Source organism: Bdellovibrio sp. HCB2-146 (genome assembly GCF_047345725.1).
Lineage (GTDB): Bacteria > Bdellovibrionota > Bdellovibrionia > Bdellovibrionales > Bdellovibrionaceae > Bdellovibrio.
The window spans coordinates 1-115343 of sequence record NZ_JBLEQP010000002.1 but is presented as its reverse complement, the minus strand read 5'-3'; the positions used below and the strand labels follow the sequence as shown (position 1 = coordinate 115343).

Annotated in this window: 110 protein-coding genes and 1 tRNA gene (1 of these 111 running past the window's edge); 56 read left to right on the top strand and 55 right to left on the bottom strand. The window is 45.1% G+C overall.

Going from position 1 to position 115343, the window contains the following annotated elements; genetic code table 11:
• Positions 1-115, bottom strand: the beginning of a protein-coding gene (locus tag ACLWOR_RS11485) for a 6-pyruvoyl trahydropterin synthase family protein (RefSeq protein WP_413940876.1). 374 nt of this gene lie to the left of the window's left edge; only the first 115 of its 489 coding nucleotides appear in the window; it begins with the start codon at positions 113-115; its stop codon lies beyond the left edge, outside the window.
• A gap of 28 nt (positions 116-143) precedes the next feature.
• Between ACLWOR_RS11485 and queD the strand changes: the two genes are divergently transcribed.
• The 3 genes from queD to ACLWOR_RS11470 all read left to right on the top strand — a co-directional run bounded on the left by queD (position 144) and on the right by ACLWOR_RS11470 (position 2792).
• Positions 144-503, top strand: a complete 360-nt coding sequence (gene queD, locus ACLWOR_RS11480; RefSeq protein WP_413940875.1) for a 6-carboxytetrahydropterin synthase QueD — start codon at positions 144-146, stop codon at positions 501-503.
• A gap of 101 nt (positions 504-604) precedes the next feature.
• Entirely contained in the window at positions 605-1585 is a 981-nt protein-coding gene (locus ACLWOR_RS11475) for a DUF4421 family protein (RefSeq protein WP_413940874.1), read from the top strand.
• Positions 1586-1838: 253 nt separating this feature from the next.
• Positions 1839-2792 carry a hypothetical protein gene (locus ACLWOR_RS11470; RefSeq protein ID WP_413940873.1) on the top strand — a complete coding sequence of 318 codons (954 nt, stop codon included), beginning with the start codon at positions 1839-1841 and terminating at the stop codon, positions 2790-2792.
• 1 nt (position 2793) lies between these two features.
• On the opposite strand, the gene asd is transcribed toward ACLWOR_RS11470, so the two are convergent.
• On the bottom strand, positions 2794-3624 hold the full coding sequence (gene asd, locus ACLWOR_RS11465; protein ID WP_413940872.1) for an archaetidylserine decarboxylase: 831 nt from the start codon (positions 3622-3624) through the stop codon (positions 2794-2796).
• Between the two features lie 97 nt (positions 3625-3721).
• Between asd and ACLWOR_RS11460 the strand changes: the two genes are divergently transcribed.
• Both ACLWOR_RS11460 and ACLWOR_RS11455 read left to right on the top strand, forming a co-directional pair.
• Complete coding sequence (locus ACLWOR_RS11460) at positions 3722-5269, top strand: NAD(P)/FAD-dependent oxidoreductase (protein WP_413940871.1); 1548 nt, start codon at positions 3722-3724, stop codon at positions 5267-5269.
• 81 nt (positions 5270-5350) lie between these two features.
• On the top strand, positions 5351-5653 hold the full coding sequence (locus ACLWOR_RS11455; RefSeq protein ID WP_413940870.1) for a hypothetical protein: 303 nt from the start codon (positions 5351-5353) through the stop codon (positions 5651-5653).
• Between the two features lie 4 nt (positions 5654-5657).
• Here ACLWOR_RS11455 and ACLWOR_RS11450 read toward each other — a convergent pair whose 3' ends face one another.
• Positions 5658-7088, bottom strand: a complete 1431-nt coding sequence (locus ACLWOR_RS11450) for a PLP-dependent aminotransferase family protein (RefSeq protein ID WP_413940869.1) — start codon at positions 7086-7088, stop codon at positions 5658-5660.
• Between the two features lie 84 nt (positions 7089-7172).
• On the opposite strand from ACLWOR_RS11450, the gene ACLWOR_RS11445 reads away from it, so the two are divergent.
• From ACLWOR_RS11445 to ACLWOR_RS11435, 3 genes are all read left to right on the top strand, one after another.
• Entirely contained in the window at positions 7173-7799 is a 627-nt protein-coding gene (locus ACLWOR_RS11445) for a GNAT family N-acetyltransferase (RefSeq protein WP_413940868.1), read from the top strand.
• Positions 7777-8391 carry an FMN-binding negative transcriptional regulator gene (locus ACLWOR_RS11440; protein ID WP_413940867.1) on the top strand — a complete coding sequence of 205 codons (615 nt, stop codon included), beginning with the start codon at positions 7777-7779 and terminating at the stop codon, positions 8389-8391. Before ACLWOR_RS11445 ends, ACLWOR_RS11440 begins: the two co-directional genes overlap by 23 nt.
• Before the next feature lie 88 nt (positions 8392-8479).
• Entirely contained in the window at positions 8480-8722 is a 243-nt protein-coding gene (locus ACLWOR_RS11435; protein ID WP_413940866.1) for a GlsB/YeaQ/YmgE family stress response membrane protein, read from the top strand.
• Positions 8723-8791: 69 nt separating this feature from the next.
• Here ACLWOR_RS11435 and icmF read toward each other — a convergent pair whose 3' ends face one another.
• Genes icmF through ACLWOR_RS11420 form a run of 3 tightly spaced genes read right to left on the bottom strand, consistent with a single transcriptional unit; the run spans position 8792 to position 13724 of the window.
• Complete coding sequence (gene icmF / locus ACLWOR_RS11430; protein WP_413940865.1) at positions 8792-12046, bottom strand: fused isobutyryl-CoA mutase/GTPase IcmF; 3255 nt, start codon at positions 12044-12046, stop codon at positions 8792-8794.
• A gap of 8 nt (positions 12047-12054) precedes the next feature.
• Positions 12055-12852 carry an enoyl-CoA hydratase/isomerase family protein gene (locus tag ACLWOR_RS11425; RefSeq protein WP_413940864.1) on the bottom strand — a complete coding sequence of 266 codons (798 nt, stop codon included), beginning with the start codon at positions 12850-12852 and terminating at the stop codon, positions 12055-12057.
• Positions 12853-12863: 11 nt separating this feature from the next.
• Positions 12864-13724, bottom strand: a complete 861-nt coding sequence (locus tag ACLWOR_RS11420) for a 3-hydroxybutyryl-CoA dehydrogenase (protein ID WP_413940863.1) — start codon at positions 13722-13724, stop codon at positions 12864-12866.
• A 118-nt stretch (positions 13725-13842) separates the two neighbouring features.
• Between ACLWOR_RS11420 and ACLWOR_RS11415 the strand changes: the two genes are divergently transcribed.
• Together ACLWOR_RS11415 and ACLWOR_RS11410 are read left to right on the top strand one after the other, a co-directional pair.
• Entirely contained in the window at positions 13843-15210 is a 1368-nt protein-coding gene (locus tag ACLWOR_RS11415; RefSeq protein WP_413940862.1) for a hypothetical protein, read from the top strand.
• 97 nt (positions 15211-15307) lie between these two features.
• A complete protein-coding gene (locus tag ACLWOR_RS11410) occupies positions 15308-15610 on the top strand; it encodes a hypothetical protein (RefSeq protein WP_413940861.1) in 303 nt (100 codons plus the stop codon).
• 3 nt (positions 15611-15613) lie between these two features.
• On the opposite strand, the gene ACLWOR_RS11405 is transcribed toward ACLWOR_RS11410, so the two are convergent.
• The 3 genes from ACLWOR_RS11405 to ACLWOR_RS11395 are packed head-to-tail and all read right to left on the bottom strand — an operon-like array spanning position 15614 to position 18153.
• Positions 15614-16351 carry a lysophospholipid acyltransferase family protein gene (locus tag ACLWOR_RS11405; protein WP_413940860.1) on the bottom strand — a complete coding sequence of 246 codons (738 nt, stop codon included), beginning with the start codon at positions 16349-16351 and terminating at the stop codon, positions 15614-15616.
• A complete protein-coding gene (locus ACLWOR_RS11400; protein WP_413940859.1) occupies positions 16348-17448 on the bottom strand; it encodes a TIGR04552 family protein in 1101 nt (366 codons plus the stop codon). Before ACLWOR_RS11400 ends, ACLWOR_RS11405 begins: the two co-directional genes overlap by 4 nt.
• Positions 17449-17493: 45 nt before the next feature.
• Positions 17494-18153, bottom strand: coding sequence for a hypothetical protein (locus ACLWOR_RS11395; protein WP_413940858.1), 660 nt, complete (start codon positions 18151-18153; stop codon positions 17494-17496).
• 228 nt (positions 18154-18381) lie between these two features.
• Between ACLWOR_RS11395 and ACLWOR_RS11390 the strand changes: the two genes are divergently transcribed.
• Complete coding sequence (locus ACLWOR_RS11390; RefSeq protein ID WP_413940857.1) at positions 18382-19227, top strand: S1 family peptidase; 846 nt, start codon at positions 18382-18384, stop codon at positions 19225-19227.
• 141 nt (positions 19228-19368) lie between these two features.
• On the opposite strand, the gene ACLWOR_RS11385 is transcribed toward ACLWOR_RS11390, so the two are convergent.
• Positions 19369-22065 (bottom strand): zinc-dependent metalloprotease, encoded by a 2697-nt coding sequence (locus ACLWOR_RS11385; protein ID WP_413940856.1) that lies wholly within the window; start codon positions 22063-22065, stop codon positions 19369-19371.
• A 119-nt stretch (positions 22066-22184) separates the two neighbouring features.
• Between ACLWOR_RS11385 and ACLWOR_RS11380 the strand changes: the two genes are divergently transcribed.
• Both ACLWOR_RS11380 and ACLWOR_RS11375 read left to right on the top strand, forming a co-directional pair.
• Positions 22185-23615, top strand: a complete 1431-nt coding sequence (locus ACLWOR_RS11380) for a peptide MFS transporter (RefSeq protein WP_413940855.1) — start codon at positions 22185-22187, stop codon at positions 23613-23615.
• 140 nt (positions 23616-23755) lie between these two features.
• Complete coding sequence (locus tag ACLWOR_RS11375) at positions 23756-24886, top strand: hypothetical protein (RefSeq protein ID WP_413940854.1); 1131 nt, start codon at positions 23756-23758, stop codon at positions 24884-24886.
• Between the two features lie 192 nt (positions 24887-25078).
• Here the strand turns inward: ACLWOR_RS11375 and ACLWOR_RS11370 are convergent, their stop codons facing one another.
• Positions 25079-25465: a hypothetical protein gene (locus ACLWOR_RS11370; RefSeq protein WP_413940853.1), complete on the bottom strand. Its 387-nt coding sequence runs from the start codon at positions 25463-25465 to the stop codon at positions 25079-25081.
• A 107-nt stretch (positions 25466-25572) separates the two neighbouring features.
• Positions 25573-26271: a DUF1566 domain-containing protein gene (locus ACLWOR_RS11365; RefSeq protein ID WP_413940852.1), complete on the bottom strand. Its 699-nt coding sequence runs from the start codon at positions 26269-26271 to the stop codon at positions 25573-25575.
• 124 nt (positions 26272-26395) lie between these two features.
• Here ACLWOR_RS11365 and ACLWOR_RS11360 point away from each other — a divergent pair, with 124 nt between their 5' ends.
• Both ACLWOR_RS11360 and ACLWOR_RS11355 read left to right on the top strand, forming a co-directional pair.
• Positions 26396-27169: a TIGR02147 family protein gene (locus tag ACLWOR_RS11360; RefSeq protein ID WP_413940851.1), complete on the top strand. Its 774-nt coding sequence runs from the start codon at positions 26396-26398 to the stop codon at positions 27167-27169.
• Position 27170: 1 nt separating this feature from the next.
• The gene (locus ACLWOR_RS11355; protein WP_413940850.1) at positions 27171-27848 is read left to right on the top strand and encodes a hypothetical protein; all 678 of its coding nucleotides are present in this window, start codon (positions 27171-27173) and stop codon (positions 27846-27848) included.
• A 62-nt stretch (positions 27849-27910) separates the two neighbouring features.
• Here ACLWOR_RS11355 and ACLWOR_RS11350 read toward each other — a convergent pair whose 3' ends face one another.
• Positions 27911-30061, bottom strand: coding sequence for a 3-hydroxyacyl-CoA dehydrogenase NAD-binding domain-containing protein (locus ACLWOR_RS11350; protein WP_413940849.1), 2151 nt, complete (start codon positions 30059-30061; stop codon positions 27911-27913).
• 28 nt (positions 30062-30089) lie between these two features.
• Positions 30090-31433 carry a thiolase family protein gene (locus ACLWOR_RS11345; RefSeq protein ID WP_413940848.1) on the bottom strand — a complete coding sequence of 448 codons (1344 nt, stop codon included), beginning with the start codon at positions 31431-31433 and terminating at the stop codon, positions 30090-30092.
• Positions 31434-31850: 417 nt separating this feature from the next.
• Between ACLWOR_RS11345 and ACLWOR_RS11340 the strand changes: the two genes are divergently transcribed.
• From ACLWOR_RS11340 to ACLWOR_RS11330, 3 genes are all read left to right on the top strand, one after another.
• Entirely contained in the window at positions 31851-34187 is a 2337-nt protein-coding gene (locus ACLWOR_RS11340) for an NADP-dependent malic enzyme (RefSeq protein WP_413940847.1), read from the top strand.
• 143 nt (positions 34188-34330) lie between these two features.
• Positions 34331-34468 carry a hypothetical protein gene (locus tag ACLWOR_RS11335; RefSeq protein WP_413940846.1) on the top strand — a complete coding sequence of 46 codons (138 nt, stop codon included), beginning with the start codon at positions 34331-34333 and terminating at the stop codon, positions 34466-34468.
• 72 nt (positions 34469-34540) lie between these two features.
• Positions 34541-35401, top strand: coding sequence for a hypothetical protein (locus ACLWOR_RS11330; RefSeq protein ID WP_413940845.1), 861 nt, complete (start codon positions 34541-34543; stop codon positions 35399-35401).
• Positions 35402-35411: 10 nt separating this feature from the next.
• Here the strand turns inward: ACLWOR_RS11330 and ACLWOR_RS11325 are convergent, their stop codons facing one another.
• From ACLWOR_RS11325 to lon, 3 genes are all read right to left on the bottom strand, one after another.
• On the bottom strand, positions 35412-36059 hold the full coding sequence (locus ACLWOR_RS11325; RefSeq protein WP_413940844.1) for a hypothetical protein: 648 nt from the start codon (positions 36057-36059) through the stop codon (positions 35412-35414).
• Positions 36041-36508 carry a hypothetical protein gene (locus ACLWOR_RS11320; RefSeq protein ID WP_413940843.1) on the bottom strand — a complete coding sequence of 156 codons (468 nt, stop codon included), beginning with the start codon at positions 36506-36508 and terminating at the stop codon, positions 36041-36043. The genes ACLWOR_RS11325 and ACLWOR_RS11320 overlap by 19 nt, the downstream gene beginning before the upstream one ends.
• Before the next feature lie 82 nt (positions 36509-36590).
• Positions 36591-38969, bottom strand: a complete 2379-nt coding sequence (lon, locus tag ACLWOR_RS11315) for an endopeptidase La (protein WP_413940842.1) — start codon at positions 38967-38969, stop codon at positions 36591-36593.
• Between the two features lie 200 nt (positions 38970-39169).
• Between lon and hflX the strand changes: the two genes are divergently transcribed.
• From hflX to ACLWOR_RS11300, 3 genes are all read left to right on the top strand, one after another.
• A complete protein-coding gene (gene hflX / locus ACLWOR_RS11310) occupies positions 39170-40435 on the top strand; it encodes a GTPase HflX (protein WP_413940841.1) in 1266 nt (421 codons plus the stop codon).
• A gap of 85 nt (positions 40436-40520) precedes the next feature.
• Entirely contained in the window at positions 40521-41657 is a 1137-nt protein-coding gene (locus tag ACLWOR_RS11305) for a hypothetical protein (RefSeq protein WP_413940840.1), read from the top strand.
• Positions 41642-42067: a hypothetical protein gene (locus tag ACLWOR_RS11300; protein ID WP_413940839.1), complete on the top strand. Its 426-nt coding sequence runs from the start codon at positions 41642-41644 to the stop codon at positions 42065-42067. Before ACLWOR_RS11305 ends, ACLWOR_RS11300 begins: the two co-directional genes overlap by 16 nt.
• A 1-nt stretch (position 42068) precedes the next feature.
• Here ACLWOR_RS11300 and ACLWOR_RS11295 read toward each other — a convergent pair whose 3' ends face one another.
• The gene (locus tag ACLWOR_RS11295) at positions 42069-42539 is read right to left on the bottom strand and encodes an acyl-CoA thioesterase (RefSeq protein WP_413940838.1); all 471 of its coding nucleotides are present in this window, start codon (positions 42537-42539) and stop codon (positions 42069-42071) included.
• 114 nt (positions 42540-42653) lie between these two features.
• Positions 42654-43040: a helix-turn-helix domain-containing protein gene (locus tag ACLWOR_RS11290; protein WP_413940837.1), complete on the bottom strand. Its 387-nt coding sequence runs from the start codon at positions 43038-43040 to the stop codon at positions 42654-42656.
• A 212-nt stretch (positions 43041-43252) separates the two neighbouring features.
• On the opposite strand from ACLWOR_RS11290, the gene ACLWOR_RS11285 reads away from it, so the two are divergent.
• From ACLWOR_RS11285 to ACLWOR_RS11270, 4 genes are all read left to right on the top strand, one after another.
• Positions 43253-43678 carry a response regulator gene (locus ACLWOR_RS11285; RefSeq protein WP_413940836.1) on the top strand — a complete coding sequence of 142 codons (426 nt, stop codon included), beginning with the start codon at positions 43253-43255 and terminating at the stop codon, positions 43676-43678.
• Positions 43679-43694: 16 nt separating this feature from the next.
• Positions 43695-44195, top strand: coding sequence for a chemotaxis protein CheX (locus ACLWOR_RS11280; protein ID WP_413940835.1), 501 nt, complete (start codon positions 43695-43697; stop codon positions 44193-44195).
• The gene (locus tag ACLWOR_RS11275; protein ID WP_413940834.1) at positions 44195-45577 is read left to right on the top strand and encodes an HD-GYP domain-containing protein; all 1383 of its coding nucleotides are present in this window, start codon (positions 44195-44197) and stop codon (positions 45575-45577) included. Before ACLWOR_RS11280 ends, ACLWOR_RS11275 begins: the two co-directional genes overlap by 1 nt.
• Positions 45578-45675: 98 nt before the next feature.
• Complete coding sequence (locus ACLWOR_RS11270) at positions 45676-47592, top strand: methyl-accepting chemotaxis protein (RefSeq protein WP_413940833.1); 1917 nt, start codon at positions 45676-45678, stop codon at positions 47590-47592.
• Here ACLWOR_RS11270 and ACLWOR_RS11265 read toward each other — a convergent pair.
• On the bottom strand, positions 47531-48136 hold the full coding sequence (locus ACLWOR_RS11265; protein WP_413940832.1) for an RDD family protein: 606 nt from the start codon (positions 48134-48136) through the stop codon (positions 47531-47533). The genes ACLWOR_RS11270 and ACLWOR_RS11265 overlap by 62 nt on opposite strands.
• Positions 48137-49333, bottom strand: coding sequence for a CCA tRNA nucleotidyltransferase (locus ACLWOR_RS11260; protein WP_413940831.1), 1197 nt, complete (start codon positions 49331-49333; stop codon positions 48137-48139).
• A gap of 58 nt (positions 49334-49391) precedes the next feature.
• On the opposite strand from ACLWOR_RS11260, the gene queG reads away from it, so the two are divergent.
• Positions 49392-50435: a tRNA epoxyqueuosine(34) reductase QueG gene (queG, locus tag ACLWOR_RS11255; RefSeq protein WP_413940830.1), complete on the top strand. Its 1044-nt coding sequence runs from the start codon at positions 49392-49394 to the stop codon at positions 50433-50435.
• On the opposite strand, the gene ACLWOR_RS11250 is transcribed toward queG, so the two are convergent.
• Positions 50432-50914, bottom strand: coding sequence for a hypothetical protein (locus ACLWOR_RS11250; protein WP_413940829.1), 483 nt, complete (start codon positions 50912-50914; stop codon positions 50432-50434). The genes queG and ACLWOR_RS11250 overlap by 4 nt on opposite strands.
• A gap of 57 nt (positions 50915-50971) precedes the next feature.
• Here ACLWOR_RS11250 and ACLWOR_RS11245 point away from each other — a divergent pair, with 57 nt between their 5' ends.
• On the top strand, positions 50972-51910 hold the full coding sequence (locus tag ACLWOR_RS11245) for an HD-GYP domain-containing protein (protein ID WP_413940828.1): 939 nt from the start codon (positions 50972-50974) through the stop codon (positions 51908-51910).
• A 4-nt stretch (positions 51911-51914) separates the two neighbouring features.
• On the opposite strand, the gene ACLWOR_RS11240 is transcribed toward ACLWOR_RS11245, so the two are convergent.
• A complete protein-coding gene (locus ACLWOR_RS11240; RefSeq protein ID WP_413940827.1) occupies positions 51915-52763 on the bottom strand; it encodes a hypothetical protein in 849 nt (282 codons plus the stop codon).
• Positions 52764-52804: 41 nt separating this feature from the next.
• Here ACLWOR_RS11240 and ACLWOR_RS11235 point away from each other — a divergent pair, with 41 nt between their 5' ends.
• Genes ACLWOR_RS11235 through ACLWOR_RS11215 form a run of 5 tightly spaced genes read left to right on the top strand, consistent with a single transcriptional unit; the run spans position 52805 to position 57220 of the window.
• Positions 52805-53524, top strand: coding sequence for a creatininase family protein (locus ACLWOR_RS11235; protein WP_413940826.1), 720 nt, complete (start codon positions 52805-52807; stop codon positions 53522-53524).
• A gap of 44 nt (positions 53525-53568) precedes the next feature.
• Complete coding sequence (locus tag ACLWOR_RS11230; protein ID WP_413940825.1) at positions 53569-54159, top strand: hypothetical protein; 591 nt, start codon at positions 53569-53571, stop codon at positions 54157-54159.
• The gene (locus ACLWOR_RS11225; RefSeq protein WP_413940824.1) at positions 54156-55115 is read left to right on the top strand and encodes a formimidoylglutamase; all 960 of its coding nucleotides are present in this window, start codon (positions 54156-54158) and stop codon (positions 55113-55115) included. Before ACLWOR_RS11230 ends, ACLWOR_RS11225 begins: the two co-directional genes overlap by 4 nt.
• 3 nt (positions 55116-55118) lie before the next feature.
• Positions 55119-56144, top strand: a complete 1026-nt coding sequence (locus ACLWOR_RS11220; protein WP_413940823.1) for a threonine aldolase family protein — start codon at positions 55119-55121, stop codon at positions 56142-56144.
• Positions 56141-57220 (top strand): tryptophan 2,3-dioxygenase family protein, encoded by a 1080-nt coding sequence (locus tag ACLWOR_RS11215; RefSeq protein WP_413940822.1) that lies wholly within the window; start codon positions 56141-56143, stop codon positions 57218-57220. Before ACLWOR_RS11220 ends, ACLWOR_RS11215 begins: the two co-directional genes overlap by 4 nt.
• Before the next feature lie 157 nt (positions 57221-57377).
• On the opposite strand, the gene thrS is transcribed toward ACLWOR_RS11215, so the two are convergent.
• Positions 57378-58637: a threonine--tRNA ligase gene (gene thrS / locus ACLWOR_RS11210; RefSeq protein ID WP_413940821.1), complete on the bottom strand. Its 1260-nt coding sequence runs from the start codon at positions 58635-58637 to the stop codon at positions 57378-57380.
• Positions 58638-59003: 366 nt separating this feature from the next.
• Here thrS and htpG point away from each other — a divergent pair, with 366 nt between their 5' ends.
• Positions 59004-60881 carry a molecular chaperone HtpG gene (gene htpG / locus ACLWOR_RS11205; RefSeq protein WP_413940820.1) on the top strand — a complete coding sequence of 626 codons (1878 nt, stop codon included), beginning with the start codon at positions 59004-59006 and terminating at the stop codon, positions 60879-60881.
• A gap of 63 nt (positions 60882-60944) precedes the next feature.
• Here the strand turns inward: htpG and ACLWOR_RS11200 are convergent, their stop codons facing one another.
• A complete protein-coding gene (locus ACLWOR_RS11200) occupies positions 60945-61415 on the bottom strand; it encodes a peroxiredoxin (protein WP_413940819.1) in 471 nt (156 codons plus the stop codon).
• On the bottom strand, positions 61405-62625 hold the full coding sequence (locus tag ACLWOR_RS11195; protein WP_413940818.1) for a hypothetical protein: 1221 nt from the start codon (positions 62623-62625) through the stop codon (positions 61405-61407). Before ACLWOR_RS11195 ends, ACLWOR_RS11200 begins: the two co-directional genes overlap by 11 nt.
• 113 nt (positions 62626-62738) lie before the next feature.
• Between ACLWOR_RS11195 and ACLWOR_RS11190 the strand changes: the two genes are divergently transcribed.
• Positions 62739-64406 (top strand): AMP-binding protein, encoded by a 1668-nt coding sequence (locus tag ACLWOR_RS11190; protein ID WP_413940817.1) that lies wholly within the window; start codon positions 62739-62741, stop codon positions 64404-64406.
• A 9-nt stretch (positions 64407-64415) separates the two neighbouring features.
• On the opposite strand, the gene ACLWOR_RS11185 is transcribed toward ACLWOR_RS11190, so the two are convergent.
• Entirely contained in the window at positions 64416-64787 is a 372-nt protein-coding gene (locus ACLWOR_RS11185) for a high-potential iron-sulfur protein (protein ID WP_413940816.1), read from the bottom strand.
• Positions 64788-64891: 104 nt separating this feature from the next.
• Positions 64892-65356, bottom strand: coding sequence for a MerC domain-containing protein (locus ACLWOR_RS11180; protein ID WP_413940815.1), 465 nt, complete (start codon positions 65354-65356; stop codon positions 64892-64894).
• 116 nt (positions 65357-65472) lie between these two features.
• Between ACLWOR_RS11180 and ACLWOR_RS11175 the strand changes: the two genes are divergently transcribed.
• The 3 genes from ACLWOR_RS11175 to ACLWOR_RS11165 all read left to right on the top strand — a co-directional run bounded on the left by ACLWOR_RS11175 (position 65473) and on the right by ACLWOR_RS11165 (position 68933).
• On the top strand, positions 65473-66882 hold the full coding sequence (locus ACLWOR_RS11175) for a protein adenylyltransferase SelO family protein (RefSeq protein WP_413940814.1): 1410 nt from the start codon (positions 65473-65475) through the stop codon (positions 66880-66882).
• Between the two features lie 129 nt (positions 66883-67011).
• Entirely contained in the window at positions 67012-67830 is an 819-nt protein-coding gene (locus ACLWOR_RS11170; RefSeq protein ID WP_413940813.1) for a DUF4423 domain-containing protein, read from the top strand.
• Complete coding sequence (locus tag ACLWOR_RS11165; RefSeq protein ID WP_413940812.1) at positions 67827-68933, top strand: hypothetical protein; 1107 nt, start codon at positions 67827-67829, stop codon at positions 68931-68933. Before ACLWOR_RS11170 ends, ACLWOR_RS11165 begins: the two co-directional genes overlap by 4 nt.
• A 35-nt stretch (positions 68934-68968) precedes the next feature.
• On the opposite strand, the gene ACLWOR_RS11160 is transcribed toward ACLWOR_RS11165, so the two are convergent.
• Genes ACLWOR_RS11160 through ACLWOR_RS11150 form a run of 3 tightly spaced genes read right to left on the bottom strand, consistent with a single transcriptional unit; the run spans position 68969 to position 73741 of the window.
• Complete coding sequence (locus ACLWOR_RS11160) at positions 68969-72073, bottom strand: efflux RND transporter permease subunit (protein WP_413940811.1); 3105 nt, start codon at positions 72071-72073, stop codon at positions 68969-68971.
• A gap of 6 nt (positions 72074-72079) precedes the next feature.
• On the bottom strand, positions 72080-73504 hold the full coding sequence (locus tag ACLWOR_RS11155) for a TolC family protein (RefSeq protein ID WP_413940810.1): 1425 nt from the start codon (positions 73502-73504) through the stop codon (positions 72080-72082).
• A gap of 54 nt (positions 73505-73558) precedes the next feature.
• On the bottom strand, positions 73559-73741 hold the full coding sequence (locus tag ACLWOR_RS11150) for a hypothetical protein (RefSeq protein ID WP_413940809.1): 183 nt from the start codon (positions 73739-73741) through the stop codon (positions 73559-73561).
• A gap of 276 nt (positions 73742-74017) precedes the next feature.
• Between ACLWOR_RS11150 and ACLWOR_RS11145 the strand changes: the two genes are divergently transcribed.
• From ACLWOR_RS11145 to ACLWOR_RS11135, 3 genes are all read left to right on the top strand, one after another.
• Entirely contained in the window at positions 74018-74932 is a 915-nt protein-coding gene (locus ACLWOR_RS11145; RefSeq protein WP_413940808.1) for an HNH endonuclease family protein, read from the top strand.
• Positions 74929-75615 carry an RluA family pseudouridine synthase gene (locus ACLWOR_RS11140; RefSeq protein ID WP_413940807.1) on the top strand — a complete coding sequence of 229 codons (687 nt, stop codon included), beginning with the start codon at positions 74929-74931 and terminating at the stop codon, positions 75613-75615. Before ACLWOR_RS11145 ends, ACLWOR_RS11140 begins: the two co-directional genes overlap by 4 nt.
• Before the next feature lie 19 nt (positions 75616-75634).
• Positions 75635-75726, top strand: a tRNA-Leu gene (locus tag ACLWOR_RS11135).
• Positions 75727-75735: 9 nt separating this feature from the next.
• On the opposite strand, the gene ACLWOR_RS11130 is transcribed toward ACLWOR_RS11135, so the two are convergent.
• The 3 genes from ACLWOR_RS11130 to ACLWOR_RS11120 form a co-directional block, all read right to left on the bottom strand.
• The gene (locus tag ACLWOR_RS11130) at positions 75736-77394 is read right to left on the bottom strand and encodes a DUF1552 domain-containing protein (protein ID WP_413940806.1); all 1659 of its coding nucleotides are present in this window, start codon (positions 77392-77394) and stop codon (positions 75736-75738) included.
• Positions 77395-77414: 20 nt separating this feature from the next.
• A complete protein-coding gene (locus ACLWOR_RS11125; RefSeq protein WP_413940805.1) occupies positions 77415-80537 on the bottom strand; it encodes a DUF1592 domain-containing protein in 3123 nt (1040 codons plus the stop codon).
• A gap of 281 nt (positions 80538-80818) precedes the next feature.
• Complete coding sequence (locus tag ACLWOR_RS11120) at positions 80819-81703, bottom strand: LysR family transcriptional regulator (RefSeq protein WP_413940804.1); 885 nt, start codon at positions 81701-81703, stop codon at positions 80819-80821.
• Between the two features lie 104 nt (positions 81704-81807).
• On the opposite strand from ACLWOR_RS11120, the gene ACLWOR_RS11115 reads away from it, so the two are divergent.
• The 4 genes from ACLWOR_RS11115 to ACLWOR_RS11100 all read left to right on the top strand — a co-directional run bounded on the left by ACLWOR_RS11115 (position 81808) and on the right by ACLWOR_RS11100 (position 84539).
• Positions 81808-82164 carry a hypothetical protein gene (locus ACLWOR_RS11115; RefSeq protein WP_413940803.1) on the top strand — a complete coding sequence of 119 codons (357 nt, stop codon included), beginning with the start codon at positions 81808-81810 and terminating at the stop codon, positions 82162-82164.
• A 121-nt stretch (positions 82165-82285) separates the two neighbouring features.
• Complete coding sequence (locus tag ACLWOR_RS11110; protein ID WP_413940802.1) at positions 82286-82876, top strand: hypothetical protein; 591 nt, start codon at positions 82286-82288, stop codon at positions 82874-82876.
• Positions 82877-82944: 68 nt separating this feature from the next.
• A complete protein-coding gene (locus tag ACLWOR_RS11105; RefSeq protein WP_413940801.1) occupies positions 82945-83583 on the top strand; it encodes a Fic family protein in 639 nt (212 codons plus the stop codon).
• A 77-nt stretch (positions 83584-83660) separates the two neighbouring features.
• Positions 83661-84539 (top strand): LysR family transcriptional regulator, encoded by an 879-nt coding sequence (locus tag ACLWOR_RS11100; protein WP_413940800.1) that lies wholly within the window; start codon positions 83661-83663, stop codon positions 84537-84539.
• A 19-nt stretch (positions 84540-84558) separates the two neighbouring features.
• Here the strand turns inward: ACLWOR_RS11100 and ACLWOR_RS11095 are convergent, their stop codons facing one another.
• Positions 84559-85089 carry a hypothetical protein gene (locus ACLWOR_RS11095; protein WP_413940799.1) on the bottom strand — a complete coding sequence of 177 codons (531 nt, stop codon included), beginning with the start codon at positions 85087-85089 and terminating at the stop codon, positions 84559-84561.
• Between the two features lie 70 nt (positions 85090-85159).
• Positions 85160-85909, bottom strand: a complete 750-nt coding sequence (locus ACLWOR_RS11090; protein ID WP_413940798.1) for a hypothetical protein — start codon at positions 85907-85909, stop codon at positions 85160-85162.
• 265 nt (positions 85910-86174) lie between these two features.
• Between ACLWOR_RS11090 and ACLWOR_RS11085 the strand changes: the two genes are divergently transcribed.
• Positions 86175-87146, top strand: a complete 972-nt coding sequence (locus ACLWOR_RS11085; protein WP_413940797.1) for a radical SAM protein — start codon at positions 86175-86177, stop codon at positions 87144-87146.
• Here ACLWOR_RS11085 and ppk2 read toward each other — a convergent pair.
• From ppk2 to ACLWOR_RS11065, 4 genes are all read right to left on the bottom strand, one after another.
• On the bottom strand, positions 87143-87955 hold the full coding sequence (gene ppk2, locus ACLWOR_RS11080; RefSeq protein WP_413940796.1) for a polyphosphate kinase 2: 813 nt from the start codon (positions 87953-87955) through the stop codon (positions 87143-87145). The two genes, ACLWOR_RS11085 and ppk2, sit on opposite strands and share 4 nt — an antisense overlap.
• On the bottom strand, positions 87927-88520 hold the full coding sequence (locus ACLWOR_RS11075) for a hypothetical protein (RefSeq protein ID WP_413940795.1): 594 nt from the start codon (positions 88518-88520) through the stop codon (positions 87927-87929). The genes ppk2 and ACLWOR_RS11075 overlap by 29 nt, the downstream gene beginning before the upstream one ends.
• A 122-nt stretch (positions 88521-88642) precedes the next feature.
• A complete protein-coding gene (locus ACLWOR_RS11070; RefSeq protein WP_413940794.1) occupies positions 88643-89383 on the bottom strand; it encodes a TfoX/Sxy family DNA transformation protein in 741 nt (246 codons plus the stop codon).
• Between the two features lie 46 nt (positions 89384-89429).
• Positions 89430-90665, bottom strand: coding sequence for a PQQ-dependent sugar dehydrogenase (locus ACLWOR_RS11065; RefSeq protein WP_413940793.1), 1236 nt, complete (start codon positions 90663-90665; stop codon positions 89430-89432).
• 128 nt (positions 90666-90793) lie between these two features.
• Here ACLWOR_RS11065 and ACLWOR_RS11060 point away from each other — a divergent pair, with 128 nt between their 5' ends.
• Positions 90794-91708 carry a MipA/OmpV family protein gene (locus tag ACLWOR_RS11060; RefSeq protein ID WP_413940792.1) on the top strand — a complete coding sequence of 305 codons (915 nt, stop codon included), beginning with the start codon at positions 90794-90796 and terminating at the stop codon, positions 91706-91708.
• Positions 91709-91716: 8 nt separating this feature from the next.
• Here the strand turns inward: ACLWOR_RS11060 and ACLWOR_RS11055 are convergent, their stop codons facing one another.
• Positions 91717-92520, bottom strand: a complete 804-nt coding sequence (locus tag ACLWOR_RS11055) for an alpha/beta fold hydrolase (RefSeq protein WP_413940791.1) — start codon at positions 92518-92520, stop codon at positions 91717-91719.
• A gap of 26 nt (positions 92521-92546) precedes the next feature.
• On the bottom strand, positions 92547-93830 hold the full coding sequence (locus ACLWOR_RS11050) for an acetyl-CoA C-acetyltransferase (RefSeq protein ID WP_413940790.1): 1284 nt from the start codon (positions 93828-93830) through the stop codon (positions 92547-92549).
• A gap of 109 nt (positions 93831-93939) precedes the next feature.
• Here ACLWOR_RS11050 and ACLWOR_RS11045 point away from each other — a divergent pair, with 109 nt between their 5' ends.
• Positions 93940-94497, top strand: a complete 558-nt coding sequence (locus tag ACLWOR_RS11045) for a TetR/AcrR family transcriptional regulator (RefSeq protein ID WP_413940789.1) — start codon at positions 93940-93942, stop codon at positions 94495-94497.
• Between the two features lie 8 nt (positions 94498-94505).
• On the opposite strand, the gene ACLWOR_RS11040 is transcribed toward ACLWOR_RS11045, so the two are convergent.
• The 3 genes from ACLWOR_RS11040 to ACLWOR_RS11030 form a co-directional block, all read right to left on the bottom strand.
• Positions 94506-97625 (bottom strand): efflux RND transporter permease subunit, encoded by a 3120-nt coding sequence (locus ACLWOR_RS11040; RefSeq protein ID WP_413940788.1) that lies wholly within the window; start codon positions 97623-97625, stop codon positions 94506-94508.
• A gap of 73 nt (positions 97626-97698) precedes the next feature.
• Positions 97699-98127, bottom strand: coding sequence for a hypothetical protein (locus tag ACLWOR_RS11035; protein WP_413940787.1), 429 nt, complete (start codon positions 98125-98127; stop codon positions 97699-97701).
• A gap of 66 nt (positions 98128-98193) precedes the next feature.
• Entirely contained in the window at positions 98194-99072 is an 879-nt protein-coding gene (locus ACLWOR_RS11030) for a LysR substrate-binding domain-containing protein (RefSeq protein ID WP_413940786.1), read from the bottom strand.
• Between the two features lie 119 nt (positions 99073-99191).
• On the opposite strand from ACLWOR_RS11030, the gene ACLWOR_RS11025 reads away from it, so the two are divergent.
• The 4 genes from ACLWOR_RS11025 (at position 99192) to murI (ending at position 102698) form a co-directional block, all read left to right on the top strand.
• Positions 99192-100067, top strand: a complete 876-nt coding sequence (locus ACLWOR_RS11025) for an SDR family oxidoreductase (protein ID WP_413940785.1) — start codon at positions 99192-99194, stop codon at positions 100065-100067.
• A gap of 216 nt (positions 100068-100283) precedes the next feature.
• Positions 100284-100859, top strand: a complete 576-nt coding sequence (locus tag ACLWOR_RS11020; protein WP_413940784.1) for a hypothetical protein — start codon at positions 100284-100286, stop codon at positions 100857-100859.
• Positions 100843-101889 carry a guanosine monophosphate reductase gene (locus ACLWOR_RS11015; protein WP_413940783.1) on the top strand — a complete coding sequence of 349 codons (1047 nt, stop codon included), beginning with the start codon at positions 100843-100845 and terminating at the stop codon, positions 101887-101889. The genes ACLWOR_RS11020 and ACLWOR_RS11015 overlap by 17 nt, the downstream gene beginning before the upstream one ends.
• Positions 101890-101894: 5 nt before the next feature.
• Positions 101895-102698 carry a glutamate racemase gene (gene murI / locus ACLWOR_RS11010; RefSeq protein WP_413940782.1) on the top strand — a complete coding sequence of 268 codons (804 nt, stop codon included), beginning with the start codon at positions 101895-101897 and terminating at the stop codon, positions 102696-102698.
• Here the strand turns inward: murI and lysA are convergent, their stop codons facing one another.
• On the bottom strand, positions 102699-103874 hold the full coding sequence (lysA, locus tag ACLWOR_RS11005) for a diaminopimelate decarboxylase (RefSeq protein ID WP_413940781.1): 1176 nt from the start codon (positions 103872-103874) through the stop codon (positions 102699-102701).
• A gap of 44 nt (positions 103875-103918) precedes the next feature.
• Between lysA and ACLWOR_RS11000 the strand changes: the two genes are divergently transcribed.
• Complete coding sequence (locus ACLWOR_RS11000; RefSeq protein WP_413940780.1) at positions 103919-104566, top strand: M14 family zinc carboxypeptidase; 648 nt, start codon at positions 103919-103921, stop codon at positions 104564-104566.
• Positions 104567-104577: 11 nt separating this feature from the next.
• Positions 104578-105399, top strand: a complete 822-nt coding sequence (locus ACLWOR_RS10995) for a 2,3,4,5-tetrahydropyridine-2,6-dicarboxylate N-succinyltransferase (RefSeq protein ID WP_413940779.1) — start codon at positions 104578-104580, stop codon at positions 105397-105399.
• A gap of 1 nt (position 105400) precedes the next feature.
• Here ACLWOR_RS10995 and ACLWOR_RS10990 read toward each other — a convergent pair whose 3' ends face one another.
• The 7 genes from ACLWOR_RS10990 to ACLWOR_RS10960 all read right to left on the bottom strand — a co-directional run bounded on the left by ACLWOR_RS10990 (position 105401) and on the right by ACLWOR_RS10960 (position 110698).
• Positions 105401-106651 (bottom strand): FtsX-like permease family protein, encoded by a 1251-nt coding sequence (locus ACLWOR_RS10990; RefSeq protein ID WP_413940778.1) that lies wholly within the window; start codon positions 106649-106651, stop codon positions 105401-105403.
• Between the two features lie 35 nt (positions 106652-106686).
• Positions 106687-107643, bottom strand: a complete 957-nt coding sequence (locus tag ACLWOR_RS10985) for an MlaD family protein (protein ID WP_413940777.1) — start codon at positions 107641-107643, stop codon at positions 106687-106689.
• Entirely contained in the window at positions 107640-108350 is a 711-nt protein-coding gene (locus ACLWOR_RS10980) for an ATP-binding cassette domain-containing protein (RefSeq protein ID WP_413940776.1), read from the bottom strand. The genes ACLWOR_RS10985 and ACLWOR_RS10980 overlap by 4 nt, the downstream gene beginning before the upstream one ends.
• Complete coding sequence (locus ACLWOR_RS10975) at positions 108350-109174, bottom strand: MlaE family ABC transporter permease (protein ID WP_413940775.1); 825 nt, start codon at positions 109172-109174, stop codon at positions 108350-108352. The genes ACLWOR_RS10980 and ACLWOR_RS10975 overlap by 1 nt, the downstream gene beginning before the upstream one ends.
• Before the next feature lie 87 nt (positions 109175-109261).
• A complete protein-coding gene (locus tag ACLWOR_RS10970) occupies positions 109262-109837 on the bottom strand; it encodes a YdcF family protein (protein ID WP_413940774.1) in 576 nt (191 codons plus the stop codon).
• Positions 109824-110204 (bottom strand): RidA family protein, encoded by a 381-nt coding sequence (locus tag ACLWOR_RS10965; RefSeq protein ID WP_413940773.1) that lies wholly within the window; start codon positions 110202-110204, stop codon positions 109824-109826. Before ACLWOR_RS10965 ends, ACLWOR_RS10970 begins: the two co-directional genes overlap by 14 nt.
• A gap of 11 nt (positions 110205-110215) precedes the next feature.
• Positions 110216-110698: an organic solvent tolerance protein gene (locus ACLWOR_RS10960; RefSeq protein WP_413940772.1), complete on the bottom strand. Its 483-nt coding sequence runs from the start codon at positions 110696-110698 to the stop codon at positions 110216-110218.
• Between the two features lie 141 nt (positions 110699-110839).
• Here ACLWOR_RS10960 and ACLWOR_RS10955 point away from each other — a divergent pair, with 141 nt between their 5' ends.
• Positions 110840-111469, top strand: coding sequence for a L,D-transpeptidase family protein (locus tag ACLWOR_RS10955; protein ID WP_413940771.1), 630 nt, complete (start codon positions 110840-110842; stop codon positions 111467-111469).
• Positions 111470-111473: 4 nt separating this feature from the next.
• Here the strand turns inward: ACLWOR_RS10955 and ACLWOR_RS10950 are convergent, their stop codons facing one another.
• The gene (locus tag ACLWOR_RS10950) at positions 111474-112112 is read right to left on the bottom strand and encodes a chalcone isomerase family protein (protein ID WP_413940770.1); all 639 of its coding nucleotides are present in this window, start codon (positions 112110-112112) and stop codon (positions 111474-111476) included.
• Between the two features lie 117 nt (positions 112113-112229).
• Here ACLWOR_RS10950 and ACLWOR_RS10945 point away from each other — a divergent pair, with 117 nt between their 5' ends.
• Both ACLWOR_RS10945 and ACLWOR_RS10940 read left to right on the top strand, forming a co-directional pair.
• Positions 112230-113618, top strand: a complete 1389-nt coding sequence (locus ACLWOR_RS10945) for an HD domain-containing phosphohydrolase (RefSeq protein ID WP_413940769.1) — start codon at positions 112230-112232, stop codon at positions 113616-113618.
• A gap of 103 nt (positions 113619-113721) precedes the next feature.
• Positions 113722-114339 carry an NADPH-dependent FMN reductase gene (locus ACLWOR_RS10940; protein WP_413940768.1) on the top strand — a complete coding sequence of 206 codons (618 nt, stop codon included), beginning with the start codon at positions 113722-113724 and terminating at the stop codon, positions 114337-114339.
• A gap of 66 nt (positions 114340-114405) precedes the next feature.
• Here the strand turns inward: ACLWOR_RS10940 and ACLWOR_RS10935 are convergent, their stop codons facing one another.
• Entirely contained in the window at positions 114406-114831 is a 426-nt protein-coding gene (locus ACLWOR_RS10935; RefSeq protein ID WP_413940767.1) for a DMT family transporter, read from the bottom strand.
• Between the last annotated feature and the right edge of the window lie 512 nt (positions 114832-115343).

Below are 115343 nucleotides of genomic sequence, written 5' to 3'. Positions count from 1 at the left end.
GGACTTGGTAATTATGACCATGCAGGCGCTCGGCATGCTTCTCATCAAAAATAAGGAAGTGTGCTGCTGAAAATTTGAAATTTTGTTTTGCTAAATGCAAGGTCGTCGTGGACATAGCTACCTCAAGTGTTTATATATGTAGCATGAAATTCGAACTCAAGCAGCATTTTCAAATCGAATCAGCCCGCTTTTTACCACATCTACCAGCAAGCCACCCTTGCTCTCGTATGCATGGCCACAGTTTTAAGATCGTCCTGACTCTTGTGGGTGAGTTAGATCCTAAAATTGGCTGGGTGATCGATTACAACGACATCCAGGATAAGATGAAACCCCTGCTTGAAAAGATCGACCACCGCGTTTTAAACGAAGTCGAAGGCCTTGAAAACCCAACCTCTGAACTTCTTGCAAAATGGGTTTATGATCACTCCCGCAAAAGCCTCCCACAATTGGTTCGCGTAAGTATCGCGGAAACTCCCCTTACGGAATGCTCTTACCCTGTTTAGTTTTTAGACAGGGCTTGGAAGTTTTTTAGTCACCTTTAGAAATCTCGAAAACCCACTCACTTTCCACTATTCTCACGCCTTCACTCACAGAGGGTTTTAGAATGCGCGCGTTTTCATGCACCGTTGCCATTTTACTTTTTCAAACTGTTGCAATGGCGACGTCAAATCCTACTACTCAATCTAAAACTTCGCTCGAAACCGTTTCAACGCCGAACTATCAACACACTTTGCAACTAGGTTTTATCAAAAAGAACCTTGGCATCAGTGCGCAGTATGAATCCAGCGAAAATGTTCGCTATGAACCGAACACCCCAACGTCATTCGGTCTCGGATATTCAAACCGAAAACTCGGAATTGCGTTTGCTGTCAGTCTTGGAAAAAGCCGATCTGACGAAGATGAGAAAAAGAAAATTCAATCTACCGATCAAGATTATCAGTTTCGCTATTTCAACAACAACATCGGCTTTGAGCTTCTTTATCAAGACTACCGCGGGTTTGAGGCCATCGCCGATAGAGCGAACGACTATTCTTTGATGAGTGACTCTGAAAAATATCAACCTGATTTAATTGTAAAAAACTACGCCATGCAGTTTGACTGGGCCTTTAAAGGACACAGCGCTTTGGAATTTTTCAGTGCCTCTTGGGATAAACCCCAAGTGGATGGCGCCGGTTTTTATGTGATCAGCTCTGTTTCTCAAACAGAGTTTTCCAGTCCTCGACCGTTTCTTCCACAAAACTTCTCGATGATCGTAGAAGATCGCGGACTCACCCAAGGAAAATATCTGACGGCAACTGGTGGTGTTGCTGCTTCTTACGTCTGGCAATGGAGCCACTGGTACATGGCCGGACTGATGAGCCTGCAAGCCGGTCCCCAATGGCAGCAGTACGAACGCACCACTGGAAACTCGAGTGAAGTAAAACTCACTTGGTTTCCACATCTCAAAGGTGTCGTTGGGTATGACTGGGGAAACTACTACACAAACCTGATTGCACATGCTCACACCGTCACTGCAGAAATGGCCGATACAAAATTGAGTATCGCCTCTCAAGAAGTAGGATGGTACTTCGGCGGTCGATTCTAGTTTCAAAACGGTCCTCGATCTTCTCATTCTGAAACAAACCCGACTCTAAAAATTACTTTCAGTTTATAAACAAGACACGTCCACCTAGTACGTCATACGTATGATATGATGCCTGTATTTTTTGAAACACTATCGTATTAAGTAGCTGAAATCTAAGCGTTCTTTCCCATGGGTCTCCACGGATTCTGCCGAGAAGTAATATGAGAATGTTTTTTCATATTTCGATCTTTAGTAACTTCTTGGGGAACGTTTGATGAGTTTACTGGCTAAGCTAAAACTGACCATCATCATTGTTAGCTTTTTGGTCTCAGAAAGCTTGTTCGCACTGAATGCGGCTCGCACAAGAGGCAGTCGCACACGTTATCGTGTCGTTACTCTCACCAACACGTCTGTCACATCTTGGCTTATTCCAATGAATTTTGATGAAACAGATTTCACCGTCGAAGTGATCGGTGGTGGCGGCGGCGCTCGCCCTGGTAACAGTTCCGATGGAACTGGTGGTGCTGGCGGTGGCGGTTACTCAAGAGGGAATAATTTCACAATGACTCCTGGAACAACAGTGAACTACCAAATCGGCACAGGTGGCACACCTGCGGTTGCCGGGGGAGATACTTGGTTTATCAACTCTGCTACTTTACTTGCGAGAGGCGGAGGTGTTGGTACGGGAAAAAATGGTGGCGCTGGTGGTGCCGTTGGTGTGGGAAATCTTGCGACTTTTGCCGGTGGTGCTGGTGGTACTGCCGCCAATGATGCTGGTGGTGGTGGCGGTGGTGCCGCAGGACCTGGCGGTAACGGCTGGAACGGCGGCGCTGGCGGAGACACCGGTGGCGGCGGTGGCGGTGGCGGCGGTGGAGCGAGTGGTGCCGCAGGAACTGCTGGAGGAGTTTCAACTGGCTCTGCTGGAGGAGCGGGTCCATTTGGTACGGGCGGAGGAAGTGCGGCAAATGCAGGGTCAAATGGCGGCGGTGGTGGCGGTGGTTCCGACAGAGCGTCGAACGGTGGAGCCGGAGGTGCCGGTCGCGATATAGGAATTACCGGATCTACAGCTGGCTATGGGGCTGGTGGTGGCGGTGGTGGTGGCGGCCGTGAGCGCCAAGGTGCAAACGGTGGACTTTATGGCGCCGGCGGCGGTGGTTCTGGGAAAGATCTCACGACTGGAAGTAACGGAGCACAAGGTTTAATCGTGATCCGCTACCGCATGAAATAGTTTAGTTTTTAATAAGAGCTGCGTTCACTCGAACGGCAGGTCCCAAGTTCAATTCTTTTTCAAATTTTTGTCGGAACATCGGTGGATACAACATCACCACGGTTGAGCCCATGCGGAACATTCCAAGCTCACTCCCCTTATGAACCGGAATTTCAGGTTCATAGCGTTTGTGAGTGAAAATATGGGGGCCTTTTTGATTTCCTTGAATAGATTGATCAAAGCTTAAGACAATGTGACCCACATTTGTGGCACCGACAAATACGACACCCACAGGTCCCAAATCTGTTTCAATTTCAACAAGCACACGCTCATTCACAGAGAAAAGATTCGGAACATTCGTTGTGCTCCATTCGTTCACAGGCCACAACTCTCCCGGCATATAGCGCACGTTTGTGATTTCACCATCAACTGGGGAGTGCACACGGTGATAATCCGTTGGACAAAGATAGTAAGTCATGAAAAATCCACCCGCCCATTTTTTTTGGCAGTCAGGATCTTGCGTGAAATCAGAAAGTTTATACGTGTGCCCTTTGGCTTGAATCAAAGTTCCGTTATCAATCGGAGCCGCCTGCGTGATTTTAGAATCTGCGGGGTGCACGGCCCAAGAAGCCGCGATTGGGCGAATACCAGCCTTGAGGCGACGAACGAAGAACTCCCCAATTGAGGGATACTCGGTATAGGGCTTTTCAGCCTCATCCATCGCGATGTTATAATAACTAGCAAAAGCCTTAATCGAAAAGCGTGCCCACAGGGAAGGACCCTGCCAGTGCATGAGTTTACCGACAAAGCGGCTTAAACGGCGTTTAGGAAGTAGACGAGTTATAGCAGACATGGAAAAAACTCTAGCCTAGGAAGACACCTTTGTCACGCGAGGCCTCCTTTGGTATAAGTTTTCTCAATTGGCGTCTAACACCCGCCCTAAGGAACATATGCCTAAAATATTCAATAATATCGAAATCCCCATTGATCAGGACCTTGAAGAAAAACTCCAGTGGCTGATGCCCGAACATGGTCCGTACCGCATCCTTCGTCAAAGTGTGGATGCGCGACGCGCTCACTCCCCGCATTTCGTCTATTCTGTCGAGGTCGCAGCAAAGGGTGAAAATCTTGAACTTCCGCAATTTGATTTAGAGAAAATAAAAACGCCTGGCGTGAAGCCGTTGATCGTGGGCACCGGTCCGGCGGGACTTTTTGCAGCTTTGCGTTTTGTGGAGCGCGGAGTTCCTTGCGTGCTTTTTGAGCGCGGCTCTGACAGTGGTGAACGCATCAAAGGGATCAATCAATACTGGCGTTACGGAAAACTCGATCCTCGTAATAACGTTTGTTATGGCGAAGGTGGTGCCGGTCTTTATTCAGACGGAAAATTGATCACGCGTATTAAATCTCCACATATCCCTTACGTGATGAATCGCTTGGTGCAATTTGGAGCACCCGAAGAGATTCAATGGCTTTCGAACCCCCATGTGGGATCAGATCGTATTCGTCGCGTGATTCCAAAAATGCGTGAATTCCTAAAAGCCAACGGTTGCGAAATTCATTTCAACACTCAAGTGACAGAAATTCTGACTGACGGAAAACAAGTGACAGGCGTTCGCACAGAACACGGAACAGAATTTAAATCTCCGCATGTTGTTCTAGCAACGGGCCACTCCGCTGAAGACATGATCAATCACTTGCATAAAATTGGCGTGCATTTGGATGGAAAATCTTTTGCGATGGGTTTGCGCGTTGAACACTCGCAAGCGGCCGTTAATAAAATTCAATATCGTCAATTTTCAGAGCATCCAAAATTGGGTGCTGCGAACTACAAACTTGTTCATCATGACGATAAAACTGGCATCGGTGTTTATTCTTTCTGTATGTGTCCAGGTGGTTACGTTCTTTCCTCTGGAACTGAAGCCGACAGCATTGTTTGTAACGGGATGAGTAACTACAAACGTAACTCTCCGTATGCGAATGCTGCAATTGTTGTCAGTATCGATCACGAAAAGAATTTTGGCGATGACGTATTCGGTGGCATGAAATTCCGTCGTGAGCTTGAAACGAAAATGTATCAAGCGGTTCTGGCGGCTGGTGGAACGAAGGAATTGCCTGCACAAAACTTAATGGATTTCTTGTATGGCGAGAAAAAGGATCAAGGCCCTCGTGCATTGCGACCGGGATCTTCACCTTCTGGTGCTATCAATATCCGTATTGATAAAATCTTGCCGTCGCATATGACGAAACGTATTCGCGAAGGTTTTGAAAACTTCCAACGCAGCATGAAGGGTTTCATCACCGAAGAAGCGCAAGTTTATGGAATTGAATCACGTACCAGCTGCCCGATTCGCGTGACTCGCGATAGCGAAACCCTGCAGAGTATTTCCCACAAAGGTCTTTACCCGGCGGGTGAAGGTGCTGGATATGCGGGAGGAATCACTTCAGCTGCTTGTGATGGCATCCGTATCGCAGAACAGATAATTTCTCAGATTCAATAAAATCGGGCTTGTCCTGACACCACTTTTGTTTGGCAAAGCATTTGCAATCCCTCTGGTTAGATCTGCTGGAGGGTGGATTTTATGCTTATACGACATCTTTGCGGAGCCATTTTGACTCTTTTCATAGCGTGCTCAGGTTACGCTGCTCCGCAGGCATTTGCATTCGCAACAAGAAATCCAGCCCGTTTGGCTGCTATGGCGGCTAGCACTGAAAAACCGGCGCAACCGTCCTTACCTGATCGCTCGCCCGAAAGCATCAATGAGATCGCTGCGGTTTCAGCGGATATGAAAGACCCGGTGAAGTACAGCGTTTGGGTTTTAATCGGACTTGGTCCTTTGATGTGGATTTGGTTGGCGTTTTTTCCAGGGACTCGTCGCAAATAAGTTTCTATTTCTTCTTTAAGATTTGATTGAGCACGCTTAAGCCTTCTTGAATTTCCGATTCATTCACACAGGCAAACCCAATTCGCAGATGTGTTCCTTCTTTTCCGTCGTAACTCATGGTTTTCTCATTCTGAAAGAACACGCCCTTTCTGCTTGCTTCTTCCGCAACCTTTTTGGAGTTTCGATTTACGTTGAGCCAGTAGCACATGCCACCATTGGGCTGTTGCCAAGAAATATTATGTTCCTCGGCGAGCTTATTGAATAAATCGGCCATTAGATGAAATCTTTTTTCGTAGGTGCGAGTCATGCGACGGAGATGTTTTTCAAATCCGCCCTCTTTCATCCATCGTGCGAGAGCTAGTTGATTGAGGGAATCCGTTTGTCTTGTCAGTAAAAACTTTTGGGTCGCTAAGACATCTATGAGGTCTTCATGGCACGCGATCACACCAAGTCTTGAACCTGGAAAAACGATTTTAGAGAAGCTTGCAATATAAATTGCATACGGAGTTTGCGTCGCCAGAGGTGCTGGTGGTGGGCTTAAGTAATGGAATTCATGATCGTAGTCGTCTTCTAAAATAGGGATCTGATATTTTTCCGCGATTTGAATCAACTCTTGGCGACGACGCGGACTCAGTGTCACTGTCGTGGGGTATTGATGTAGCGGAGTTGTGTAAATCATTTTGATTTTGGTTTTGCGAATGATGAACTCAAGTTCATCCGTGACCAATCCTTCTTGATCAACTGAGATTGGTACGACTTTAACACCCATGTTTTCTAAAATACGCCAAACAGGAGGATAACCCTTTCCTTCCACTGCCACAGCATCACCTGGTTTTAGGAATGCTTGAGCAATAAGATAGATTCCTTCTTGCGAACCGTTCGTCACAATGTAATCGCGATCTACTATTCCTCGCGTGCGGCGAAAATATTCTTCGATCTGAACTTTAAAGACATCCAGACCTTCCATCTTGCCATAGTTGAGAACATCCGGTTTTGCGAACTTAATGGAGTCAGAAAGAACTTTGCGAAACTCGTCCTTCGGAAAAAGGCGTAAATCGGGTTGTCCTCCCCAAAACTCAATTTTATGCCGTGTTCTCTCTTGGATTAGGAGTTCGTCTGCAGTTTTCACAAGTTGAAATTGCGCGGATTTTTTTCGTGTAGGTTTACCTTTGAGAGATGCTGTGATCGGTGTTTTCTCTGAGACGTAGTAATAGGACTTCTCTCGAGACTCGAGCCACCCTTCTGAAACCAGACTTTGCAGGGCATTCATCACTGTTAGGCGGTGGCATTTGTAAGTCTTTGCCAACTCTCGGGTTGAGGAGATTTTATCACCTGGCTTTAATACACCGTCTTTCAGAGCCAATAAAAAGGCCGCATAGATGCGTTCGTACTTGGGGGCTTTCTTGTCTTGAAGACTTAAGACGACGGATTTCATCGGAAATTCCTTTAGACATCTGGTCTATATGTTTATTCGAATCTGGTCCTTTTTACTATACCAGAAAAAGACCATACTTGCATCATGGAATTACAGACAGATCTTTGGACAAAAGAAGTGATATTAGAAGGCCAAAAGTTGCGCTTAGAACCCCTGGGGCTCGAGCACATGGAAAGCCTGACTCGCCATGCTCTTTTTGACAGGCAGTTCGTGACCGAGTTTGGTGGCTGCATGAACCGGGATGATGTGGAAAAAGAAGTCCGCAGCTCTATGAAACGCAGAGCCGACCGGTTAGAAAACGGCTTTGCGCTTGTAGATAAAGCCTCCGGCGAGGCCGTCGGCTACTCCAATTTCTTGTACATGGATCGCAATCGACTGAGTGTCGATATCGGACGTACGCGCATTGGTCGCTCTTGGCATAAAACCTATGTGAATACCGAAGCGAAGCTTTTAATGCTGACTTATGCTTTTGAAACTTTAGGCTGCATTCGCGTGGGATTTAAAGTCGATTTTTTGAATTTTAATTCGCAACGTGCGGTCAAACGGATTGGCGGTAGATTTGAAGGTGAAATTCGTCACTATCTAAAACTTCCTGATGGCCGGAAGCGCGACTATCATTCTTACTCGATAATAGATTCAGAATGGCCTAATATTAAAACAACACTTTTAGGATATTTGGAGAAATACAATGTATCGTCCCCAGCGCTTTAAAGTTGATGATATCGATCTTCTAAAAGAATTGATTATCAATTATCCTCTTGGCACGCTCGTCTCAAACCACGAGGGTGGGATTATGATGAACTACTTGCCCTTTCTGCTTGAAGAGGAAGACGGAAAATTAATCCTAACAGCTCACCTTGCGCGAATGAACCCGCATACGAAGCTTCTAGGCGACGCCCCAGTACTGGTTAGTTTTCAAGGACCAGATCGCTATATTTCACCGAGCTGGTATAAAACCACAAACCAAGTCCCCACTTGGAATTACACCGCCGTTCAAGTGCGAGGAAAAGCAAGCTTGATTCAAGACTCACAGGAGGTCGATTTGATTCTCGATCGATCCACGATCCAGTTTGAAAAAAGCAATCAAACCAACTGGCAATACAAGACGCCGGAAGAGCAAAGACATAAATTACTTCAACATATTGTCGGACTCAAAATTCAGATTGAGTCGATTGACGGAAAATTCAAGCTTAATCAAAACCGCGAGTCTGAAGATTTCAAATCCGTTTGCGACAACCTCAAGAAAAGCTCTTTAACACCGGATCATGAAATGCTTGATATCATGCTTCGAACATCGAAATAATTCCTCTGAGTTTTAACAATTCAGCCGCTCGGCTTTTGCGGATCGCTTCGCGTGCCTGATAAAATGGGGTCTTCACCAAGGAGGACCTATGGGCATTATCGCAACGATTGTGATCGGATTTCTAGTAGGATTGGTTGCTAAATTCTTGATGCCGGGAAAAGACAAAGGTGGCTTTATCCTCACCACCATTCTGGGAATCATAGGTTCCGTTGTCGGAACCTATATCGGGCAAGCTCTCGGCCTCTATCAAGTCGGAGAACCCGCCGGCTTTATCGCTTCAGTCCTCGGCGCAATGATCGTCCTCTTTATCGCCCGCATGCTAACTCGCTAGACGGGTACCCGGTTCTTTTTGTCGAGAAAAAGAACCGGGTACCTTTTCGACACGAAAGGAAGCAGGTACCTACAGATTTCTGCGGTATTGGCCGCCGACTTCGTACAAGGCTTGAGTCATTTGGTACAAACTGCAGTGTCTTGCGGCTGACATCAAGGCTTTGAAGATGTTGCCACCGTTCAAAACTGTTTCGCGCAATTTTTGCAGTTCTTTTTCGCCTTGAGAAGCGTGTTTCTCTTGGTATTTGTGAACATTCGTTAATTGCTGATTTTTCTCGTCGTAAGAAGCACGTGCCAATTCAATTTTTGGCGGGATGTAATCCGGAGCCAACGTTTTTGGATCGATGAATGTATTCACACCGATGATTGGCAATGTGCCATCATGTTTTTGATGCTCGTAGTACATCGACTCTTCTTGAATTTTTGAACGTTGGTACTGAGTTTCCATCGCACCCAAAACGCCACCGCGTTCGTTGATGCGTTTGAATTCAGCCAAGACTGCTTCTTCAACTAAATCCGTTAATTCTTCCATGAAGTAAGAACCTTGCATTGGGTTCTCATTTTTCGTCATGCCAAATTCTTTATTGATGATCAATTGAATGGCCATCGCACGACGGACTGATTCCTCAGTTGGAGTCGTGATCGCTTCGTCATACGCATTCGTATGCAAGCTGTTGCAGTTGTCATACAACGCGATCAAAGCCTGCAAAGTCGTACGGATGTCATTGAAGTCAATTTCTTGAGCATGCAATGAACGACCGGAAGTTTGGATATGGTATTTCAATTTTTGCGAGCGATCGTTGCCCTTATAAAGGTCACGCATCGCCACCGCCCAAATACGGCGAGCCACGCGGCCCAATACTGAGTACTCAGGATCTAGACCGTTACTAAAGAAGAATGACAAGTTCGGAGCGAAGTCGTCGATTTTAAGACCACGAGCCAAATAGTATTCAACGAATGTAAAGCCGTTAGAAAGTGTAAACGCCAACTGAGAAATCGGGTTCGCACCCGCTTCCGCAATATGGTAACCCGAAATACTCACAGAGTAGAAGTTACGGATTTTTGATCTCACAAAATAATCCGCAATATCACCCATCATTTTCAAAGCGAAGTTGATAGAGAAGATACAAGTGTTTTGCCCTTGGTCTTCTTTCAGAATGTCAGCTTGAACCGTTCCGCGAACTTGTTGCAAAGTCCACGCAGCTGTTTGATCCCACTCTTCTTGAGTGAGTTTACGGCCCAATTCGCTTTCTTTTTTCTCAACTTGTTGGTCGATTGCAGTATTAAAGTAGAATGCCAAGATCATCGGCGCTGGGCCGTTGATTGTCATACTTACAGATGTATTTGGATTGATCAGATCAAAGCCCGCATAGAGCTTTTTCATATCATCCAAAGTACAAATGCTCACACCGGACTCCCCGACTTTACCGAAGATATCAGGACGCTGATCAGGGTCTTGACCATACAAAGTCACAGAGTCGAATGCTGTCGACAAGCGATGAGCTGTTTCGCCTTTAGTCAAATAATGAAAACGACGGTTCGTGCGCTCGGGAGTTCCTTCGCCCGCGAACATACGCTTTGGATCTTCATCCGTACGTTTTAATTGGAACACACCCGCTGTGAATGGGAATTCCCCTGGTACGTTTTCAAGTTTCAAGTAACGGAAGCGATCGCCCCAGTCTTTAAACTTAGGAACCACAACACGGCGGATTTTTGTTCCGCTCAACGATTCACGTACAAGTGGCTGACGGATTTCTTTGTCACGAACTTGGAATACCAATTCGTCACCAGAATAACGTTCTAACAATTTGTCGTAAGTTTTTAATGAATCTAATTCTTCCTGAGTGAAGTCTGCACTGAGTTCCGATTCAATTTTTTGAACCTTATCAGCAGGCGCGCCCAACAATGGAGCGACTTTTTTCAAGCCACCCAGTTGAGAAGCTTTTTCAGCCAAGTCTTCTGTGCGTTTTTTATACTTATGAACAGTCGCAACAATCTCTGCCAAATAGTTTTGACGATCCGCTGGAATGATCACGTGTTCTTCAGCCGACAAGATGTTCGCTTTGAACGCCGGGTCTACTTGCCAATCTTTCGGTTGCTTCGCCTCAAGAGTGTCTGCCAACTGGAAGAACAATTTATTAACACCACCGTCGTTAAATTGAGACGCCTGAGTCAAGAACACCGGTACTTGCGTGTCTTGATCAAAGATTTTGCGTGAACGTTTGTATTGTTTTGTCACGTCACGAAGAGCATCCATTGCACCACGGCGATCGGCTTTATTTACTGCAACCAGGTCAGCGAAATCGATCATATCGATTTTCTCAAGCTGTGATTGCGCACCGAAATCCGATGTCATCACATACATAGAGAAATCACTGACTTCAGTGATCGCCATATTGCCCTGACCGATTCCCGATGTCTCAGCAATGATCAAATCAAAATCAAGCTGCTTCATGAAATCAAGAAGTGGCGGCAATGAAGACGCAATCTCACGACCTGAGCCACGAGAAGCCACAGAACGCATATACACGCGATTACGCGACAAAGAATTCATACGAATACGGTCACCCAACAACGAGCCACCTGTTTTGCGCTTCGACGGATCGACACACACCACAGCGATTTTTTTGTTTGGATACGCATTCAAGTAACGCTGAACAAGTTCATCAATCAATGACGACTTACCAGCTCCTCCCGTTCCCGTGATACCAAGAACCAGAGGTTGTTTTGTTTTGTTTCTAAATTTCTCAAGACCAAAAGTTGGCAGGCTGACATCAGCTTTGCCATTTTCAATAGCCGTTAAAGCCACACCCAATTCAACAGAAGGAACGCTGTCACCTTGGAATACATTGGCCGTTGCTGTTCCTTGTTTGCGAAGAGCGGCCGCTGCTTCATTCAAATCAAAGTCACAACCTTTGATGATCATTTCAATCATACCTTCCAACCCCAGACGACGACCGTCCTCAGGATGGAAGATTTGCGCGATACCGTAAGCTTCGAGTTCACGCTTTTCTTCGTGAACGATCACACCACCGCCACCGCCATAGATTTTCACGTAACCTGCGCCTGCTTGATTCAGCAAATCGCGCATATACTTGAAATACTCCATGTGGCCGCCCTGATAAGAGCTGATGCAAACCCCTTGAGCACCCTCTTGCAAAACCGCTTTAACGACGTCAGAAACAGAGCGATTGTGACCCAAATGAATCACTTCTGCACCCATATCCTGGATGATACGTCTCATGATATTAATACTGGCATCGTGCCCGTCGAAAAGAGAGGCCGCGGTGACAATGCGAATAGGATGCTTCGGAGTATACGCCATATCGAGTACTAGTGTCCTTTAAACTGAGCTTTACGTTTTTCGATGAAGGCACCTGTGCCTTCTTTTACGTCTTCAGTTGTGAAGAGTTCAGAGAAAATTTGCGCCTCATTTTTTTGAGCCGCATCGATGTCCATATCCCAACCTTGGTTGATGGATTTTTTTGCTTGTCCAACAGCGATAGGAGCTTTTGACAAAATAGCATCCACAGTTTTCATCACTGTCGACATCAATTCAGCCGCTGGAACAACTTTGTTCACAAGACCCATACGGAACGCTTCATCAGAAGTGATCATGCCGCCTGTGTATGTCAACTCGCGAGCACGACGAGCCCCAATTGCACGGGCCATACGAACCGTACCACCAAAACCTGGGATCAATCCGAGGCTCACTTCTGGCAAACCGAATTTTGCATTGTCAGCAGCGTAAATGAAATCACAACCCAACGCCAGCTCACAACCACCACCCAACGCAAAACCATTAACGGCTGCAATCACAGGGATTTTGAGCAACGTCAATTCGTGGAAAATGCTTTGACCACGTTGAGCAAATGTTAACGCTTTGTCTTCATCCAGTTCAGAGATTTCTTTGATGTCAGCACCTGCGACGAAAGCTTTTTCGCCAGCGCCTGTGATCACAAGAGCGCGAGCGTCTTCGTAGGGCATTTCACCGATTTGACGAAGCACTTCGCCCATCTCGTTGAGAACCATTGAATTCAAAGCATTCAAAGCTTCAGGACGGTTGATTGTTAACAACCACACGCCATTCGGCTTTTGTTCAAGTAATAATGTTTTATACGAAAAGTTCATCTCAATAATCCTTACTTCGCAGCGTAGTTATAGAAACCACGTCCTGATTTACGTCCCATCCAACCTGCTTCAACATATTTCACAAGAAGTGGGCATGGGCGGTACTTTGAATCACCAAGTCCGTCATGCAAAACGTTCATAATCGCAAGGCAAGTGTCCAAACCGATAAAGTCAGCCAAAGTGAGTGGGCCCATCGGTTGGTTTGTTCCAAGTTTCATGGCATTGTCGATCGCTTCAACGGAAGCAATGCCTTCGTGAAGAGTATACACCGCTTCATTGATCATCGGCATAAGAATACGATTCACGATAAAGCCTGGCATGTCTTTCGTAGACTCAACGAAAGTCTTGTCCATTTTCTCTGCCAAAGCGCGAACGGCTGTGAAAGTCGCGTCTGAAGTTTGCAAACCACGGATACCTTCAACCAATTTCATCAACGGAACTGGATTCATGAAGTGCATACCAGCAACTTGCTCTGGACGTTTTGTCGCTCCCGCGATTTTCGTGATGGAAATTGAAGACGTGTTAGAAACCAAAAGTGCTGCTGGCTTTGCAACGGCATCAAGGTCTTTAAAGATTTTCAGTTTCAAATCAATGTTCTCAGTCGCCGCTTCAATGATGATATCGCATTCTTTCAATGCAGAAAGATCTTGAGAAGTTTTGATACGACCCAAAAGAGCCGCTTTGTCAGCTTCAGTCATCGTTGCTTTTTTAACAAGACGGTCACAGCTTCCAGAAATTGTTGCCATCCCTTTTTCAAGAGCCGCACCACTGACATCCGTCATAATGACGTTGAAACCAAATTGTGCCGCAACCTGAGCAATTCCATTCCCCATTTGTCCCGCACCAACAACACCAACCAATTGAATATTCATCCATATACTCCGCGTTAATTTGTCTTTAAAAAGAACCCCCGATTTCTACTATCCTTTAGGCTTGAGGTCAAAAGTTCTGGTCTTGAGAGCACTCTAAAAATCACGCGAAAATAGACTGATGCAGCATGTTTTGTCCGCTCTGGCTCTTACGACACTTCTTCTCCCATTTCAGGGCCACGCGGCGCTATCAACCGATGCTGAAAAAGCCGTCTCTTTTTACCGCAGCTCCCTGAGTTTATTCCCTTCTGGCCAGGTGAGTCGAACTTCTCTGGAATCTAAAACCACCCGCGCAGAGTTGGATCTTTCTTTTCAAACCAGCTGGGACCATAAAACTTTTCAACTGCAAGGTGACCAAATTCTCCGCGATATCCAAGTTACGAAAAACGCGGAAACAAAATCTTCTGTGCAAATTTTAAGCATGAACCGTCGCGATGCTATGCCGGTTGCGATGCTTGCTGCAAAAACCCAAGTTGAAATTCTAGATACCGATAGCTATTGGGCCCGCGTGCAAGTGAAAGATAAAAAAGAACAAGGCTGGATGCCACTGCATCACCTACAAGCTTTGCATGACGATACCGGAATTTTTATCAACGTCATCGACACATTTCTGCGCACAGAACCGCGTTTACCTTCGGTTGTGATCACAACCATTCCCCGTCTTCGTCGCATTGAACCGCTCTCGTTTGAAAAAGGTTTTCTCAAAGTAAAATATGAAGATCACATCGGCTATGCGGACATCAATCACTTCGTCGGTAAAGCTGACTTCGCCAATCTTGCCTATCACACGAAAAAAGGATGGCTTCCCATTCTTCATCGCAACAATGATTTTGCGGTGACACCCAAAGGCAGTCTGTTGCCTCTCTCTGAAATCAAAGGTTACGTGACCAACGGAACTCGAGGCATTGTTGTTCGCGCAGAAAAAGCTTACGGTCCACAACTGCGTTCTCGCGTTGAAATCACGAAAACCGATGCCTGCATCTGGGGCGTTTCCAATTTAGATGGACACGGCGAAGTTTGGTGGAAAATGAAAGATCTTTTACTACCTGAAACAAGCCTCGGAAAGTCATCGTTAACGACAGATGAACTTATGAAGCGAGAAATTTATTCGATCGCTTTTGAGAGTAAAAATTCAGTCAAAGGTGTCGTTTCTGCTGAAGGAGTTTATCGCACGGAAGACGGCCTAACCTGGACGGAAATTCCGCAGTTTGGAAAACAAAATTATCCTGTGAGCATTCACCCTAGCGGCGTTTGGTACGTGGGATCCTTCCGCAGTACCAACAAAGGTGCTTCCTTTGAACCCTTTATCCGCTGGGATCAAATTGCCGAAGCCATTGAATCCGCATTTCACCGCAATCCTAAAATTTTAAGACTGACCCAAATCGATGCCCTGCCAAATGCGCAGGTTCAAATCCACGTCGATACCGGTATTAAACAGGTCAAACTGCGCAGCTCCCTTGCTGGCGGTACCTGGAACGTCGTTCGCTAAGACTTTCCTTACAATTCATTTTTTGTTTAATTAACTCTTGAGCTCACTTTCCAGGCATGTAATATACAATTGTTTGTTGTTATTTTCTTTGCGAGGAATGAACTTGTTTAAAAGTGAAGACTCAAAAAGCAAAGCTCGCCAAATATTCGAGGAGACTCTGGCCTCGTGTGATATCGCTCAGATTGAGGGATACGCTTCCGACAAGATTCCCCTCATTCTAGATATTCTAAAAAGTTATTTCGATATGATTCAAACTCTTCCCAACAATAAACTCTGCCCACCCTTGGCCCGCGGAAATCCGATTGTGGGATTGATGAAACTTTCAATGTCATCGCTTGAAAGTATTTTGAAAGAAGTTACAACTCTGAGAGAGATTTACGATCTCTCAAAATCTCTTTAGAAATTAAAATCCGTCACCAGAAAAATACGGCTCCATCGCTTTACGAAGCTCTTCTTGCAGACGCGTTCTTTCGTCAATCACATGACCTTCTGTAGAAATGGGAGGCAAAACTTCTAAGGTAATCGTTCTTTTCCACGAGCCCCAGTTCGGCACAATACGACCTTTCGGCATCACCGCAAGAGCCCCTTTTACAATCACTGGAACCAGAGGCGCTTTGGCATTGATCGCAAAAACGAAAGGACCTGCTTTGAAGGGAGCCAGAATTTCTTCACTTTGGCGTGTGCCTTCAGGTGAAAGTGCAAAACGCTCTCCTGCCTTGATGCGCGCTTCCGCTGCAGAGTAAACCTTGTACACCTCATCTCGACGATTGCGCGCAATAGGCAAGATACCAGCGCGTCTCATCGCGGCTCCAAAAAAAGGAATGCTAAAGAGCTCAATCTTGGCGCCAAAACGGAAACTTCCCAGCCAACCTGACATCGCAAAAATATCAAAGAAGCTAGTGTGATTAAAAACGAACAAACAACCACCGGGAGGAATATTTTCCATTCCTTTTACAACGACGCGCACACCGAACATCCAGCAAACGCCTTTGGCCCAAGCGTAGACGACTTGATCTTCCAGCCAGCGCTTACGAATGGTGAAGCTTAAGAAAATAACCGCGATCGCACATAAAACCGTATAGATCGGAAAAATGATTGTTGCGATCAAAGAACGTGGATAAGAAAGCCATTTAAAAATCATTTACTTTTTAACTCCGGAAACAGACGCTGGCGAGCCGCATTTCTTTGACGTTCCTTGTAGGCTTGATGCTCAGAAGGTCCCGACAAAATGCGATCGTGCGCTCCTTGATCCATGATTTGAACCTCAAATGGATAGAAAAATGAAAAAGCTTCTTGCGCACCTTGAGGTCGAATATGAATCAGTTTGCGCGAGATGAATTTAATAAATTTATAGTCTTCGCCGGAGAAGAAGTTTTCCTTACGCAGGAATTTTACAGTGTCACCTTTTTCTGCGAGTTTCGCATCGAAGGCCTCCTGAATCACCTCATCCGTCATGATATCCAAACGCTGCGCAAGCTCCCCACAGACCTCCATAAAGAGATCAATCGGATAAAGGTTGTTCGAGCTTTGGTCTGGCATAATATGCGGAAAGCTGATGATATTTTCGCGAACCAAAAAACGGATCACACGGAAAGTATCAAAAAGATTTCTCGTCACAAAACGCACACCGAGTTTATCAAAAATCTTCATCGCTAAAGCATCGGGCTTCGCAAGAAGTTTGATCACGGTACTAGAAGATGTTTTAAACGGTTTGACTTCAAAACCAAGCAGTTCAACAGAGTCATGTCCCTCCATCGAGCTTTTTAAAAAGGCACGATGAGAACTGTCATGCACGATGCAGTTTTGAAAAGCTGTGAGGATCTGAGACTGAATTTCTTCTGCAAATGTACCGAAGAGATCGTTTTCAGCATGAACAAAAACGTGCATGCATCTTAAGATCGCACAGGCCCATTTTTGCAATTCCACTTCTGCCTGATTTGTCGAACTTGCAATCAGCAACAACTCACGAATGTCGCCCAAACTTTTGCGGTCACGGAAAACGGGCGGAAGCTCTTCATCTTTGAAACTCAGTTTTTCAAACATCAAAACCAAGGCACGACGGTGGTAGTACCAAAGCTTCTCAAGATCTTCTTCTTTGCTGATATCAAAGCCATAGCTCATTAAAAAAGCTGTCGCCGCCTCATGAGAGTGAATGTTCAATCGCGGAATATCGATAGCTGATCGGCCACCGACTACCGATTCCAAAATAGACGGGTCGAATATGAAACGCTGAGGCATGGGGTTATTTTCGAACTGAGATGAGGCCTAAGCAAGACGCAGCGCTTACTTAAAAAGAACGCAGCTGTAAATTTTGAAGCTGCCTAGAGTGCCGCTCGCTGGAGAGTAGCCACTCACTGCGGTCTTGTTTTGGAAAGTTACAGTCCCCTCTGTAAGGCTTGAGCCCTTTGTACCTTGAAACACAATGTCGCCGTAAGCATCAGAGAAGCGAACTTGGAATTGACCTGTTGATCTGTTCAAATTTCCGGCGGCAGCCGTGCTAAAATTCACAGAGTAAGGTGTGATGGTTTGGCCGTTGTAAACTGTGCCCACATAAGAGTCATAGATTTTCATGTTCACGCTGGAATTTGCAACATTGAGGTTTCCCGCAGAATCAAATGCGAATGAGGCAGTGAAGTCGATTCCCGTAGACGCATTGATATCGCCGCTCACCGTTCCCAAGGCGCTTGGATTCAGAGTCGCCGAAACGAAAGCTTTTACCTGGGCCTCAAAGTTAGCGCCGCCATAGATTTTTCCGACAGTTGATGTGCTTGGACAAGTATTCGACCCACCACCGACAGTGCCGTTATTTCCTGACCCCGTGTTTTGGTTTCCAGAGCTCGCCGTGCGAGACATGCTTCGGTCCCCTTGTGAACACGCCACCAAACCCGATGTTGAAATCACCAAGATCAACACAGCAAGTTTTGAAAAGATCGCTTTGTTCATAAAGAGCCTCCGTCTTTAGATATGGCAAGGATGGGACCACTGAGAACGCCCCTATTCGATCTGAGGGAGCCAATATGAGACAAGAGCTGTCTCAGAGAGGGAAAGTGCCTTTTACGGGCAACGACTGTAGAGCAACTGTTCATTTAAAAAATTGAAATGGTGTGAAGAAATTCGTTGAGGGTGGTTCCATTTTGGTGTTTAAGGTGCCTGTCTAGAGGGGGAACAGTCATGAAAAAATTACTTACTACGAAGGCACTACTCGTCTCTGCAGCTTTGGGCCTCACAGCTTGCTCACCTGCTTCAAAAGATTCTCAAGTTTCCTATAACTCTCATAACGGTTCTATAATCAACGGAACTTTAATTCCTAAAGAAGACCAAATTGCGAAAGTCACTGTCGCAATTATCGGTGTGACTAAAGATAAAACCGGCCTTGAAAACCAATTCAAATGCACGGGTATTTTGTATGCTGCGAACGTGGTTTTGACAGCGGCTCACTGTGTTCCGGTGGCCCCTGCTGGTGGCAAACGTGCGGCTTTCATCATTTTCGATACGGACATCAATGCGGCTTCGAAAGAAACAGTTCGTAAGGTTGTTGATTTCGCCATTCACGAAAACTGGAAAAAGAAAATGCCAGAGAGCGAAGGCAACTCTGATTTCGGTATGTTGAAGTTCGAAGGCGAAATGCCAACTGGTTATGAAGTGGGTAAATTCCTAGCTCCAGATAAGCACGATATCTTGTCCGCTGAATCTGATATTATCGTTGCGGGTTACGGCCGTATCGATGACGGAACTGAAACTCCAAATGACCAACTTCGCAAAGGCCACGTGAAAATCGCAGGTCTTTTGAACGAAAAAGAAATCGCGTTTAACCAAAAAGATCGCAACGGCGTTTGCTCAGGCGACTCCGGCGGACCCGCTTTCATCGAAGTTGATGGTCAAATGCTTGCTTGGGGAATCGCGAGTCGCGTTTCTGGTCCAGACGAGAACACTTATTGCTCTGAATGGTCATTCCATGGATTGATCGGCACACAACAAGAATTCATCGATTCAGCGATGGCGCAATTCTCTAAATAGTTCTTTTGAATTTAGCTTTTAATTTGAAGCCCCGATTGGAAACAGTCGGGGCTTTTTTTATGCGCGGGGGATTTTGGGCATAAAAAAATCCGAAGCTGTTGGCTTCGGACTTTTATTTTTTTACTTTGTTTACTGAGCTTATTAGTTGAGTTTGTCGAGCGTGCTAATCAGTTTTAGTTCTCCGTTCAACCACTTCGCACCGTTGACTTCGATTACGCCTTTTTGCTGCAAGTTTGTTGCGAGCTTTCCGAGGTCTTCAGGAGTGAGTGCTGGGACGTTTACTGTTGGATCCGCTTGGCCTACGAAAGCAACTATGTCTGCTAAAATGAGTTGGCGAAGGAGGTTTTTAGCTGGAAGCATGGGAGCTTTCATTGAGACGCTTGAAAGAAGTGGTACATACTTCAAGCGATCTTCGGTGCTTAACTTGCGAAGAGGAATTTTAATCTCTTTTTGTAAGCCTTCCCCTGCTTTTACTGTTTGTTCTGTCGAGACAGTCAGCAATGAAGTCACGAAGCCTGTGATGTTTTGAGCATCTGTTTCTGTGATCAGACCCGCTCCTACGAACGTAGAAACTTTCGCGGCTATGTTTCCTGATTTTTCTTCAGCGTCGATTTTTGGAACCAAAGCAGTCAAGCCCTCAAGCAAAGCTTTTTCATTGCTTTCAGCGTAACCTTCAAAAAACTTAACGATTTTTTTCTGATCTTCATCACTCAAAGTGTATTCACGACCCGCGAGGGTTTTTCCTGACTTCAGATAAGCACTTTGCTTAAAGAGTTCAAGTTGCGTGCGGTACCAACCGAAATCGATTTCTCCTTCGGAATTGATCGCTAACTTTCTGAAGATATTGGCATAGCCACCGATTTCAGCGGCTTTTAGATCTTGGGCTTTTTGCGCCGTTAAAGCGGGATCAATGCCGAATTTTGAGTAAAGAGCCTGTCCAGTTTTGACGCTCTTAAGAGAAGCAAATTTATTTTCCGGAGAGCCGTTTTTGACCCGGTCTTGCAAAACAGCAGCAACGAAATCAAGTGGCGCCATGCTAACAACAGCCCACTTTTTCGTGTCTTCTAAAACTTGGTCTAAGTTATTGACGACGTTGGGTTGATCACCGGGATACAAACGACCAATGATCGAAGCGAAAAGAACCGGGATCATCGTGTCTTTGTCGTCTTTGGCATCCAAAAATTTACGAGCTAATGGGTTGTTACCAGCATCGAAGCGCTCACAACCGTAGACGTCCAAGCCGTTGGAATTCGCAAACGCGATATCGTCGTCTGTGCAATACAAAGATTTCTTTTCGTCCAATGAAGTGTCGTTATCCGAGTAGGCCCACTCCATCGCCATCTTGTCGTAAGTGAGTGCTTGATATTTCAAGCGCGCGGCCATCAAGATATTATCAACTCCACCGACGTAATCCATAATACTTGTCGAAGTCTCAAGACCTTGATGATTGAGATCTTTCAAATACGTTTTGGTCGCGGCATTTAGCTCTTTTGTCGTCACTTTCGAAGAGAACGAACCTGCGAAATTATGACGAAGTCCTAAAGCATGTCCCAACTCATGGGCAACTGTTGAACGAACGCTGTCTTGCGCCAGACGAAGTCTTGCTGATTCTGGTGCCTCACGCAAAAGTTTTTCTAATTTCGGAACGGCCGCTGAGAAATCGCAAGCAATCGCGCCATTAACAGCCGCAACTGGTGAACGATCGTTAAGTTCAACTAAATCAGAAGAACCTACTTTGGTGAAAACTGCGGGCATAAAGACTTGCGCACGCAAAACTTCACCCGTTAATGGATCGGATTGTCCTAAAGCGTAGGCCGCCCCCGCGTCCAACCACGGAATCCAACGGATCATGATCGAACGGTCTTCAGGACCTGCTTGTGGATCAACCCCTGTCACAGCAACTAAGGCTTCTTGGCCTGGAACTTCACGACCAAAAACTTTATTCCAGTAGTTCACACCTTCAACAACAGCTTGAACGTATTCCGCTGGAACGGCATTTGAAATACGAACGCGGATCGGTCCTTTTGAAGGAGAAATATCCCATTTCGTGATGAGGTTCGTGAGATCTTGGCTCAAACTGGGTTTAGAAACTTTTGTAACAAAGAAACCCACGCGACGAGATTTGTCGTATTCCTTCTTTTTAAAATCGGCACCCAAGTTATAAGCGCGGATTTGAATATTCATGGTTAATGATTCTTCACGCTCTTCATTGGTCAAAACTTGATTTTGACCAACTCGCCCCACTGTTGAGCGAATTTTTGAAAGCTGCGTAAGCTCGATATTGCTATCTGTGATTTTCACATTCTCGACAAAGGAATCAATCACGGGGATTGATTTCATGGAGTTTTCCGTGAGATCTTTTTTGCCACGAGGAGCATCAACATCATAGGGACTGTCGGCGATAAAGCTTGAAAGACCTTTACCCCAATCAAACGTGATGGATGTTTCGTCTTCTTCGACGATGCGGAAGCTTTGGATCAGGTTTACACCTTGGATTTCATTGTAGATTGAGGTGTAGTTTTCACCCACCAAGGCCACGCTGGAGTTGTTCTTTTTAAAGCTTACGACAAGCGGCTTTAAGTCATACCACTGAGGCGCACTGCCAAGGGTCACACCTGAAGCCATCAGAAGAAAGATCTTCCCGAGGGAGCTTTTTTGAATTTTGATGCAGGTCGCAGTATCACAGGCATTCGTTAAAGAAACCGTGCTGAAGGACTGATGCATGTTCTTCGGAGCTGCTTTTTCTTTCTCGATGATCGTCTCTTTAGTACAAGCGGCCGTGGACAAAACCAATGCAGTAGCCACGCCCACACGCGCAAGTGAACCCCAAAAAGCCATTGAAAACCTCCCCCAATAGCTCAAATTTAAGATGCATTTATGACAAAAGTCCGGAAAGATCAAAAAGGCAGGGTCTTCCCTGTGAAATGTACACGATCGTCAACACCATCGACAGGAGCATGAACTCGATGAATACACGCGCTGAAAAGACCTTCTTTGGCCATCCACGGCCACTCTTCACTCTGTTTTTTACGGAGATGTGGGAACGATTCTCTTTTTACGGCATGAGAGCCCTTCTGGTGCTCTATATGACTCAGTATTTGTTCGTTGAGGCGCAGGCCGGTCGAGAGCCTTGGGGCTTTAGTGCCATCAAGGCATGGTTTGAGGGCTCTTATGGAGAGCTGACGACTCAAGCGTTGTCGTCGCATATTTACGGTCTTTATGTGGGCCTTGTGTATTTTACACCGTTTTTCGGGGGCATTATTGCCGACCGTTGGTTGGGACAAAAGCGTTCCGTTTATGTCGGCGCGGTGGTCATGGCCATTGGTCACTTCCTGATGGCCATTGAGAACCTTTTCTTCCCGGCATTGTTGTTCATTATTATCGGCAATGGTTTTTTTAAACCAAATATCTCTACACAGGTGGGCGGTCTTTACCAACAAGGCGATTCACGTCGCGACCGCGCGTTTACTTTGTTCTATATGGGTATCAACTTAGGTGCGTTCTTCTCGCCTCTTGTTTGCGGAACCTTGGGACAAAAAGTCGGCTGGCACTGGGGTTTCGGCGCCGCTGGTGTGGGCATGTTGATTTCTCTTTTGATCTATCATTTGGGTCACAAAGGCTTGCCTGATACAGACTTGAAATTCTCGAAACCAAACTCGACAGTTCAAGCGACAGCAAAAACTCCGCTGACGGCCGAAGAATGGAAACGCACAATTGGTTTAACATTCCTGTGTGCTGTGACGATTTTCTTCTGGGGTGTTTACGAACAACAAGGTAACACGTTGCAATTGTGGGCCGACCAAAACACCGACTGGGTTTTCTTTGGATGGGAAATTCCATCAACTTGGTACCAAAGCTTTAATCCATTCATTATCTTCTTCTTTGCTCCGATCATGGACCGCGTTTGGGCATGGCAATCTCGTCGCAAATCAGAACCTGGTACTGTGATTAAAATGGCGATTGGTTGTTTGTTAGGAAGTATTGCCTTGCTCATTATGTTTGGTGCTGCTTACGTAGTTGGCGGAGGCAAAGGCACTGTGATGTGGCTTCTCGGCTCAACATTCCTTTTAACTTTGGGTGAGCTTTACATCTCTCCTATCGGATTATCGTTGGTAACGAAAGTCGCTCCGGCAAAAATCGTTTCTATGATGATGGGCGTTTGGTTTTTGGCTTCGTTTGCTGGTGGTCACTTGTCGGGAATTATCGGCAGTAACTATGAAACCATGTCGAAAGAAACTTTCTTCTTGTACTTAGCTGCTCTTGGTTTGGTTCCAGCAGTCTTGTTTGTGGTGACGAACCGAGTGTTGACTCGTTCTTTGAGTCATCAATCGAGTGGATCCCCAACACCAACACCGCCAACTCATTCGAGCAAAATGCAAGAAGCTTGAAAGAGTTCTGATTCGAAAGATTAAACTGACCGTCTTCCCAAAAACGGCCCCCGTCTAAACCTTACTCGGTCAACGGGGCCAGTTTCACGGTCTTGGGGCACCTGGCTTGCACTCTCTTAAATCTTGAGGAGAGTGCCCCCATGAAACGATCCATTTTGAGACATGTTCTTTCTCTATCACTTGCTGTTATTTCTGTGCTAGGAACGACTTCAGTTGCTCACGCTGTCGACCTTACTGGTGAGATTGAAAAGCTGAACAGTGAATTCAAAAACGCATTGGGATATCCGATCATTATCGTCGACAAACCCGACTTCCAAAAATTTCTGGCAAAACACGGATACGAAAACACCGACAACGAAGACATCCTCGCTCGTGGTCTTTTTACTTACATAAAACAAAAACATGGCTACCAAATGCTTCCTGAAGAAGCGGGCACTTTAGCGCCAAGCTTCAGACCGACCAACAAAGATGCTTCTGCCCAACCCTTCTATACGGAAAAAGTACGCTTTAATCAAATGAAGTACTGCGTGGTCATTCCAAGTGTTACCAACAATACGCCACTTGAAGAAATCAAACGCATTACCGGAGCTGATACTCATCCGGAGCTTTTCAAGAATTTCAACTTTGAAAAAGCGATGAGTCTTTTATCCCAGGAAGAAATTCAACTCTTCTCGTTGTATCACGAGCTTTCTCACTGCTTGGATCGAAACTATATTGCTGCAATTAATGAATTTGAAGTTGTTCCTCACAACCTTCACCTCACAGAAGCTTTTGCAGAGACAAATGCTTTATTTATGTTGTTCCAGCGTCATAGACTCAAAAAATTAGGCGCACCTCGCAGTATCCTGCGCACTCTCTATAGCAAATACTACGGTCCTTCTTTGGCGCAAAAAGAATCAAATGTCTATGCCAGCGAAGCAACACGTGCGGGTGGCAGCGTGTACTTCCTCTCCCCAGTACTCTTACCTGCACAAAAAGAAATTGATACCAATCCCACACAAATTCAGTCGATGAGCCTTGAACAAACTCTCGCTCTTTCCAAACTCATCGTTGATCACCATGCCATCAACAAAACGAGCTTTGAAGCCATGCACATGATGATGAAAGAAGGACCAGACGTTATTCTGCCTCACTATCAACGTTTGGCCGCGAAAAAGCCGAGCATGTTTTTGAAGCCTTACCAAGATCTTCTTTACTTTAAATCGGTACTCGACAGTGTCGATAAAGTGTTGGATTCGGTTCAATCGGTGCAAGTCAATAATAAGAACTAGATGAGATCGTTAGCCGCTAGCTTCCGCTGTTTGCGGGAGCTCGGGGTGTTACGAACGCAGCTGTCGTACCCAGAAAATAAAAACGCCAGGAGGTTATCCTGGCGTCCGATATTTTTTCAATTATCCGAAACACGGGTCCGTTAGCAGATGCGTGACGAAAAAGTCACCGGGCACCTTTTTATACCGGGCGCCTTATTTTATGTTTTTGTAGAAGGCGCCGTCGTGGATTTCGCCGATTGCTGTGAATTGGCTGTCTAACAGAATGCCGAGAGTGTTACCGCCGTCGCAATAATCTTCCATCGTGTAAATCATGTAAAACACATAACCAGATGGTGACACGACTTTGATTTTTTTGATGTCGTCATCTTCGCACTGAAACGTTTCGGCGTCAGAATGAACTGCCGCAATGAGTGACCAATAATCGACAGGCAGTTTTGTCGTTATATGCTGCTTTTTGAAAGCAGGCGTTTCACGAACTTGCTGAATGGAATCAGCGCCGTCGATATAAATAATTTCCAGACCAGCGATCGCTGTTCCTGCTACGAAAAGACCTGCCACCAACGTCATTAAAAATTTCATAAAGTCTCCAGGGTTTGGCAGGTTATACACGCGACCGTCCCTGAATACGAATTCTGTTCTTAAATTTTATTATTCATAAAAGACAGACATAAAAAAACGCCGAATCGCTAAGGATGTCGCCGTATACAACGGACCAAGTTTCCTGCAACTGTATTGTCACGATTGCCGCCATTAAACTGCTGACCATCATTAAACTTCTGAACCCATGCATGAGTAGCGCTGTATTCCGTCGAACTCCAATAATAGGATCCGCCCGTATTAACTCCTGCAGTTGGATTGGCATTGATGGCAACTCGATTCGTCCAAAATAAATTCAACTCTCCTTTTGCCGGAAGATACCAATCGGAGTAACCACCGTATCTATTGTAGTAGCAATACTTCGCAGCCCGGGTTGTTGTGTAGTTGAGCGCCAAATTCAAAGTGTGCGTACGACCATCCGTTGTCCCCGTTAATCCCGTGGTGAAAGTATATGCTCCCCAAGCTTTTGCTACGGAAGCATCCGTCACGCCATTACAAGTTGGAGTAAAAGGCTCGGTCGGAGTTGTGTAATGTGTCCCTGAAGGCTCATGCGAGCAATTCCCGGGGGCGGTGACCAACTTTCTATTTAACGAGTCACGGCCAATGTAAATAGTTCCATCCTCACAAGTTTCTCCAATTGTGGGATTGGGACGAAAACAACCGTCTTGTCTTTTGGCTTTTTTGGTTTTGACGCTGCTAAATGCGAATACAGACGAGCAGAACACAAAGAGCATCGCTCCCACTAAAGCTCGCGCCTTAAAGAACCTCAACCGGAACGTCACCTGCATAGGTTTTATTCTAGGGATTCAAATGTTCCGACAAAATTGAAAAAAATCGGAACATGTTCCATAGCTGAATCACTTGCAAACACCGATAGGATGGTCTATTCAGCACGCATTTGGAGGAAGCGGAATGAACGATTCAAATCGAAGCGTAGCAAGCATTTTAACCCTCCACTACGAACATCAAAAATTGCAGAAAGATGGAAAGTACTCTCTGCGTTCCTTTGCAAAGGATCTAGGACTTTCTCCCGGGCGCCTGACTGAACTTTTACAACAGACCAATATCCCGACGATTAAAACACTCGAAAAAATTGCAACTTCTCTGAAGCTATCGGAAATCCAACGTCGCGAACTCTTCATAGCGGCTGAACAAGACAAAAAACAACGTCTGCTTCATCAAGCAGATGTGGTTCTGAAAGAGCAAGATCTTCACCTGATCGTCGATTGGGTTCCCTACGCTATTGTTTCGCTTTTAATGACTCGCGACTTTCATCTTTCAGCTGAGAATGTTTCGACTCGGCTGGGAGTTAGCTTTCAGCAAGCCTCCGACAGCATTGAAAAGCTAAAACAATTCAAAATGATTTATGAACTAGATGGAAAATGGATTGCCGGCAAACCAAAAATTGCTACAGAAACTGACATACCATCCGAGATGATTCGACACTCGCACAGAGAAAAAATGGAGCTCGCTGTTCAACGCATGAACCAGGTGCCTGTCGAGTTACGTGATTTTTCGAGTATCACCTTCCCCGCTGATCCAAAAAACCTGGAAGTCGCTAAAAAAATGATTATCGATTTTCGTCGCACACTGGCTGAGACCATGAGTCGCGGTGGGCCGACCGAGGTCTATTCATTAAACCTCCAACTATTCCCCCTCTCCGTAAACACAAATCAGGAGATTTAGTATGCATCTTTTCATCTCAGTTTTTGCACTTCTTTTTATTTCCCCCACTGCTCACTCAAACGGATGGCAAGAGGTCGGTAACGGCGGAGAAGGTCTGTTTTGTGTTTCTGATTTTGTGACGAATTATGAAGCACTTGATTTTTACGAAACCACGACTCGATACCGCTTAAAACCCCACTTACCCGAACTCGAAATCCAGAACGATATCGAAATCGCACGTGTATTGATCAACCGTTTGCAAGGAGTACCAAACGTTCCACCTTTGGCTTTGGACTTGCTGACACGTTTTTACGCTGAAACACAGTTTGTTCCCGCAGGCAGCATGCCTTCGACAATGGACGGCGGAACTCATCTTTATATTCCGGATGTGTGTGAGATCATACAAGTGGCCGTGCAACGCCCGCCGTTGCGAGGAACTGAAGCACATTTCTATACTTTAAATCAAGATGCCTGGAAATGGATGTCCTCTACTCAACGGGGCATCATCATCGCGCACGAAGTTCTGTATAGAATCGCCATCGGATTTGGGGAACCTGAAACTTCCGAATCTCTTCGCTACGTTATGGCATTATTAATTGCGGACCAATTTAAATATCTTCCAAAGACCGAAGCCGCTGCCGTTTTAAATAGCGCCCGTCTTTGGCTTGCACCCGACACGCCCCATCTGATGTTCCCTTAAATAAAAAACCAGGAGTCTTTTAAACTCCTGGTCTGATATTCATCAAATTTTAGGCAGTGAAACTACTTATAAAATTTAGCGTTGGATTTTGCCAAGTTTGTCAGCGGAGTGGCTGGCTTCAAACGATTGGCTTTGCGGCTTGAAGAATACATCGCCAATTGATCGGCGATGTATTGAGTACCGATCGAGTCAGCATACTTTAACAATCCACCACGGAATGGTGGGAAGCCTGTTCCCATGATCATTGCAAGATCCACTTCATGAGCTGTTTCAACGATGCGATCTTCGATCAAAGCACGAGAACACTCGTTCACCATCGCAAACACACCGCGCTCAATGCACTCTTTCGAGTCATATGGATTTGTTGGTTGGCCCAAACCCAATGCGCCGTAAACTGTTTGATCAACGGCTCCACGCTTACCGTCTTCACCGTAAGTGTAGAAGCCTTTGCCGTTTTTACGACCCAGGCGACCGGATTTTTCCAAAGCTTCCATACATGGAGCAAGTTCAATGCGCTCGCCGAATGCTTTCTTGAAGATTTTTAGAACCTTCACGCACACATCAAGACCGACTTCATCCATCAATTCAAATGGACCCATTGGCATACCGAATTCTTTGACGTAAGCCTTATCCACAGTTTCGATGTTCATTCCTTCTTGAAGCAAGAACGCCGCTTCACCCATATAAGGCAAAAGCAAACGATTCACCAAAAAGCCTGGACCATCTTTCACAACAACCGGCATTTTGCCCATTTTTTTCGTTAGCTCGAAAATAGTCGCGATTGTTTCGTCAGACGTTTTTTCACCACGGATCACTTCAACAAGTGGCATTTTATTGACCGGATTGAAAAAGTGCATACCTGCGAAATACTCAGGACGCGGATGACCTTTGGACATTTCAGTCACAGACAACGAACTTGTATTCGTTGCGATGATAGCGTCTGGGCGCATTTGACCCGCACACTCAGCGATGACTTTTTGTTTAATACCCATGTCTTCCACGATGGCTTCAACAACAACATCCAAGTTTTTGAAACCGGAGTAATCAGTCGTTGCACTCACACGGTCCATTTTTTGTTGGTATTGATATTTGTCGATGGATTTACGTTTTACCAACTTCATCCACAGTTCGCTGGCGTGTTTTAAACCTTTTGCCAAAGCATCCGCATTTAAATCTTTCATGCGAACCAAGATTCCCTTGTCGGCCGCAACATAGGCAACACCGCCACCCATTGTTCCTGCACCCAAGATACCCATCGCTTTGACTTCGCGTGGTTTCACGTCAACGCCTGTCACACCCGTTTGTTTTTTCACCATTTCAGTGAGGTAGTAAACGTGGATCAAGTTTTTAGAAATATCAGTCACGGCAAGTCTGCAGAAACCTTCGCGCTCGATGCGCAAAGCCGCTTCACGATCACTCATGCCGTATGTTTTTTGAATCACGCTCAGCGCTTCAAGAGGTGCTGGATAGTGACCTTTGGTTGCTTTCATCACGCCTTCACGTGCTTTTTTGAAAACTACACCACGACCGACACCTTCCAAAATCACGTTCACAAGGCCTTTTGCATGGAATGTTTTACGACGTTTTTTTCCACCCGCCGCGATCAATTCCTTGGCCCAATTCATTGTGAAACCATCCAAAAGATTTGGATGAACCATTTTGTCGACCAAGCCGATTTTCAATGCTTTTTTACCGTTCACTGCTTTACCAGCAAGAATAATATCCAAAGCCGCTTGCAAACCGATGATACGTGGCATGCGAACGCAACCACCAAAACCTGGCAAGATACCCAATTGAATTTCTGGAAGACCGATTTTCGAAGACGCATCTTCGCTGATAATACGATAATCGCACGACATCACAAATTCACAACCGCCACCCATGCAGGCGCCGTTGATTGAAGCAATCGTCACCATTGGGAGGTCTTCAACCATATTCATGATCTCTTGACCGCCACCAACAGCAGCTTCGTATTGTTCTTTTGTCGTCATGGCTTTGATTTCTTCAATATCTGCGCCCGCAATAAAAATTCTTGGCTTCGCAGATTTGAAAATCACAGCCTTGTAAGAAGACTTTTTCAAGTCTTGGATCACTTCTTTAAATCTCATCATCACTGGAGTTGAGAATTTATTAACTTTCTCTCCAACCAGATCAAAAACTACAACGGCGATGTCGCCTTGAGGTTCAATTCTAATGCTTTCTTGGATGCTCATCTTTACCTCTTAATCTTAGCTGCAAATCTTATTGTTCATTTTCTAGGATCATTGATCCACCTTGACCGCCACCGATACAAAGTGTTGCAAGACCGAATTGAACATTACGACGTTTCATTTCTTTACCCAAAGTTAGAACAATACGAGTTCCCGTCGCGCCCACTGGGTGACCGAATGCAATCGCTCCACCGTTGACGTTTAGGATATCATCAGAAATTGTTCCGACTTTTCCAGACAATCCCAATTTTTCTTTTCCGAATGTGTCTGAATCCAAAGCTCTTTGGCAGGCCATAACTTGCGCTGCGAAAGCTTCATTCAATTCAACCAATCCGATATCTTTCAATGAAAGACCTGCACGCTTCAACGCAAGTGGCGTTGAGTACGCAGGGCCCAGTCCCATACGCTCAGGCTCAAGACCCGCAAAACCGTAAGAACGAATTCTTGCCAGAGGTTTGTAACCTTCGGCTTCGGCTTTTTCACGTGACATCAACAGCACCATCGCAGCGCCATCTGTAATCGGACACGAGTTACCCGCAGTGATAGAACCTGTTGCTTTATCAAAAAACGGTTTTAATTTTGCCAAGGCTTCAATTGTTTGCGATTCACGTGGACCGATATCTTCAGAGATCACTTCTTTGTATTCAGGTGCCAAGAAAACAGGAGTGATCTCCTCTTTCATGCGACCTTCCTTCATGGCTTTTGCCGCGAGCAAATGCGAGCGCAACGCAAAGCGATCTTGCATTTCACGAGTGAGACCCCACTCTTTTGCCAAGATCTCAGCTGTTTGACCCATATTGATGCCGACAAAAGGATCTGTCAGACCTTGCATCACAGAGATGATCGGGAAATATTCATCACGCATATTGCCTTGAAGTAAAGCTTTGATCTGCTTCAAGTCTGCTTTGAAAAGCTTCCACAAAAGTGGCAATGCTTGCTTCGGACCCTTCGCAGCGAAAAGCTGATCGAAAATATCTTGGAATTTTTTCGGATGAAGAGTCGGCATTTGCGACATGCTCTCTGTACCACCCGCAAGGACAACATCCATTGTTCCTGATTTGATTTTTTCATAGCCATTTGAAATCGACTCAAGTGCTGATGCACAGTTTCTGTGAACTGTGTAAGCAGACGTTTTTTGTGGAATACCTGCACCAAGAGCCACAACACGCGAAATGTTCACAGCATCCGAAGGATTTCCAGTGTTACCGATAATAACTTCATCGACACTGTTCACATCCAAGTTTGTCTGTGCGATGAGCTGTTGCAATGCCGTTTTACCCAAATCCGCAGGGTGCAACTTTTTGAGTTTTGTTCCTGCTTTTGTGAATGGCGTTCTCACACCTTCAACAAGAACGACGTCACGTGGTGATTTCATTCAAATTCTCCTTATTTGATAAGCCTTTAAAATCATATGCCTTTTCGGCACTTCCACCAAAATAAAAAGAGGGGTCTAGGTGTTTAGCCCAAGCGCATCGAATGAGGACAGAAAAACACAATGTTTCTAACTACTTGAGAACTCTAAGGAAGCGGGAATTATTGAGGTGCTACTCTAGATCAGAGAAAGAGTCGCTCTTAGGAGGCCGAACTGAGTCCGCCGCCTCTAGACTAAAAACTCTAAAAGAGCAAGCCCACAATTGGACTTTACCCCACGCACTAAGTCCCCCATTCATTGACCCTTTCCCTCTGAATTTGTAGAGTAAGGCCTTACAAAAGAAGATCCGAATCGCCTCTGAAAAAAGGCGGCCAAACATTTCTCGAAGATCTTCCACATGAATGCAACAAAGGAGCATCCTTGGAAACGAAAAACGCAAGCACTCACGGCGCGACCAACAACTTCGATCAAGAAGCGTTGAACTATCACCAGTTCCCAAAACCGGGGAAAATCGAAGTCAATTCTTCAAAAGCTTGCACAACTGAGAAAGACCTAGCCCTTGCTTACTCTCCAGGTGTGGCAGCTCCTTGTAAAGTGATCGCGAAAGATCCCAAGCGTGTTTACGACTTCACTGCCAAAGGCAACTTGGTTGGCGTAATTTCAAACGGAACGGCGGTTTTGGGTCTTGGCAATATCGGACCTCTCGCAGGAAAACCTGTGATGGAAGGAAAAGGTATTCTGTTCAAGCAATTTGCTGGTATCGACGTCTTTGACATCGAAGTCGATGCGACCGACATCGATGCTTTCTGTAACGCGGTTCGCCCGCTTGAACCGACATTTGGTGGTATCAACCTTGAAGACATCAAAGCACCTGAGTGTTTTGAAATCGAAGAGCGCCTGAAAAAAGAAATGAAGATCCCTGTATTCCACGATGACCAACATGGAACGGCGATCGTATCGGGTGCGGCGTTGGTCAATGCGTGTGAGATCACGAAACGTAAAATGAGCGACATCCGTATCGTCGTGAACGGTGCTGGTGCGTCTGCGAACTCTTGCGCGAAAATTTTCATCTCTTTGGGCGCACGCAAAGAAAACATCATCATGTGCGATTCTCAAGGTGTGATCTACAAAGGCCGTACAAACGGCATGAATAAATACAAAGAATTCTTCGCTGCTGATACGGAAGCACGCACTTTGACGGAAGCCCTTCGTGGCGCTGACGTATTCGTGGGCCTCTCAGTTGCGGGTGCTTTGACTCCTGAGATGCTCAAAGACATGGCGAAAGATCCCATTATCTTCGCGATGGCAAATCCAGAGCCAGAAATCACTCCAGACAAAGCACGCGCCGCTCGTCCTGACGCGATTATCGCAACGGGCCGTTCAGATTATCCAAATCAAGTGAACAACGTTTTAGGCTTCCCGTCTATTTTCCGTGGGGCTCTTGATACGCGCTCAACGCAAATCAACGAAGAGATGAAACTCGCTGCTGCTCAAGCTTTGGCGCGTTTGGCTCGTGAAGACGTACCAGAACATGTTTCTGCTACTTACGGTGGTAAGAGCTTTAAATTCGGTCGCGAATACTTGATTCCAAAGCCATTCGATACACGCGTTCTTTTGTGGGTTGCTCCAGCAGTTGCAAAAGCCGCGATGGATACAGGTGTTGCAACACTTAAAATTGAAGACTGGGATTTGTACCGTGAAGCACTTGAGGCTTTGCAAGGTCCATCTAAAATCTTTATCCGTAATGCTATCAACCGTGTTCACCAAAATGCTGAAGCCAATGGCGGCGAACTTCCAAGAATCGTTTTCCCAGAAGGCACAAGCACAAAGGTTTTGAAAGCCCTTGCAACTTTGGTTGAAGAAAAAATCTGCCAACCGATCTTGCTTGGTTACCCTGAGCGCGTGAAAGAAAAAATCGCAGCTTTAGATATTCCTGCTTTGAAAGACGTTCCGGTTATTCATCCGTCGAATCATCCGAAGTATTATACTTTCGTTGAAGAATTGTACTCATTGAGACAGCGTAAAGGCATTAATCTGCGCGAAGCAGAGCGCCTCCTCGCTGAGCCAAATTACTTTGCCGCGATGATGGTACAAATGGGTGAAGCAGATGGAATGGTTTCTGGCGCTTCGATCAATTACGCTGACGCTGTAAAACCAATCCTTCAAACGATTGGTGTTTACAAAGGTGGCGTTCCGGCGGGTTTAAACTTTATCTTGCTTGAAGATAAGTTCTTGGTTCTCTCCGATACGACTGTAAACTTCAATCCATCAGCAGAACAATGTGCGCAAATCGCATTGCAAGCAGCTAAAATCATGGAGTACTTCGGCATCACGCCTCGCGTGGCGATGCTTTCTTACTCAAATTTCAGCGGTGCTGAAGGCACACCATGCAAAATGAAGAAAGCCGCTGAGATTTTAAAGAAAATGCGCCCAGACATTATGGCTGATGGTGATATGCAAGCCGATACAGCTGTCAACGCTGAAATCATGGAGAGACTTTTCCCGTTCTCCGACCTTAAAGGCGGCGCGAACGTATTGATCTTCCCGAACTTGGAATCTTCAAATATCGCTTACAAATTGATCCAACAAATCGGTAAAGTCGAAGTGATTGGACCTTTCTTGATGGGTGTTCGTAGATCTGCCAACGTTCTGCAAAGAACAACAACTGTCGACGGCATCGTCAACTCTGTTGTCTTCACGGCTTTGGAAGCTCAGTTCATCAAAGAAGCACTTAAAAAACGCCAAGAAAAGAAATAATCGACCTTAAAAAGAGCGCTTAGAGTAACTAAGCGCTCTTTCTTTTAAAAGTTCACAAAAGTTCATCGTTTCAGACCCCACTCCGCTTTAAAACTGTCTCCAACATGGACGGCACAATGCCGACCCTCACAATAGGAGATATTATGAAAGCATGTTGCCAAGGACTTGGTAATGTCGGCTTTGGATCAGGCTCAACAGAGGCCGAAGCCCGCGCTGCTTCTCTTAAAAACCTCGGGTTCACCTGCAGCCATCACACATTTGATTGTAACCGCGAGCAGTAAACACCCCACGAGGGGCATACCCATTGCAATTCGGACTCCTATTCTGGCTGAAAGCCATTATAGGAGTTATCCGTGAACAAGCTCGTTGCCGTCTTTTGTCTCTGCTCTGTGCTTTTTTCAAACCTACCGGCGCATGCCCAAAACTCCTGCTTTGAAGGTCGAGATGCCTTCTTTACGCCTTATGCTTATTTAAATTCGAACCCACGCGAACTTCAAAGCGGTCTTAAAAAGACTTGTTATGAACTGACCCAACCTGACCTTTATAAAAAACAAGGCGTGATCATGAAAGCTTTTATGACAGCAAGTAACTTTCTTGGTTTTGGAGTTATGTTTGGTCATGGAGCTGCCGCATTTTCAGATATGGATGGAACGCCTGAGCAAATCGCTTACATGTCAGCACTGAATGAAATTCGCCAAATAGACAACCCAATGGAACGCATCCGCAAGGTGTATTATCTTGCAGCCTCTCATCAAGGTTACTACGATGAGAAGACCCTTGGATTTCGCACATGGAAAAATGGCAAAGTCCTTTTTGCCGAGACTCCAGAAAATCTTTTAAACAGCAAAAAGAAATACGGAACAGCCGGTGTTTGCCGTGAGTTCGCGTCACTCCTTCAATGGAGCTTATTGCAAGTCGCTCGTCATCCGTCTTCTCATCAAGGCGGACTGAGCGAAAAAGATTTTAGCTCTGAAGTCGTCACAGGCGCACCGGGTGGCACAGGTCACGCTTGGTTGCGTGTTCATCTGCCGGTTCACAATGCGAATGGAATGATTTTGGGATTTCATAATTTCGACTTGGATACAACTTGGCATCCGGAAACATTCGCCGTTCTATCCCCGCGTGAATCTGGAATTTCAACTGAACAAAGATGGAATTTGATCAATCAGTGTCAGCAAATCCAACAATGTATCATCGATCAAGATCAGCGCTAAGGCAGACCTGTTACCATAAGCGGTAAGTTTGATAGTCGTAGTTGTAGCGTTTCGCAGGATATGAAGTGGATTCTACTGTAACCTCAAAACCTTCAACTTCGACGTTCATTTTCTTATTCGGGAAATCTGCCCGCAATTCGATTCGTCTTTCAGCAAAGGCATCTTCGGGATCTTTAAACTCATGTGTTGCTCCTAATTCCAAAGACTCTTCTTTAGGTCTGCCGTCATAAATAAATTGATCTGCATCAACAATGACTCCCCAAACAACTTTCTTGGCTTTCTGAATCGTCCAAACTTGTTGTGTCGACGTATTGGAATATTGATATCCTTCAGTCGTTGGGTACTTGATAAAGGGTTCCGTCTTGACCTGCAGGGATGAAATCTTGATCGGAACTTCAACCTCTTGCCCATCGGCATAACGTATTCGCAAAGGTTTTTTAGGAACCATAAATGTTTCGCCTGATTTCAGGTTCAATCTTGCATAAACCTGAACATTGGGATCAACAATTTCCACATAAATCACATCGTATGGCGCCCACGGCAAAGGCTGACGCTCAGAAGAGCGCACCAAACTCGGCCCCGCCACACAAGCGGAAAGAAATAGAACCGCGATACTAAGGAAAACAAGGCAAAGACTTTTTAAGGGCGAAGAAACCATGCTGAGACCTCATCATTCATCTTCACTTGTGCCTCGCCTTCTTGTACAGGAAGTCGTTCGTGCACAAGGATACCACCCGTTGCATCCTCGACAAGATGAATATGCGCAGCACGACGCAGTGACTGATCCTTTTCAACCACGAAAATCCACTGATTGATATCCCAATTGCCATCAGCGTTAGTACGCCAATCCTCCGACACCAATTCAATATGACTGTATTGGTACTGCCCTTGATTATCATAACCACCGACAGTACTGATATAGTCCGCCAGATACCCGTCTTGAATTTGTTCGTGATTGGATAAGGACATATAGACGCCGTAGTAAGAATCGATAACTCGGCCCTCAGATGTAATTTTATTTAAAAGAGAATTCCACTTCGAAGAATCAACTTGAGCGTGAGCGATACCAGACAAGACCAAAAGACACACAACGAGCAACAAACGCATAAAAGCACCTCAGCCGTCTTTTATTTTGTAATGGAAGAAAACAAAATAGAAGCACAGCCGAGATGCTCTCACCGAATATGGACTAATTTATAGCACCGGATTCCATTGGGCTAGACCCTCCGACAGTCGGAATATAGATCTGTGGAAGATCCACCCCAAGAGCGATTTTTAAAACTTCATTCACACTGCTAACGAAATGAAATTTAATATCCTTCTTGATGCTTTCTGGAACTTCTCGCAAATCCTTCTCATTCTTTTTACAAAGAATGATTTCATTCACTCCCGCTCGGTGAGCCGCAATGACTTTCTCTTTAATTCCTCCGACTGGCAGAACACTGCCGCGCAAAGAAATCTCGCCTGTCATCGCCAGCTTTGGATTCACCGGTCGCTTCAAGAGTTTTGAAGCAATCGAACTTAACATCGTTACGCCCGCTGAAGGTCCATCCTTCGGAATCGCTCCTGCGGGAACGTGAACGTGAATTTCTTTTTTCGAAAAATCGATGTTTGGATCTAACAAAGGCAATCGGGCCTTTAAAAGACTCAAGGCAATCTTCGTGGATTCTTGCATCACTTCGCCAAGCTGACCCGTTAGAAGCAATTGCCCGTTACCTGGCATTTCTTCTGTTTCGATAAAGAGAATATCTCCACCAACTGGGGTCCACGCAAGACCTGTCACCACTCCTGGTGGCAAGACACTTTCGATCATGTCAGAACTAAATCTTTCAGCGCCAAAGATCTCATCCAGATCTCCCACATCCACTGTGAGCTTTTGACCGGCAGCTTTCACAATGCGCAAGCTCATCGCTTTACAGATTGTTGCGAGTTTACGTTGCAACTCCCTGACACCAGCTTCGCGCGTATATCGCGTAAGCACACTTGTAAGAGCTTCGTCTGTGATACCCAATTGCGAGTCTTCGATACCATGCTCTTTAAGCTGTTTCGGCCAGAGATGGTTTTTCGCAATCTGTCTTTTCTCATCAACTGTGTATCCAGTTAACTCGATAACCTCCATACGGTCCAAAAGCGGACCCGGAATTGTCTCAAGACTGTTTGCCGTCGCAATAAACATCACTTTCGATAAATCAAAAGGCGTATCCAAATAATGATCTTGGAAACTTCCGTTTTGTTCTGGATCTAAGGTTTCCAGCAAAGCGCTTGCTGGATCGCCGCTGAATCCACGAGAAAGTTTATCGATCTCATCCAGGATAAAAACCGGATCATTTTCACCGGCTTTTTTAATGGATGAGATAATTCGTCCCGGCAAGGCACCAATGTAAGTACGACGATGACCACGAATTTCCGAGTCATCTCGCACGCCACCCAAAGCCGCACGAACATATTTTTTACCCAACGCACGCGCAATACTCTTACCCAGCGATGTTTTACCAACACCTGGAGGGCCGACAAATAACAAAATAGACCCTTGATGAGTTTTGCGTAACTTCATGACGGCCAAATGTTGGAGAATTCTTTTTTTAATTTTCTCCATACCGTAGTGGTCTTCATTTAAGATGCGCTCGGCTTCTTCTAAATCAATTTCTTTATGCTCCGAAGATTTACTCCACGGCAAAGACACCATCAAATCCAAATGCGTTCGAATAATTTGATACTCAGGCGAAGCGGCGTTCATGCTTTCCAAACGTCGCAACTGACTAGTCGCAAGCTCTAAAGCTTCCGGCGTCATTTGTGCATCTTTGATTTTTGCTTCGTATTGTTCAACAATACCTTTTGAATCGTCATCACCCAGCTGTTCGCGAATCACCCGCATTTGCTCGCGCAAAATACTTTCGCGTTGACTCTGATTAATATTGTCGGTCAGTTTTTCACGAATATCGTTTTGAACTTTCAGACGTTCTTTTTGCTCTTGCAACAAATCCAAAATACGCAAAGCGCGTTCTTTCAGATCGAGCATTTCTAAAAGAGCTTGTTTTTCTTTGAGTTCAAAGTCCGCGTAACCTGCGCACACATTAGTGAGCGTACTAAGATCGTTGATTTCTCCGATCCAAGTTTTCACGCGACGAACATGACCACCTAAGAGATCTAATGTCTCAAGCGAGATCTGTTTTAAACTTTCAAGAAGAGCTTCTTTTGTTTTTACATCGAGCTGACCGATGTCTTCCAAACCTTCGGTTAAGACTTGGAACACACCCTCTTCTTCACGGGATTTAATCACACGCACACGCTGATGAGCGTGCACAAACACACTAAAACTTCCGTCGTCTTCTTTGCGCTGCGATTCAATTTTGCAAAGAGTACCAACAGAATAGAGATCCTCTATTTTAGCTATACTTGTATCAGGATTTTTCTGCCCTAAAAGCACGACCCAGTTTTGGCCGGCGGTTGCCTGGCGCAAAGCCTGAACACTTTTTTCCCTGCCAACTCGCAGGGGCATACTGATTCCGGGAAACAAGACAGCATTTCGTAAAGGAATAACGGGTAAATACCCGGATACGAAAGACATGCTAGACCTTTCCTCCGCCAAATGAGGCAGAGATTTTCTTAAAGATGTATCTGAATGCTGAATCGTCAAGGTCGCCCCGTAAAAGGCTTCTAAAGACGCGTAAAAGCCGCACAGAGCCGAAGATCCGAAACCGAGGAAAAAATAATTAGGTAAATCCCCGAAAAAGCGTTAGAATTAAGACAAACGGAGGGTCAAAAGATTTGACTTACCAATCTCATGTAAATGCACAAGATCGTGCCATTGTCATAGGTGTCGGACTCAAAACAGAGCCCGTTGGAGAAATCAAAGAAAATTTGCTGGAACTTGAAGAGCTCGTCTCTGCTGCAGGCGGAGAAGTCGTGGGTTCTATTATTCAAGTTTTACCTTCCTGGAATCCAGCAACCCTGATCGGAACAGGGAAAGTCGATGAAGTCGCCGAGATGGTGCGCGATAGTGGCGCCAACTTAGTTGTGATGGATCATCAGCTTTCCGGAGTTCAACAGCGGAACTTACAGCAAACTGTTAAAGTCCGCGTGATTGACCGAAATCAACTCATCCTCGATATTTTTGCCCAACGTGCACAAACCTTTGAAGGAAAACTTCAAGTGGAACTTGCACAATTGCTGGATCAAATGCCTCGTATGGTTGGCGCTTGGTTGGAATCACTTTCCCGTCAAGGTGGTGGTATCGGCACTCGAGGTCCCGGTGAAACGGCCCTGGAAAACGACCGTCGTCGTATTCGTGAGCGCGTCGCAATTATTAAAAAGAAATTAGATGGTGTTCGTAAAAACCGCGCACAACACAGACAATCTCGTCGTCGTCATGAGATTCCATCGTTTGCACTTATTGGTTATACGAACTCTGGCAAAAGTTCTCTGTTAAATAGACTCACGGGCGCGCAAGTCATGGCGAAAAACCAAGTCTTTGCGACCTTGGATCCTACAACTCGCAAAATCTTTCTGACTGACGGACCACCTGCCGTTGTGACAGACACGGTAGGATTTATCCGCAAACTTCCTACGCAATTGATTGAAGCCTTTAAAGCAACACTTGAAGAATCTGCTGAGGCCGACGTCCTTCTTCATGTGATTGACCTTTCATCTCCAAACATGGAACGACAAATTGAAGTGGTTGAAGAGCTAATTAAAGAATTTAACTGGAGTGATAAGAAAATCATCCATGTCTTTAATAAGTCTGATATTGCTCCGATTGAGCGCCAGTTCCGCGTGAAGCACTACCCTCGCGTTTTTGTGAGCGCGATGACAGGACAGGGTATTGAACAGCTTAAAAAGATGATGGCGCAAATGGTGAGCGAAATGCAAACCGATGTGCAGCTCTACTTCCCAAGATCAGAGGAATACAAAATATTTGATTTGGGTCGTGAAGCACAAATTTCGCGAAAAGAGACGGCGACCGAGGGGACTGTTTGTTATACGCAGCTCACTCCAAGCTTGATCAATCGCTGGAAAGACTACATCGTCAAATAGTTTTACAGGACCAATTACCAATTGATTCCGGATTCCATACATTTGTATCTTAAGCCCCCCGTCTGGACTGCCGATAACAGTCTAGATGAAGTTGGCTTTTTTATTGGCGATTAGCCTGACATTTATGCTTTCAAATCTCGCGCGCGCTCAAGACGGTGGCGTAAATTTGTGCATAAACGATAAAGACGGACACAAAGGAGCCAGCAGCCAGATCGTCAATATCGCTATTCGCGATGCAAAAGATCCACTCGCTCGAGCCTTCCAGGATTATCAAATGCATCTCTGCGATCCCAATGTCTCCGATTCGCCCCTAACAGTAGGTAAAGCCTTCGCGGCGATTGGCGAATTCGCTTCTTCACTTACAAAGCCCGCGACGACGTTTATCAAGAAAGAATGCATTGAAGCGTCTCTTCAACGCGATATCAATCAAAAGGGCTACGTGTGCAAAGGCGAACGCCCCAAAGAATTCTCGAACACGGGAGAAAACTCAACACCTTGTTTAAACCAATACTCGGTCGACTACATTCACTTTTCGGTGAACCTGGCTCTCAAATGCTTTTCAAGTATTCGTGATCCAATTGATGCTCGCTTCATCCTCAGAAAAATCAATGGAGAATCAGGGTTTAACTTTTTCCTTTCGTCAGGTGGTGGCACCGGCATCGGTCAATCGACGTCATATCCCGTGCGCGATATCGCAGGCCAAAAAAAGAATGAAGGAAATGCTCGCTCTATTCTTGAAGACCTTGCCGCAAGCAAAGACCCTGCCTGCAAACCGTTTCAAAGTGTGGTTAAAAGCGATCTCGAAACACCGCCACCCATTCCTCCGGCGAAAAACGTGTGTGACTATGTTTCAACAAATGAAGGCTTTGCTCGCGCATTGATCTATGGCCTCGGCTACTACGTCTACAATCGCGAAGAATACATTAAAAACTATGTGCGAAAAAATCGCCTTCCGAAAGAGTTCTTAATCGACAAGCAATTCATTAACTATGCAACACTGCTTGCCTACGGCCCCGGTGGTCCCAATGGCGCAATTGACTTTTTAGATTCGATTCGTGTGAAAAAAATCGGACCAACTGCCGCGACTGACAAAATCAAAGCCGCTGGATACGTGCGCGAATCAGATGAATTCTTTGAAAAAGAGCTCCTCAGATTCCTCAAAGGAAACAGCGAAGAACCTACACGCAACGAAAAACGAGGTGACACGTGCGTCACAAACTAGTCTTCGCGACATTCTTATTCGTAAGCCTTGCAAGCTCTGCCGCCCCTCTCAAAGTAGACGATTTCTACAAAAAATCAGACACACTTATGAAGATTGCGAAGACGGCCAAAAACGAGAAAGAACAGACAGCGCAACTGCTTTCCCTCAAAGAAAGCCTGGAAAAAACTCGCACGGAATATCAAAATCAAGATCCGGATAAAGGCGGTCCTGACGAGAGCAAGGTGAATCTTTTGTATTACAACCTGCTTCCCGTCTTTGACTATATCGAAGACACAAAAAAGAATCCGAACAAATGCGCGAACACGGAACTTAAAATTCGTTCTGCCGATGCTCAAGGACGTGACGAAGGAGCACCGCTGCGCAAAGACGCACAGATCGCGCTCGACTGGCTCAAAATCTTCTGTAAATAAATTATTTGGTTTTTGCTTCCAGACGTCTTTGACGGCGCATTTTAGCAGCCTCAAAACGACGGCGGTCTTCATCATTCTCTAAGATCAATTCAGGAACCGCCACCGGCTTCCCATGCGATCCCAAAGCAACGAAAGTACAATAGGCAGAGGCCGTATGAAAGGTCTCTCCCGTTTTCGGGTTTTCCGCATCAACGCGCACACCCACTTCCATCGAAGTTCGAGATGTGTAATTCACACTGGCGCGCAAATTCACCACCCAACCTTTAAAGACCGGCGCCACGAAATCCAAACGATCAATACTTGCAGTGACGACTTCTTTATTGGAGTGACGTTGAGCTGCAATAGCGGCTGCGATATCGATCCACGACATCACCGTGCCACCGAAAACGCTCCCTAAAGAATTTGTATGGGAAGGAAGAACAAGCTGGGTCATTACAACACGAGAGGAAGAAACAGGTTTAGCGTCAGCCATCAGCTTTGCTCCTTAGAAAACAGATCCAGAAAAAGAAAAAGGCACAGCAATTTCTTGCTATGCCTTTAATTAAGCTCTCCGAAGAGAGCTCAGTCAATCGCTTGAAGCGATAAACTAGATACCGATATCAGAATTTCCGCCATTGCGGTTCATTCCGCCACCAGGAAGAGTTGTTGCACCAGCAACAGTAGCAGAGCCTGCAGGAATTGTCTGAGTTGCATTGCTATTGTATGCAGTTGCAGCAGCTGTACCTTGGTTGGTATTTTCTGCGCGAACTTCGCTCTCGACGAAGCCAAGGTGAGGTAAGCACCACACGATAAGCTGTGCACGAGATTTAACGTTCATTTTTTTGTAAATGTTTGTGAGGTGGAACTTCACTGTTTTTTCAGTGACAAAAAGCTGGTTCGCAACTTCCTTGTTGGACAAGCCTTTAGAAACTAGTTCAGCAACCTCTGCCTCTCTATTTGAAAGACCTTTTTGAATCAGGACATCTCTGAGCATCCTTGCTCCCTCCCGCTAAATTGTTTTTAGTTTTAAAATCTAAGTCTAAAATCTCTACGCTTCCTAGGACTCATGTCCATGAAAAGCACGACCACCTGTAACAAAGTCTGACAACAATTTTAGAAATTCGCAATAGCTTTGGACTCTAGTTTTAAAAAACTAGACCGATAAGGATGGAGATTTTACAGGTTTAAACCTTTCGAGGAGTTATTATGTTTCCCACAAATACAAAGTTTTTGGTCGTCGATGACTTCGCAACTATGCGAAAAATCATCAAAAAAGTGCTAAACGAGCTAGGCTATACCAACGTTGAGGAAGCGGACGACGGTAAAACAGCCCTCCCGGTCATCCAAGCCGCTCATGATGCAGGCCAGCCTTTCCAATTCATCATTTCGGACTGGAATATGCCAGGCATGCAAGGAATTGATCTTTTGAAAGCCTGCAAAGCAGACCCTCGATTTAAGTCTGTTCCTTTTATGCTTGTGACTGCAGAGTCTGAGCAAAAACATATCCTCGAAGCTGCGAAGGCCGGTGTTTCTGATTACGTTGTGAAGCCATTCAACTCAGCGACCTTGAAAGCCAAAATGGAACGCGTTTGGGCTAAGCACAACACTCAACCAGCCGCTAAAGCGTCTTAATCTCGAGGTACTTTAAATGTCTGCTGCACCAAAAGTTGAAGCAATGAATCCGCTTTTCGATAAACGTCTGATTTCAGCGTTTGTCGATGGCGTGGTGAAAACTCTTAAAACAATGGCGTCGACTGATGCGACTCCAGGTAAACCATTCATCGAGCCAAAATTCGTTCTGAAGGGCGAAATCGCTGGCATGGTGGGTATGGTTGCTCCCCCACTCAAAGGTACTTTGGTTATCTCTTACAAAAAAGATTCCATCTTCCAAGTTCTTGAGAATATGTTGGGAGAAAAATACACTGAATTGAATCAAGAAGTTTCAGATGCAGTTGGTGAATTGACCAACATGATCTACGGATCAGCAAAAACAACTCTGAACCAACTTGGTTATAACTTTGAAATGGCAATTCCAACTGTTATCTCGGGTGACTTTAAAATCACTCAAGCTGACAAAGGTGCTACTCTGGTTATCCCATTTAATCTTTCAAATGGATCCACTTTCTACGTGGAGATTACGGTGCAATAATGACCACTACTTTGGGAAAGACTGTTGACGTGCTCATCGGGAGTCCTCGCGATTCCTTTTATGAGACCGTCAAAGTCGTCCTGAAGGGTTATTATCCGTACAAACTTCAGCCTTTTAAATCTGTCGACACCCTTCTCGAACAAACTTCCAACTCTGAATTCAAACCCATCTTAGCCCTTATTGACGGTCAGGATGGCACCCAAGCTACGAATGAATGGGTTCAGTCGACAAAAATGTCCTATCCCGAGTGCCATATCATCGTTCTGCATTCTGCCGCCGCACCTTTAGATTTCAACATTGTGAAAAAAAATGGCGCGGACGAAGTGATGCATTTGAACTTTGACCGAGAGTTTATCTCTGACATGATTTTACAACTAGCACCAATTGATATGGAAGGCGATCAGATTCCGATCACAGCCCTGACTCCTGTTGACTTGCGCGACATCGAAGCTGGCGTTTCAATTAACTTTGACGTTTATGCGCACCTTCATGCCAATCACCGCTCTGTGGTTCTTCGTAAAGCTGGCGACTGCATTGACGCCCGCCACATTGAAAAGTTTCATACAATGAAACAACAGATGTATATTAAAAAAACTCAGCTCAAGCAGTTCTTTGAATATGCCCGCACCGTGATGTCGATGCGAGATATTCCCTTCCCGATTTCGATGACCGAAAAATTTCATCGTTCAAAAAAAGCGATCTACGAAATCATGACTCAATTCTTGAATGGTGCGAGCACCGACTATCAAGAGGGAAAACTGATTTACGAAAAATGCAAAGCCATTATTGCGGATTTTGAACTGACGAAAGATCTCGCCCCCAACGAACTTGTTGACGAGATTTGCCGCTTCTCTGGTAACCTACGGACCTACTACCACGACTGTATTTGTATGTCGGCCTACGGCGCCTACTTTGCACAGCTGTTGGGGTGGCCCGCTGAAAAGCGTGAAGCAGCAGCCATTGCGGGACTTCTGCACAACATTGGTCTTTCACAGCTGCCTCCTGCGGCTGGCGATAAAATGCCCAAGGAAATGACGGCCGAAGAACTAGCTGAATATCACAAGTACCCGGATCGCTCTGTAGTTATGGTGAAAAGCAAAAAAGTACCTTTAGATCAAATCATTGCCGAAGGTATTGGCCAACATCGCGAAAACATGCGGGGCTCTGGCTTCCCTAAAAAACTCACAGGCCCAGACATCTCTGAAATCGGAAAACTGATGATGGTGGCCTATCATTTTCATGAAATGACAGCTCTTCACGACAATCGCGCAGCAGCAACTCCCGCCCAGGCTGTGACTTTGCTTCGTGATAATGCCATGACAGGAAATGGCGACATTGATTTAATCACGGCAACAGCCATCTTTAAAAAGTTCAAGCCTTAATCGTATTATTCCTAAAATGATATTCGCGCCCGCCTCGTGTTTACGATTGCGAGTCTTTATCTAGTCAATCTTTCGTCATTTTGCTCCGAATGAAGTTCATGCCCAAAATTAAATGGACCCTTAATAAACAACTCGCGATTCCTATTCTTGGACTTTCTCTCTTTACCCTTGCGGGAATGACTCTTCTCTCAACTTGGAAAACGCAAGGCCTTGCGAAGGACGATGCACAAAAAAAGCTGCAACTGACTGCCCGCTCTCACTCCAACCAAATTCAACTCGAACTTGAAAGCGCCTTCGCTGTTGCGCGCTTAATTGCCGCGCAAAGCGAGTCGGATGTTAAACGCCATCAACAAAGCCGCGAGCGTTTTGTTTTTACGTTGCGTGACACTCTTGAGAAAAATCCGCAGCTTCTTTCAGTGTGGATGGGTTATGAGCCCAATGCTTATGACAGCCAGGATTTGGTATATAAAAATAAACCGTATCATGAGAAAACCGGCCTCTTTATTCCGTGGTGGGCTTACTCCAAGGGTGAATTGGTTTACGAAACTCTTCTGAGCGATAAAACGCCAGAAATGGGCCCGTGGTATAACGTCCCGAAGCAGCGTAAAAAAGAAACTCTGGTCGAACCTTACGCCGAAGAGGTCAATGGCCACAGCGTGATGATGACTTCGATCGTGGTCCCTATTCTTCGCGACGGCAACTTCGTCGGCGTTTCTGCTGTCGACATTGGCTTGAACTCCATCCAAGAACAAGTGCAAAAGATCAAACCTTATCCCGGAAGCACCGCTTACCTCGTTTCGTTTGACGGAAACTATGTCTCTACGCCAGATCGTGCGCAATTAACCAAAAAAGCCAGTTTCCTGTTCAGCTCAGCGCAAATTCTCGAAGGTATTCAAAAAGGTGAGGAACTGCAAATTCAAGGTGTCGATGAAGCTAGTAACACTCAGTACTATTACACGGTTTCACCTCTCACAGTTGGAAAAACCGAACGCCCTTGGGCATTGATTATTCGCACGCCCTCATCAGAAGTTTTACAAGCCGCTCAAGAGACTTCCATCTTTCAGGGGATTGTGGCAGTCATTGGGATTGTCTCGCTTGGGCTGACAGTGTTCTTGATTTCCCGTCGAATCAGTCTCAAAATTGCGGCCCATTCAGCGGAACTTGAAAAATCGGCTTTGACGGTCAATCATTCTATCGAACAACTTTCCATTGCCGGAAAATCTCTCTCGAACTCCTCAAGCTCCTCAGCCGCAGCCCTTGAAGAAACAGTGGCATCACTTGAAGAAATGACTTCAATGGTGAAAATGAATTCTGATAATGCCCGCCAAGCCGCTCAGCTTTCCAAGACCTCGACGGAAGCCGCCGTTCAAGGGGAGCAAGAAATTCAGGCTCTGAATGCATCCATGCATGAAATCTTTGATGCCTCTCGAAAAATTGAAGAGATCATCAGCGTGATTGACGACATTGCCTTCCAAACAAATTTATTAGCCCTCAACGCTTCTGTTGAAGCGGCTCGTGCCGGCGAGCAAGGGCGCGGTTTTGCCGTGGTGGCCGAAGCTGTTCGTGGTCTTGCACAACGTTCCGCCGTCGCTGCCAAAGATATTTCGGCGCTGATTAAAGACTCGGTGGAAAAAATCGAACAAGTAACTGAAAAAGCTGACAGTTCAGGAGAAGTTCTTAAGAATATCGTGCTATCGGTTAAAAAAGTTTCTGATTTAAATAGCGAGATTTCGGCCGCGGGAGAAGAACAATCTGTCGGAATCCAGCAGATTTCAAAAGCGATGTCGGATTTAGATCAATCCGTGCAATCCAATGCCGCATCGTCAGAGGAAATTGCCGCCACTTCAGAAGAAATCCGCAATCAATCACGTTTGATGAAACAGGTCACAGTAGATCTTAAAACAATGGTAGAAGGCTCCCATGAAGATGAGAACTTAAATGAGGCGAGCGACATCACTCCCCTTCATCAAAATCAACGTCCATCGCACTCTCTGGCACTAAAGCGCGCAAGTTAACTTGATTGTTCGCCCATTGGACCTGTTGAAGCATATGACTTGAAGACACCAGTCCTTCATAAGCATAGCTGATGACAAAAAGAAGCCCTAGGAACCAACGAAGACGTGTGCGCTCAGGGCGTGGTTGAAACTGAACCACGCGCGTTTCAGCAACCCAATCACACAAATGCGTTCGGTCATAACGAAAAAATGCAAGCGCATAAATCGCCCAACCAAAAAAGAAACTGAGTCTCCCCGTCAACGGACGCAACAGACATTGAGCAACCTCAAGCGGCTGGACCGGATTTTCACGGGGTACGACTTTTAAACCCAACATCCATTTTCCCGGTGTGGCCTGCATCAATACCAAAAAGATAAAATCATAAATGACCGGAATAAAAAACAAGATGATCAATTGGAAGATGGAAATGAAAACATCTTCTTCGGTAAAAAATAACTTAAAGAACACTCCGCCGAATGGCAAATACATGAGCAGGCTTAAAACCTGATCGATAAAATTCGCCCCTAAACGGCGCCAAGTGCTAGGTACGTAAATTTGATCCATTTAAGAGGAACCTTTCTGCAAATATTCTTGCAGCCATAAAAGCGCTTCCGCATGTGAGGTCCAAGATTTTTCGAGCTGTTGAATATAGGCTTCGCTTAAACATTTTCCCATATCAGGACCACTCAGTTTTCCCTTGAGATCATTTCCTTTTAGAAGTGGCTCTGGCAAAACACCCTGCTGATAAGCCTCGTCAATCGCTGTTTGCGCCTTTACAGCAAAAGCCGCCTGATCCAGCACAATCATACGAAGTGCCCAACGCACACCTTCATGCTGAAAAAGCTGCAAACGCTCGCCTTTTCTTTTATCCAAGAACGTCGTTGGCGCTTGCCAAACCTTCCAAAACTCTTCGATATTTTTTTGTTCCTTCACGGACAATCGCAAAAACATCATATTTCTTAAAAGGTCTTCTTTGCCAAGATCTCGGAATAACAGTGCGAGGTTCTGCCAAAGTTCTTGCGTGCGCCCACCGGGAAATACCGATTTTTTTTGCGCAGGAAAAAGCTCGTCCATCAATCCGCTTTGCCACATCACCTCAAGACCGTCATTTACCTCGGTGGACCTTAAAAGTTTTCCCATCTCGTCACGAACACGCTCACCACTAACAGAACGAATGAGTTTCGATTCTTTTTTGATAGCCGCAAAAGTTTCTGGGTCGAGCTTAAATCCCAACTGCCCAACAAACCGAGCGCCACGTAAAAGACGCAAATGATCTTCTGCAAAGCGACGTTCCGCTTGTCCCACAGTTTTTAAAATCCGGCTTTGAAGATCCGGTATTCCACCTACAAAGTCTAAGATCTGCTGAGATTTCAAATCATAAAAAAGCGCATTCACCGTGAAGTCCCGACGTTGAGCATCTTTTTCGGGACTGCTGAAATGAATCGCGTCAGGACGACGACCATCTTTGTATTGACCATCCGTACGGAAGGTCGCGACCTCGATGTCTTGGCCATCCACAAGAACTCGCATCACACCAAATGACTTACCAACACTGACGACTTTGTCGAAATAGCTTTCGATTTGTTCCGGTGTCGCATCAGTCGCAATGTCCAAATCATGGGCCGTAACTCCAAGAAGAGCATCCCTGACACAGCCCCCAGCCAGGTAGGCTAAATGCCCCTTCTGCTCCAAGGTATGAAAAATGGTGGCAATCGCCCCCCATTCTGCGTGTTTTTTTAAGATCTCTTCTACCGACTTCATGACCTTTAGTGTAAGAAAAGATACCGGCGAAAGATAGCAAAAGGAATGAGGACAACCCGTGTCGATTCAGGGTATTCGAGAAAGCATTGAGCAAGCGTCCCAGGAGTTGGGGTTTTCCCACTTCGGATGGAGCCCATTGCAACGTCCTTTAAGTTTTGAATTCTATGAAAGCTGGTTGCAAGAAGGACTGCATGGAGACATGAAGTATCTCGCAGAGCACGCCCCTACAAAAGCGGAACCACAAATTCGCTGGCCCCGCGCTCAAAGCGCTTTGGTTTTTGCCATTCCTTACTTTCCTCACCCCGAGCCTGCTGCCACTCAAAAACTTTCTTCGGCTCGCGTGAGTCTTTATGCCCAAGGCATGGATTATCATTTCTGGTTTAAAGAGCGCATGACAAAGCTCTGCTCCCAACTCTCTGAACAGTTTCCGGGAGAAGAGTTTTTAGCCTTTACCGATAGCAGTCCCATTTTAGAGCGAGATCTTGCTCGTCGTGCCGGTTTAGGATGGGTGGGCAAAAACACCTGTGTGATTCACCCTAAAAAAGGCAGTCTGTTTTTTATTGGTGAGATCTACACATCCCTTCAGCTAACAACGGATTTCGAACCTCTCCCTGATTTTTGTGGTACTTGCACTCGCTGCATTGATATTTGTCCGACCGGAGCTTTGCTAGAGCCGCGCAAAATGGATGCGCGCAAATGCATTTCTTATCTCACAATTGAATCGCGACAACTCCCTGAAGAAAATCTGCGCGAAGCAATTGGCGATTGGTTTTTTGGCTGCGATCTATGCCAAACCGTTTGCCCTTGGAATCAAAAAGTTTTCAAAGGACAGTTGTCGATTGAGAAAAAAACAGTTCTTAGCGAGGATCAACGCACATCTTTAATCAAAGACATGCGTTATATTCTGACAGCTTCAGGAAAGCAGCTCTCCCGTGATTTCTTAGGAACACCTTTGGCGCGTGCGGGCTCTTTCGGACTCAAAAGAAATGCACTTATCGTTTCAGCAAATCAAAATTTACATGAACTTAAAGTCGAAATTGAATCTTTGCTTGAGCATGAAAAGCTGGGCGAGCTGGCAAGCTGGGCCTTGAGTAAAATCTAAAGCCCCAATTTTTTGAGAAGATCGTCGATCTCGGACTGTGCCATCTTTTTCGGAGCGGTACCCGTTCCCACACTGGCTGCGAAACTTTCACTAAACTGATTTGAAACCCAGCGCAGACGCTCGATAAAAGCCTGAGGAATATTCTCTTTTAAAGTCGCTGAATTTTCGTGAATGTTGTTTAACAGAATCTCCAGCGTTTCCGTCGCATCTAACAAAAGAGCGACGCTGATATCGTAGAATTGTTCGTTTTCAGTGATTTGAGACGCTTTATAACCGACAGCTTTACAGAGGGCCGCATAATCGGAAATCATATGCAAGGCATGCTCAGGTGGTGCCATCAGGGCGAGGCTTTTTGCTCCACCCATAATGCGGTCCACATTGTTGCCATAGTCGGCTAGCTTTTGGACTTGCGAAAAGTCGCCTTCAATACTTTCCAAAAGTTCGATGAGTTCTTCAATCAAGGTCTTTGACTCGCTCACAAAATCTTCTACAATTTCTTTATCTATCGACATGAAATCCACGATAACAACCTAAGGATGGGGTGGCAATTGGATTATGTTTCTATTCGCGTGAGTACACTTCGTGGGGATCAAAAAATTGATTTCAACGCCTACGTTAAAATCAACGACAAGATGATCCTCTACCTTCGTCGTGGCGACAGCTTCGAAGGCGACCGCCTCAAACGTCTGAAAGAGAAAAAACTCCGCAAGATGTATATCCTCACCGATGAGGAAGCAAGCTACCGCGATTATCTGCAAAAAAATATTGAAACGGCTTACGACAACAACTCAAACAAAGACATTCAAACACGTGCTGAAGTCATTCAAGGCGCGCAACAAAGTAACACTGAAGAAGTCTTTGAAAATCCAGACAATGTCGAGTGCTACAATTACGCCAAAGATGCGGCAGGAAAATATGTCAGCTTTATCATGACCAATGCAGAAGCGATGCAGGCCGTGATGAAAGTTGAAAACAGCGACAAGAACATCGCCCATCACGGTGTGACAGTGGCAACACTCTCAATTGCTCTAGCCAGCAAACTTGGGATCAATGATCTAAAAAAGACGCAACTTCTCACTCTAGGCGCTTTGCTGCACGATTATGGCCACCACCACAGCAACCTGAATCTGTCGCAACCACTTAACAAAATGAGCCCTGAAGACCTGGCAACTTGGAAGCGTCATCCTCAAGAAGGTGCCGCACGCGTGCAAGACAAAAAACACTTTGATCAAACTGTTCTAAACATCATTGCCCAGCACGAAGAAACAATTAATGGTGTCGGACCTTTGGGTTTGAAAGAAAAAGACCAAGACCCTCTGGCGCAAATTGTTTCTTCAGCCAACGCCTTGGATCGCTTGATTACGTTTGAGGGTGTTCCACAAGCAGAAGCGGCAAAGAAAATGATGATTGAACACGTGGGTCGTCATCCTCTCAATCATTTGCAATTTTTAAATGAAATCATGAAGGGCATGTAGCCCTTTATGGAATCGGAAGAATAAAATCTCGCTGAATGAGCGCAGCCACTTTATTCTTCCACTCTTCTCGTGTCAGAGATTGCCGATTTTCTGAATTCGTCACCAGCATCTCAATCAATTGATCTTGAGTGAACTTGCGATCTTCGTTTAAAAAATCAATCGCTTCAGCATCGTGCGCATCGAGTTTGCTTTCAACGATTCTATTTTTTGTTTCACTATAAATAAATGCATAAAGGCCCGCATCTCGATTCAACGCTGGCACTGCATTTTCTAAATTCACATACTGCAAACTTGGATTCACAACCACAGTGCCGGAATCTCCCAACCCCGTCGTTTCAAAAGCTTGTGTTTCCAGCCACGCTTGAATCCATTCCCACTGACCAACTTCTTGAATCTCGCGGTTCTGGGGGAATTTCTGACGAAGGAATCCAGAAAAATATCGCCAATGATCTTGTAAGAGCCAACTGCTCCAATTCATCTCACGGATGTATTCGTCGCGAATCTTGTTAGCAGCAAGCCCCAAAAATCGGTTCGTCAATGGAAAGAGAGAGACAAACATGCGCTTGTGCTCTTGTTCCAAATCGATCATCGGTCCGGCTTCAGTCTTAAAAGGACGCAAACTTTGCAAAGTTCGCAACAATTCACCTTCATAAATCGACTTCACATCTTCCGGGATCAGATCCTCATAGGTCCAGAGAATGATTTTCTTATTCTGACTCAGGTTTTCTAACTGACGACGGCGTAACGCCCCGACTCCCGCCACCTCGATATCCCGTATAATCACGACATCGGAGGTGGGTTCAGGCCCTTGAAACGGAAATTGCAGCAGAGTGCCTTCACTATGATTGGACATTTGTTACTATCATAAAGGTGCTTTAAGCAGAGGTGCAAGATATGTCCATGAATCTAGAAGAAAAAACCTGGCCTCAGGTAGAAGAATACCTGAAATCAAAAAAATCCATCATCGTTCCTGTGGGTTCAACTGAACAACACGGGCCGACCGGCCTTATTGGAATTGATTATCTCTCGGCGTGGGAAATCGCGCGCGCCGTGGGTGCAAAAACCAACACACTTGTAGCACCACCCCTGTGTTTCGGAATGGCCGTTCATCACATGGCTTTTCCTGGAACCATTACTTTAAGTCCTGCAACATATGTGCAAGTGATCACTGAGATCATTCAAAGTCTCACACAGCACGGATTTGAGAAAATCACTTTTATCAACGGCCATGGTGGCAACATCGCTCCGCTTACAACCGCGTTCTGCCAAGCCAAGCAAGGTCGTGAGACTTGCAACCTCCAACTGATCAACTGGTGGCATCTGCCGGAAGTAACGGCTCATGAGAAAACCATCTATGGTGATCAAAACGGCTTCCACGCGACTTGCGGAGAAATTTCAGTCACGATGTTCACGCATCCTGAAGCTTACAGCAAGATTCCGAAGATGACTTTTGAACCGACGAAAGATCGTCCGCATTGGCCGATGGCGCCGTTTGAGTTTCGACAAACTTTTCCTGATGGCCGAATGGGATCAAATCCTGCGCTCTCCTCTGAAGAGCATGGAAAAGTGCTGTTTAAATTAGCAGTTGACTCTATTTGTCAAAAGTTAGAGTAGGATTACTATTGACCGAACAAAAGAGCCATGGAACAAGGTGTGGCATGAGAATTTTGCTTTTCGTCCTCACCTCTGTTTTTGCGACTGTGGCTCTATCGGCACAACCTATTGCCGGTATCGTGAGCTATGAGAACAATCAGTTGTATATCACTGGTGATAATTTCTGCGCACGATACTCTCTTTCCCCACAAAATTTTGAAGTTCTCACTCACTTTAAAAAACTGAGTGTTGGTGACGAAGTCACAGGAACTGGTGAAAAAAATCTAGTCGATTGCTCTGCCAGCATCACATCTGTTGATTACGTCGGTCTTCGCCGTCTTCTTGGTATGTGGTTGAGCTCTGAAGCCCTCATTAAAGTAAAAGATTTCAAAACTTTGAGCTTCTACCCTCTTGATCGCGCTCCAACCGGCACGATGGGAGTAACAGCCATTTCTCCTTACCCTGTGGACTATGTTTATAGCATCACTCCAAGTGAAGGTAAGGAATGGGTTCTCTTCCTTTCCGACAGCAAGAAAACTCTATTCGCAACAATCTCTGTATCAAAAGGTTCCGCAATCATGAAAATTTATGATTCCGAAAACGGAACCGTTATCAAAACCCTTCGTTTGACGAAGTGGGGTGGCGTTAGCAAATGAGTTGGTTGCATCCTATCGACAAGCATCTTCTTTTCACCCGTAACGACAAAGAAGATCCTCGTCTCGGAGAGTGTGTCCAACTCTTCCCCAAAGCCGACCTAAGCACTCTCAAAAATCATTCATGTGATATGGCGATCATCGGTTATCCGGATGACGAAGGCATTTCCCTGAATGGGGGTCGCGTCGGTGCGCAAAATGCACCGAAAGAAATCCGTACTTATCTTTACAAAATGACTCCGCATCTGCAAAGCAAACGCCTGCCGCAGATTTTGGATATGGGTGATCTGGTCGATAAAGAGCGTCCCCTCGCTGAACGCCACGAAGAAGCGCGTTTAATGACTCGCACCTTCTGCCAAAACGACATGCGATGGATCGCTCTTGGTGGTGGTCACGATTATGGATATTGCGACGGGGCTGGCTTCTTAGATGTTTATAAAAACGACGCCGTGATCATCAACTTTGATGCTCATATGGATGTGCGCCCGACTGACAAAGGTTTTAATTCCGGCACTCCATTTCACCGCATTCTTTCGGAGTTCACTGGCATGGTGGATTTTGCCGAGGTCGGTATTCAAAACCAATGCAATTCTAAATCTCATATTGCATGGGCTGAAAGCAAAGGTGCACGCGTATTTACTTTGGATGAAGTGAATGCAAAAGGTCTTGCTGCTGCATTAAAAGAATTCATGTCCGGCAAAGAGAACAAAAAAGTCTTTTTGAGTGTCGACATTGATGCCTTCACTTCAAGCGAAGCACCGGGCTGTTCACAGTCTTGGACTACGGGATTACATACCAAAGAATTTCTTGAATGTTTCAAATGGTTGATCGCGAATTTTGATGTTCGTGGTTTGGGTCTTTACGAAGTCTCCCCGCCTTTGGATCAAGACAATCGGACAAGCAAGCTAGCGGCTCTTATTGCGCACAATTTTATTTTTTCGTCTCTCTCTAAAGGATAATCCATGAAACGTGGCTTTGGCAGTGATAATCATTCGGGTGTTCATCCGCGGATTATGGAAGCTCTGCTGGCGGCTAACGTGGAGCATGCACCGTCTTACGGCACAGACGAGTGGACTGAAAAAGCCAATCAAGAATTCCGTCGCCAATTTGGTCCAGACGCTCAAGTTTATTTTGTCTTTAATGGGACAGCTGCCAACGTGACGGCCTTACGAGCGATCACACGCCCCTATCAATCAGTCTTTTGCGCTGATGTAGCCCACATCAACGTCGACGAGTGCGGAGCTCCGGAACAAATGGCCGGTTGCAAACTGATCCCTTTGCCAACCGTGAATGGAAAATTGCAACTAGCAGAGCTTGAAAAAGCTTTTATTCGTCGCGGGGATCAACACTACTCCCAGACTCAAGCTCTTAGCATCACGCAACCGACAGAACTCGGAACAACTTATTCGATGGATGAGCTTCGCGTGTTGATCGCCTGGGCGAAATCTAAAAAATTATGGGTGCATATTGATGGGTCTCGCCTGAGCAATGCCGCTTATTATCTTGGAAAAAGCTTGCGGGAAATCACGGCAGACTTGGGTGTCGATGTCGTTTCCTATGGTGGCACGAAAAACGGTTTAATGATGGGTGAAGCTGTGGTTTTTTTCAATAAGACCTTGGCTGAAGACTTCAAATACATCCGCAAACAAAGCTCGCAGTTACCTTCTAAGAGCCGCTTTATCGCCGCGCAATTTTTAGCTTACTTTCAAAATGATCTTTGGAAGGACATCGCTGGAAATTCGATTGGGATGGCCCGGTTGCTCTATGAAGAAGCTCGCCATATTCCCGGCGTTGAGATTCGTTGTGCTCCGGAAGGTAACGCTGTGTTTGCGAAAATTCCCCAAGCTTGGGTGAAAGCTTTGCGGGAACATTATTTCTTTTATGTTTGGGATGAAAATACTTTCGAATGTCGCTGGATGACCTCTTGGGATACAACAGCTGATGATATTCATACTTTTGTTAAATTGCTCAAGGAGCTTGCGCGATGAAATACCCTCCAGTTCATTATCACGATTATCTAGGACTTGATAAAATTCTTGCCGCTCAACATCTCAAAAGTGATGAGTACGGTAAGCACGCGCATGATGAAATGCTTTTTATCGTTGTTCACCAAACCTATGAGCTTTGGTTTAAGCAAATTCTTTTTGAATTGAACGCGGTTCTTAAAACATTCCAGCAAGATCAAATTGCTGAAACTGAAATGGGACGAGCTTGTGCGCGCTTAGAGCGCGTGGTGGCGATTCAAAAAATGATCATCAATCAAATTGATGTTCTTGAAACCATGACACCGCTCGATTTCCTTGATTTCCGCGATATGCTTTATCCAGCATCTGGATTTCAAAGCTTTCAGTGGCGTTTGATTGAAACAAAACTCGGCCTGCGTTTGGGGGATCGTCTCAGTTACAACCAAGCTCCGTTTTACAAATCATTAAGTGAAGATCAACAAAAACTGATGATGGAAACTTTGGATCAGGATTCGCTTTTTGACTCTGTTCAAAAGTGGTTAGAACGGACGCCGTTCCTTCAAGGTGAGAATTTCAATTTCTGGGACTCTTACAAAGAAGCTGTCACAGCGATGTTCCAAGGCGATATCAACACGGTTCAAAACAATCCGCGTTTATCAGACGAAGACAAAAAGAAAAACATCGAAGGCCTGCAAACGGCACTGAAAAGCTTCGATGCTCTTTTTGACGAAAAAGCTTTTGAAGAACTTCGTAAAAACGGCCAATTCCGCTTGAGCTACAAAGCCTTGCACGCGGCCTTGTTGATTCAAATCCACCGCGACCAACCGATTTTGCAAACTCCATTCCGTATTATCCAAGCTTTGCTTGATATCGACGAAATCATGACAACATGGCGCTACCGCCATGCCTTGATGGCAATGCGTATGCTGGGACAAAAAATCGGAACTGGCGGCTCCAGTGGTCACAAGTACTTGGCTGAAGCCACAGCGAAGCACAAAATCTTTGGAGACTTCTTCAACCTCACAACATTCTTTATCCCACGTTCGCAAGTCCCCGCTTTGCCAAAATCCGTTTCCGCAAAAATGGGCTTCCACTACTAGAAAGGTACGCCGTACCTTTCTGGCGTTCAGCACATAAAGGCTGAAGTATTTAAAGCTGTAACTATTGCGACGTTAGTTCTTTCGTTCTTTCAAAGCTGTTTCCCGCCCGATGGGCGGGACGGAAGTCTTCCTCTTTTTCTACGCAATTTTTCTCTACTTATATTTTTCTATCTTTGATTTGCAAGAGCATTTGCTCTCGGAATTCTTCGGGATTCATTTTGATTTTTTCTTTTCCTCCGCGCTCTTGAACTGAGATTTGATTTTCTTCAACCTCACGATCGCCAATCACAATCACTCTATTCACTTTGGCGGCCCAAGCTTCGGCAACTTTCTTGGAAAGACTTTCGACACGCTCATCAACACTCACTCGCACAAAAGCATTATGTAACAGCAAGCGCAGCTTCTCAGCATACTCATGGTGACGATCTCCAATCGGTACTATACGAACTTGTTCTGGTGCCAGCCACAACGGGAAAGCTCCGCGATAATGCTCAATCAGGAAAGCCACAAAGCGCTCATGCGAGCCAAGAGGTGCGCGATGAATAATCAAAGGTCTTTCTTGCTGCCCTTCTTCATTTATAAACGACAAATCCATTCGTTCGGCGCTGGAAAAATCCAGTTGGACAGTAGAAACAGATTCCTCTTTGCCATTCCCATAACTGATTTGAATATCGATCTTGGGACCGTAAAATGCGGCTTCACCAGGCGCTTCTTCATAAGGCCAGCCATTTTCGTCGAGAATTTCTCTTAAAACTTGCTCGGCCCAAACCCACTTTTCAGGATTTGCAACAAACTTGCTCGAAGGATCGTCGGGATTCCACTTCGAAAGACGGAGTTTATATTTTGAAATTCCTAAAACACGATAGGCCTCTTGATACATCTCAAAAACTTTTTTAATTTCATCTTTGACCTGCGAAACACGACAGTAAATATGGGCATCGTTCTGGCAAAGACCGCGAACACGCATCAGTCCGGAGAGCGCGCCTGATAGCTCATAGCGATACACCTGACCATATTCTGCAAGTCTCAGCGGAAGCTCTCGATAACTCCGCAGGCGCATTGAAAAAATCTTATGGTGATGAGGGCAACACATCGGTCGCATGCGATAACTTAAGTTTTCAAGTTCCATAGCCGGGAACATCGAATCGGCATAATACGGCAAATGCCCGGACTGCTTATAGAGTTCTTCTTTGGCGATATGCGGACTTGAGACGCGCTGATACCCGCCTAAAAACTCCAATTCCTTCATCAACTTCTCAAGCTCTTCGCGAATGACCGCTCCTGCTGGCAGCCACAGGGGTAATCCAGCGCCTATGGCTTCATCAAAATGATAGTACTCGTGTTCGTTGTTCAATTCTCGGTGATCGTAAGGCGCAAGACATGGCTCGGCCTTTCCGTTTTTCTTATCGAAAGACATAAAATCCTCTGCACCCGTTTCCTGGGGCGATTAAAATTCAAATTTTAGAAATAAAAATACAGGGTGTCGGTGCCGTTTAAAAAACAGCAATAAAGAATGAAAACCCCTACGGGGTGGTCGATTGAAGGCTTTGAATAAGGTGAAGTTTGGACACGAATTCCATTTTTTAAGCATATCTCAGCTCTGGGAAGCTTTACCAATCGATTATTTTTAGCTTATCCATAAGATTTTGCCATACCCGACCTTGCCAAAACCTGGTTGGGACCCCAGATTAAACTGGAATTCGGGTGGCGGATTTCGGGGCGAAACGCGGGCAAATGACGCAGCGTGGGCCGGAAAAGTCACCGGGCACCTTTTGGAGGAAACATGGCGAAGCAGGTTCAGAATTTTAATGCTGAGATTAAACAGCTTTTGGATATCGTGATTCATTCTCTTTACTCGCATAAAGAGATTTTTTTGCGTGAGTTGGTGTCGAATGCATCAGATGCAATTGATAAACTCAAATTTCAATCTCTTACTCACCCGACACTTCTACCTGCTGACTGGGCGCCTGCGATTCGCTTGGAAACGAATCCTGAACAACGTCTTTTGAAAATTATCGACAATGGTATCGGAATGTCACAGGAAGAAGTGACGGAGTTTATCGGAACGATTGCTCGTTCCGGGACGAAAGCTTTTGCGCAACTTTCTCAAGAAATGAAATCAAAACCTGAACTCATTGGCCAGTTCGGTGTGGGTTTTTATTCTGCGTTCATGGTCGCTGATAAAGTGACTTTGCACACGCAAAAAGCAGGCACGTCTGAGGGAACTGTTTGGGAATCAACAGGAGACGGCACTTACTCTATCGACAGTGTTCCTCGTCCAGATGGCACAGGTACAACTCTCACCCTTCACTTAAAAGAATTCAAAACCGACGACGAAGTTCAAGACTTCACTGATGCTTGGAATTTAAAATCTCTCATTAAAAAATATTCAGACTTTATCGCCTACCCGATCAAAATGAAAAATGACAAGGGCGAAGAAGAAACTCTGAACTCACAAAAAGCTTTGTGGTTAAAATCCCCTTCTGAAATCACTAAAGAAGAATATAAAGAGTTCTACCAACATCTCACTCACGATTGGAATGAACCTCTTAAAACAGTTCACTACAAAGCTGAAGGTACAATGGAGTTCAATGCGCTTTTATACCTTCCGAACAAAAAGCCATTTAACTACAACACACGCGACACGGAATTTGGTCTGAGCCTTTACATCAAGCGTGTTTTTATCATGGCTGATTGCAAAGAGCTTTTGCCGCCTTACTTGCGTTTTGTAAAAGGTCTGGTCGACAGCGCGGATCTTTCTCTCAACGTGTCTCGTGAACTTTTACAACAAGATCGTCAGGTTACGCAAATTCGCAAAAATGTTGTGAACAAGGTTCTGGCTTCTCTGAAAGACATGCTGACAAAAGATCGTAACCAATATGAATCTTTCTGGAATGAATTCGGTTCGACTTTGAAAGAAGGCATGCCGGGCGATCCAGCCAATAAAGAAAAAATCCAAGACTTGCTTCTTTTCCACACGACGTCTTCAGACAAGATGACGACGTTGGATGAGTACGTGTCGCGCATGAAAGCCGATCAAAAACACATCTACTACATCACGGGTGACAGCTTGTCGCAGGTATCGAACAGCCCTTATCTTGAGCGCCTCAAAGAAAAAGGCCTCGAAGTCTTGTTGCTCGTGGATCCTGTGGACGAATGGGTTGTGGGCTCTCTTGAGAACTACAAAGAAAAAACCCTGCAGTCTATTATGAAAGAAGGACTGGAACTCGACACCGAAGACGAAAAGAAACAAAAAGAAGAAGAGCGCAAACATCAAACCGAGAACTTAAAACCAGTTCTTGAGACTTTGAAAAAGACTTTGGATAGCAACGTGAAAGACGTTGTAATTTCAGATCGTTTGACAAGCACTCCGGTTTGCTTGGTGTCTTCAGCGCATGATCCGTCTGCACACATGCAACGCTTAATGGAACAAATGGGTGGACAGTATAAAAACCCAGTGAAGCGCATTATGGAGATCAATCCGAATCATCCGGTGTTTGAAAAAATGATGAAAGCCTCCCCTGAGCAGCAATCTCAGTGGGCGGAAATCCTTTACGCTCAAGCACTTTTGACTGAGGGATCTAATCTGCCAGACCCTGTGAAGTTCTCTCAACAGATTGCGGCCCTTATGGTGCAAGCGGCAGAGTCTACAAAACACTAATTGATAAAAATAAAAAGGCTCTGCAAAACACTGCAGAGCCTTTTTTCTATTCTCACTCTAAAACTACAATCCCTTTACGAATTGAAGCATTTCCTTGGCATGGCCTTGGGCTTTGATTTTTCTAAATTCGCCAACAAGTTTTTGATCTTCATCAATCACAAATGTCGAACGCTCAATACCCATCACTTTTTTGCCGTACATGTTTTTCTCTTTAATCACGTCAAACAAATTGCACAACTCTTCCTCTTCGTCCGAGAGCAATTCAAACTTGAAATCGTATTTGCAAATAAATTTATCATGCGACTTCAAACTGTCGCGAGAAACACCCACCACAATCGCATTCAACTTTTTAAACTGCGGTAAAAGTTCATTGAACTCGATGCTTTCCGTCGTGCAACCAGGCGTGCTATCTTTCGGATAAAAATAAAGCACAATCTTTTTACCTTTATTCGCAGTTAAAGAAAATGTCTCACCACTAGATGAGGCAATGCTAAAAGCGGGAACCTTTTTTCCCAATGACACTTTAGCGGGCATGGTATTCTCCTTCATTTTCATTTCGCTGAATCACTTCTTCACGAGGTGGAGGCACTTCTTGCATCTGCGAAGGATCTTGCTCCCCGCCTTGTCCAGCTTGCTGTTGTTGTTCTTGTTGTCTTTGTGCGGCCGCGGCGGCGGCTGCCTCTCCGGCTTGAGGATCTGGCGCTGCCATCATGCCTTCCACATATGGCAACTCATCTGTTTCTCCTCGTTCAAAGGCATCACGCTGGCGAATGACGTCGGGATCAATAGCAGGTGCCACCGGTCTTGCATTCTGTGCAGACTCAGGTGCTCCCATGGGTCCCGCTCCTGTTGGTGGTGACACCGGTTGTGGAATTTGATTCGCTGGCAACTGAACCGGACCTTTCCCCACCGTTGTGATTTCTTCACCGTTACGTCCTTTGGTTGTCACTGCCGTCGGAGCCGGAGATGGCGATGGGGCTGGAGCATATAGCTCCGTTTCCACCACCATGATCTTTCCTTCCATCGGAACATCGGCAACAATTTTGCGCGTCTCGGTGAGGTTTTCAAAGACTTTCCCGCGCAACTTAATTAGATTTTTCCCAGCTTTGACATAGTGATATTCATCCAGCCGAATCATATGTTCTTTGCTGCGATCTTGTACCCAGTTTTTACAGTTGAGTTCCGTTAGATGCCCATCCTGAGATTTGAGAGTGCACTCCATAGTGCGATTTAGAATAGCAGGACCAATCCCCAGAACTTCTTCCAAATTATCCGGATAAAAAATCACGCTGACGTTTTGCTCATTGTGAGCGGTGACGTAAGCAATGCGCTTTGCACTGGCTTTCTCACTGCATTTCTCATAGATCTCAGCCGTCTGAGGATATCCACTCACACCTTTCACGTCTCTTTTCATCGTATAGCGGTCACAGCGGAAGAGGCTTTTATTCGGAAGCTTTAAATTTTGTGCGGTCAAAAATGATCGTTCCACTTTTCCGAAGGGAGATTTACTGATGGGATTGCGAGTTTCCGAGAGAACCCACCATGCTTCCCGATGCACACCGTCCGCCTGCGCGAACAATTTCGCCAAGTGAGACGCCACAGCATCCTTTGGAGTGCTCGGTTTTTGAGCGATCACGCTAGGTTTGGGAGTCACAACTGCAACGGGGGCTTTATTTTCCTTCGCCGTACACGCGACAAGACTTAGGAATAGCATCGCTGTAAGGAAAAAAGAAGAGAAATGCATAGAACTAGTTTTGCAAATTGCCCCAATGAAAACAAGAATTTCCTTTACCAAGATTGAATTCCTACTCTAAAATTTCATCAAACTCACATTGTACGACTACCAGGAGGCTACATATGGAAAAAATCTGGCTAAAACACTATCCCAAAGGAGTGCCAGCCGAAATTGATCTTTCCAAATACGCCTCTCTTTACGACATCTACACAGAAGCTGTCGCAAAATATCGCGAGAAAAAAGCTTTCACGAATATGGGCGTCTCATTGACCTACGGGCAATTGGATCAGTTGGTTGAAAAATTCGCTTCGTTCTTGCAGAACGAATTGAAACTTAAAAAAGGCGACCGTCTTGCGATTCAGATGCCAAACCTTCTGCAATTCCCAGTGATTGCTTTTGCAGCGATTCGTTGCGGTCTTACTATCGTAAACACAAACCCGCTCTACACGGCCAAAGAAATGCAACATCAATTCAAGGACTCTGGCGCGAAAGCCATTGTGATCATGGCCAACTATGCTCACCTTCTTGAAACAATCATTAAAAACACCGACATCGAGAGCGTTGTTGTGACGGAACTTGCGGACCTCTTCCCGACTCCGAAACGTATCTTGGTCAATTCCGTTGTGAAGTACGTAAAGAAAATGGTTCCAGCTTACAATCTTCCACACAGCTACACATTCCGCCAAGCTCTTGAGCTCGGTGCCATGAGACCGTCCACTTATGTTCCTTCTACTCAAGAAGATGTGGCGTTCTTCCAGTACACAGGTGGAACAACAGGTGTTTCTAAAGGTGCGATGCTCACTCACCGCAATGTTCTTGCGAATATGGTGCAAATCTATGAATGGATGATGCCTAAACTTCGCCCAGGTGAAGAGATCGCGATTGCAGCGCTTCCGCTTTATCATATCTTTGCTCTGACGCTGAATTGCTTGGGTTTCCTGCGTATGGGTGCTGAAAACGTGTTGATCACGAATCCGCGCGACATCCCGGCTTTCATCAAGGAAATGAAAAAGACACCGTTCACGGTGATGTCAGGTGTTAATACACTCTTTAACGGTTTGATGAACAATCCAGAATTCACCAGCGTTGATTTCAGCCGCGTGAAAGTGAGCGTTGCTGGCGCCATGACTTTGCAACGTCCTGTGGCTGAGAAGTGGACGCAACTGACAAAATCTTTGATCGTTGAAGGTTACGGCCTGACAGAGGCGTCTCCAGTTGTGTGCTGCAACCCTATCGATGGCACAGACCGCGTAGGCAGCATTGGCCTTCCATTCCCAAGCACAGACGTGAAGCTTGTCGATGACAACGGTAACGAGGTTGCAAAGGGCGAAGCTGGAGAGCTTTGCTGCAAAGGTCCTCAAGTGATGAAGGGATATTGGAACAAACCAGAAGAAACAGAAAAAGTTTTGCGTGATGGTTGGTTGTTCACAGGTGACATCGCAACAGTTGATGACGATGGCTTCTTCCGCATCGTAGACCGCAAGAAAGACATGATCCTAGTTTCAGGATTTAATGTGTATCCAAATGAAGTGGAAGAAGCGATTGCTTCTCATCCGGGCGTTTTGGAAGTGGCTGCGATTGGTGTTCCTGATGAACACTCAGGCGAACTTGTGAAAGCTGTGATCGTAAAGAAAGATCCAAATCTCACAAAAGAAGAAGTGATTGCACACGCGAAGAAAAGCTTAACGAACTACAAAGTCCCTAAGCTCGTTGAGTTCCGCACAGAATTGCCTAAAACAAATGTGGGCAAGATCCTCAGACGAGCTCTTCGTGAAGAGAACAAGGCCTAAGCGTCACGCTTAGGCTTTTTTATTCCAAGAAGCACACCAAGCATCGGCATAAACCAATTTGCCTGCGAAGATTGTGCAAGTTCCTACTTCTTTACCATTGCGTGTTTCTTTCTTTGCATAGAAACCGCAAGTCGCACAGTGGTTGCCCTTCGCTTCAGGCGCCTTTTTAAAGTCTTCAACGTACTTAACAGCTTTTGCTACTGGATCCTTTGGATCAACCATCGGCATTGCACCACCCGCTGCTGGCGGAGCTGCACTTCTTCTTTTTTCTTGAGCTTTCGCTGAGCTCAATTTTAAAAGTGCTGGAGCAAGAGCAACAAGACCACCTACACCCAAAATTTGGGTAAAGAAGCGGCGACGATTCATATTAGTATTTTCCATGGATGTCTCCTTCAGTTAAATCTTTCACCCATAGTACTAATTTTCATTTGGCTTTCAATTACATTTTTTAGCGCGCAACAATATGCTGCGGCCATTTGAAGAAACTAGTGCGCGTGAGATTCACACTGACAGGCGCGACGATTGAGAATGTGCGCGCCAATCAAAAGCAAACTTCCGACGATTGTCATGAAATGAGGATTTACGACTTCAATTCCCACGTCGTGAAGAATAGGTGCTCCGCCTACGAGGGACAACCCAACAAAACCCAATGCCACAAGATAAGTTTTCTTGTGGTGGCGATAGCCTGACCAGAAAGCAAAGACGCCCACAGGAACGACGAACAAAGCCATAATGATATGCACAAGTTCGTTATCAAAATAAGAACCCAGCACTGGCAATGAAAGCAACAGCACCGGTGTCAGAAGACAGTGAATTGCACAAAGAGTGGAAAGCACAATTCCCCAACGATCCCAATTGTCCGTCGTTTCAACGAAATTGGCATGCTCTGCATGATTCACTTCACAACATGCATCTGCCGTTTGCTGTGCATCCATTTCGACTTCACTCACAAGTACCACCTTTGTCTTTAAAGGTTTTCGCCTAAATGCAAGTTATTGTCAACTAGTGGGAGTGTCAGAAGAGGTCCGGGCTTGCCTTTCTTACAAAGAGAGCCCATAAAAAGAACGTGAGTACTCAAGCCTTCCCCGCCATTTATGAGTTAGGTCCCGATTTCTATAATGAAGTCGAACCTGCAAGCTTTCCCAAAGCGATTTTACGCTATCGCAATCAGGATGCCGCAACTCAATTGGACCTACAAGACCTGAGCGAAGAGGCGTGGAAAAAGCATTTTTGGGGATTCGAGAGCCTTCCTCAAAACATCAAAAAGCCCCTGGCTTTGCGTTATCACGGCCACCAATTTCAAGTTTACAATCCTGATCTCGGCGATGGCCGCGGATTTTTATTTGCACAATTTCTTCGTGATGGAAAACTTTTGGATCTCGGCACAAAAGGCAGTGGCCAAACTCCCTACTCTCGCCGTGGCGATGGCCGATTAACACTAAAAGGAGCCTTTCGCGAAATTCTCGCAACCGAAATGCTCGAGTCTCTCGGAGTCAACACCAGTAAAACTTTTTCCGTTTTTGAAACCGGTGAATCCTTAGTTCGCCACGATGAACCTTCTCCGACTCGGGCAGGGGTTTTAGTCCGCCTCAGTCACAGTCATATTCGCTTCGGAACTTTTCAGCGTTTTGCTTTCTTAGGAGAGGCTGAAAACGTCAAAAAACTTGTTCAATACTGCATTCGACATTTTTATCCAGAACTGGCGTCGTACTCGGAAGATGAACAAATATTTTTGTTTTTACAAAAAGTTTCAGAAAGAACCGCCGATACAGCTGCAGGCTGGATGACAGCGGGCTTTGTTCACGGCGTGCTGAACACCGATAACATGAATATCACCGGAGAAAGTTTTGACTATGGTCCCTATCGCTTTCTTCCCCACTATGATCCGCATTTTACCGCTGCCTATTTCGACCAAACAGGGTTGTACGCTTACGGTCGCCAGCCGAGCTCGGTCCTCTGGAATCTCTTTCAACTCGGCACCGCTCTTAAGCTTGCCTCCCCGCAATTGGACGTGGAAGCAGCCCTGGCTGATTTTGGTGACGCTTTTAATTTCGCAACACAAACGCGTTTTCTTAAGCGTTTGAATTTACGAAATCCACTGCTTGACGAAGCGGGCTCGCAACAACTCACGCATCAGTTGATCATGCATCTGTTTCAGTTTTTGGATAAATCAAAAGCGCTCTTTGAGCAGACTCTTTTTGATTTGCATTCAGGAGTTGCTCCAGATCGACTCACCCGCTCACCGCAAGCTGATCTTTACAAAATTCCTGAATTCAAAGCTTTAGAAAATACCTTAGATAGCTTTGAAGTTTTGGACGAGCACGTCATGCGCCACCCTTACTTTACCAACACCCGCCCTTGCGCTCTTTTGATCGACGAGTTGGAAAGCATTTGGGCCCCGATTGCTGAGAAGGATGACTGGACAATGTTTGAACAGAAACTTGCGCATATCCGCAGCTTCAGAGGCGTTTACTAAGCTAGAGATTATCGTGACGCACCGCGCCCTTTAGTTTTCGAAAGCTTCCGAACACATCTCGCTCTTGTAATTGATACTCGGATTCCGAATTAGTTGTGATTTGTCCGACCCGAATGATACCAAGCTCACATGAAAGAAGCTCTCGTATTCTATGAAGATTATCGTCGCTATCTGAATGAAGTTTTTGAACTTCGTATCGCTAAAAATCCAAATTACTCGCTTCGTGCATTTGCGCGTGATTTAGGAATTGGCGCTTCCACTCTTTCAGAAGTTTTGCAGGGAAAATACGGACTCTCCACCCGCAAATCTCGCGATGTGAGTTCGCGCCTGCGCCTCAGTGACGTGCACCAACAACACTTCTGCGATCTGATCACAGTTCAACACAGTCACAACCAAAGCGAGCGCGAACGTGCGCGCATCGCAATTGAAAAACGTCTGACTCAAAAAATGCAAGAACTCAGCCGCGATCAATTCGACACGATCTCCGAATGGCAGCATCTCGCTTTACTCGAGTTGATGGAAACAGCGAGCTTTAAATCTGACACAGCTTGGATCGCAGCACGCTTAGGTCTTGATGAAGACGTGATCACGGAATCTATCGAACGCTTAGAACGTTTGGATATGGTCATTCGTGATGAAAACAACAACTGGAAACCAACTGGAAGCTTTACGTCTGTCGAATCTAAACTCGCTTCAATCGCTATTCGCTATTATCACAAACAGCTCATTGCCAAAGGTGTCGATGCGATTGAGGAGCAAGCAATTGATGAGCGCGATATCAGCTCGACTGTTTTCGCGTTATCTCCAGAAGACATCCCGGTAGCAAAACAGCTTCTTCGTGAATTCAGCCAAAAACTTGCGCTGCAACTTTCTAAAAATAACACCAAAGACGAAGTTTACTGTCTTAGCATGCAAATGTTCAGCCTCACAAAAAAGGTCCAATCATGAAACGCTTGTTTAAAACCTTTCCTCTGATCATCTTTATTTTTCTTGGATCGCTCGCACAAGCCGATGTTCGCTATGTGGGAAATGCCGGCACCGGTGTTTTGATCGATGATGTGCCTTATCTTTTAGATCTTTACGAGGTCGACAACACCAATCCCCTGATTGATGAGTCGGTGCAACCACTGCCTGAGTATGTCACGGCTCTTTTAAACCTCGATATTCTCACATCTCACGAAATCAAACTTTTGGCGATCAAACTCACAGAGGTTCGTCAGTTTGCACCTTCATATGCAGACTCACTTGTGGTTGCGGCAAATCAGTATGTGTGGCGTTTGGTAAGCACACCTTTGACGTTGCTCCCGGATGCATCGCCGGTTGAAGTGAATAACAAGCTTGTGCAATTAGCAAATCGCTATGGTCCTTATGTTCGCATCAACCAAACGCATTGGAATAAACTTCCATCCTCCAACCGTGTGGCGTTAGTTCTTCACGAAATGATTTCAGCAACTCTTGAGTTAACGAAAGTTCCGGGGCAACCGCACTTGTTCAACCAAGATATCGCAGCGGTGAGAAATCGTGTGGCTTATATTTTCCTGCCACAGTTTAAATCTCGCGGGGCCCAAGCCTTTCTAAATCTCACCGGAGTTCAGTGGGGACTCTCAAAACTCGTTGATAAACACACTTATGAACTGACGCAAAATATTCTCAGCTGGAAGATCGCCAATGGTGACGATGTCCTCAATATCCACAGTCAATTTGTGAGTAACAATGGCTTAGACGAAGGTTTTTGCCGTCTTATCGCAGAAAAGCTTAAAACGACAACATCCATTACCAGCACATTCTACTATTCGTCGGCGATGGTATCGTTGAGCTTTATCAACTATAACTCCAGCTTCGGCACACAAAGTGCTCTTGAAGAAACAGCACCTAACTTTCACTGGAAGCAAATAGTAAAAATTGAATTTACAGACGCCAATGCCGCTGATTGCTTAAAAATTTTAGAAAAGGCGACAGCTGAAGTTTTCAGACGTTTTAATATGCCTACGATCAGTCGTATCGAACAATTCCCACGCCGCGTACGAATCGGTGATGACAGCTTGAACTAATTAAAAACCCGACCTTATCAGTCGGGTTTTTCTTTTTAGTGAGATTGATATCCTGAGATCTTCGCAAGCTTGTTTCGGAACCAGAACTTAAAGTCCTCGATAAAGCCAAAGGCCGCCGGAACGATGAGCAACGTCAAGAGCGTTGAACTCACAAGTCCACCGATAATCGCAATACCCATTGAAGTTCTCATCGCTGATGCCTCATTTAGGCCAATCGCAATTGGAATCATACCGGCAATCAATGCCAGAGATGTCATCAAGATCGGGCGCAGACGCGTGCGGCAAGCCTTTAGTAAGGCCGCATTTCGCTCAAGGCCTTCGTGGATCAACTGATTTGTATAATCCACCAAAAGAATTGAGTTCTTCGCCACAACACCCAGCAAGAGAACAATACCGATCAATGAGAAGATATCGATCGTCTTACCAAACATTAAGAGTGCCAAGAATGCACCCGTCATCGCCAGTGGCAAAGCCAAAAGGATTGAGAACGGAGTTATAAAGCTTTCATACAAGCTCGCCAAAACCAGATAGATGAAAGTCACGCCCAAAAAGATTGCAAGCAACATGTTTGCGATCAACTCTTTAAAGTCATCCGCTTGACCTTGGAACGCGTACTCAATTCCTGGAGGTGGTTTCAATTCTGTTTTCACAATCTTTTCAATTTCAGCAGAAATTGTACCGAGCGCTCCACCTTTTGCTAAGTTTCCAGATATTTGAATATAACGGCTCTTATTCTGACGATTGATCTGGGAATAGCCTTTCGACTCTTCTCCCTTTGCAATTCTAGGCAAAGGAATCATATTCAAATTGGCATTTGGAACAAAGGTCGAAGCAAACTGCGTGCGGAGATCACGGAAGCCTTCTTCGAAACGAACGCGGATTTTATAGTCGATTCCTTTTTCACGATAAATCGCTTCTTCATTTCCTTCCGTACGGTTACGAAGCTCGGCACCGGCTGTCACAGTAGATACGCCAAGGGCTTCGGATCTCTTACGATCAAAGACCACGTGGAATTCTGGTTTACCTGCTCGGAAGTTTGTATCGACATCAACCAGACCCGGAATCTTCTTCATACGCTCGACCAATTTCTCGGCATAAGCGTTAAGTTCTTCCAAGTTTTCACCCGTGATGTTGATATTGAGTGGCTTTTCACCTGAGTTCACAGCATCAATATCACCTAATGAAACAATAGCATCTTTTTCAAACTGCGGAAGCTTCTGACGAAGAGTTTCCTTATAATCCGTCGTCGACATGGAACGCTTTTTAGCTTCTACCAGTCGCACGAACAAAGACGACTTATTGGCTTCGTTATTTGTCGTCCCGACGATAGCGAGAACCATATCAACGGCTTTGTCACCTTCAAAAAGGGCTTCCACTTTTTTCGTAAAGTCACTTGTTGCCGTCAACGAAGAACCCACTGGAAGTTCAATATTCACCATGAACTCCCCGTTGTCTGCCGCGGGCAAGAATGTTTTCGGAATGAAGGCAATTGTCACAAGCGACAACATAAAGATAATCGTTCCACCCAATAACACTGTTTTAGGATGAACCAAAGTAAACTTCAGTGCACTTTCGTATTTATTCTCTAGTCCGGTTTGGAATCGATCAAACGCATTCAAAATACGATCCACAATTCCCGTGCCACGCTTATGCTCATCGGCGTGAGCCATGTAAGCAGACAACATCGGTGCCACCGTAAAGGCGTCGAACAAAGAGATCATCATCGTAAAGACGACGGTCAGACCAAACTGCTTAAAGAACTGCCCCACAATACCTTGGAGGAAAGAAATTGGACCAAACACGGCGATCACAACAAGTGTTGTCGCAATAACGGCCATGGCCACTTCTTTTGTTCCTTCTAAAGCGGCGTCTTTCGGTTTTTTCCCCATTTCCAAGTGACGGAAAATATTTTCCCGCACCACGATGGCATCGTCGATCAAGAGCCCCACGGCCAATGACAAAGCCAGCAAGGTCATCAAGTTAATCGTAAAGCCCATCGCATACATGATCACAAATCCACCCAAGAGCGAGTTCGGAAGTGCCATAGCTGTGATGAACGTCGAACGTGCAGATCCCAAGAAGAAGAACACGACCACAACGCAAAGAAGAATACCGATCAGGATCGACTCTTTGACGTCATAAACGTTTAGTTCAATCGGACGAGACGTATCACGCACCAGAGAAACCTGCCCATGCAGACCTTTTTCTTTTAGCATTGCATTGGTGCGCTCAATACGTTTTTTGATATTTTGAGCCACTTCAACAGTGTTTGCTCCACGCTGTTTATAAACGTTCATCAAAAGAGCAGCCTGTCCTTTAATACGACCAATCGTTTTTTGATCCTCAAGACTCTTCACGACGCGGCCGATATCTTCGATTAATACCGCACGGTCGGATCCAATAAAGTTCACATTCACTTCGGCGATTTGCTTCAAAGAATCAAATTCCCCACGTGTGCGCAGATTGATTTCATTTAGCGGGTTTTCGATTTTTCCGATCGGAATATCTTTGGAAGTTTCAATCACACGTCTAGACACTTGCAACATCGAGATTTTACGATCTTGCAGTTTGTTCTTATCAATCAGGACGTGAATCTCTTGCTTTCGTCCACCAAAGATATCCACTTGGCCCACGTCGCGAATACGTTCGAACTGAGGCTTCACCACTTCGTTGGCTAAGTCATAAGCTTCACCCTCCGGCAGATCCGAAGTCAGTGCCAAAGTCACAATCGGTTGATCGGCAGGGTCAAAGCGGCGGATCACAGGCTCATAAATCTCTGTCGGAAGATCCTTACGAATATTTCCAATCCGATTTCGCACCTCTTGCTCGGCCTCTTTGATATCGGTCCCCAACTGGAACTCGATGATGATGATTGCCACACCGTCAAGGTTGCTCGAAGTCAAAGTTTTAAGTCCGGAAAGACTTCCCACTTCGTCTTCGATAGGTTTTGAAACTTGTTTCTCAAGATCCAGTGGCGATGCCCCTGGATACGGAATTTGCACAAATAAAACGGGGAAGGTCACATCCGGGAACATATCCACGGGCATGCGATTTAACGAAAAACTTCCCAAGATCAACATCAAGAGAACGATACAAGAAATAAAAATCGGTCTTTTGATCGATAAGCCAGGTAAATTCATACTCTACTATTCCTCAATAGTGATAAAGAGGCGTCCTTGTGACTCCATCTTTCTCTGTTCAGATCTTAGGCGGTAAAGATTTAATTCAGCTGTCGCGACATCTTCTTCTGAGTTCACGACGTTAAACGTGATGGAGCGACCTTTATTGAAAAGATCCACTTGTGCTTTTTGCCGAGCAGATTGAATGCGCACAGTTTCAGTTGCGGCTTCCACACGTTTTGTCATTTCAACGTAGCGACGGTTCAGTTCTAACCATGCACTGTCACTGTCGAGCATTTTCCTTTCGCTGCGAAGTTTTGCTGCGAGCGCATCTTTCTTCGCTGCATTTTGTGCTGCATCTTTAACGTCCGTATCAAACATATAAACCAAATTCAGACCCACTTTTGCCGTTGGCAGGTCGGTATTGGTCAAATTTGAAGTCGCTTCCGACATATCTGATTTCAGGGTGTTCGTGGCGTAAGATCCAGAAAGAACTAAATCAGGACGATAAGCGTCTTCCACTTCTTTTGCTAAGAACATCTTTGCCTTTGCATCAAGCGACGCCAGATAAGACTCTAGTGAAACCACGCGGCCTTTTTTATTTCCGTCCACCATTGAACTCAAAGTACGGGCTTGGGAAATATCACCATCTAGTTTTGGAAAAGGTTCCGAATCCGGAAGCTCCATTGCATCGCGAATTTCACGTTTATATGTTTCAAGATCGTCTTGCGCTGTGATGAGTTGCAATTGACGGACAGACACTAAACCTTGAGTTTCCAAAAGGTCGGCGCGATCACTGATCCCGTCACCCACGCGACGTTTCGTCCAACCTTCGATTTTTTTCGCACGTTCTAACGACTCACGCCCGATGCGCAGAGCTTCGTTAGCAAAAAAGTAATTCCAGAATGAGGCTTCGGCATTGATCAGCAACAATTTCTTTTGCAGATCGTAGGAGCCTTTTTCCGCCTCAGTTGCGGCTTCTTGACGGTCCCAACGCAAACGAGTGGCGTGACCAAATGAATCTTTCCACAGGGATTGATTTAAAGACACGGCGAGTGTACCGATTCCGAATTTTACGAAACGCGGATCTGCAATAGCTCCCGTGTTTTCGGTTTCCGAAGTATTTGCAGAAATGCCAACCGTTGTTCCAGTTGAAAACTTTTTCCCCAAACCTAAATTGTAAGAAAGAGTTCTCGATTCTGTCGCACCGAAAAGTGCGAATTGCCCGAGAGGGGCTTTGTCACTGAGATAATTCACACCTGCGACAAGAGTTGGAACCAACTCAATGTCACCGGCCTCTTCACGGAGGTCGGCAGCTTCTTTCGAAACATCTAATGATTGAATAGTCTTATGTTTGCTCTCAACAATTTTAAGATATTCCTGCAAAGTCATTGCAGAAACAGGAGTTTGCCACAAAAGCAAAAGTAGAATTCCCAAAACTCCTTGATTCATTTCACGATCCCTTTCTGAAGCTGCCTTCACCCGATGAACTAAGAGACGGAACTATTAGCCGCCTTTTTTGCAATCTTCACAGCCACCCTTTGCTTCACCTTCGTGAGAGCAGTGACCGCTTGCACATTTGTGAGCTGTCTCTTTGCCACATGCACATGCAGCTTTTTCAGATTTATGAGCGCATCCTGCAACGGCAAGAAGGAACATAGCGGACATAAGTACTTGTTTGAATGACATGAACACTCCTTTGTATGTCAAAACGTCTCTAAACAGATTAATGATGTGTCCCTGCATCGCCAAGATAAGATTCGCGCTTTTCCTCAGATTTTTTGCGAAATTTTACCGCGGTCGCACGGATGTACTGCGCCATCTGATGCCTTCTTAAGCAAACCGAGAATCACTCGCAGATTAACGCGGCGCGCTCCGTAACTAACGGAAATCTGACAGAATGTTTTGTTGAATCTCCGTCCGAAGTACGGCTTAATGGCGACCAAATCTTCGGGGGGAGACTTTATGGATTTCGTGAGTATCATGAAATTCCGACAATGGATCATAGGACTGTGTCTTTTATGCCTATGCTCGTCGGTTACATTCGCACAAACAGTCGAACCCTCAGATACTCAAGAACAACCGCCAGCGCCCGTTTATAACTACAAAGAATTCTTTACTGTTGATGAAGACAACCTCGAGTCTGCAACGACAGCCGGTCCGGAATACGGCCATGTGATGGCTTTTTCCCCAATGTTCTCAGCTGATCAATTTGTACAAGCTGTGAAAGTCCTAGTCGTCAACCTGCTCCGCTGGACTCTGCATAACGAGCTTGTGCAAGAGCCACCAGAGCGTTACATGCGCAAACTTCACTTTGGCCGTTGGATCAATGATCCAAGTGATGACACTTGCATGAACACGCGTGCTCGCGTTTTAGTGCGCGACAATCTGGGCGACCTCACCTTCCGCAATGGCAAACAATGTATCGTGGATACAGGTCTTTGGAATGATCCCTACGCTGGCAAACAAGTCACAACGTCGAAAGAAATCCAAATCGACCACATGGTTCCGCTAAAGAACGCTTATATGTCAGGCGCTTGGCAATGGGACTACAAAACCCGTTGCTTGTATGCGAACTACACGGGCTTTAAAGATCATTTGATTTCCTCAGATGCCCACGAAAATATGTCGAAGGGCGATAAAGCACCAGACAAATACATCCCACCGAATTTGGCTTATCGTTGCACGTACCTAAGAAACTGGTTGGCCGTGAAACTGATCTGGGGACTTAATATGACTCCAAGTGAGGTTCAGGCGATTCATCAAACTGTGGTGAACTACAACTGTAATCCAAAAGACTTCCGCTTCACAAAAAAACAACTCGAAGATCAGCGTAATAATATTAACGACAATCTTGAGTTCTGTATGCAGAACCGATGAGTTTTAAGATCCTCTTTGAAGACGAGTACTTTCTCGTTGCGGAAAAACCTGCGGGACTTCCCTCGCAACCCACTGTCGATAAAAAGCGCCCTGACTTCTTTACGTCGCTTAAAAAGCAAGTCTCAGAGCCTCCCCACTCGTTGAACTATTTGGGTCTCCATCACCGCTTAGACCGCGATACGTCCGGCGTTATGATCTTCACAAAACAAAAAGCTGCGAATGACAGCCTGGCAGATTTATTTAAGTCTCACCGTATTCAAAAAACGTATTTGTGTCTGACTTCGCGTCGAAAAATGCCACCACAATGGCAGGTTGAAAATTTCTTAGCTGAATACCGCGATCCAAAACTAAAAAAAATCCGCATGCGCTCGGTGAATTCTGGTGGTCAAAAAGCGATCACGGATTTCAGATTGCTCGAAGATTATGCACGTGGAATGTTGATTGAAGCCAAACCTCGCACCGGTCGTATGCATCAGATCCGAGTCCATTTGGCGGAAGCGCATATGGGGATTTTCGGTGACGACATCTATCCATGCTTAAAAATTCCGCAACCTCCGCGTTTGATGCTGCACGCACACGCGCTGGAATTCGAACATCCCTTTACTCACAAGGCGATTCGCATCGAGAGCCCGATGCCTGAAGATATGCAGGCCTTTGCCGTTGACCTTTCTATTAAGAAGTGATTGAATTCTTCTTCTGCGTGCCCCGGTGGCGAAACTGGTAGACGCACAGGACTTAAAATCCTGGGCTTCCTTTACAGGGGCGTGCCGGTTCAAGTCCGGCCCGGGGCACCACTTCTCAACCTACTTCAAAACCTTTGGTAGGACCGATCCGATCAATTGAGTTCTTTGAACAGTTTTGAATGGCGATTCGAAATCACCTAAGCCAGAATAGTCCACCCAATTGCCGAAAGTATCTGAGCGCGAACCGTATTTGCCGAAATAAGCTGAGGTTGGAATGCCATAGGCTTGCATCATTGTGACCCAAAGGCGATTGATGGGTTGGCCGGCACCGAGCTCCATTTTAAGGTTCCCATAAGAACCATATGAGCTCGCGCTTCCGAATCCTTTTGCGTAGTCAGCAAAGTTGAGAGCTCTTCCGCCGTTCAGACGTTTATCACCAATCAATAAACTCCCCATATTAATTCCAGAATGTCCGAACGACATTTCAGGAGAATAGTAAATCAAAGTGTTATCAAGATAAGTTTCCGCAGACTCCGTTGTATTCAAATTTTTCATCAGTTCATAAACAACGTTATCTAAAACCCATTTCTGTGCACCTAATAACTTCGGATAGTTATTTGTGTGACCATAATCTAAATGCCATGGTCGTGGTTCAGTATAAAAATTAATTGCTTCTGTCGAAGAAGCCAATGCCGACGCAAAGCCGACGTTAAAGACACGGCATAAGTCACATTTGATGAAGAGGGTGATTAAGCGAACCACATCTTTATAGTAAGTGGATGTATTGGCAACAGCACTGCTGCCCGTGGCGATATCGTTACTTCCACTTCTAGCGATCTTAGTGAAATCATTTGCAACTGAAGGACATGAGTTGCTTCCAGGAGTTGTTGTTGTCTGTGGAGTCAACGACTTGGAAACCTCCGAAAGATTTTGTAAGTACTCATCTAAACGAGCTTTATCTTGGGCGCTGGTTTTCGTGCTGCCCCGTACAGAAACTGCGCTATTATATATTTGATCAATGATACCTTTTCGAGTCGCATCTCCAGTTGTCGTCGTCGTGCCCGGAGAACCCGTGCTGGCTTTAAAGTAAGTTGCGAATATCTGATTTAAGTTACCATTTAAACTTAACTCCATAGTGCCAACTTCTTGCCCACGTCCACCGGCGCCAGTTTTTTCGCCGGAGCAACTCTTATCACCAAGTCTTAGTGCCATGCCTGGTGCTGTGTCCGTTGCGCCTGAATAAATCTGTGATTGGCGAGCCAAAACTCGGTCTATAGTGTAATTACTGTTCATCGATAACTCCGACCCTAAATTGGAGTTAGCCGTATTACCCATACACCCTTGCGAGCCGTGATCTAAGCGGCCCGGAAAGTCTAAGCCCCCGAGCATCACCATTCTTGAAACATAGGAATTGAATTTACTATCGAGTGCACCTGAAATCGATCCGTTTTGACTTACGATTGATGAGAGAAGGGTTTCACTAAAGTTAAATCCACCCTCTTGAAAGGCCGTCGTATTTGTACTGTAGGGTGCCGTGTTATTTTTGCCGACAAAGCCGGTGGGAAAAAGCAATTGTTGCGGAAATTGATCCGAGGTAGCGATTCCGATAAAACGTCTTGGCGAGGCGGCAACTTGTGCCAGGAGTTCGCGCGGAATCAACGAAGATAAAAATGGAATCGCCATATATCCTACGGCCGTCTTTATGAACATGCGACGATTGATTAAATCCAAGGAAACTGCATCAACATTTGATGAACTCATTTTATTTCGTTTACTCATTGATCTTCCCCCGCGACCTATTAATTCATACGTCTTTGTCTAAAACCGGCATCAATGGCCAATGCCTTCAGAATATCTAAAATACTGCTATTCGCAGACGCCTTCTCTGCTATTCGACTCAGCATACAGGCATCATCACCAGTACTTACTCTGCCGAAATGATTGCGATAGATTTGCGTCGCAAAACAAACGTGTGCTTCTTTGCTTTCATTAATTCTATTTACCAGTGTGACTGCGTTGTCGACACTGACAGTCTGACTTCCCAAGACAATAGAATGAGTTGTGTCGGTTGCCTTATCAGCCAAGAACTTGCCGCTATCGTCATAGATTTTTTCAACATTTTTTCGATTGCGTGAAAAGATGTCGTATTGTTCAAACGGCATTCCGAAGGGTTCAAGTTGTCCATGGCAACCTATACACGAACTTCCCCGTGGAACGAGGGCCTCATAATGCTCGCGAGTCGTGCGCACGATCGCAGGGTCAACAGCTGCAGGTGTAAAAATTCCGCCTGGCGAAGCGAACTGTCGGCAAAGAACATGTTTGAACATTGTTCCGCCCGTCGCGAATGGATTATTTCTGTCACCACCGTGAATTGTCATTGCCGCCTTGGTTAAGAAACCCAATCTGCTTTCAGTGCTTGGGATTGTCGGTGGTGTCTGACCTGGTGACCACACCGAAGTGCCATAGACCTGGGCCAGTTTTGTATTGGAAGCAAATGACTTGTCTGAGGTCAGTAGATCAGTAAATGACCCTGGTTTGTCGACAGTGTAATATCCAAACATATCCTTCATCTCTTGCAGGGCGGCCTTTCTGAAAGTGCTGCCCTCACCACCAGCTAAATTGATAAAGCTATTTGAAATAGCACTCGCTCTTGGTGAATTTGGAAAATTTGAATTTGTGAGTCGCAACCATTCAGAAGCGAACTGCCAAATATTCTCTTTCACTTTGGCTGGGTATGTCGCGACGAGGTAGTCCACGGCTGAATTGATATCAGTTGCTGTACTTAACTTGCCATCGGCCGCAAGTTGCAACATTTTTTTATCTGGAGTAGAGCCCGTGATCAAATAAGAGACTCGTGAACCAATGGCATATTGATCCAACACCAGCATATTGCCCGAGTTCGTACCATTGACTTCATAGTGATAAATAAAGTCTGGTGCCATCAACATTCCGTAGATGATGTAATAGAGTTTGTTGTTGGCAGAGCTTTCATTAGCCACGGTCGCTTTAAATTGTGATACTTCTGTCGTCGAAATTTTTCTACGATAGACGCTTAGACCAAATGAACTAATAAATTGATCCAGACAGGCATCCGTCAAAGCCGTATCACTGTAACAAGCGACGTAACTGCCAAAGAGCTGACTTCGTTGTGCTGAACTCAAAGTTTTTATTTTTTGAACGGCATTCCAAATAGTCGTATCGTATGTCTTTAAGAACTCAGCCGTAACAGTTGTTGCGCCTTTGCTAAATAAAAACGGTGCTGTTAACGAGTCCTGGATCCGTCTTGGAGGGATCGCATCTAAAGTGGAAGTTTGAAGTTGCGTTGTTGGATCAGTACTTACTTCAAATATCACATTAAACAAATTCACCGTAAAAATATCTTTCAACGTATTTTTCAATTCAAAATCGCTGAGGAGTTTCACAGTGTGATAGGCCTGATTTTCACCAGCCACGTTGCAAGATACCTTCAGGCCATCCAAAGCATAGTTAACTGCAGTCGTCGGTGGCTCGACGAACAAAGCTTGCGCAATGGCTGCGATCTGCTCTGTAGATAATCGAATCGCATTCATTTGAGGTTGTGAGGTTATCGCACTGGAAATTTGTTGAGCTGTGCGGTTGATTTTCGTGCTGGTTGCAAGAGCACCATGGCACGAAGAACAGTTGTTTGCGTATAAAACTTTTCCATCTAAAATGGGCTCAATTCGCTCAAAATTTCTAGAGCTGGTTCCGACATTTCCGATAGCATCAGTTTGCGAGGCAGTGATCGTTTTCACTCCAGCGCCGGATGAAAAGTTAATGTTTGCCTGAAATGTCGCCGCGACACAGGAAACGCTTCCCGAGGCCGCAATCCCCGTTCCTGAAATCGTAACATTCAGTCCCGTTTCACAACTTCCACCTATAGTCAGGCCGGTATCGCTTTGGGTACCCGCAGCTGGATTAAGAATGCTCACTGCTGGAGCTGTTGTATCCAAGATAAAAGATCTTGAATCCTGACCCGTTTGATTTTGAGCATTGGTCTGCGACACAATAATATTTTTAGTGCCATCTCCATTCGAAAAACTAATTGCTTTCGAAAAGGCGCCCGCAGTACACGTCGTTTGCGACGTTTGGCTGATTCCCATTCCTGAAATTTGAATAGGTAAATCAGTCACACAAGTACCCGTGATCGTAATGCCAGTTTTAGTAAGAGTGTTTGCAGCCGGAGTTGAAAATTTAATGACCGGTGTTCCCGCAGGTAAAGCGAGTGTAATGTTACGACTCGCACTTCCTTGATTCCCAGCAGCGTCTGTTTGTTGCAAGGTTAAAGTATAAGTACCATTAGTACTCACTCCCCCCACGGAAGCTTGGAAGCTTGAATTCACACAAGCCACTTGAGCAGGTGCAGTTAATGCATTACCCGAAATCGTAACATTGAACCCGCTTTCACAACTTCCTGAAACAGTGATTGCTTGAGAAGTGAGTTGTGCATTCGCGGCAGGAGCCAAAAACTGCAAGGCAGGAGCCATTGTGTCTTTGATAACTGTGACCTGTTTTGATCCTTTGTTTCCGGCAGCATCTATCTGTTCAACTTTGAATTCGATAGGACCGTCAGCTTGACTCAAATTCATGTTGGAACTGAACGTTCCCCCGTTGCAGACCAGACTTTGTGGAGTTCCGCTATTGATGCTAAGTTGAACCGGTAAGCCAGCTTCGCAGGCCCCAGTAACCATCAATGCCGATTTAACATAGGCGCCTTCAAGTGGAGCAAGAATGGCGACAGCAGGAGCCAGGAGATCAGAAGGATCCGAACTTGCGGAATTCATATCCGCGGCGCTCGGATCAAGTTGAAATTGTGGGCCGCAGTTTTGGAATGGAAATGTTGCGAGTGTTAAAGCCAGGATCGCTTGAGTCGTTTTTAAAAAGCGGGTATTTAGTTGTGGCATCGGCATTCCCCCAGCTAAATTATCGGAAGATTACTCGGATTAGTAAAGTAGACCCACCGGAAAATCTCGTATGAAAACACTGAATTTTACAAGTGATGAACTACTTTACAATCTAGATGCAACAGAAAGAAGGTGCCGCAAATATGCAACGCTCGATTCTCATTTTATGCCATAATTCGAACTCGATGCTGAGGCTAAAGAGCTGTTTTCGAAACTGGATGCCGATCTAGCCTTATCCCTATTTTCTGCTTAAAAAAGGCTTTAATAAAGCTAGTTCCGGCCTACTTCTGATCAGCAAAACAAATATTCAGTTCTTCAAGTAGCAACCGCAACCATGGAGCATTTTTTAACTCGGGCCTAAAGACTCCGTAAAATTGGCGTGGCGGGAAAGCTTTTAACGATACAGGAATAATATGATTGTTCGCGCTGACAGTTGAAATATGTGTCGGCACGGCGGCCCACCCTATTCCCGCGTTCACCAGTTTTGCAACACTTAAATAATTTGCTGTTACGCGAGTGATTTGAAATTTTCCAAAATCCACACCGCTGGCTTCACAAATCTGACTTAAAATTTCGTCCGGCTTTTTGTAGCAGATGCATGGCAAATGACTGAGCTCGTTCCAGAGATCTTTGCTTTTCGCTGGGGGTGTTTTCATCATTTTTTTGGGAATGACGAGCATAAAATGATCGCGGAACAGAGGTTTTGCAATCAACTCGCTGGTGTTTGGAACTTGATGGACAATACCGAAATCAATCGTTCGATTGATAATTCCTGTAATCGTCGGAGTATTTGACGACTCAATCAGTTGAACCATACCTGGAAAATTCAGTTTATCGGCAAAGCGATCCAAAATCTCGCGACGAGAAGCAATACGCACAAAAGATTTAGAAGGATCGGCGTGATTCAGGGCTGCTTGCTCGATGACTTCTTGCAGTCCACTGAGCCTTGCTTGCAACTGAACTTGCAATTCTTCTCCAAAGGCTGTGAGCACCTTCTTTCGCCCACGAAACGTAAAAATCGGCTGAGGGAGCATTTTCTCTAAAGCCGCTAGTTGCTTTGAAAGCGCGGGTTGCGAAATACCAAGCAGGCTTGCTGCCGTTTGCATATGCTGCGTTTGACAGAAAGTTATAAAAGCTTCGATAAGATAAACAGGTATTTTCGGCATGGAAGCTTATATAACAAAACGAATACATAATATGAATTAATATTCATTAGCAAAATGACTTTTTTATGGGATGAATTCTAAACCTAACTGAAAGGAACATTTTAATGAAAGAAATTGCATTATTATTCGTTGCAGCGATCTTTACAACTCCATCTGTTCAAGCAGAATCCAAAGTCCTCTATACGTGCACGCCCATCAAACCCACCGAACTGCTCCAGGGCCTTACCGTTACAGAGATTACCGACATTGATTACCTTATCAGTTTTACAAAAAAAGATTCAACCGGCGTCGAACAAGTCCTCGAAGCAGCCGCGATCTACTACGATGATGTGACCTACTTTGGATATTATTCCGGATCTCTTGATGTCGCCATTCAGCTGGGTTCCCCCTACGATCAGAAGGAAGCCCAGATCCTTTACCTAAGAGACACGAGAATTGGGATGAACTGCTCCGAACACTGAGCCCCTGCCTAAAAATACATATCAAAAACGTATATAACCTTACGATTAATAATATTTATAAATAAGGCATAAATACGATACATAGAGTGCGGGTTCGATAACTTTATTCACGGAGACTCAAATGAAAAAAGAATTCATGGCAAGCATTCTGACTGTCACTGCAGGTATGGCCAGCACTGTAAGCTTCCCGCACTACGCTCTCGCACAATCCACATATAAGGCCGAAAAATCCTTCGAACAAAAATTCCGCCTTCAATTAGATGTTCCAGCACGATATAAAAATCACGACGGCACCTACGTCGCAGGTCGCATTTACCTTGAAATCGAACAAAAACGCCTCACACCTTCGGAACAAAATCAAATCCACGGAGAAATGACGGGTTACCTTTACTTTGAAAGCGACGACTATACAAACACGTGGGGAGACCGCAAATACAAGACCTCAGTTCCATTAATGGGTGATGATGGTTTTGGTCTGTTGGATCTTATTCACAAAGATAAGGAAAACGGCCGTACCTATCAACTCTATGGTTGCAACTCAACTCTAACTTATTGTGACGCCACAACGACTGAAGTTTTTTTCCGCACAGATGATCTGGTCAAAATGAACCTCTATATTCCACAGGATCTTGGCGTCGAAGTGGAAGTTCAAAAAAATTGGATCACGGGTGGACGCAACCTTGGCCTGAAAGAAATTGAAATCACAGATTAAGGTGCGACTTGAATTCATCTGAGTTTTCATTCCTTAAAACCGTTTTCACCGAATCAGAGACCGCAAACATGCAGTCTCTGATTCAAGACATCGAGGACCTGAAAACTCAAACCGAGTCCCTGACGCCTCAACAATGGCAAACAGGACTTGAACGATTAAGCCCTGCTCGCCTCGCCTTCTCAGGGTCACTTCGTAGCGGAAAATCAGAAAGCTGGATTGCCGCAAACACTTACGCCTCCGAAAAAATCGCGCAAGACACTCCTCCCTCTGCCCAAGACATCTTTCACCTGAATGCTCTTTTACGCTCTCTTCCCACAGCTCCTCTACGAACCGGAGATGTCTTCCTAGGTCCACATAAAGCCATAGATGCCGAAAAATTACCCGCGGCCTTTCAATATTTTTGCGACGAGATCCTTCCGCAATCCAAGCACAAGCACTCGCTCTTGGGGGCTGCGCTGACTCGTTTTTGGCTGGTGAGTCTTCATCCTTTCGAGGATGCTAACGGCCGAACCTCGGTGATCCTGGCAGATTGGTTGTTACTGTTATCAGGCTATCTTCCCCTTGGATTTAATGAAGCGTCTGAAGGCCTTATCGCCTCCTTTAACCAGCATCGCCCCTCGGCAACAGCCGCCAACGCTGTTTTAAAGACTCTACGGAGTGTACGCACTAGCTACCGCCTGATTTTAGATCTCAATCCCCACCTGTAGTATTTATACTCATTTAGCCTATGTCTTTTGTTTTTATCTATTTTTGATATAACTAATTCAAACCGCGGGAGCGTCTTGTGTTGAATTGGAATTTTCTCGAAACCTTTGTCGTCCTCTCTGAAAATCTGAATTTCAGCGAAACGGCGAAAATCTTAAACACGGCCCAACCGGTTATCTCTCGCCAAATCAAAACTCTTGAAGACAACTTAGGCTACGTTCTTTTTCTTCGGACCAAAAAAAGCGTCACTCTTTCACCGGAAGGTTTAGAGCTAAAAAGAAAACTCGGTCCACTGGTTGAAGAAATCAAACGAGTTCTGATTACCGACCGCAAAGAAACGTCTGCGCTCCTCAAAGTTGACATCAAAATCGGAAGTATGTACGAAGCCGGAGAACTTTTACTCTTTCCCAAAATATCGCAATTTCTTGAGATTCATCCTGAATCGAACGTACACCTCTCGCTAATGTCGTCAGTGAATATCCTTGAGCAAGTGGCTAAGGGATTATTGGATTTTGGTTTCGTTTATATGCTGAGCGATCGCAAATCAATGAAGGCGTTCCCATTAACAACAGATCTACCAGTGATGATTGCCGATAAAAAAACGGCCACCCATTGGAAGAAACAACAGTCTTATAATTTTATCTCCTACCGCGAAAACGACACATATTTAAAAAGCTTTCTACAAAAACACTTTAGCAAAGCCGAGCTTAAAAAAGTTCGCTACACCTCAAGCATTAATTCTCACAGAGCCATCGTGGATTTGGTTCGTGCACGCCAAGGGATGGCCGTTATTCCATTCTCGAGCGCCCAACCTGCTGTCGAAAAGGGACTGGTCGAAATTGTTGAAAAAGATAAAAAGGCGCAGACACTTTACTTGGTCTGCCATGAACAAATCCTGATCGATAAAAGAAAAAAGGCCTTCCTTGAATTTCTCATGAAGGCCTTTAAGACATATTGATTAAATGTGCTGAAAAATATTAAAAGCGAACCCCAACCGTCAACATCGGCATCATTTCGGTGACAGTGTGTTTATCAAACACAATCGTATCGCTGGATTTGTAGGAAATGTTTCGATGAGTTAACTCGACGCCAACATAGAGTGAACCCGAAACCGATGTGATGTAACCTAAATCCGCTTGAAAACCAGAGCCTTCTTTGAAGTCACCTAACTTGGCATCAAAGATATAGTGTGCAGCCACGTAAAATCCATTCTGAAAGTAGTAACCACCGGAAGCACCTAGTGCTGTGCCTGATTCATCTCCGGAACCATTTTGTGTGCTTCGCATCGTATAGATCGCACCGACGTACCACCCCTTAGAAACCAGGTATCCACCTTTAAAATCATAAATAGTCACCTTTGTTTCGGAAGGTCCACCTGGAGACGTGTCAACTTTTGATTCATAGATAAAGACATTCGCTGTAACAATGATATCAGTTTTTTCAAGAGGACGACCGGCATAGACCGTCGATGACAACAAAAGAATCGCAAGTACTAAAACGTTTTTCACTGATCCAACTCCTATTTTGACTAGGATAGATCAGGAAAACAAATGATGTCTACGAACTATTTCGGATAGCTTAATAGGGTCCCGGGTACTTCTGACCGTACTTCTCGAAAATTTTTTGGGGAACTCCGGCCTTGATAAGATCAGACATTTTATCATCCCAGGTACGAGCCAGACCTTTTCCACGCGGCGAATTATGAAAAACCACCCACACTCTTTCAATCACACCACTTGGCTTACTGGTGATCTTGCTACAATCGACACCGGAGGTCTGGCACTCATCTTTGAAGGTATAGGAGTAGTCCAGAAAGATATTGAACCTTTCTCCTTCTAACATTTTAAATCCAGCCTTCACGTCGTTGACCTCCGAAAACGAGATAGAATAAGGAACCAGCTTGTTAAAGCCATATCCACGCAACCAGCCAACACGTTCTTTTTTTAGACTTTCTTGACCTTTAAACTTCAACTTACCCTTTAAATAATAGGCTTCAAGCTCGAGAGCATCCAAGATAATATGCGGTTTCACGAAGGCCTCATCGATATCATTTTCAGCAATCAGACCATCACATTTTTTATTGCGAAACTCGGCTTGCGCCCTCGCCCACGGAAGAAATTTAATTTTTACTTTAAGTTGTGGCTCATAAACCTTTTTAACTACTTCCAAATAGCTTCCGGTACCATTCACATTCGTAAGACCGTCCCATTGATCCACACAAAGAATCAGATCACGCGTGCCGGGGTTCGCCTCAATAGGAGAAAGGGAGATCTTTTGTTCGTCAACTTGAATGGCGCTGGCTTGGAAGGAAGGAAAGGACGCCGACATAGTACAATTTTGGAATATCAAAATCATTCCAAAAACAGCCGGAAGAGATATTACCGTCATACGCCAGTTCATTATTCATCCTCGACATGATAATCGAGGAATTTATCGGCTTTTCAGGAGATTAGTTGAGACACCAAAGACACTGCGCCTCACCTCGAGACAGGAATGTCATTTCCACGAAATCGGTCCGGCACTTTTTCCGTATTCTTGACAAGATCATTCTCGTTTTCTAGCGTGGAGATACACATTACCAAGGTCTAGATAAATGATTTACAAAAATGGCCCAGAAATTCTACAAGTCGATTTGGTCTCGACATGCAATGCCCAATGCCATTTCTGCTTTCGCCAAGACTCTCTTGGTCATCCTCAACCTCACTACCCAAAAAACGTTCACTTAGATCAGGATTTGCTTATGAACGGCCTCAAGGACCCCGCGTTTCAAAATCTACAAGAGGTTTTATTCTGCGGAAACTTTGGTGACGCACTAGCAAGTCCTCACCTCCTAACGATCATCGATGCGATTATTTCACTGCGGCCCGAAATGGGAATTAATATTCACACCAATGGCAGCCTTGGAAGCAAACAGCTATGGCAAGAGCTTAGTTTACGACTTCGCGGCCAGGGACGCTTTGTTAAATTTGCTATTGATGGACTTCACGACACCAACAAAATTTATCGCAAAGGCGTTGAATGGGAAAAAGTTCTCGAGAACGCAGAGACCTTTATTAGAGGCGGCGGGCGCGCCATTTGGAAATTCGTCGTTTTCGACCACAACAAGCATCAAATCGTGGAAGCTCAAAAACTTTCTCAAAGACTCGGTTTTGCTCGTTTTATAACCGTGCCCAATTACTTCCCAGAAGGTGAATCAAGACTCTTCTCGGAATCTTATCCTCCATCTGCACAGGCCCAATATGAGGTGACGCCTGAGAACCGAAAGCAGATTCAAATTGATTGCAAAGTTTGCCAGACCTCTTCTGTCTTCTTGGATTTTGACGGACGACTGTGGCCTTGCTGTTGGATCGCAGGCTGGAAGTACTCAAGCGAAGCCGCAAAAAGACGGTTTCACCAAAAGCATTTTGAATCTATGGATGAGAGTTTCAACTCCCTCCATCACCATACAGCTTCAGAAATTTTAAACCATCCGTGGTTCCAAAAAAACTTACCTCAATCTTGGGAATTCACATCGAGTTTTCCTTTACACTATGAATGCCTCAGCACTTGCGGCAAGTCGAATTAAAATTTCTCAGGAATATATTTAAACTTATGTTTGCTTTTAGAGGCAGAAATCTTCCGTTTTGGAAATTTGACTTCTTCTGGGGGAAGCTTTTTATATGGTATCTGCTCTAAAATATGTCGGATCAGGTTCAATCGAGCTTTTTCTTTGTGATCTGAATTCACCACAAACCAAGGACCCCAAGCTGTATCAGTCATCTCAAACATTTCATCTCGAGCTTTGGTATATTGATCCCAGAGCGCAAAAGATTTCACATCTATCGGAGAAAGTTTCCACGTTTTTCTTTCATCATCAACCCGATCACGAAGGCGCTTTTCCTGCTCGTCAGGACTTACTTCCATCCAATACTTTAATAAAATAATACCCGCGTCCGTAATAGCACGTTCTAGAAACGGCACATCTTTTAAGAAACGCTCTACCTCTTTGTCAGAGCAAAATCCCATCACTCTTTCGACGCCGGCGCGATTGTACCAGCTACGATCAAAGATCACAATTTCGCCTGCGGCAGGCATATGACGAATATATCGCTGCATATACATCTGACTTTTCTCACGATCAGAAGGGGTGGGCAATGCCACGACTCGAAAGACGCGAGGGCTGACTCTATCTGTGATGGCTTTTATTGCTCCACCTTTCCCCGCTCCGTCACGACCTTCAAAAATAATACAAACTCTAAGGCCTTTATGAACAACCCAGCGCTGCAAGTGAACCAACTCGCCGTGAAGCTTTTTTAATTCTTTGAGATAAACTTTTTTACTGATCTGTTCCGTCTTTGGAGTTTCTTCAGTGTTGATTCTCTTTTTGGTCATCACTTCCACCTTCACTTCGCGTTGTACACAAAATACATAACCACTTATTGCCTTCCAAATCGGTTTCATCCCATTCATTTAAGACACCAAAGCCCCGGGCACTCAGGAGCTTTTCCAAATCATTTAAACTCGATGGAACGGCATCAGGGGGACGATCATAAGGAATCGAAAAATAAAAAGGTGCTTTGTCTGGCAAAATTAAATGAATGATATTGAGCTGCAGTTCGAAATTCTGAAGGTCCGTATTTCTAAAAGCCCCACCAGCCCAAACCGACCCAATCTTATCTGGCAATTTGATCATTGCTAATTTGTTAGTAGTGGCACAGACAACCTCGAAACCACTCTCTTTAAGCTCTTTGCAAGTTTCGGGATCTGATTCAATACCGACTGGGTGAAAACCCCGCGCGCGAAGTTCCTCCAGAACTTCCTTCTGGCCACTTTCCAAGGTTAAAACCTTCAGATCACGGTTGGCGAGATCTAAAAACTGCGAAAATGCTGGAATATACAGTGCAGGAAAACCAGGAGTCAAAGGTGTGATTTTTTCGACAGGTTGCTTGATAGGCTCCATGAAAACCCCCTCCTTCATTGGATGAAGTTTTCATGGGACACGCAAGACCTAGGAAAGCATCAGTGCGCAATAACAGGTTTGTCAGTAACTCGCACGACAACACACATGGGAAGATACCATCATCATTTCTTCTTTTTCTTCTTTGGTACAGGGAGAGATCTCACAAACTCTCGCGCTTCTTGCTTTTCAGAATCAGAAATTCGGTTGAACTCGACATTCTGAAGAGCGCCAATGAGAGCGTAAGCATAAATGGAGTGACGATGCTTGGGATTCGCGGCAACTAATTTCACCATAGTTTTCTTCCAGCCAAGCTTGATAAATTGAGCCGCCGTGGTGATTCCGACTTTCGCAAATTGCTTTTCTGTGACCGAACCCAGATTCTTAAGATCTGAAATCTTCTTGGCAGTTTTCAATTTTTCTTCTGCCGGTTCATCTGAAAATAACCTTGGCCTACGAGTATCAATTTTCTCATAGGTTTTATCCTCTTTAACAGATTTTTTTACATCTTTCTTTTTACTTTTAGGTTTTGGAATACTTCCCCAAAAGCTATTTCTGCGAATCACCCGAGGGATGACCTCGGAAACAATATCATCAAACCCCTCTGTGGCGATTGGTAAATACAACCACTTCGGCAAAATCAGATGAGGCTTTAATTCAGGAAATCGCGCACGGGCTTGATCCTGGAATTCTTTTTCAACAGGAAACATACAACCATTCCAGTTCTTATCACCCTTTTCAAAAAGCACGAGAATCATTTTTTCACCCAGATAATAAGCAAAACCGCCGAACATCGATTTTCGGCGGTAGTCGTCTTCTGGTAATAGATCTTCAATCCATTTAAGTTCTTGTGGTTCTTTCGCCATGGATTCACTCTATGCAACTTTTTGCGCGAAAACAAGGCGACTCGCACTAACGTTTCTTCTCTGGCGGAGGTGTTACTTTCCAAATCCGATTTCCAGCATCATCGGCCACTAAAATGGATCCATCTGTTAGAACCAAGGTACTCACAGGTCGGCCATAGACAGTGCTCTTACTGAGGTCCGCAATAAACCCTGTCAGAAAATCTTTTTCGCCATCAATGGCCTCTCCATCTTTAAATGGCACAAAAAGAACTTTATAACCTACGAGAGAAGAGCTATTCCATGATCCGTGCAGTGCCACCAAAGCTCCTTCGTTATACGGTGCTGGAACTTTAGTTCCCGTTGTGAACGTTATACCCAAGGCTGCCGTGTGGGCCCCCACGGAAAAATCAGGTTGAATAGATTTCTCGACAAGATCAGGACGCTCTCCTTTACGACGGGGATCTTCGTTTTTCCCCCAGTAAGCATAAGGCCAACCATAAAAACCATCTTCTTGCACATGCGTGATGTAATCTGGCGGGACGAAATCTCCCAACTCATCACGCTCATTCACAGCCGCCCACAGCCTTGCCGTTTTCGGTTCCCACGCCATGCTGACGGCATTTCTTAAACCACCGGCAAATATTTTCTCTCCACTGCCATCACGATTCATCTGCAAAATCGCAGCGGTGCGAGGATCTAATGGATCCGGCGCTTCCCCAACATTTGAGACTGAGCCGACAGAGACATAAAGCTTGCTACCATCATTTGCCATTAAAAGATGGCGGGTCCAATGGCGCTTTGGCTCAGGAAATGGCAGCGTAGCCACAAGTCGACTTGGTCCTGTTATCTTCTCACCATCAAACGGAAAAGCTAAAACACGTTCAGGCTCTCCGACATAAAATTCATTTTCCCAAACAGTCATACCAAATGGAAAATTCAAATCTTTCAGAAGGACGAAAGAGCTCTCCATTTGGGATCCTGTCATCTTAAAGTATGTAATTTGATTTGGAGATTCAGCTCCCCCATCATCCGGAGTTCGCTTTGCTTGCGAAACAACCACATCACCAGACTCCAACAGGTAAAGTGAACGTGGACTAGCAAGCTCGGCAAAAACCGAAACCATAAATCCTTCGGGTGCAACAGGCATTTTTCCCTCAGGCCAACCAATCACTGTCGATGGATTTGGAACAGAAGGAGTTTCATAGGGTGGTGGCAGAACGGGATTTCTTTCGGCATAGACTTTAATCCCTAACCCAATCATTCCGATCAAAGAAAACATTAATATCAGAAAATTTTTTTTCATCTTTAACCTCCATCCACATTTACGAAGAAAGTTTTCGTAGGGTCAAAATAACTTCTAACACCCGTCTTGTGGCCAATGCTTTGACACAGTCATATGTCCTTCGTAGAATTTCAGAGGAGGAGAATGACATGCGATTCTATATTTATCTTGTTGCCTGCATTCTGCTCTCTTCAACACTGTCATTCGCTCAGGAATCTGAAGAAGAAACCGAAAGCCCCGCTTATTGGGATTATGGTATCGGTTTAGGCGCGGTCTATTACGAACAATATCCAGCTTCGAATCAGTTTTCATTTCTGGCGGTTCCAGCTCCGACGTTTCAGTATCGTGGAAAGATCGTTCGTGCTGACGATAAAGACGGCGCTCATATTTATCTTTATAAAGGAACTGCTTTTAGTATCGAGCTTGCAGGGGCCGGCTATCCAGCGCTCGACTCTTCGAATAATGCGGCCCGCGAAGGCATGGAAGATCTCCCGTGGTTGATTGCTCTGGGACCAGAAATCGTCTCTCGCACAATTGAACATTTCGAATTTGGTCTCGGTGCTTATCAAGCATTGACGACGGACTTCGATATGACCCGCACTTCTGGAGCGATCTTTGAGGGTCGCGTGACCTATCATTTTGATTATCCCTTCGCCGCATACGGTCCATTTCAAGAACCTGGCGCAAGCACAGGACGGCTGACTTTTTCAATGAAAGGCGGAAGCGAAGAGTTTCAGAATCTTTATTTTGAAGTTTCCGATAAGGATGCCACCACCGAACGCCCCGCCTTCGACGCACGCGATGGGTTTCTCAGTTACAACATCAGTTATTTCCAGAATTTTAAGTCAGGTCGCTTCTCTGTCAATCTAGGAGCCATGCTGAGTTCCTATGATCTCTCTGCCAATCGCGCGAGCCCCTTACATAAATCCGATCACAACCTCACAGGACTCATCGGACTTAACTACATCCTCGGCGGCTCGTCCAAACCAGAAGTTCCAGAAAATCAAACTTCCGGCGTCATCAACTCACTACGAAAAAATCGCCAGCTTCGCGAAGGCAATTAGTTCTCAAACTATTCGCTGATAAATTGGGCGACCTGTTCAGTCACGTTTTTATCTTTAAGAATACGACGATGACCCAATCCTTGTGTAGCCAGCAATCGCACATGAGGCCAGGATTGTTTCATGTCTTCCGCTGAAGCAAAAGTCACTTCTTTGTCCTCGCGATCATGCACAATCATTGCCTGCACATGAATGCTATTGCCAATATTGCCGATATTGAGATCTTCAGCTTTCATTCCGACTTTTTTTGCTAAATTTTTATTAAAAATTTTTGTCGCCGCAGCGCTCAGACCAATCATCTTAGTAAAATGACCAACAACGACTGCATAACGCGAAGGTCCTGCAACCAAAACCAATTTTTCTGCCTTGAGTCCCCGAGACACAGACACCACGGAGCAACCCGCTCCAAATGAATGAGCAATAACTGCTTTGAACGGACCTAGCTCTCTTTGAGCATCAATTAAAAATTGTGCGTAAGCTCCAACATTGGTCTGCTCGCCAAGGGAACTCCCATGCGCAGGGCCATCGAGGGCAATCACACGAAATCCACGCTGCACCAGAGGCTCTGCAAATGCACCCATTTGTGTGCCCCGACCACTCCAGCCATGCACTAAAACAACAAGCTGTCCCGATGCCGGCCCCCACTCGTAGGCCGCAATACCGTTCTTTAAAAAATATTTTTTAGCTGAATCAAAATAGGCTTTTTCGCTCTCAGGGCGAGGCACTCGAACAGGCGTCAGAAATAAATCCTCCGCCCACTTCGCTGCCACTCGAGGTATCACCGGCGACAGATATCGCAGCGATGATACCATCATCTTTTTAGTCAAACTCATTTCCATCACTACGGTCTTTCTACAATCGCCACCACACCCATACCACCTGCAGTACAGATAGAAACAAGTCCGCGACCTGATCCTTTTTGCATCAAAATTTTAGACAAACTTGCGAGGATACGACCACCCGTCGCCGCAAATGGATGTCCTAAAGCCAAACTTCCGCCCTTCACATTCATTTTACTGCGATCAATTGAACCTAAAGCTTTGCTTTCACCTAAATGTTTGCGGCAGTACTCATCCGACTCCCAAGCTTTAAGCGTGCACAACACTTGTCCCGCAAAAGCCTCATGGATTTCATAGAAATCGAAATCTTGTAGTTTTAAATTATTACGACGAAGCATTTCAGCCACAGCACGAGTCGGCGCCATTAATAAACCCTCGCCACCGACATAGTCGACGGCCGCATAAGCTACATCCACAAGATAGGCCATGACTGGGAGACCTTTTTTTTGTGCAAACTCTTCAGTACCTAAAAGAATTGCGGAAGCACCATCACTAAGTGGCGTGCTGTTCCCCGCAGTCAATGTTCCCGTTCCCGAGAAATCAAAAGCAGGTTTGAGTTTCGCCAATTTTTCAAGACTTGTATCGCCGCGAACAAAGGTATCTTTTTTCAGACCTTTAAATTCAAATACCAAGTCATTGTAAAAACCTTCTTTGTAAGCTTTTTCAGCGTTTTGATGACTGGCAAAAGCCAATTCATCTTGAGCTTCACGCGTGATCTTCCACTCTTTGACCATCAATTCCGTATGCTGTCCCATTGACAAACCTGTACGGGGTTCCTGCACATTCGGAAAACGCGGTTTTAAATATTCCGGTTTGATCTCCGTAAATTTTTTGATTTTTTCCAAAGGCGTTTTGGCCATATTGGCTTCAGTTAAAAGCCATGACAACTCATGAGGTAAAGTCCCCACGATATCACTGTTTGTATCTGTACCGCCGGCGATACCGCTCTCAATTTGTCCGGCCGCGATTTTCAAGGCGATATGAGCCGCCGTCTCCAAGCCGGTTCCGCACGCTCTTTGTACATCGTAACCTGGAGTATGTGGATCTAATCCCGAGCTGAGAACGCTCTCGCGAGTCATATTCCAGTCAGAAGCATTTTTCATCACCGCACCAGTAGATACGTCTCCGACCTGCTCGCCAATAAGATTGGTTTTTGCGACTAAGTCTTTAAGAGTGGCTTGCATCAATTCACGATTTGACGTGCGAGAATAGTTTGTAAAAGATTTCGTGAATGGAGTTCTAGATCCACCTAAAATCGCGACGGGTCTCATAGTTTTGCTTTTCATACAGTTTCCTTTAAAAGAGTCCTAAAAGATGTTGCTATCTACCTACCGATAGGTAGATAATAAGGGAGTTCTCAACGAATTGCAAGGACCCGCCTTAAGGATAAATTGAATGGACACAAGAACTCGCGCCCTTGACCTCGCTCGCCATTATCTCCAAACCCTGGGTTTTAATGGCTTTAGTTTCCAAACTATTGCCGATTCCCTTGGGATCCGAAAAGCGAGTCTGCATTACTATTTTGCCTCAAAAGAAGACCTTGGGATCGCCCTTTTAGAAGAATACCGTAAGGCCTACGAAGAATGGACGGCCAGTGTCGCTAAACTTTCCGCACATAAAAAGCTCGAACAGATGTTTAAGATTTTTTATAAGATGTCACTCGACAACAATAAAATCTGCCCCGCAGGTGGTTTAAGTGCAGATTTTAACAGTCTCTCAGCTAAAATGAAAAAAAGACTTTTGGAGTTTCACACCATTCAAAGAAATTGGCTGATTGAAACCCTCACTCAAGGTGTACAAGAAAAGTCCCTAAAAAAGAATCTGGCTATTGAAGAGACCGCAGATCTGATTCTTGCCAGCATACAAGGCGGCGTTCAAATCGCACGCATGAGAGGCGAGGCCCAAAGCTTTAAAGCAAGTTCTAAGAACTTGCTCGCGAGCATCTCGGCCTAACTAAAAGATTACACGACAGTATCATCGTGACCAAAGATCTGGCGGTATTTCACCATAAACCAATCCTGGAAACGATCGACGTACAAATGCACAGCTGGAATCACATACAACGTCAGCAATGTCGAACTGATTGTACCACCAATCACAACAATACCTAAACTTGTACGCGACTTAGAAGCTTCATTCAAACCGATGGCAACTGGAACCATTCCGGCAATAAGCGCTAAACTTGTCATAATAATCGGACGAAGACGAGTCTCACCCGCTTTAATCAAAGCTTCTTTACGACTCACACCTTCCTTTTGTCGCTCCATCGCGGAGTCAATCAAAAGAATCGAGTTTTTCGTCGCCAGCCCCATCAACATCACACACCCGATCATAGAGAAAAGGTCAAAGCTAGAACGCGCAACAAATAACGACAAGAAAGCTCCACAAGCTGCCAGCGGAATCACCGACATAATCGTAAACGGAGTGATAAACGAACCATAAAGGCTCGCTAACACCAAAAAGATAAACATCACGCCGAGCCCTAAAGAAACTAAGATATTTGTCATCAATTCAGCAAAACGCTCCGCCTCACCAACGAAACTAAACGTGACGCCAGGTGGTGGTTTTAATTCTGTCGCGCCCAGTTTGTTGATTTCACTCATAACACCCCCCAAACCTTTTCCACCGGGAGTGATATCAGCGGACAACTGAATATAGCGATTGCGATTTTCACGTAAAATCACCGAAGGACCTTGAGCCTCCTTGAGCTCCGCCACATTTGCTAAAGGAACCAAACGCTGATTTAAGTTTGGAACTTTCAAATAAGGATACTGCTCACGGAGGTCTCGCTGATCTGGCTGCAAACGAATGCGCACGTCGTAGTTCACACCGTTCTCGCGATAAATTGCAGGCGTCTGGCCTTCAATCAAAGTGCGAAGCTCATTGCCCACTCCCGTCACCGTTACGCCCGACGCTTTTGCCACTTCAGATTTCAGCTTAATCTGAAACTCAGGTTTTCCCTCGCGATAGCTGCTATCCACCTGTTGCAAACTTGGATTTGTCTTTAGTTTTTCCAAAACCTTTTGCGAATACTTCACGAGGTCATCCATATTCTGACCCACGATATTTAAGTTAAACTGGCGGCTATTCTGCTGTCCTGGATTATCGGTAACAATGATATTGTATTTTTCAAGACCCTTGTACGCCTCACGAAGGGAATCTTTTGTTTCCGTGGTGTTTTTATTTCTCTTTTTTGAAGGTACGAGGCGAACAAACAAACTTCCCTTATGAGCTTCTGAATTAGATGAGCCGACAAAAGTTACGATATCTTCAATTTCCGTAAATTTTTTCGTACGACTTTCAATTTCTCGCGCCACTTCATCGGTTCCATCCAAACTGGCTCCTGGGGGCAATTCAAAAAGAACGAAAAACTCTCCATTGTCTTGTGCTGGTAAGAATGTGAACGGCACACGAGTCGCAATAAACAACGAAAAGACAAAAATCCCGATCGCACCCGCAATAGTTTTAAGCGGATGTTCAAGCGACCACTTCAATGTCTTCACATAAATTTGTTCAAGCCAGGTTTGGAATAGATCAAACTTTTTAAGAGCGATTTTATTCCAGCGACCGAATTTCGAAGTGGGCTCTTTATGCGAGTGCTCACCTGCCACATACGCCGACAATGCCGGCGCTACAAAAAGACCATCAAACAGACTCACGATCATTGCAAAACAAATTGTGAGACCAAATTGCTTGAAGAACTGACCTACGATGCCTTGCAAATTTCCGATCGGACCAAAAACCGCCAAGATCGTCAAGGTCGTTGCAATAACCGCCAAAGTCACTTCGTTCGTACCCACTACTGCTGCTTTTTTCGCAGACATACCTGCTTCGAGTTTGCGAAAAATATTTTCCCGTACAACGATGGCATCGTCGACCAACAAACCTACAACCAAACTCATCGCGAGTAAGCTCATAATGTTAATCGAGAACCCAAAGATTCCCATCACAATACAAGCTCCCAATAAAGAGTTCGGTAACGCAAATCCCGTAATAAGAGTTGATTTCATGCTTCCCAGAAAGAAGTAGACCACGATAACCGTTAATAGAACCCCAAAGAAAATCGACTCGTAAACGTCAAAAACGTTCGCACGGATTTTATTACTTGTATCTTGAACGACTTTCATTGAGGCATGGATACCCTGAGCTTTAAATTCCGCATTGATTTTATCAACCTTGGCGCGTACATCGTCAGCAACTTTCACAGAGTTCGCACCCGATTGACGGAAGATACTAAAGTTAATTGCCTTCTTTCCATTGAAGCGGCTGCGAGTCGTTTCATCCTCTAAGGTGTCGACGATCTTACCGACACTGCTGATTGTGATGGGATGATACACGTCAGCCAACCGCAACACCGTAGATCCGATTTCTTCTTTGCTTTGATACTGCGCTAAAGTTCTAAAAGAATACTGAGTCGCCCCATCTTCGATTTTACCAGCCGGAACATTTCGCCCACCACTACGAAGAGCCTCCGCAACCGAGCTTGAAGAAATATCTGTTCCATTTAATTTATCTCGATCCAAACTCACGTGAATTTCCCGTTTGCGACCGCCTAGGATTTCGACCTGACCCACTTGATAAACCTGTTCGAATTGCGGAGAAATCACTTCTTTCGCAAGATCGTAGAGTTTTCCGTCGGGCATATCCGCCTGCAACGCAATATACATAATCGGCGCATCGGACGGACTCACTTTACGAATCACGGGCTCATCGACATCATCTGGCAAATCGCGCATCGCATTTGAAACTTTGGCGCGCACTTCTTGCTCGGCAAAGTTCAAATTCGTTTTCATTGAAAACTCAATCGTTAAAACACTTACGCTCTCCATGTTTTGCGAAGAAACTTTTTGCACTCCCGAAATTGTCGCGACCTGATCTTCCAAGACTTTTGAAACTTCGGTTTCAATCTCTTGCGGTCCCGCTCCTGGGTAAGTGGTTTGCACAACAACGGTCGGCAAACTCACGTCGGGATAAAGATCAATAGGCAAACTCTTCAGCGCCATTGCACCAAGAGTGAGCATAAGAATCACGATTGAAAAAATAAAAATAGGATGACGAACGGAAAGTAATGCTGGTGACATAGGCTCGCGAAACTAACAGCAACGCCTACGCTCGACAAGAAAAGTTAAATTCGAAGTCCTTAGGATGTGTCGCCTATTTCACACAACGAACGTAAATATAGGGACTGTATGCATAGTCATATCCCCAGCTGCCATCCGAAATTTTCAAAAACATATAAGTATTTTGGACTGCTGGGTTTGCGGAACGTGTCCAGAGGTTGTTACTGGTTTGAGTAACTCCTAAATACAACGAAAGATCTGCTTGATTGGGAACTCGCCATCCCGACTCTGGCGTCGCAGGATCACATGCCGTTTTATCTAATTTGAATTCACAAGGGTCTGCGAGTTGGGCACAATACTGAGTCGCTTCCGGCAACGTCATAGGTGATGCACTCTCTGCAGAAAGCATTGTCACCCATTGAGTCGTTCCTGCAGCAACTTGCTGCTGCTCTTGCTTGTCTTCGCACGCGGCAAAGACCAAGAAACTCAGTACTATGAAGAAAGTTCGATAGAGTGACTGCATTGCACTTTTTATCGGCAACGCGAGTCTTTATATTGAGTCCAGCATATCGTAAGTGAAGCCCTCTCTTTACTTTCGTAGATGATTGAGAGCGGACTCAATGAACGCCTGGACCTTGGGCGCAATAAACCGCTGGGCTGGATAGACGAAAGACAATTGAAAACTTCCCCAACCCCATTGAGGTAAGACTTTAACCAACTTTCCCATCTGACTTTCATCTTCACACAAAAAATCCGGAATCAGGCCAATACCCTGCCCTTGCATAACAAAAGTTTTGATAACTTCCATATCATCAACAAGAAGTCGTCCTTGAAAAGGAACTTCAATTTCCTCCCCCTCACGCTGCAAGCGAATTTTATCAAATGCCATCGAGGAATAAGAAACACCGGCATGCTTACTTAATTCTCGCGGATGCCGAGGAGCTCCTTTTTTCTTAATATAGGCAGCACTCGCCCACAACGAAGCTCCCGTCGAAATAAATTTTCTTGCGATCATTGTTGAATCTTTGAGAGAACCAAAGCGAAATCCTAAATCAACACCCTCACCAATTAAATCCACCAGGCGATTTGTCGCAATAATTTCCACACGAACTTTCGGATAAGCCTTTAGATAATCGGTGATGATGGGTGCTAAAAGCACTCGTGCCACATCGGCCGTCGCCGTCAATCGCAGGACACCTTCCGGTTCACTTCGAGCATTGGTGAGTTCCTTCTCACCAGCTTCCACCTCGGCTAGTGCTCGCACACAGCGTTTATAAAAGGCTTCTCCGGACTCGGTCACATTCAGCTTGCGAGTCGTTCGGTGAATCAAAGTGATACCCAACCTTTTTTCGAGAGCCGCCACTTTTCCACTCACGGTTGTAACAGGCATTCCCAATTGGCGGGCCGCCACAGTGAAGCTTCCGGCCTGGACTACTTTTACAAAGACATCAATTCCATCTAAATTCATATAAACCCTATTATACGGTTATCCGTAAAATATTTCCATATTTTACTATCTAATCAAGAGCTTCTTTTAGCACTACCCTGATCATGTCAGATTAAACAATCTCATTCAGGAGTAGAAATATGAAAAACGAAACACTTCTCGTCACAGGCGCTTCCGGTCACTTGGGCCAACTCGTCCTAAACGCCCTTCTTAAGCAGCAACCAGGTCGCAAAATAATCGCAACCACGCGTAAGCCCGCAACACTTGCCAAGTACGCCACTCAAGGTGTCGATGTGCGTGCTGCCGACTTTGACAAGGTCGACACTCTCACGACGGCATTCGCGGGGGCGGATCGTCTATTGTTGATTAGTACCGACGCGATCGGATCTCGCCTTAACCAACATAAAAATGCCATTGAAGCGGCCGTGAAAGCGGGAGTGAAACACCTCATCTACACGTCATTCCCTCATGCTGATAAATCACCGGCGTTCGTAGCACCGGAACATATCGCGACTGAAGAGCTTATTAAAAAAAGTGGGCTCTCATATACAATTCTTCGCAACAATCTTTATACCGATAACCTCTTGGGACAATTAAGCACTGCTTTTGCAATGGGAGCCTTTGCCGGCACTGCCGGAAAAGGGAAAATTGCCTACGTCACGCGCGAAGATTGTGCAGATGCCGCAGCCGGCGCTCTTGCTTCAAGTGAAAGTAAAAATACAGTCGTCGACATCACCGGCGCAGAAGCTTTAAGTTATGAAGAAATTGCGGGGATTGCAGGAGAAATTGCCGGTCACAAACTTCCATATGTCGATATGTCAGAAGCCGATTTCAAACAAGCTTTGATGAAATCAGGCCTTCCAGAAATCTGGGCCGATGGATATGTTTCTTTTGATGTGACGGCCAAACAAGGTCTTTTGAATCAACCTTCCGAAGCCGTTCTCAAGTACACAGGTCATCAGCCAAAAAGTCTCCGAGCCTTCCTTCAGGAAAATAAAGCGAGCTTTTTGAAGTAAAAACTCAAAAGGGGCCTTCAGGCCCCTTCTTTCGCAAGGCAGCACGCTACTTTATGCCTTAATTTTAAGCAGCGCCTTGACTCGCCTTTCATTTCTCGATCTATTGTCATGGTGAAACTCCTCAGAGAAAACCTTCAGGTTTTTAAATTGATAGCCTTGCCTCTTTTTCTCCTCGTCGTTTTATCGAGCAATATAGACCAGTACCTAAATATGCGCATGGAACAAGTCCTTCGCGATCCGATGGGTATCACAAGTTCTCTCTATATTTTCGGCGTGCTGTCTTTAATTTCTGGAATTGTTTTTCCTGTCGTCCTCTTTACCATGGCGATCTACGCCCTTCGCTCGCTTGAAGGCGTGCAAAAAAGTTTTGGCGAATTTTTCCATTACTATATCAATCAGATCTTTATCGAAAGCCTGCGCTCGTGGGGGAAAATGCTCCTCTGGGGACTTCTATTTATTCTTCCAGGTCTTTGGAAGTTTCTCGAGTACTCGTTGGTTCCTTTTGTCGTGACGTCGTCTGAAAAATACGATGCGGGTCACGAAGACGCACTTCAAGCTTCAGCAAAAGTCTTCCGCAAAAATTGGGGAAAAATCTTAGGCCTGTTTTTACTGTTTCATATTTTTATTCCCTTGGTCCTGACAGGACTCTTTGATGCCTATCGCCTGCTCTGGAAAACTCCGGTGGCAAGCTTGGGACTTAATTTAATCGACACTTATTTATTAGTTTTATCGACACAGATTTTATTCCGAATTTTTAGAAGCGAGGTAGCTGCCCATGAGTCTCATGTTTAATTGGAAAGACATTAAAAACCGCGGCAAAGGACTGACTTTCGATGACGTCCTGATCATGCCAGCCAAATCAGATATTCGTTCTCGTCGCGACCCGCGCTTGACGTCGAAGCTGACGAAAAATCTTACCATCGAAACTCCAATCATCAGTGCCAACATGGACACTGTGACTGAGTACGATATGGCATTTGCAATGAACCAATTGGGTGCGACTGGCATTCTTCACCGCTTCTACACCATCGAAGAGCAAGCCACACAAGCAGCTCGCCTTCGTGATGCCGGTGTTAAAATCATCTCTGCCAGCGTGGGCGTTGGCGAAGAATTCAAAGCACGCGCAAAAGCCGTCATTGATTCAGGTGTTAATGTGATCACGATTGATATCGCTCACGGTCACTCTATCCAAATGATGGAAACCATGAAGTGGTTGAAAGACACTTATCCAAAAATCGAATTGATCGCAGGAAATCTGGCAACTCCAGATGCCGCTCGTGATTTGATCGAAGCTGGCGCTGACGCCATCAAAGTCGGTATTGGTCCTGGCTCGATGTGTACAACTCGTATCATCACGGGTTGTGGCGTCCCTCAACTCACGGCTATTGCTCTGTGTTCTGAAATTGCAGAAAGCTATGGCGTTCCTGTTATCGCCGACGGCGGTATCCGTACATCGGGTGATATGGTGAAAGCCTTCGCAGCGGGCGCTAGCACAGTGATGCTAGGAAGCATGCTCTCAGGAACAATTGAATCTCCGGGAGAAATCAAAAATGGTAAGAAGCAATACCGCGGTATGGCTTCGCGTGCCGCTCAAGATTCTTGGAGAGGTGGCGTACCAGAGGGTATGGCTCCAGAGGGTGAATCCACTCAAGTTGCTGTTAAAGGACACGTAAAAGATGTGATCCTTGAAGTGACTGGCGGTATTCGCAGCGGTATGAGCTATGTCAATGCAACAAGCATTGCTGAGATTAAAGACAAAGCCCTCTTTATGGAAATGTCCACTAATGGTATTTCTGAATCTCGAGCTCACGGAGTGAAATAGTCATCATGCCATCAGACGCGCGCCCCATAGGTGTATTCGATTCGGGAATTGGAGGACTTACAGTTCTCAAGGAACTTGCCTTGCAATTCCCGCAGGAGAATTTTCTCTATCTTGGAGACACCGCGCGCCTCCCTTATGGATCCAAATCTCCCGGCACAATTCGTCGTTATTCAGAACAGAATATTCAGTTCCTTGAAAAACAAAACGTCAAAGCCATCGTGATAGCCTGCAACTCGGCATCCACTCAAGTTCCCGAAAGCGAATTTGATGGTCTGCCGATTTATAATGTGATCACACCGGGCTCGCAAAAAGCCGTGGAAACTTCAATGGCAGGTCGCATCGGTGTTCTGGGAACACGTGCGACGATTAACAGCCAAGCGTACACCAAAAAGATTTTGCAATTTAATCCTAAAGCGCAGGTTTTCGATCAAGCCTGCCCGCTTTTTGTTCCGCTCGCAGAGGAAGGCTGGGATTCAGATCCGGTTACAAACTTGATCGTTTTCCGATACCTCAATCCACTTTTGCAAAATCATATCGACACTTTGATTTTGGGCTGCACTCACTATCCGATTTTAAAAAATTCCATCGCACGCGTAACGGGTTCAAGCATAGAGCTCGTTGATTCGGGTGAAGCGATTGCCCAATGGATTGAAAAAGATTTTTCAACAGGCCGACTCCACCGACGTGAAGATAAAACACCTCGCCGTATTGATGTGACGACCACAGATTCGTCAGCGCATTTTTCAGAAATGGCCATTCGAATTCTTAAACCCGTCAAAGCTGACGAGTTTAGAACTGTTGATATTTAATTAAATACAAATTTCGAGAGGCAGATCTTGCAAGTTGTATTGGCTTGCCATCGAATAGCCATAAGCTCCGGAATCCATCACAGCGACGAAGTCTCCCTCTGCCACGCCTGTGATCGAGCGATCTTTGGCAAAGAAATCCGAAGACTCACAAATAGGTCCCACGATATCACACACCATCGCTCCTGATTTTTTAACCAGTGGTATGATTTCATGATGAGCTTCATAGAGTGAAGGACGAATCAAGTGATTCATACCGGCATCGATAATAGCAAAAGTCTTTTGTGAAGTTTTTTTGATGTACTGAACTTGAGAAATCAAAACTCCGCAATGCCCCATCAACCAGCGGCCCGGCTCGGATTGCAAAGAGGCGTTCAGATCCGTCAACGTACTCAATGTGATTTGCGCATATTCCTGCAAAAGTGATTCTTCCAGAGCCAAATCCTGGCGATCATAAAAAATCCCTAAGCCGCCACCGAAATCAAAACGCTGCAGACTTGGAAACTGCGCTTGAAGATCCCGATACACGTTTTTAAGACGCAACAACGCTTCCTGATAGCCCGCAAACTCCAACATCTGCGAACCAAGATGCAAACTCACACCCACTAGCTCCAGGGAAGATTTGTACTTTTGCAAACAAGCGATCAAAGCTGGAATCAAAGAAAGTTCCATACCGAACTTGTTATCTTTTAGACCTGTTGCGATATAAGGGTGAGTTTTAATATCAATGTCAGGGTTCAAGCGAAGCGCAATAGATGCCTTCATCGATTTAGCAGCGGCCATTTCCCCAATACGCTCAAGCTCGGGCAAACTCTCCACATTGATTTGATAAATTCCAAGACGCAAAGCCTCTTCAATTTCAAAACGTGTCTTTCCGACGCCGCTATAAACGATATCCTCGGGGCCGAAGCCACTCTCTAAGGCTCGCTTAATTTCACCTAGGGAAACGACATCCGCCCCTGCCCCCATGGATTTCAACTTCTGCAGAACTTGCGGATGCGAATTGGCCTTCATCGCATAAAAAAGACGCACGCCTTTTAGTGCCTCACTCATCTTTTGGTATCTTTGCTCTAAAAATTGCAGATCATACACGTAAATGGGACGCGCATAATTTGCACACAATGGCAAAAGTGGTTTTTTATAGGGGCCGAAGACAAGTTCGTTATTGATATATTCCACCAGGACCTCGTACTATCATTCTGACTTATCAAGGAACATTTGTCATGAAAACTTCGATTTTTACTTACACTTCCAAGGGCCTCCCGGTTGTCGCCTACGAATTCCAAAACAATGGACCTGAAGTCCTAATTTTGGGTGGTGTCCACGGTGATGAGGTTGAAGGCGTTATCGCAGCTCAAGAGCTCTTGAAGCACTTTATGAAGTCCTTCCCTTACAAACTAAACCTCACTCTTGTTCCCCAATTCAATCTTGAAGGCGTGGTTTTCAAAACCCGCGGGAACGGAAATGGCTATGATTTGAATCGCAACCTTCCGACAAAAGATTGGTCGCCTGAAGTGAAAACTCCCCGTTATCATCCGGGACCATTTGCTGGCAGCGAAAACGAAAACAAAGGCTTGATCGAATACATCGAGAAAAAATCTCCGAAGCTGATTTTGTCTTTACATTCATGGCACCCTGTTTTGAATGTGAACGGCGATTGTAAAGCTGTAGCTGAAGTTCTCGCACGTATGACAGGTTATAAAATCGATGATGATATCGGTTACCCAACACCTGGGTGCTTAGGTACATACGCTGGACTTGAAAGAAAAAGTCCGACACTAACTTATGAGATTGAACGCGGTCTCTCAGCTGAAAAAATCATCGAGATCCATGTTCCCGCTATCTTAGAATCCCTGAAAGTTTTGGAGTAAAGAGGTTTCCTATGCAAAATGAAGTTAATAAAATCTACGCCGACGTTCAAAACGGCAAATCAGTTGATCAGTTTTCAACAGACGATTTGAAACATGTCTTTGAGGTGATTGAAGGCCTGGACAGCGGAAAACTTCGTGTCGCAGAAAAAACTGCTGACGGCTGGAAAACAAACGACTGGATTAAAAAAGCCATCTTGCTTTACTTCCGCATTCAAAAAATGACAGTGATGCAGGCCGGAGATTTCACATATTGGGATAAAATCCCTGTGAAACAATGGAGCGAAGAAGAGGGCGTTCGCGTCGTTCCTCACGCACTTGCTCGCAAAGGCTGCTTTATCGAAAAAGGGGCGATCTTAATGCCTTCTTACGTGAACATCGGCGCTTATGTCGGCGCTGGTACAATGGTAGACACTTGGGCAACAGTGGGCTCGTGCGCACAAATCGGTAAAAACGTGCACCTTTCGGGTGGCGTCGGTATCGGTGGAGTTTTAGAACCTGTTCAAGCAAGTCCCGTAATCATCGAGGACAACGTTTTCGTCGGCAGTCGTTGTATCGTGGTTGAAGGTGCCGTGATCGAAGAAGGTGCCGTTCTCGGTGCCGGTGTGACAATCACTGCCAGTACAAAAATCATCGATGTCACAGGCGAAAAACCAGTGGAATACAAAGGACGCGTTCCTTCGAACTGTGTCGTGATCCCGGGTACTCAAATGAAAGATTTCGCAGCTGGAACTTACGGCGTTCCTTGCGCATTGATCATTGGAAAAAGAAAACCAAGCACAGACCTTAAAACCTCACTGACAGACGCCCTCCGCGACTATCAAGTGAGCGTATAAGTTACTTTACTCGCAGAGCCTCTGATGGAGAAACTTCCGCAGAGGTTCTTGCTGGCAGATACGATCCGAACCACGCAATAAAACCACTCACGATCAGAACTCCAAAGACAAGCCACCAGTCCACAAGAGCGGGAATGCTCGAGTCGTAATAGATATCCGACTGGAAAAGTGTAATAGGATTGGCTTGAATATAAAGGCTGACCCCTGTTCCCAAAATCACGCCAGTCAACACGCCGATACTTGCGAGTATAAAGCCCATTTGCGTAAAGGTTTTCACCGTCTGAGAACCTGAAAAACCCAATGTTCTTAGAATTGCAATATCGCGGCGTTTTTGTGACAGCAATAGTGCAAGCACTGTTAAAATCGAACTTGCGGCAATCATTCCGGCAAGGCCCAGGAAAGTTCCGATCGAAAGCTTTTCAAGTCTCAAAGCATAAAGAAGAGCCGAGTTGCGATCCATCCAAGTTTCAACAACAACTCCATCAAATTTTTGCAAATCGTCTTTGTATTTATTGATGGCTGAATCATCGCCCAACCACACCTCGATGCCCACTTTACGGCTGGCATCATCATAAAACGAACGCAGCGATTTTCCACGTTGATAGAAAATGTACTGAGCATCAATATCAGCAAGACTCGTTGTCACGATTCTTTTAATTCGCACGCGTTCAAATTTGGGAGTTTCACCTGGCGGTAAAAGCAATCCTGTAGGTGCCACCATGGTGACAAAATCGCCTTCAAAAACTCCGAGCGAATGCGCAAGATCAATTCCCATCACAATTTCGCCTTCAGCTGGTATATCGGCTGGATCCCAGAAATACACCGAAGACTGATTGCCCTGTTTTTTCTGATCCATTTTTTGGAGTTGAGAAATGAAATGCTCAAGACTCTCTTTACTCATTCCGCGGGCGATCCCCCCGCGAAACTGACCGTCCTGGGTGCGAATGATCACATCCATGGATTCATAGACAGCGGCTTTATTTTCTGGAGTCTCCAACACCCGCTGAAGAACCGGATGATTTTCCAAAACTGTTATGTTTTGCACGGCCGGGACTTGAATATACAAATGCGGCTCTAATCCCAGAATGCGTTTTTTGATAGAGTCATTCATTCCATTCATCACAAACAGCACAACTAAAAAAGCCGTCACGCTGACTGAAATACCAATCACCGACAGCCAAGCAATTCGGCGAATCAGGGAACCAGCGCGCTTTGAGAATATAAAATGACTAAAGAGATGACCAACCAACATGGCTCCATTTTAGGAGCCTTCAGCTGGGATTCAAGCTATTTATGATTGGCAGGAAGACGCTGCGAAGCTTCTTCTTCGCGAACTTCGTTGACGTTGCTCTTCATGAAGAAACTCTTTTGCATCGCCTTTAAAACGACCACAGTTTCATTCAGAGCTTCGACCATACGGCGGCTGGCTTGCGGAAGCTCAGGCCCCACTTCGTTCACGGCAGGGCCTAATGCGCGAGTTAAAACTGCTAAGTTTTGCGTCATGACCGCGAGGTCCTTCGCCATTTGAGGGTTTTCTTTATTGAGCTCTGGCAAGATGCGGTTGATCTCACTGGTCGTCACCGCCAAATTAGCTACGAGCTTTTGCACACCATCATCATGAGTGGCCTGACGCGAAAGCTTAATAACTTCATTGGACATATTGTTCATGTTTTTCATTAATGGATCTAAGCGGTCAAAGATGCGAACCAAACTCTCCGCACGGCTTTTATCGGCAAAGGCTTCCACCAGAATTTGCATATTTTCCAGAATTCCACCCAATTTACCCAAATAGGCATTGAGCTTTTTTCCACTCATCAGAGTCATAAAATCCATGGTTTCAACAGAGGCAAGATTGCCATTGGCAGCGACAGCTGGGCGAGCTTCAGTCCCCACAGAAATATCAATCACACGCTCCCCGATAATAAAGGGGCGAATCAGTTGCACGATAGAATCTTCACGAATGCGATCTTGGAATTTACCTAAAACATAAAACGTCACGCGGATTTTATTATCCGCCTGAAGATCAATTTCTTCGACTGCACCCACACGCAGACCTGACATTTGCACCAATGTTCCTTGATGCAATCCATCTGCGGATTCAAAACTTGTCGTATAGCGGACTTTGGCATCAAACCAACCCTGCTTAACTGCAACGGTCAAGGCCGTCAAGGCCACGCCCAAGATAGCTCCTAAGACGAACAACCCTGCAATTCGCTCAAATTTATTGAACTTAATTTTCATCATAGATGAACCACGCGTTTTTCCGGATCGACCTGTTGGAAAAACAACTGGCCTTCATCCAAATGAATAATTTGGTAATCAAGAAGATTCATAAACTTCTCATCGTAAGAGCTAATGAATAAATGCTTCGCAAAACCTTCTTTACGAAGCTTATGTATGCAGTCTACGAACGTATAGATACTGTCTTGGCCAAGTCCAACACTTGGATCGTCAAGCAAAAGCATTTGCGGGTGCATCACCAAAGAACGCATAAGACATGTCAGCTTACGCAAGCGACCCGGCACATGCGCCGGTCTTTCATTGGCATATTTCGCGATATCAAATAGTTTAATGAGCTCTTCCACACGCTCAACAGCTTCTTTTTGCGGAACTGTTTTGTGATACAATAGCGGCAATAACAAATTATCGCGCAACGTGCGGTTGTTGATCAAACCACCAAAGTCAAAAGCATAACCAATTTCCATTCGATAGGGCAAAAACTCTTCAAAAGACATTTCCGTCACGTTCTCACCGTTAATGAGGTACTTACCCGATTGTGGAATTTGCAATCCCGCGAGGATTTGTAAAAGCGAACTTTTACCCGCCCCTTCTTCAGCTTTGACCCAGATGATTTCATTCATCGGAAAATCGAACTCAACATTTTGAATAACAGGATCATTTCCCTCGTGAGTGAACGACACACCTTCAAATTTCAAACTTTCGATTTTCATTAGACCACTCCCAAACTTCTCAGCTGATTTAAATAAAACAAAGCTGTGACAACGAGGTTGAAAATAACAACGAATATAATACTGTTCACAACCGCTTGAGTTGTGACTTGAGGAACTTCATGCGGACTCTTCTTGACTGAAAGACCCTGGTAACAAGACACCACGAAAATAATCATGCCGCTGAAACTGTTTTTAAGAAGGAACATCAAAAAGTCCTCCTTCGCAAAACCACGCATCAACGAATCGGAATAAAATGCAAAAGGCATTTCTTGAATCAAGCGTGTGACCCAGAACCCGCCAAAAAGAGCGACAAAGTTAAAATAAAAAGACAAACACAGAACACTGATCACGCCCCCCAGCACACGCGGGAAGACAATAAAACTCAGAGGATTAATTCCCATACTTTCAAGCGCTTCGATTTCGCGATTGGCGCGCATGTTCCCGATTTCTGACGCAACAGCCGTTCCCGATCTGGCAATTACAACCAGAGCCACTAACAAAGGACCTGCCTCACGCACCACCATGATGATCAAAAAACTTCCGATCATCTGCGTTCCACCAAGCAAAGTTAAATTGCTCAACGCTTGGAGAATTAAAATACTTCCCACCGCCAACGACAAAACCGTCACCAACGGAAGAGCTTGCCAACCTGTGAAATAGATTTGTGCGGAAATAACGCCGACGATTTGGCGAAAGCCCTGGGCGCGATCTAAAATCGTCGCACGCAATGAAACATAGGCCATCAAGAGAACACGGACTGTGTACTCCAAATTCTTTGTAACAAATCTTCCTAAAGAGTCGATTTGTGAAAACAAGAAAGTCATGGGCCTACCTTCGATAAAAACCTTCAGTTTCTTATCGGAAAGTCCCTACAATACTCCTATAGACATAGGTCTTGTTTTGTTCGATTTTTAATAGGCCCAAAGAGAATAGAAAAGTGATTTCAGGGCCTCAAATGAGACCTCCCAGACGGAAGCCTCATAGCGCGGTCCCACAATGGAATGCTTTTCAACGTAAATATTTTCAGGGAAGGTCGCTCGGAAGGTTCGAAACGAACGATACATATGAAGTCGCGAAGTGACTAGCAAGACATCACGACACTTTAACGCTTCCACCAAGGGAAGACTTTGCTGAGCATTTCCATAGGTGGTTTCAGAACGACGGTCCAACACCACATCATTCTCGCTCAGATTTCCGTAAAGGGCCCATAACGGCATAATCTCACGCAAGCGAGCATTGGAGTAGACACCAGAAATCACAAGCTTCTTCACATTTCCATTGGCAAGTAAATCAAACCCTTCGCGTACCCTGCCCGGCCCGCCGGTCAGAACGATGGCACAGTCTGCAGAAGGAGTCTTCACCCACGACTGAATATTTTCATTTTCGATCGACCGATACTCATGAAAGAAACGGTAACCGAGCCCTGCTGCGAGAAACAGCAAGGCCCAAAAGGAACGCGACCTGATAAGTTTCTTAACGGTGCGCAAGGACCTCGATCTCCACGTTTACACCTTTAGGAAGACCGGCAACTGCAACAGTTGAACGTGCGGGAGGAGCATCTTTAAATGCTTTTGCATAGATTTCATTCACAGTCGCAAAATCAGACATATTCGTCAGGAAGATCGTCGTTTTTACGATGTGACCATAGTTCAAACCAGCAGCACCCAAAACAGCTTCGATGTTTTTCATCACCATCTCAGTTTGAGTTTTGATATCGCCAGTGAAGACTTCGTTGGTTTTTGGATCAATAGAAATCTGGCCAGAGCAGAAAAGCAAATCACCCATTTGAATTGCTTGTGAATAAGGACCTACTGCTTTTGGCGCATTGTCTGTATGAATAACTTTTTTAGCCATTGTGATTACTCCTAGAAATAGAAAATGATTCCAGCACTAAACGGGCTGTCAGCGATTGTTCTGAAACGAACATTGTCTGTAGAAAGAATTCCCACGCCGCCTTCAAATGTGAAAGCGAGAGAATCCAAACCCGTGAAAAAGAACTCCGCACCAAAAAGAGCATTCAACTCAAAACCCGATTGAGTCTCATCCAGAGCTTCGTAGTTCACCAAACCCAGCTCACCACCCAAATAGAAGTTCAAATTGTCTTCTTTAAAAACAATTCTTCGCAAAGCCGCATTGAAAGCAAACTTTGATTGATCTTCTTGTGTATCCACACCAAGACCGGCTGCAAATGCAAGATCTGTTGTTGGATAATAAACGGCAGCCAACTCAGCCAAATCCAAAGCAGAGTGACTTTTCACACCCACACCCAAACGGTTTACAAGTTCTTTGGAATGAGCAGAAAAACTCACAACTGATAGAATTAGAACAACTGCTAATCTTTTAAGCATTTCAAATCTCCTAATAAAAATTCCCCTTTATTAAATGCAAAAGAACGCGGAGGCGCAAAAGGATTCTCCGCACTTACGAGCGGTGTCATAAATCATCTGCAGATAACTTTAAAAAAGACCTTATTTGTGAGAGAAAAAGACATGAATTTTCTGTTCGCAATTGCCGGTATTTTCCTATCTCTTCCCTCACACGGTCTGATTTCTAAAGAAGGTATTGAGTACTTCACGCCAGAGCAAAAATCTTATCTTGAAGAAGGTATTGCCGCCTCTGAATGGCCCAGCTACTGCCCGATGACGGCCGAGCTTGCAAAAAATCGTGTGAAACCTCCAAAAGGTGCCATTGGGAAAGCCGAAGTTCTCGTCGTTGATAAATCCCGTCGCTTGCTTCATCTGCTTCACAACGAACAGATTATTGCGAGCTATCGCATTGCCCTAGGCAAGTCTCCGGTCGGTGATAAAGTTCGTGAGGGTGATAACAAAACACCCGAGGGCCGTTACTTTATTGAACTTAAAAACCCCAAGAGCGAATATCACCTAGGGCTCAAGATCAATTATCCGAATAAAGCAGACATCGAAGAAGCTCTCCGCAAAGGAATCAAAGATCCTGGCAAAGACATTCTTTTCCATGGGTTGCCCAACAGTTGGTACAAAAGAAAATTTATTAATCATCCAGAAGATTGGACACGCGGGTGCATGGCCGTGACAGACGCACAGATTGAACAAATCTATGCGTCAGTTGAGATGGGCAGTTATGTGGAAATCTGCCCTTAGAAATTTACTTTAAGATTGATTTCTTAAGTTGAGCGACCCCCTCATCAGCAGGTTTTCCAAGCCAGATTGAAAAAACTTTTTCGATAAATCCTGCTGAGCCTTTGATGTCAGTTACTTGCCCCGAAGTTGTTTCATAAGAAATGCGCTCAGAACCATCCGGCGATTTTGTGCCTAAAACAGTCAGCGACTTTCCTTCTTTTGCCTCACCACCTTTAGCAACAGCACTTAAGAACTCCTGAACACTGGCATCTTCAACATTCACAGAGTTTGCCGCCAAAGCTTCTTTAAAAGATTTTTGAACATTATCAGCATCAACACTGCGAAGGAAATGAAGTTGCATAGCAACCGCCTTTTGCTCTTTCAAAGAGACAAGAGCTCCCGCGTCATTCTTAACAAACTTCTCTGGCGATGCTACGTACAACTGACCAACATAAACTTTTACGTTCACAAAAACGACTTTTTTCGCGCGCAAACCACCACCTACGGATGTGAGCTTCAGTGTCTCACCGCCGATACTTGTTGTTGCAGCAGTTGAGAGAGTGATTTGCTCAACTTTCTGACCCTGACCTTCTGGAGTTAATAGAGCAGCCCAGCCCCAAGATGAAGCAAAAATAAAAGTAGTAAAAATCGTAAGCGCTTTCATATGTCTCCTTTTGTAACAGCTCTCATAGGATTTTTCCCAGACCTCGAAATGTCAACTCGGAAAAGTTTTATTGCTGATTACAGGGGGCTCCTTTACTATTGAGTGAAGGAATTGAGAATGTCAGAGACAAATCGCTCACCTGAAGAACAAACTCTGTTTCGCCAGAAACTCGAGCTTCTTCTCCTCACTGGGGACGAAGCTGTGCTCTCTCATGTGCGCGAAATTATTTCTCTTCATCATCTGACGTTTCGCCACTTTAATGAAGCCGAACTCACGCTACCGGTTCAATCTTCAGAGCTCAAACGCCCCTCTGTCGTTTTTATCTCACAAAAAGAAAATGAATCTCTTCAGGATCTTTCCGGTCATGTGGATCGATTGTTAACAGAATTTCCAAAGTCCTCGATCATCACTTTACTGCATGATTCATCGTTGAAAGAAAATTTAGAGGGCACCGCCAATCCTCGCGTCTTTCCTCTTTCGCAACACGAATTTTTTAAAACAATTAAGTTTGAATCTATTGTTCTAGCAAAAAGTCGCTCTCAATTTTTCGCAATTCAGGCAAGCGACTTATTTCCGATGACATCGATTGATTTTACCGCGTTCGTACAATTGACTTTGAATCAACGCTATCTCGCTGTTCTGTTTAAAAAACTAGTCCTTACAGAAGAACGCTTGGAAAGAATTTCTCGGGCGCCGGGCCTATTGATCCCAGCCACAGAATCGCAAGAATATCACAAGTATATTGCGACTTATTACGACAAATCCGGCGCTTCTCTGAAAAAGCGTGCCCGCTCGCTTTTCTACGCCCTTACTTCAAGCTGGCTTACACTTCTGGATTATTTAATTCTCGATTACAAAACATTTCCAACTGAAGAGGTAAAAATTTGTTTTGAAAATGTCAGAGCTGCCGCCAAAGAAATAGTCGAACTTCTACAAGCCGAAGAAAATCTCTGGGAGACTTTCAAAGACGCTAGCCATAATCATATTTTCAAACTCTGGCGCGAACCATGGATCGCCATTTATGCAGCGACGATCTCAGTTAAAAGCGGCCAAGGAAACCCTGAGGAAACTCTTATCGGAGGTCTCTTTAGTTCTATCGGTTTGATCGATCTTCCAGCGGAAACCTTCCGAAAATACATTGCGTCGGGCGAGCGCGATTTCAGCACTGAAGAAAAAAAGGCTTTTGAAAATGTTCCGATGACTTCTTTAAACCGAAGTTTGGCTAAAAATCTTCCACTGTCAGAAAACGAAAAAAGCATTCTTGTAACAACACAGGAACGTTTCGACGGAAAAGGCTTCCCAAATCAAGTCCCTGCAGAAAAAATCCCAGTTGAAGCCTCGCTGATCCGCTTTGCCACATTGATCGATCGCGGAGCCCGCACGACAATGGAAGAAACCAATGTCGGCTTCCGCTTCCTCCGCGAAAAAATCTGGGAAGCAGAAAACCAAAACACCGGCAACTTCGATCCAACCCTCCTAGAAAAAATCGCCAACGCCCTCCTCTAACAGGTTCCAAGTATCTTGGGCGTGTAAGTTAACAAAACTTTTCTCAATATCTTCTTTCCTTCTTTGAAACTTGGAAAAATGAAGTCTTCAAAGGAGATCACCAATGAAAGTTCTTCTATTTGCTCCCGTTCTGCGCCAAGGCTCTTTTAATAAAAAACTGATTCATATTGTTTATCGCCATCTCCTTGAACAACAAAACTGCACGCCGGAACTTGTTGAATTCAACGAATTCCCGATGCCGATGTACGACGGTGACCTAGAAATACAAAAAGGAATTCCCGACGGCGTAAAACGTCTGGCAAAGAAAATTGAAGAAGCGGATGCGATCATCATTTCTTCGCCCGAATATAATTGGAGTATTCCAGGAACATTCAAAAATGCGATTGATTGGCTCTCTCGCCTTAAACCCGTGCCGCTAGAAAATAAGCACATTTGCCTGATAGGCGCTTCAATTGGTCAATTTGCAGGCATGAGAGGACAAATCGCCGCACGAGTGCCCCTGCAAGCTCTCAAAGCTCATACGTATCCCGATTATTTTGGCTTAGCAAAAGCAGAAACAGCCTTCGATGAACAAGGACATCTGAAAGACCCTCAGCAGACAGAACGCCTGAAAGGTGTCGTCGACAGTTTTCTCAAATATGCGGAAGGCAGAAATCTTCCATTTGAACGTTTAGATGAATTTTTAGAGGAACAAATCCACCAATCACCGCAACAGCACTAGAGGCTGTTGCGAAAATTGATTTAAATTTTTTCTGAACTAGAATTCTGAATCAGAGCGAGAAATCTTTCAGCCGGCATTACGTGGAGTTTCCGTGACAACACGAACCTCAGCAGGCACGCGTGGTTGCTTCACTTCTTTTTCTTCAACTTTTGCCACTTGTTCTTCTTGATGACCATGGTTGCTGTTGAGATTCAAAAGCACCACACCCAAAATAATCAAACTTGTCGCAAGAATTTTTTGCAGTGGAAGAGGTTCATTAAAGAGAACCAAACCAACAACTGCCATGATCGCAGTGCCGACTCCGGCCCAAATTGCATAAACTTGACCAACTGGAAGAGTTTTCAATGCCAGCGTGAGCCCCACAAAGCAGATTCCATAACAGACGAAAATCAGTATGGATGGAACCACCTTTGTGAATCCCTCCGAGTATTTCATACTCATCGTTCCTAAAATTTCAAAAATAATTGCTGCTGCTAGATACAGATATGCCATAAAGCACCCTTTTCATTGCTGACCTTTCTCTCGTATTCAGTTTTTTTATCCCCGTGTCTCGGGCGAGTCCCCGAGAAGAATCTTTTTTGAACAGACCAAAAAGACTTAAAAAGTGAACAGGAAAATTAGTTCCTGTATTTGATATATCTAGAATACCACAGCCCTACCCCGAAAGTCTCCAGCGACTCGACTAAACTTTTATAATACAGAGATTTCGCATATTTAGCGATGAGACACACAGTTTAAAATGAGGTCTTTTTGCACCCTAACAATCAAACTGAAGTTTATTGAATGCGTCATTTTGAAACGCATTTTTTAATGAAAAAAGAATCGAAATGATTCAGACGGAAAGCATCTTCGCCGCCAACATCAACTGCCTACACACAAAAATGATTCAAGAAGATTCAAAAATCCAAAATTTCTAAAAGAAACTCGAACCAAAGTTCGAAGAGTTTTAAGCCAAATTCAGGACAAAAAAACGCCAGGAAGGCATTTTTTCGCGAAAGCTTCGC

Bases quoted from the DNA above. Each gene is read 5' to 3' on its own strand.
- queD (WP_413940875.1), top strand. From the start codon at position 144: ATGAAATTCGAACTCAAGCAGCATTTTCAAATCGAATCAGCCCGCTTT.
- ACLWOR_RS11475 (WP_413940874.1), top strand. From the start codon at position 605: ATGCGCGCGTTTTCATGCACCGTTGCCATTTTACTTTTTCAAACTGTT.
- ACLWOR_RS11470 (WP_413940873.1), top strand. From the start codon at position 1,839: ATGAGTTTACTGGCTAAGCTAAAACTGACCATCATCATTGTTAGCTTT.
- asd (WP_413940872.1), bottom strand. From the start codon at position 3,624: ATGTCTGCTATAACTCGTCTACTTCCTAAACGCCGTTTAAGCCGCTTT.
- ACLWOR_RS11460 (WP_413940871.1), top strand. From the start codon at position 3,722: ATGCCTAAAATATTCAATAATATCGAAATCCCCATTGATCAGGACCTT.
- ACLWOR_RS11455 (WP_413940870.1), top strand. From the start codon at position 5,351: ATGCTTATACGACATCTTTGCGGAGCCATTTTGACTCTTTTCATAGCG.
- ACLWOR_RS11450 (WP_413940869.1), bottom strand. From the start codon at position 7,088: ATGAAATCCGTCGTCTTAAGTCTTCAAGACAAGAAAGCCCCCAAGTAC.
- ACLWOR_RS11445 (WP_413940868.1), top strand. From the start codon at position 7,173: ATGGAATTACAGACAGATCTTTGGACAAAAGAAGTGATATTAGAAGGC.
- ACLWOR_RS11440 (WP_413940867.1), top strand. From the start codon at position 7,777: ATGTATCGTCCCCAGCGCTTTAAAGTTGATGATATCGATCTTCTAAAA.
- ACLWOR_RS11435 (WP_413940866.1), top strand. From the start codon at position 8,480: ATGGGCATTATCGCAACGATTGTGATCGGATTTCTAGTAGGATTGGTT.
- icmF (WP_413940865.1), bottom strand. From the start codon at position 12,046: ATGGCGTATACTCCGAAGCATCCTATTCGCATTGTCACCGCGGCCTCT.
- ACLWOR_RS11425 (WP_413940864.1), bottom strand. From the start codon at position 12,852: ATGAACTTTTCGTATAAAACATTATTACTTGAACAAAAGCCGAATGGC.
- ACLWOR_RS11420 (WP_413940863.1), bottom strand. From the start codon at position 13,724: ATGAATATTCAATTGGTTGGTGTTGTTGGTGCGGGACAAATGGGGAAT.
- ACLWOR_RS11415 (WP_413940862.1), top strand. From the start codon at position 13,843: ATGCAGCATGTTTTGTCCGCTCTGGCTCTTACGACACTTCTTCTCCCA.
- ACLWOR_RS11410 (WP_413940861.1), top strand. From the start codon at position 15,308: ATGAACTTGTTTAAAAGTGAAGACTCAAAAAGCAAAGCTCGCCAAATA.
- ACLWOR_RS11405 (WP_413940860.1), bottom strand. From the start codon at position 16,351: ATGATTTTTAAATGGCTTTCTTATCCACGTTCTTTGATCGCAACAATC.
- ACLWOR_RS11400 (WP_413940859.1), bottom strand. From the start codon at position 17,448: ATGCCTCAGCGTTTCATATTCGACCCGTCTATTTTGGAATCGGTAGTC.
- ACLWOR_RS11395 (WP_413940858.1), bottom strand. From the start codon at position 18,153: ATGAACAAAGCGATCTTTTCAAAACTTGCTGTGTTGATCTTGGTGATT.
- ACLWOR_RS11390 (WP_413940857.1), top strand. From the start codon at position 18,382: ATGAAAAAATTACTTACTACGAAGGCACTACTCGTCTCTGCAGCTTTG.
- ACLWOR_RS11385 (WP_413940856.1), bottom strand. From the start codon at position 22,065: ATGGCTTTTTGGGGTTCACTTGCGCGTGTGGGCGTGGCTACTGCATTG.
- ACLWOR_RS11380 (WP_413940855.1), top strand. From the start codon at position 22,185: ATGAACTCGATGAATACACGCGCTGAAAAGACCTTCTTTGGCCATCCA.
- ACLWOR_RS11375 (WP_413940854.1), top strand. From the start codon at position 23,756: ATGAAACGATCCATTTTGAGACATGTTCTTTCTCTATCACTTGCTGTT.
- ACLWOR_RS11370 (WP_413940853.1), bottom strand. From the start codon at position 25,465: ATGAAATTTTTAATGACGTTGGTGGCAGGTCTTTTCGTAGCAGGAACA.
- ACLWOR_RS11365 (WP_413940852.1), bottom strand. From the start codon at position 26,271: ATGCAGGTGACGTTCCGGTTGAGGTTCTTTAAGGCGCGAGCTTTAGTG.
- ACLWOR_RS11360 (WP_413940851.1), top strand. From the start codon at position 26,396: ATGAACGATTCAAATCGAAGCGTAGCAAGCATTTTAACCCTCCACTAC.
- ACLWOR_RS11355 (WP_413940850.1), top strand. From the start codon at position 27,171: ATGCATCTTTTCATCTCAGTTTTTGCACTTCTTTTTATTTCCCCCACT.
- ACLWOR_RS11350 (WP_413940849.1), bottom strand. From the start codon at position 30,061: ATGAGCATCCAAGAAAGCATTAGAATTGAACCTCAAGGCGACATCGCC.
- ACLWOR_RS11345 (WP_413940848.1), bottom strand. From the start codon at position 31,433: ATGAAATCACCACGTGACGTCGTTCTTGTTGAAGGTGTGAGAACGCCA.
- ACLWOR_RS11335 (WP_413940846.1), top strand. From the start codon at position 34,331: ATGAAAGCATGTTGCCAAGGACTTGGTAATGTCGGCTTTGGATCAGGC.
- ACLWOR_RS11325 (WP_413940844.1), bottom strand. From the start codon at position 36,059: ATGGTTTCTTCGCCCTTAAAAAGTCTTTGCCTTGTTTTCCTTAGTATC.
- ACLWOR_RS11320 (WP_413940843.1), bottom strand. From the start codon at position 36,508: ATGCGTTTGTTGCTCGTTGTGTGTCTTTTGGTCTTGTCTGGTATCGCT.
- lon (WP_413940842.1), bottom strand. From the start codon at position 38,969: ATGTCTTTCGTATCCGGGTATTTACCCGTTATTCCTTTACGAAATGCT.
- ACLWOR_RS11305 (WP_413940840.1), top strand. From the start codon at position 40,521: ATGAAGTTGGCTTTTTTATTGGCGATTAGCCTGACATTTATGCTTTCA.
- ACLWOR_RS11295 (WP_413940838.1), bottom strand. From the start codon at position 42,539: ATGGCTGACGCTAAACCTGTTTCTTCCTCTCGTGTTGTAATGACCCAG.
- ACLWOR_RS11290 (WP_413940837.1), bottom strand. From the start codon at position 43,040: ATGCTCAGAGATGTCCTGATTCAAAAAGGTCTTTCAAATAGAGAGGCA.
- ACLWOR_RS11285 (WP_413940836.1), top strand. From the start codon at position 43,253: ATGTTTCCCACAAATACAAAGTTTTTGGTCGTCGATGACTTCGCAACT.
- ACLWOR_RS11280 (WP_413940835.1), top strand. From the start codon at position 43,695: ATGTCTGCTGCACCAAAAGTTGAAGCAATGAATCCGCTTTTCGATAAA.
- ACLWOR_RS11275 (WP_413940834.1), top strand. From the start codon at position 44,195: ATGACCACTACTTTGGGAAAGACTGTTGACGTGCTCATCGGGAGTCCT.
- ACLWOR_RS11270 (WP_413940833.1), top strand. From the start codon at position 45,676: ATGCCCAAAATTAAATGGACCCTTAATAAACAACTCGCGATTCCTATT.
- ACLWOR_RS11265 (WP_413940832.1), bottom strand. From the start codon at position 48,136: ATGGATCAAATTTACGTACCTAGCACTTGGCGCCGTTTAGGGGCGAAT.
- ACLWOR_RS11260 (WP_413940831.1), bottom strand. From the start codon at position 49,333: ATGAAGTCGGTAGAAGAGATCTTAAAAAAACACGCAGAATGGGGGGCG.
- ACLWOR_RS11245 (WP_413940828.1), top strand. From the start codon at position 50,972: ATGGGGTGGCAATTGGATTATGTTTCTATTCGCGTGAGTACACTTCGT.
- ACLWOR_RS11240 (WP_413940827.1), bottom strand. From the start codon at position 52,763: ATGTCCAATCATAGTGAAGGCACTCTGCTGCAATTTCCGTTTCAAGGG.
- ACLWOR_RS11235 (WP_413940826.1), top strand. From the start codon at position 52,805: ATGTCCATGAATCTAGAAGAAAAAACCTGGCCTCAGGTAGAAGAATAC.
- ACLWOR_RS11230 (WP_413940825.1), top strand. From the start codon at position 53,569: ATGAGAATTTTGCTTTTCGTCCTCACCTCTGTTTTTGCGACTGTGGCT.
- ACLWOR_RS11225 (WP_413940824.1), top strand. From the start codon at position 54,156: ATGAGTTGGTTGCATCCTATCGACAAGCATCTTCTTTTCACCCGTAAC.
- ACLWOR_RS11220 (WP_413940823.1), top strand. From the start codon at position 55,119: ATGAAACGTGGCTTTGGCAGTGATAATCATTCGGGTGTTCATCCGCGG.
- ACLWOR_RS11215 (WP_413940822.1), top strand. From the start codon at position 56,141: ATGAAATACCCTCCAGTTCATTATCACGATTATCTAGGACTTGATAAA.
- thrS (WP_413940821.1), bottom strand. From the start codon at position 58,637: ATGTCTTTCGATAAGAAAAACGGAAAGGCCGAGCCATGTCTTGCGCCT.
- htpG (WP_413940820.1), top strand. From the start codon at position 59,004: ATGGCGAAGCAGGTTCAGAATTTTAATGCTGAGATTAAACAGCTTTTG.
- ACLWOR_RS11200 (WP_413940819.1), bottom strand. From the start codon at position 61,415: ATGCCCGCTAAAGTGTCATTGGGAAAAAAGGTTCCCGCTTTTAGCATT.
- ACLWOR_RS11195 (WP_413940818.1), bottom strand. From the start codon at position 62,625: ATGCATTTCTCTTCTTTTTTCCTTACAGCGATGCTATTCCTAAGTCTT.
- ACLWOR_RS11190 (WP_413940817.1), top strand. From the start codon at position 62,739: ATGGAAAAAATCTGGCTAAAACACTATCCCAAAGGAGTGCCAGCCGAA.
- ACLWOR_RS11185 (WP_413940816.1), bottom strand. From the start codon at position 64,787: ATGGAAAATACTAATATGAATCGTCGCCGCTTCTTTACCCAAATTTTG.
- ACLWOR_RS11170 (WP_413940813.1), top strand. From the start codon at position 67,012: ATGAAAGAAGCTCTCGTATTCTATGAAGATTATCGTCGCTATCTGAAT.
- ACLWOR_RS11165 (WP_413940812.1), top strand. From the start codon at position 67,827: ATGAAACGCTTGTTTAAAACCTTTCCTCTGATCATCTTTATTTTTCTT.
- ACLWOR_RS11160 (WP_413940811.1), bottom strand. From the start codon at position 72,073: ATGAATTTACCTGGCTTATCGATCAAAAGACCGATTTTTATTTCTTGT.
- ACLWOR_RS11155 (WP_413940810.1), bottom strand. From the start codon at position 73,504: ATGAATCAAGGAGTTTTGGGAATTCTACTTTTGCTTTTGTGGCAAACT.
- ACLWOR_RS11150 (WP_413940809.1), bottom strand. From the start codon at position 73,741: ATGTCATTCAAACAAGTACTTATGTCCGCTATGTTCCTTCTTGCCGTT.
- ACLWOR_RS11145 (WP_413940808.1), top strand. From the start codon at position 74,018: ATGGATTTCGTGAGTATCATGAAATTCCGACAATGGATCATAGGACTG.
- ACLWOR_RS11140 (WP_413940807.1), top strand. From the start codon at position 74,929: ATGAGTTTTAAGATCCTCTTTGAAGACGAGTACTTTCTCGTTGCGGAA.
- ACLWOR_RS11130 (WP_413940806.1), bottom strand. From the start codon at position 77,394: ATGAGTAAACGAAATAAAATGAGTTCATCAAATGTTGATGCAGTTTCC.
- ACLWOR_RS11125 (WP_413940805.1), bottom strand. From the start codon at position 80,537: ATGCCACAACTAAATACCCGCTTTTTAAAAACGACTCAAGCGATCCTG.
- ACLWOR_RS11120 (WP_413940804.1), bottom strand. From the start codon at position 81,703: ATGCCGAAAATACCTGTTTATCTTATCGAAGCTTTTATAACTTTCTGT.
- ACLWOR_RS11115 (WP_413940803.1), top strand. From the start codon at position 81,808: ATGAAAGAAATTGCATTATTATTCGTTGCAGCGATCTTTACAACTCCA.
- ACLWOR_RS11110 (WP_413940802.1), top strand. From the start codon at position 82,286: ATGAAAAAAGAATTCATGGCAAGCATTCTGACTGTCACTGCAGGTATG.
- ACLWOR_RS11105 (WP_413940801.1), top strand. From the start codon at position 82,945: ATGCAGTCTCTGATTCAAGACATCGAGGACCTGAAAACTCAAACCGAG.
- ACLWOR_RS11090 (WP_413940798.1), bottom strand. From the start codon at position 85,909: ATGTCGGCGTCCTTTCCTTCCTTCCAAGCCAGCGCCATTCAAGTTGAC.
- ACLWOR_RS11085 (WP_413940797.1), top strand. From the start codon at position 86,175: ATGATTTACAAAAATGGCCCAGAAATTCTACAAGTCGATTTGGTCTCG.
- ACLWOR_RS11075 (WP_413940795.1), bottom strand. From the start codon at position 88,520: ATGGAGCCTATCAAGCAACCTGTCGAAAAAATCACACCTTTGACTCCT.
- ACLWOR_RS11070 (WP_413940794.1), bottom strand. From the start codon at position 89,383: ATGGCGAAAGAACCACAAGAACTTAAATGGATTGAAGATCTATTACCA.
- ACLWOR_RS11065 (WP_413940793.1), bottom strand. From the start codon at position 90,665: ATGAAAAAAAATTTTCTGATATTAATGTTTTCTTTGATCGGAATGATT.
- ACLWOR_RS11060 (WP_413940792.1), top strand. From the start codon at position 90,794: ATGCGATTCTATATTTATCTTGTTGCCTGCATTCTGCTCTCTTCAACA.
- ACLWOR_RS11055 (WP_413940791.1), bottom strand. From the start codon at position 92,520: ATGATGGTATCATCGCTGCGATATCTGTCGCCGGTGATACCTCGAGTG.
- ACLWOR_RS11050 (WP_413940790.1), bottom strand. From the start codon at position 93,830: ATGAAAAGCAAAACTATGAGACCCGTCGCGATTTTAGGTGGATCTAGA.
- ACLWOR_RS11045 (WP_413940789.1), top strand. From the start codon at position 93,940: ATGGACACAAGAACTCGCGCCCTTGACCTCGCTCGCCATTATCTCCAA.
- ACLWOR_RS11040 (WP_413940788.1), bottom strand. From the start codon at position 97,625: ATGTCACCAGCATTACTTTCCGTTCGTCATCCTATTTTTATTTTTTCA.
- ACLWOR_RS11035 (WP_413940787.1), bottom strand. From the start codon at position 98,127: ATGCAGTCACTCTATCGAACTTTCTTCATAGTACTGAGTTTCTTGGTC.
- ACLWOR_RS11030 (WP_413940786.1), bottom strand. From the start codon at position 99,072: ATGAATTTAGATGGAATTGATGTCTTTGTAAAAGTAGTCCAGGCCGGA.
- ACLWOR_RS11025 (WP_413940785.1), top strand. From the start codon at position 99,192: ATGAAAAACGAAACACTTCTCGTCACAGGCGCTTCCGGTCACTTGGGC.
- ACLWOR_RS11020 (WP_413940784.1), top strand. From the start codon at position 100,284: ATGGAACAAGTCCTTCGCGATCCGATGGGTATCACAAGTTCTCTCTAT.
- ACLWOR_RS11015 (WP_413940783.1), top strand. From the start codon at position 100,843: ATGAGTCTCATGTTTAATTGGAAAGACATTAAAAACCGCGGCAAAGGA.
- murI (WP_413940782.1), top strand. From the start codon at position 101,895: ATGCCATCAGACGCGCGCCCCATAGGTGTATTCGATTCGGGAATTGGA.
- ACLWOR_RS11000 (WP_413940780.1), top strand. From the start codon at position 103,919: ATGAAAACTTCGATTTTTACTTACACTTCCAAGGGCCTCCCGGTTGTC.
- ACLWOR_RS10995 (WP_413940779.1), top strand. From the start codon at position 104,578: ATGCAAAATGAAGTTAATAAAATCTACGCCGACGTTCAAAACGGCAAA.
- ACLWOR_RS10990 (WP_413940778.1), bottom strand. From the start codon at position 106,651: ATGTTGGTTGGTCATCTCTTTAGTCATTTTATATTCTCAAAGCGCGCT.
- ACLWOR_RS10985 (WP_413940777.1), bottom strand. From the start codon at position 107,643: ATGATGAAAATTAAGTTCAATAAATTTGAGCGAATTGCAGGGTTGTTC.
- ACLWOR_RS10980 (WP_413940776.1), bottom strand. From the start codon at position 108,350: ATGAAAATCGAAAGTTTGAAATTTGAAGGTGTGTCGTTCACTCACGAG.
- ACLWOR_RS10975 (WP_413940775.1), bottom strand. From the start codon at position 109,174: ATGACTTTCTTGTTTTCACAAATCGACTCTTTAGGAAGATTTGTTACA.
- ACLWOR_RS10965 (WP_413940773.1), bottom strand. From the start codon at position 110,204: ATGGCTAAAAAAGTTATTCATACAGACAATGCGCCAAAAGCAGTAGGT.
- ACLWOR_RS10960 (WP_413940772.1), bottom strand. From the start codon at position 110,698: ATGCTTAAAAGATTAGCAGTTGTTCTAATTCTATCAGTTGTGAGTTTT.
- ACLWOR_RS10955 (WP_413940771.1), top strand. From the start codon at position 110,840: ATGAATTTTCTGTTCGCAATTGCCGGTATTTTCCTATCTCTTCCCTCA.
- ACLWOR_RS10950 (WP_413940770.1), bottom strand. From the start codon at position 112,112: ATGAAAGCGCTTACGATTTTTACTACTTTTATTTTTGCTTCATCTTGG.
- ACLWOR_RS10945 (WP_413940769.1), top strand. From the start codon at position 112,230: ATGTCAGAGACAAATCGCTCACCTGAAGAACAAACTCTGTTTCGCCAG.
- ACLWOR_RS10940 (WP_413940768.1), top strand. From the start codon at position 113,722: ATGAAAGTTCTTCTATTTGCTCCCGTTCTGCGCCAAGGCTCTTTTAAT.
- ACLWOR_RS10935 (WP_413940767.1), bottom strand. From the start codon at position 114,831: ATGGCATATCTGTATCTAGCAGCAGCAATTATTTTTGAAATTTTAGGA.